Genomic DNA, 83,408 nt, shown 5'->3' on the forward strand with positions numbered 1-83,408 from the left:
CGTGGGCAATCGTCCCGCTGGGGCGGGACGGGTGGGCACACGGGACGGCGCCCTCTCGCGGCGCCTCCGCGTTCCGCGCCCTGGCCCGCACCACCAGTGCACTGCACACGGGGTGCGGGTTCAGGCTCGTATGCCTCTGGCGCCGGCAAGGGCGCCGTTCCGTTGTGCCCACCCTCCCCCAAGCTCTCGGCTTCGCTCGAGCAGGGGGGACCCCCATCGCCCCGGCGGAACGCATGCCCACAACGGGCGTGGGCGCCGTCCGGTTGCGGGTGGGCACCGCCCCGGCGGAACGCATGCCCACAACGGGGGGGTGGGCATCGCCCCGCGGAACGCATGCCCACGACGGGCGGGTGGGCTCGCGGTGCGGGGCGGGCGGTGGGCGGGGAGCATGGAAGCAGGCTCGCGGCGCGGCGGGAGGAGGGCAGTGTGACGGCCGGTTCGTTCCCGGGGACCGCGGGGCGGGTCGGCGTGCCCCTGGGCGGCAAGGGACTCCTCGACGTGCTCGGCGTCGCCGCCGTCGTCGTGGACGCCCGCGGCCGCATCGTGCTGTGGAGCCCCCAGGCGGAGAGCCTCTTCGGTTTCCGCGCCGACGAGGCCCTCGGCCGCTACGTGGCCCGGCTGATCGTCGGCGAGGAGCACCGCGAGGAGGCGAAGCGCCTCTTCGGCGAGGTGCTGCGCGGCGGCCCGGCCTGGGCCGGCACCTTCCCCGTACGGCACAAGGACGGTTCCGTCCGCCGGGTGGAGTTCCGGAACATGCGGCTCACCGACGACCTGGGCGACCTGTACGCCCTGGGGATCGCGGCCGACGCCTCCGCCGTCGAGCGGATCGAGACCGAGCTCGCGCTCTCCGACCGGCTGGTCTCCCAGTCGCCGATCGGTCTCGCCGTACTCGACACGGAGCTGCGCTACGTCCTGGTGAACCCCGCCCTGGAGAAGATCAACGGCATCCCGGCGTCGGAGCACCTCGGCCGGCGGATCGCCGACATGCTGCCGAAGGTGGACGCCGAGGCCCTGGAGGCGGCGCTGCGTGGGGTGCTGGCCACGGGGACGCCGGTGCTCGACCACCCCGCGGTGGGCAGGACCCCGGCGGATCCGGAGCACGAGCACAACTGGTCGCTCTCCTTCTACCGTCTGGAGGGGGCGGACGGCCGCGTCCAGGGCGTCGCGGCCTCGGTGATCGACGTGACCGAGCGCCACCGGGCGGACGCGGACGCCGACCGGTCCCGGCGGCGGCTCGCACTGATCGCGGACGCCTCGGCCCGGGTGGGCACGACCCTGGAGGTGGAGCGGACGGCCGACGAGCTGGCCTCGGTGGTGGTGCCGGCGCTCGCGGACATCGCCGCCGTCGACGTCCTCGACTCCGTCCTGGCGCTGCGCCGGCCGGGCGCGCCCGAGGAGGGTCCCGAGCTGTTCCGGGCGCTCGCGGTGAAGGCCGAGGGCCGTACGGACGCGCTGCCGGCGGCGGACCCTCCGGGGGAGGTCGCGATGTACGGCGCGGACCGGCTGGTCACCCGGTGCGTGCACACCGGTCTGCCGGTCCTGGTGGAGCACGTGGGCCCCGGCGACCTGTCGCGGATCGCCCGGAGCCCCGAGGCCGCGGAGCTCCTCGCGCGCGCGGGGGTCCACTCGTACCTGGCGGTGCCGCTGATCGCGCGCGGCGAGGTGCTGGGCGCGCTCGACCTCAAGCGGGACCGCAACGCGTTGCCCTTCGACGGCGACGACGTCCTGCTGGCGACGGAGCTGGCGGCCCGCGCGGCCGTCAGCATCGACAACGCCCGCTGGTACCAGAGCGTGCGGAACTCGGCGGTGACGCTCCAGCGCAGCCTGCTGCCGGGGTCTCCCCCGCCGCGGGCGGGCCTGGAGGTCGCGGCCCGCTACCAGCCGGCGCACGCGTCGAGCGAGGTCGGCGGCGACTGGTACGACGTGATCGCGCTGCCCGACGACAAGACGGCGCTGGTCGTCGGGGACGTGATGGGCAGTGGGATCGACGCGGCGGCGACGATGGGCCGGCTGCGGACGGCGACCTGCGCGTTCGCGGACCTCGATCTGTCCCCGGCGCAGGTCCTGCGGCATCTGGACCGGATCACGGCGGGTCTTGAGCACTACATCGCGACGTGTCTGTTCGCGGTGCACGACCCGGTGCGGCAGCGGTGCCGGATCGCGAACGCCGGACATCTGCCCCCGGTCCGGGTCCCCGCGGACGGACCGGCCGAGCTGGTGCGGCTGTCCACGGGGGTGCCGCTGGGGGTCGGGGGCGGCATCTTCCGGACGGCCCGGGTGCCGTTCCGGCCCGGGGACCTCCTCGTGCTGTACACGGACGGTCTGATCGAGACCCGCACGGAGTCGATCGACGAGCGGCTCGCCCTGCTCGTACGCCTCCTCGACGAGGAGCGCGGGCCCCTCGAGGAGACCTGCGACCGGCTCCTCCGGGCGCTGCGCCGGCCGGGCGCGCCGGACGACGTGGCGCTCCTGATCGCCCGGAGTACGGAATGACGGCGCGCGAGCGGGGCAGGGGGCGGCACCAGGCGCAGGGAAAGGGGCTGCGGCAGCGTGCGGGGGCGGGGCTGAAGAGCGTCGCCGGGCAGGTGTTCGCCCTGGAGGCGCTGATCGCGCTCCTGGTGATCGCGGCGGCCGTGTTCGTGACGTTCTTCCAGGCGCGCAACGACACCGAGCGGGACGCCCGGATCCGTTCGCTCGCGGTCGCGGAGTCCTTCGCCCACGCGCCCGGCGTCGACGACGCCCTGACCTCGTCCGATCCGACCGCGCAGCTCCAGAGCAGGGCGGAGGCGACCAGGCGGGCCACGGGCGTGGACTTCATCGCGGTCCTGAGCCCCTCCGGGGTGCGGTACACGGACTCGGAGCCGGAGCTGATCGGCCAGAAGGCGACCGGGGACCTCTCGCGGGCGACGGTGGACGGCGAGTCGTTCACGGAGCTCTTCCACGGTGCGCCGAACGACGCCGTACGGGCGGTGGTCCCGGTCTTCGACGACCGGGGCCGGCTCGTCGGCATGGTCAGCAGCGGCATCGAGGTGGAGAGCATCTCGCACGCGGTGCAGGGGCGCCTGCCGCTGCTGATCGGCGTGGCGGGCGGCGCGCTCGCGGCGGCCGTGGGCGGTGCGGCCCTGGTGAGCCGGCGGCTGCGGCGGCAGACCCACGGTCTCGGGCCGGCGGAGATGACCCGGATGAAGGAGCACCACGAGGCGGTGCTGCACGCGGTCCGGGAAGGGGTCCTGATCGTGGACGCCGACCACCGGCTGCTGCTCGCCAACGACGAGGCGCGCCGGCTGCTCGGTCTGACGGCGGAGGCGGAGCGGCGGCACGTCTCGGAACTCGGCCTGGACCCGCGGACGGTGGAGCTCCTGGAGTCGGGGCGTTCGGCGACGGACGAGGTGCACCGGGCGGGCGACCGGCTGCTCGCGGTGAGCGTGCGGCCCACGCTGCCGCACGGTGCGGAGTCCGGGTGCGTGATGACGATGCGGGACACCACCGAGCTGGCGGCCGTGACGGGCCGGGCGGCGGTGGCCCGGGGCCGGCTCCAGCTGCTGTACGAGGCGGGGGTGCGGATCGGGACCACGCTGGAGGTCGTACGGACGGCGGAGGAGCTGGCGGAGGTGGCGGTGCCACGGTTCGCGGACTTCGCGACGGTGGAGCTGCTCGAACCGGTGCTGCGCGGGGAGGAGCCGCCGGAGGCCGCGGCCACGTCCACGGAGATGCGGCGGACGGCGCTGAGCGGGCTGCGGCCCGACCAGCCGCTCCAGCCGGTCGGGGACACCGTCCGCTTCGACGTCCGCAGCACGCCGATGGCGAAGGCCCTGGGCGCGGGGCACGCGCTGGTGGAGCCGGAGCTGGCGGCGGCGGAGGGCTGGCGGGCGCAGGATCCGGAGGGGGCGGCGCAGGCCCTGGCGTACGGGATGCACTCGCTGCTCACGGTGCCGCTGCTGGCCCGTGGGGTGGTCCTCGGGATGGCCAACTTCTGGCGGGCGGACACCCCGGAGCCGTTCGGGGAGGAGGACCTGTCGTTCGCGGAGGAGCTGGCGGCGCGGGCGGCGGTCGCGATCGACAACGCGCGCCGGTTCACCCGGGAGCACGCGATGGCGGTGACGCTCCAGCGGAGCCTGCTGCCGCGGGTGCTGCCGGAGCAGAGCGCGGTGCAGGTGGCGTACCGCTATCTGCCGGCGAAGGCCGGGGTCGGCGGCGACTGGTTCGACGTGATCCCGCTGCCGGGGGCACGGGTGGCGCTCGTGGTCGGGGACGTGGTGGGGCACGGGCTGCACGCGGCGGCGACCATGGGTCGGCTGCGGACGGCGGTGCACAATTTCTCGACCCTGGACGTGCCGCCGGACGAACTGCTCGGCCACCTGGACGAACTGACGGGCCGGATCGAGAACGGCGACACCGAGGGCGCGGCCGGCGAGGTGCGGCGGCGCGACGAGGGCATCACCGGCGCGACCTGTCTGTACGCGATCTACGACCCTGCGTCCGGTCTCTGCCAGGTGGCGAGCGCGGGGCACCCCGGTCCTGCGCTGGTCACCCCCGAGGGGCAGGTGCGCTTCCCCGAGCTGTCGCCGGGGCTGCCGCTGGGGCTCGGCCTGGGCGACGTGCCCTTCGAGTCGACGGAGCTGTGGCTGCCGGAGGGCAGCAAGCTGGTCCTGTTCACGGACGGCCTGCTGGAGGACCACGGTCGGGACATCGACACGGGTCTCGCGCTGCTGCGCTCCACGCTCGCCCAGCCGGACCGGTCCCCGGAGCAGACCTGCGCGGACGTGCTCGCGACGCTCCTCTCGCCGACCCCGCGCGACGACATCGCGCTGCTCGTGGCGGAGACCCGGCTGCTCGACCGGAACCGGATCGCCGAGTGGGAGGTGGCCCGGGATCCGTCGGCGGTGTCGCCGGTACGGAACGCGGCGGCGGCGAAGCTGTCGGAGTGGGGGCTCGACGGGCTCGCGTTCACGGCGGAGCTGATCCTCAGCGAACTGATCACGAACGCGGTGCGGTACGGGGCGGACCCGGTGCGCGTACGGCTCCTCCACGACCGGACGCTGATCTGCGAGGTCTCGGACGGCAGCAGCACCTCGCCGCACCTGCGGCACGCGGCGACGACGGACGAGGGCGGCCGGGGCCTCTATCTGGTCGCCCAGTACGCGGAACGCTGGGGCACGCGCTACGCCCGCCGCGGCAAGACGATCTGGGCGGAACTCCGCGTAGGCACGAACGACGAACCCCAGGCACCGGCGATCCCGGACCTGGACGCCCTGGAGGACCTGGCCTGGTGAGCCCCCCGTTGTGGGCATGCGTTCCGCAAGGGGCGATGGGGTCCCCCCTGCTCGAGCGAAGCCGAGAGCTTGGGGGAGGTGGGCACAACGGAACGGCGCCCATGCCGGCGCCAGAGGCTCCCGCTCCTGAACCCGCACCACCACGGCGGCAGGCTCCCCGCGCGGGGCAACTGGTATACCAAATGGACCGCACCGCCCCGGTACCGCGCCCAAGGAGCCCGCATGCCCACCGCCACCCTCTTCCACAACGTCCGCCCCCTCGGCGCCCCGCCCCAGGACCTGATCGCCGTGAACGGCCTGCTCACGACGGAGCTCCCGGAAGGCGCCGAGGTCGACCGCATCGACGGCCGGGGCCGCCTCGCCCTGCCGACCCTGGTCGACGCCCACATCCACCCCGACAAGACCTCCTGGGGCGAGCCCTGGCACACCCGCCGGCCGGCCCACGGCATCGCCGAGTACGTCGCCGGCGACGTGGAGCTGGCCCGCGCCCTGCCGACCCCGGTCGCCGAGCGCGCCCTGCGCCTGATGTCGCACGCCGCGGCCCAGGGCACCCGGGCGATGCGGGCCCACGCGGACGTGGCCCCGGCGTACGGGCTCTCCGGGATCGAGGGCGTCGCCGACGCGGCCCGGAAGCTCGCCGGGATCGTCGACGTGGAGCTGGTCGCCTTCCCGCAGCACGGGGTGGTCCGGACCCCCGGGGTGGCCGAACTCCTGGCGGAGGCCGCGGCGAGCGGGCTCGTCAGCCACATCGGCGGCATCGACCCGGCCGGTTTCGACACGGAGGGCGGCCTGGCGGGCGACCAGCTCGGCACGGTCTTCGGGCTGGCCGAGAAGCACGGGCTCGGGCTCGACATCCACCTCCACGACCGGGGCGAGCAGGGCCTCGCGCCGCTGCGGGACATCGCCGCCAGGACCAGGGCCCTCGGCCTCCAGGGCCGGGTGAGCGTGGCGCACGCCTTCGCCGTCGCCGGTCTCTCCGGGGCGGAGCTCGACGAGACGGCGGACCTGCTCGCGGAGGCGGGGATCGCGCTCACCACGGTCGCGCTGTCCGTGACGACGATCCTGCCGTTCCGGCGGCTCGCCGAGCGCGGGGTGAAGGTGGGTCTGGGCTCGGACGGCGTCAGGGACAGCTGGAGCCCGTTCGGCAACGCGGACATGCTGCACCGCGCCTGGCTCGCCGCCTGGGCCCTGGACGCGCGGCTCGACGAGGAGCTTGAGGGCTGCTTCCGGCTCGCCGCCGACGGGGGCGCGGAGCTGCTCGGTCTGCCGAAGGCGGACCTGCGGCCGGGCTCCCCCGCCGACTTCATGCTCGTCGAGGGCGAGTGCCTGCCGCAGGCGGTGGTGGACCTGCCCCGCCGTGACCTGGTGGTCCGCGCGGGACGGGTGGTGGCGCGGGACGGCCGCCTGGTGTGACGGCTCAGGGGCGGGGACGGAAGGCGGCGGGACCCGGGCGGCTCCGCGAGGGGACGCCCGTCCTCCCCGCACCCCGAGGGCTCGCGCTCCCCGGACTCCCCGCGCCCCCAGGGCTCGTGCTTCCCGAACCCCCCGCGCCCGCTCTCACGCTCCGAGCTCCTTCACCAGGGCCCGGCCGCGCTCGACGAGCCGGGCGAGCGCGTCGAGGTGCTCGGGGGCGGGCTCGCTGAGCGGGGGCCGCACCGGCCCGACGTCGAGGCCCTCCATCCGTACCGCCGCCTTGACGAGCGAGACCGCGTATCCCCTGCCCTGGGCGCGGAGTTCGGCGAGCGGCCGGTAGAAGTCGTCGACGAGCCGGTCGACGGTGGGGTCGTCGCCGGAGGCGAGGGCGCGGTGGTAGGCGAGGGCGAGTTCGGGGGCGAAGCAGAAGACGGCGGAGGAGTAGAGGGTCACGCCGATGCCCCGGTAGGCGGCTCCGGTGAGTTCGGCGGTCGGCAGGCCGTTGAAGTACAGCAGGTCGAGCCCTTCGCTACGGACTGCGCTGACGATCCGCTGCATGAGGCCGAGGTCGCCGAGGCCGTCCTTGAGGCCGATGATGCCGTCGGTGCGGGCGAGGGCGACGGCCGTGTCGGGGGTGAGGATCGCGTTGTCCCGCTGGTAGACGATGACGTCGAGCGAGGTGGCGGCGGCGAGTTCGGTGTAGTGGCGGAGGAGCCCGGCCTGGTCGGCGACGACGAGGTACGGGGGCATGGCGAGGAGCCCGTCGGCGCCGGCCTCCTCGGCGAGGCGCGCGTACCGGACGGCGAGGGCGGTGCCGTAGCCGGCGCCGGCGACGACGGGGACGCGGCCCGCGGTCTCCTCGACGGCGGCCGCGACGCAGTCCCGGAACTCCTCGGGGGCGAGCGCGTGGAACTCGCCGGTGCCGCAGCAGGCGAAGACGGCCGCGGCGCCCGCGTCGACGCCGGCGCGGACGTGGGCGCGGAAGGTGTCGAGGTCGACGGAGCCGTCGGGTGCGAAGGCGGTGACGGGGAAGAACAGCAGGCCGTCCAGGCGGTCGGCGAGCGGGGCAGTGGTCACGGGCGCTCCCAGGGAAGTCCGGCGTGCACATTTATGACTATCATCCATATACATGAACCCTGACCTCACGCACGCTAGAGCAGCCCCGATCGGCCGGTCAAGGCGATTGGGTGGCTCCGCCAAGGATCTTGACGCTCCGTCGGACGCCTTCCTAGCGTGTCCACGGTTGTGAACGCCGCTCAAGCCAATGGCACTCGACGGAGGAGACCGCTCCATGACCGCACCCCGCACCGTCCTGCTCACCGGCGCCGCCGGAGGCATCGGCACGCTGATGCGGGAGCTGCTGCCCCCGTACGGCTACGAGCTCCGCCTCCTCGACGTCGCCCCCGTCTCCGGCGCTCCGGACGCGATCGTCGCCGACCTCGCGGACCGCGCGGCGCTGCGCGAGGCCGTCCGGGGCGTCGACGCGATCGTGCACCTGGCGGGCATCTCCCTCGAGGCCGACTTCGAGAAGATCGTGGCCGCCAACATCACCGGCATGCACCACCTCTACGAGGCCGCCCGCGAGGAGGGCGTCCGGCGCGTGGTCTTCGCCTCCAGCAACCACGCGGTCGGCTTCACCCGGCGCCCGCGCGAGGGCGAGCCGCTGATCCCGGTCGACACCCCGCACCGGCCCGACACCTTCTACGGCCTCTCCAAGTGCTTCGGCGAGGACCTGGCCCAGCTCTACTGGGACCTGCACGGGGTCGAGACGGTCTCCCTGCGCATCGGCTCCTGCTTCCCGGAGCCCACCTCGGTACGGATGCTCTCGTTGTGGCTCAGCCCCGCCGACTGCGCCCGTCTCCTGCACGCCGCCCTCACCGCCGAGGACGTGGGCCACACGGTCGTGTACGGCTCCTCCGCCAACACGCGCGCGTGGTGGGACCTCTCCGCGGCACGCGCGCTGGGCTACGCGCCGGAGGACGACTCGGAGGCGTACGCGGAGAAGCTGATCGCCGAGAAGGGGCTCCCGGAGGAGGGCAGCGCGGACGACCTCCACCTGGGCGGCCACTTCTGCGTGAACCCGCCCCGCTGGCCGCACTGAAAGAACTGCGCCGAAAGAACCGCAGGGGGTACGCAGGACCCGGCCGGACTGATACGGGGGAGCCGGCCGGGGCCCGGGTCTCGGTGCGCCTCGGCGCACGTGACCAGCTCACCGTAGGCGCGGCCGAAGATCATCGCGAGCCGCGGAACGCGGCAGCTGTCCGGATTGCGCGGTGGGTTGGTGCAAAGGAGCAGGCACGGATGCGCCCCCTGCGCCCCTCCCGGTGGTGTGCCCGCCTCCGTTCCCGGGCGGGCGCCCGCTTGCCGTTCCAGGTCAAACGCCCGTCCGGAGCGTCCCGGACGGCGACTCGCCGAACTTCTCCCGGTAGCGGGCCGCGAACCGCCCCTGGTGGGCGAAGCCCCAGCGCCAGGCCACCTCGCTCACGCTCACCTCGTCCGGCGCGGCCGCCCGCAGCTCCTCGCGGACCCGGTCGAGCCGGACCTCCCGCACGTACGCCATCGGCGACATCCCCACGTACTCCCGGAAGGACTCCTGGAGGCGGCGGACGCTCACCCGGGCCAGGGAGGCGAGTTCGGTGGTGGTGAAGGGGTGCTCGGGGCGCTCCCGCACCGCGTCCATCGCACGCTTGACCGGGGCGGGGCGCCGCGCCCCGCCCGGGTGGGCGAGCTCCTCGCGCCAGGGGTGCTCGGCGGCCAGGAGCAGCCCGTTGAGCAGTGCCTCCTGGAGGGGCCTCGCGACCAGCTCGTGCGTGGCGAGTCCCTCCCCGGCGAGCGCCTCGGCGGCGACCTGGCGGGCGAAGCGCACCCAGCTCAGGCCGGGCCCGCGGGTGATGTCCAGGTGGGGCGCGAAGACGAGCGCGCCGCGCGGTGTCCGGCCCGTCAGCTGTTCGAGGCGGTCGCGCAGCTCGGTCGCCCCGATCTTCACGGAGAGGCTCCGGCAGTCCCCGCTCCAGCGGTCGAGGACGGTGTCACCGGCGGGGTCGAGGAGCACCGCCTCGGTGGACGTCGCGACGATCGGGGAGCTGCCGCCCTGGCGTATCTCCATCGTTCCGCTGAGCGGCGCGTTCAGGTGGTACGCGCCGAGCTCGCCGAAGGTCATCCGCACATCGGCGCCGCAGCTGAGGTCGCCGATGACCAGCGGCCCGAACGACACGGTGTCGAAGCGGGCCGCGAAGGGGCGCTTCTCCCGCTCGACGACGGCCATGCGGTTGGCGTAGTAGCGCGCGTCGAGCTCCTCGCGCGCCTCGTCCACGTCGTCCGTCCGGAACGAGCTCCCGCCCACAGCACCCGCGCCGCGCGCGGCCCCCACACTCCCCATGGATCGAAAGAATATTCATATGACGGATCTGACCGGAAACGGCCGCAAGCACCCCCGTCACCAGGGTGGCCGAACGGTTCGCCGGTAAGGGAACGGCAAAGGAGGCCGGATCGTTAGCCCTGGCATGACCGCTATGACCCCCGGCTCGAACATCCCTCTCACCGCCGCGCGCGTGGCGGTGGACGTGGCCGCCCCGGTGCGGCTCGACGTCTCGGGCCTGCTGCTCGGCGCCAACGGCAAGGTGCGCTCGGACGACGACTTCATCTTCTACAACCAGCCGGCCGGGCCCGGTGTCACCTACCGCTCCGGCGGCGGGGCCGCGCCCGACGCGATCCTGGTGGACACCGGCGCCCTCCCCGCCGGCATCGAGCGGATCGTCGTCACGGCCAGCCCTGACGCCGCCGGCCAGACCTTCCAGGGCATCGAGCCCACGGCCACCATCCGGAACGCGGACGACGGCACCGTGATCGCCACGTTCACGCCGCCGCAGCTGGCCACGGAGACGGCGCTCGTGGTCGTCGAGATCTATCTGCGCAACGGCGCGTGGAAGGCCCGTGCGGTGGGCCAGGGGTACGCGAACGGGCTCGCCGGCATCGCGACCGACTTCGGCGTCTCGGTCGACGACGAGCCGGCCGCCGCACCGGCGCCGGCCCCCGTCGCCCCGGTCGCCCCGGCCCCCGTCGCCCCGCCGGTGCCGCCCGCGCCGCCCGCCGCCGCCCCGGTGGACCCGCGCATCGCGGCCCAGGCGCCGCCCGCCCCGGCCGCCGCCCCTGCCGCAGGCCCCGTCTCCACGGGCAAGATCAACCTCGACAAGGGCCGGGTCAGCCTCCAGAAGAACCAGACGGTGTCCCTGGTCAAGGGCGGCCGCCCGCTGCTCTCCCAGGTCAGGATGGGCCTCGGCTGGGAGCCCGCCTACCGGGGCAAGGACATCGACCTGGACGCCTCGGTCATCGCGTACGGCCCGCAGCGCAACCACCTGGACAGCTGCTACTTCGGCAAGCTGACCATCCTGGGCGGCTCGGTCAAGCACTCCGGCGACAACCTCACCGGCGAGGGCGCCGGCGACGACGAGGTGATCACGGTCGACCTCGGCCGTCTCCCCGCCGACGCCACCGGCCTGGTCTTCACGGTCAACTCCTTCTCCGGCCAGAAGTTCACCGAGGTCGCCAAGGCCTACTGCCGACTGATCGACGCGGCGACGGGCGAGGAGCTGGTCCGCTTCGACCTCACCTCCGCCGAGCCGCAGACCGGCGTGATGATGGCCAAGCTGATCAAGCAGTTCTCCGGCGAGTGGGAGATGACGGCGATGGGCGAGTTCGTGAAGTCGCGGACCGTCCGGGGCATGGTGAAGCCGGCCGCCCAGGCGCTCTGAGCGGCCGGGTCTCCCCCGTCAGAACAGCGCGCTGTACGCGTTGAGGGCGGGCTGGCCGCCGAGGTGGGCGTAGAGCACGGTCGAGTCCCGGCCGATCTCTCCCCGGCCCACCAGATCGACCAGACCCGCCATCGACTTCCCCTCGTAGACGGGGTCGGTGACCATGCCCTCGGTGCGGGCGGCCAGCCGCATCGCGTCGAGGGTCGTCTCGTCCGGGACGCCGTACACGCCCGCGTGGTAGCGCTCGTCCAGCTCGACGTCGGCCGCCGTCACCTCGCGCTCGACACCGATGAGGGCGGCGGTGTCCCGGGCGATCCGGGTGATCTGCTCATGCGTCGGTACGGGCTTCGCCGAGGCGTCGATCCCGATGATCCGGCGGGCCGGGCCGCCCTCCTCGGCGAGCGCGGCGAAGCCCGCGACCATGCCGGCCTGGGTGGAGCCGGTCACCGAGCAGACGACGACCGTGTCGAAGAAGACGCCGAGCTCCCGCTCCTGCTCTGCCACCTCGTACGCCCAGTTCGCGAAGCCGAGGCCGCCGAGCCGGTGGTCGGAGGCGCCCGCCGGGATCGCGTACGGCTTCCCGCCGCTCTCCTCGACCTCCCGCAGGGCCTGCTCCCAGCTCTCCTTGAAGCCGATGCCGAACCCGGCCTTCACCAGGCGCACATCGGCGCCCGCGAGGCGGCTGATCAGGATGTTGCCGACCTTGTCGTAGACGGAGTCGGGCCAGTCGACCCAGCTCTCCTGGACGAGGACGCAACGGAGGCCCGCGCGGGCGGCGACGGCGGCGACCTGGCGGGTGTGGTTGGACTGCACGCCGCCGATGGAGACGAGGGTGTCGCAGCCCTGGGCGAGGGCGTCGGCGACCAGGTACTCCAGCTTGCGGGTCTTGTTCCCGCCGTACGCGACGCCGGAGTTGCAGTCCTCGCGCTTGGCCCAGAGGGCGGCGCCGCCGAGGTGGTGGGAGAGCCGTTCGAGCGGGTGGACCGGGGAGGGCCCGAAGAGGAGCGGGTAGCGGTCGAAGTCGGTGATCGGCAAGGCGGCTCCCGGTGGGTGACGGCGGCTGGTCGACGGTCCTGGACGCGTACGGCCTTACGAGGCGGGCTCCGGCGACACGGGAGCGCCCTGCGGAGCGGGCTCCTCCGATACGGGGACGCCCTGCGGAGCGAGCCCTTCCGGTACGGGGACGGGCGCGGGGATGCCGGTGACCTCCGCCACCTCGATGGCGTCGTCCGCGAGTTGCTCCAGGGCGGCCCAGATCTCCGTGGTGACCCGCACCGCCGCCTCCGCGTCACCCGCCGCGCACGCGTCGATGAGCCGGGCGTGCAGTTCGGCCGATCCGCAGCTCCCGGCGTCGCCGAAGAGACGCCGCTCGACGCGGCGGATCAGGGGGGTGTAGCGCGCGATCGTGGCGGCGGCGGCGTGGTTGCCGCTGGCGACGACGAGGACCTGGTGGAGCTCGTCGTCGGCGCGGAGCGCGGCCTCGACGTCGGAGGCGCTGACGGCCGCGGCGAAGCGCTCGTTGGCCTCGCGCATCGCCCGGATGCCCTCGGCGCCGAGCAGCGGGACGCCGGTCCTCGCGGTGAGCTCGTGCATCACCCGTACCACCGAGGCGGCGTCCCGGACGACCCGGCTGACCGGCCGGGTGACCCGGGTGTAGCTCTGGGGCTTGGACTCGACGAGCCCCTCGTCGCCGAGCCGGGCCAGGGCCTCGCGCACGGGTGCGCGCGAGAGCCCGAGGCGGTCGGCGAGATCGGCGTCCTTCAGCGAGGCGCCGGGCGCGAGCTCGCCGCGCACGATGGCCTCGCGCAGCGCCTCGTACGCCCGGTCACGCAGCAGGGTCCGGCCCACGGGCCGCAGTGCGTCCATGGACTGACATGTTAGATGTCAGTCCATGGAGCTGACCAGAGATCAGTTTCGGCCGCGAGACCTCAAGGCCTCGACGCGGTCGACCGCGTCGACCGCGTCGACCGCGTCAGCGGCGGGGCTGGCGGCGCCAGGGGCCGGTGATCGCGAGCATGATGCCCGGGTCCTGGATGTTGGCGAACAGCGTGTCGCCGTCGGGCGAGAAGACGACGCCGGTGAACTCGCTGTCGTTGAGGTCGTTGCGGGCGATCGGGTAGGTGCGGCCCGAGTCGGTCGCGCCGAAGAGGTGCTGGACGCCCTCGCCGTCCTCGGCGATGACGAGCCCGCCGTACGGGGAGACGGTGATGTTGTCGGGGCCGTCGAAGGCGCCGTCCTGGTCCGGGGCCGTGTTCACCCCGAGGAGCACCTTGAGGGTGAGGGTGCGGCGCTTCGGGTCGTAGAACCAGACCTGGCCGTCGTGCGCGGCGCCGGGGCTCTCCTCGCGCGCGTAGGAGGAGACGACGTAGGCGCCGCCGTCGGCCCACCACATGCCCTCCAGCTTGCGGGCGCGGGTGACCTGGCCGTCCGTGAACTGCTTGCGGACGGAGGTGGTGCGGGCGTCGCGGTCGGGGACGTCGACCCAGTCGACGCCGTAGACGGTGCCGATCCGGGTGGCGCGGGACAGGTCGTCGACGAAGCGGCCCGATGAGTCGATGCACTTGAAGGCCTGGAGGACGCCGGCGTCGTCGGCGAGGGTGCGGAGCTTGCCGCGGCCGTGCTCGAAGTCCTGCGGCGGCACCCAGCGGAAGAGCAGCCCGTTGGGGCCGGAGGCGTCCTCGGTGAGGTAGGCGTGGCCGTGCTTGGGGTCGATCACGACGGCCTCGTGGGCGTACCGGCCGAAGGCCTTGACCGGCTTCGGGTCGAGGTTGGCGCGGACGTCGCGCGGGTCGACCTCGAAGATGTAGCCGTGGTCCTTGGTCATGCCGTTCTTGCCGGCCAGGTCCTCGGTCTCCTCGCCGGTCAGCCAGGTGCCCCAGGCGGTGCGGCCGCCGGCGCAGTTGGTGGAGGTGCCGGCGACGCCGACCCACTCGGCGACGGTGCCGTCCCGGTGCACCTCGACGACGGTGCAGCCGCCGGCCGCGGCCGGGTCGTAGACGAGGCCCTCGGTGAGCGGGACGGGGTGGGCCCACTTGCTGCGGGGGCCCTTGAGCTCGTGGTTGTTGACCAGGTACGTGGTGCCGCGCGGGCCGGCGAAGGCGGCGGTGCCGTCGTGGTTCGAGGGCGTGAACTCACCGGACTCCAGGCGGGTCACGCCGCTGTGGGTGACGACGCGGTACGAGAACCCCTCGGGCAGGGCGAGCACCCCGTCGGGGTCGGCGACGAGCGGCCCGTACCCGAGCTCGTGGCCGTGCCCGTGACCGGCCCCGAACGCCTCCGGCTCGTCGGAGGCGAGCGCCTCGGGGGCGGTGGCGAGAGCTCCGACGACCCCGGTGAGGGCGAGGCCGGCACCGGCGACGGCGGACTGCTTGGTGAACTCTCTGCGGTTGAGCGGCATGGTGGTGGGTTCTCCCTGTGACGGCCGATTCTCGCGGGCCACCCTGCCGCGCCCCCGAGAACACCGCCTGAACACCACGGGAACACCACCGGGCATCCCACCGCGGCGACCCCGAGCCCGGCTCCGGGCACCGCACCCGGACGCCCCCGAGCCTCCCGCTCCGGGCATCGCACGGCGGCGACCCCGAGCCCGCCCCCGGCATCACACCCGAACGCCCCCGAGCCCACCCGGACGTACCCCGGGTCCCGCCCGGGGCGCCGCACCGCGGCCCGGCCCCGGCGCCGAGGCCGGGGTCGGCACCGAGGCCGGGGTCGGCGCCGAGGCCGGGGTCGGCGCCCTCGTCGTCAGGCGTTCGGCGAGCCCGAGCGGGACCGCGCCTTGAAGGCCGCCTTGCGGGCCTCCTTCGCCGCCGTCTTGTCGCGGTGCAGGCGCCCCATCGCCTCCAGGACCTCGGCCGTCGCCGGGTGTTCCACCCGCCAGGCCGCCTCGAAGAAGCCGCTGTGGCGGCCGGTCAGGCCCTCGATCAGCTCCTGGAGCTCCTCCAGGTCCCCGTCCGAGTCGAGCTGGGCCGCGATCGTGTCGATGGCCAGCCAGAAGATCATCGACTCCGGCGGCGCGGGCACGTCCGCCGCGCCGCGCTCCGCGAGCCAGACCCGGGCGAGGCCGCCGAGTTCCGCGTCGTCGAGGACCTCGCGGACGGCGGGCTCGGCCTCGGCGCCCACCAGGGACAGCGTCTGCTGGCAGTGGAGGCGGCGCAGCGGGGAGCCCGCGTCGGCGCCCCGCGCGGCGTGCAGCAGCTCGCGGGCCGCGTCGAGCGCGTCGCGGCCGGCGAGCCACGCGGCGGTCTCCTCGCGGGCCGCGGCGGCCGGGTAGCCGGCGATCCCGTCGAGGAGGACGTCGGCGCCCTTGTCCGTCAGGTCGCCGACGGCGGGCGCGTCCACGCCGGCCTCCAGCATCCGGGCGCGGACGCCGTAGAGCCCGAGCGGGGTGAGCCGGACCATGCCGTAGCGGCTGACGTCCTCGTCGTCGACGGGCGGCGCGGGCTCCTCGCCCTCCTCGGCCATGAGGGCCTCGTCGACGGGCTGGTACTCGACGAGCCCGATGGGTTCGAGCAGCCGGAACTGCTCGTCGAGCCGCATCATCGCGTCCGAGACCTGCTCCAGGACGTCGTCGGTGGGCTCCCCCATGTCGTCGGGGACGACCATCGACGCGGCGAGGGCGGGCAGGGGTACGGGGCCTTCGCCGGCGCCGCCCTCGCTGACGGTCAGCAGGTAGAGGTTGCCGAGGACGCCTTCCAGGAACTCGGCCTCCGCCTCGGGGTCCCAGTCGAGCGCCTCGATGTCGATCTCGCCGTCCTCGCCGACGATCGCGTCCAGGTCGTCGAGGACGGGCGCGACGGCGTCGGCGAAGACGACGTCGAAGCCGTCGAGCCACAGCCCGAGGACGTCCTGCGGCGAACCGCCCGTGACCAGGGCGAGGTTGTCGCCGGGCCCGGCCCGACCGGGCAGGTCGGCGTCCTCGGCACCCTCCGCGGCCTCTCCGTCCTCGACGGCGACGAGCCCGGTGTCGACGGCGAGCCGCCAGGCGTCGCCGGCCCAGATCTCGCCGTCCTCGTCGTCCGCGAGGCCCAGGATCTCGGCGGCCTCGGGGAGTTGCTCGTCGACGAGTTCGCCGCCCGCGTCGACCCGGGTCTCGGGGCCGGCCCAGCGGGCGAGCCGTACGGCCTGGGCGAGGAGGGGGGCGGCCAGGGCGTCCCGCGCCAGCTCCGCGTCCGCACGCAGCCGAACGGGGGGAAGGGTGGGGTGCTCTGACATCTGGGGGGTCTCCTCGACGCGTACGGGGTGGGGTGGGTAAAGGTGAAGCGGCTCGTAGCGCGGTCCTCAGGGTAGACGCATCCGGGGCCCCGTCCGCCGGTTCACGGATCCGTCAGCCTTCGTACACCCGTCGACTCTTGACAAGTGCACTGCCCGCACAAGAGATTGACGCGCGTAGATCCATCTGCCGTTCCTCCAAGCACCCTCGGAGCCTCTGATGTCTTCCTCCATACCGAGATTCGCCGCGGTCTCCGCCGTCGTCGCCTCCGCCCTCGCCGCCGGCCTGCTCGCGGGTCCGTCGAGCGCCGCTGCGGAGATCGCCGCCACGGAGAGCGCTGCCGCGGAGACCACCGCCGCCGGCGTCCGCATCCACGACATCCAGGGCTCGACGCGCGTCTCCCCCCTCGTCGGCAAGCAGGTCACGGGCGTCACGGGCATCGTCACCGGCGTCCGCACCTACGGCTCGCGCGGATTCTGGATCCAGGACCCGCAGGCCGACGACGACGCGGCCACCAGCGAGGGCATCTTCGTCTTCACGAGCTCCGTCCCGACCGTCGCGGTCGGCGACGCGGTCAGCCTGAACGGCACGGTCACCGAGTACGTCCCCGGCGGCCTGAACTCGGGCAACCAGTCCCTCACCCAGATCTCCAAGCCCGTCGTCACCGTCCTCTCGAAGGGCAACCCGGTCCCGGCCCCCGTGACCATCTCCGCCTGGTCGGTCCCGGACGAGTACGCCCCCGAGGGCGACCCGGCCGCGGGCGGCTCGATCAACGGCCTGACGCTGGACCCCGAGACGTACGCCCTGGACTACTACGAGTCCCTGGAGGGCACCAACGTCCGGATCGACTCCTCGCGGGTGGTCGGCGCCACCGACCCGTACGCGGAGCTCTGGGTGACGGTGAAGCCCTGGGAGAACGACAACGAGCGCGGCGGCACGGTCTACGGCTCGTACGAGTCCCAGAACACCGGCCGGCTGCAGATCCAGTCGCTGACCCCGCTGGCCCAGCAGCCGTTCCCCAAGGCCAACGTGGGCGACCGGCTGACCGGCACCACCGAGGGCCCGCTCGACTTCAACCAGTTCGGCGGCTACACGCTGACCGCGCGCACCCTGGGCACCGTGGAGGACAACGGCCTGGAGCGCGAGACCACGGACAAGCAGCACAAGAACGAACTGGCCGTGGCGACGTACAACGTCGAGAACCTCGACCCGACCGACCCGCAGGAGAAGTTCGACGCGCTCGCGAAGGCCGTCGTCGAGAACCTCGCCTCGCCCGACATCGTCGCCCTGGAGGAGATCCAGGACAACAACGGCGCCAAGAACGACGGCACCGTCGCCGCCGACGCGACGGTCAAGAAGTTCACGGACGCGATCGTGGCGGCCGGCGGACCCGCGTACGAGTGGCGCTCGATCGACCCGGTGAACGGCAAGGACGGCGGCGAGCCCGGCGGCAATATCCGTCAGGTCTTCCTCTTCAACCCGGAGCGGGTCTCCTTCACGGACCGCGCGGGCGGCGACGCGACCACCGCCACCGCCGTGACGGGCACCAAGGGCCACGCCGCGCTGACCCTCTCCCCCGGCCGCATCGACCCGTCGAACGCCGCCTGGGAGGCCAGCCGCAAGCCGCTCGCGGGCGAGTTCGTCTTCCGCGGCCGCACGGTCTTCGTGATCGCCAACCACCTCACCTCCAAGGGCGGCGACGAGTCGATCGTCTCGCACCACCAGCCGCCGAACCGTTCCTCCGAGGCCAAGCGGCTGCTCCAGGCGCAGGCCGTCAACGCCTTCGTCAAGGAGATCGAGGCCGTCGACAAGCAGGCGGACGTGCTCGTCGTCGGCGACATGAACGACTTCGAGTTCTCCGGGACGACGGAGGCGATGACCGACGGCGGCGCGCTGTACCCGGCCATCACGTCGCTGCCGGAGAGCGAGCGCTACTCGTACGTGTACCAGGGCAACAGCCAGGTCCTCGACCAGATCCTGACCAGCCCGGGCGTCCACCACTTCGAGTACGACTCCGTGCACGTCAACGCGGAGTTCGCGGACCAGAACAGCGACCACGACCCGCAGGTCCTGCGCTTCCGCCCGTAGCGGGAAGCATCGAGGAATACGGTCACACGCCCGCGTCGAGACTCAGCGCGGGCGTGTACCTCCGCACCCGGCTGCCGACGAGCCCCGGGTACGCGTGCACCCGCTTCCAGGCCGCGCCGAGCGGGGCGGAATCCGCCTGCCACTCGCTGCGGGCCCGCTCGGTCTCCCACTCGGCGAGGTTCAGGACGCGGGTGCCGTCGAGGGACCGGTGGAAGTGCGCGGCGATCCCGCCGTGCGCCGCCCGCTTCCCCGCGTCGTCGGCCATGGCGGTGCACACGGCCTCCACCCAGGCCTCCTGCCGCTCCGCGTCCGGCCCGTCGAAGTCGACCTCGACGACCGCGACCGCCCCGGGCAGTGCCCCGGCGCTCTCCTCGTCGAGGACGGCGGAGCGGAGCGGGGGCGCGTAGCGGCGCAGCTCCACCCGCTCGATGCCGGGGACGGCGGCGTCGATCTCGGCGTTCCGGTCGTCGCGGTGGGTGCGGACGAAGTCGTCGTAGGCCTCCGGGGCCGTCCACTGGGAGTAGTGCAGCAGCGTGTCCCCGTCCGTGCCGATGTAGACGCTGTACGAGAGCAGCCCCAGGTCGGGCCATTCCCGGCTCTCCCAGGCCTTGCGGATGGCCTCGACGGCGGCCCGCTGCCGCTCGGGGGTGGCGACCCGCCAGGTGCTGGCCAGGACGGCGCCGACGCCGGGGCGGTGGAGGTCGGGGCGGGCGTCGGGGCGGGCGACGGCGTTCATGGAGGGTCTCCTGTTCCTCGGGGGCTATGACTCCACCGTCTTCCCTCAACCATGGTTGAGGTCAAGGGGGTTGCCCGTGGGAGACTGCTTTCATGATCCTTCGCCCCGCCACCCGCGCCGAACTGCCCGCCGTCCTCGCCCTGCTCGCCGACGAGGACAGGGTCGTGGACCCCGGCTCGGTCGTCGTCACCGAGGCGTACGAGCGGGCCTTCGCGGACATCGAGGCCGATCCGCGCAACGAGGTGCTCGTCCTGGTGGACGGGGACCTCGTCCTGGGCTGCCTCCAGGCCACGTACATCCCGGGGCTCGGCAAGGGCGGCGCCGAGCGGGCCCTGATCGAGGCGGTCCGGATCAGGGCCGACCGGCGGGGCGGCGGGCTGGGCCGGGAGCTGATGGAGCGGGCCGTGGCGCGGGCGAAGGAGCGCGGCTGCGCGCTCGTCCAGCTGACCAGCAACAAGCGGCGTACGGACGCCCACCGCTTCTACGCCTCGCTGGGCTTCGCCCGCAGCCACGACGGCTTCAAACTGGCGCTCTAGCCGAGCAGGTGCCCACCACCGTCGACGAGGAGGATCTCTCCCGTGATGTACGAGGCGTGGGCGAGGTCGAAGACGGCCCCGGCGATGTCCTCGGGGCGGCCGACCCGGCGCAGCGGGACGACACCGGCCACGTGCTCCTTGGCGGCGTCGGCGCCCTCCACCCCGTCGAACCAGGGGGTGTCGATGAGGCCGGGCGCGACCGCGTTGACGCGGATGTCGGGGCCGAGGGTCTTGGCGAGGAGCTTCGTCATGTGGTTGACGGCGGCTTTGGAGACCGAGTACGGGATGGAGCTGCCGCCGGGCCGGACGCCGGCCTGGGAGGAGATCGTCACGATGTTGCCGCGGGTCTTCCGCAGGTGCGGGACGGCGGCGGTGACGGTCTGCCAGACGCCGATGACGTTGACGTCGTAGAGGTGGCGCCAGACCTCGGGCGAGGCGGCTTCGAGGTCGTCGTGCGGGATGAACCGGGTGGTGCCCGCGCAGTTGACGAGGAGGTCGAGGCGGCCGTACGCCTCCACGGCGGCCGCGACGAGCCGGGCGGCCTGGGTCTCGTCGGAGACGTCGGCCTGGACGTAGACGGCGTCCGGCAGTTCGGCGGCGAGGGCCTGGCCCGCTTCGACCGAGCGCCCCGAGTTGACGACGACCCGGTAGCCGGCGTCGGCGAGCCGTCGGGCGACGGCCGCTCCGATGCCCGAGGACGAGCCGGTGACGAGTGCGACGCGCTGTTCGCTCATGTGCGTTCTTCTCCATGTCCCCCTGTCGCGCCCGGCCGATCATGCCAGACGCCCATCGTTCACAGAAACTGAATTCTCGAACCAAGCAGATCTAAGTGGACCTTCACGATCGCTCCCGCACAGACTTCTCGAATGAACACTGAACGCCCCTTCGGGCGCGCCCTGTGCGCGATGGTCACCCCGTTCGACGCCACCGGCGGCCTCGACCTGGACGCGGCGCGTGAGCTCGCCGCCCGGCTCGTCGCGGAGGGCTGCGACGGTCTGGTCCTCAACGGCACGACGGGAGAGTCCCCGACCACCACGGACGCGGAGAAGGCCGCGCTGATCCGCGCGGTGCGGGACGAGGTCGGCCCCGGCCCGGCGGTCCTCGCGGGCGTCGGCACCGCCGACACCCTGCACACCGCGGAGCTCGCCCGGCAGGCCGAGAAGGCGGGGGCGGACGGGCTGCTCGTCGTCACCCCGTACTACAGCCGTCCCCCGCAGGCCGCCGTCGAGGCGCACTTCCTGAAGGTCGCGGACGCGACCGGTCTCCCGGTGATGGTCTACGACATCCCGGTCCGCACCGGCACCCGGATCGAGCCCGCGACGATGCGGCGGCTCGCCCGGCACCCGCGGATCGTGGCGGTGAAGGACTGCTCGTACGACCTGCTCGGCTCGGCCCGGCTGATCGCGGAGACCGGGCTCGCGTACTACTCGGGCTGCGAGGAGCTGAACCTGCCGCTGTACGCGGTGGGCGGCGCCGGCTTCGTGAGCACGGTGGCCAACGTCGTACCGCGTCGGCTGCGGGCGGTCCTGGACGCCTTCGACGCGGGCGACACCGCGGGCGCGGCCCGGCTCAACGCCCTGACCCTGCCGCTGGCCGAGCTGATGATGGCCTCGGGCCTGCCGGGCACGGTGACCGCGAAGGCTCTGCTCGGCGGCCCGGTGCGCGAACCGCTGCAGCCCGCCGACCGGGAGACGGCCGACGGGCTGCGGGCTGCGCACGAGGCGCTGCTTCGGGCGGGCTCCGCGTCGCGCTGACCGCGGAGCCGCCGGATCAGTTGTGGCTGTGCAGGATGTCGTTGAGGCCGCCCCAGACCGCGTTGTTCGGGCGGGCCTCGACGGCGCCGGTGACCGAGTTGCGGCGGAAGAGGATGTTCGAGGCGCCGGAGAGCTCGCGGGCCTTGACGATCTGGCCGTCGGGCATGGTGACCCGGGTGCCGGCGGTGACGTACAGACCGGCCTCGACGACGACCTCGTCGCCGAGCGCGATGCCGACGCCCGCCTCGGCGCCGATGAGGCAGCGCTCGCCGATGGAGATGACGACGTTGCCGCCGCCGGAGAGGGTGCCCATGGTGGAGGCGCCGCCGCCGATGTCGGAGCCGTTGCCGACGACGACGCCGGCGGAGATGCGGCCCTCGACCATCGAGGTGCCGAGGGTGCCGGCGTTGAAGTTGACGAAGCCCTCGTGCATGACGGTGGTGCCGGCGGCGAGGTGGGCGCCGAGGCGGACGCGGTCGGCGTCGGCGATCCGGACCCCGGCGGGCACGACGTAGTCGGTCATGCGCGGGAACTTGTCGATCGAGGTCACCTGGAGGTGCAGGCCCTCGGCGCGGGCGTTGAGCCGGACCTTCTCGATGTCGTCGACGGCGACCGGGCCGAGCGAGGTCCAGGCGACGTTGGCGAGCAGGCCGAAGACGCCGTCCAGGCTCTGGCCGTGCGGCTTGACCAGCCGGTGGCTCAGCAGGTGGAGGCGGAGGTAGGCGTCGTGGGCGTCGAGCGGCTTCTCGTCGAGCGAGGCGATGACGGTGCGGACGGCGACCACCTCGACGCCACGGCGGGCGTCCACGCCGAGGGCCTTGGCGGCGCCCTCTCCGAGGGCGTTGACGGCCTCGTCGGGGGTGAGCCGCTGCGTGCCGGCGGGGCCGGCCTCTTCGGTCAGCTCGGGGGCGGGGAACCAGGTGTCGAGAACGGTGCCGTCGCCGGCGATGGTGGCGAGGCCGGCGGCGACGGCGCCGGTGGTGCGAGGAGCAGTGGTCATGACGGAAAACCTAACCGGCGGGCCCCCGCCCGGGCCAACCGGTCTCAGGTGTCGGTCGAGTCCGTCGGCGGTTCCGACGAGGCCGTGAGCGGTGGATTCGGTCCTTCGTTCAGGACCCGGGCGAGGATCACGCGCGCGTGGTTCTCGTCGTAGGCGCCGTCGGTGAGCAGGACCTGGAGGCAGATGCCGTCCATGACGGCGACCAGGGCGCGGGCGGTGAGGGGGTCGGTGCGGTGGGCCAGGGAGGCGACGACGGACTCGGTCCACTCGGCGGCGACCGGGCGCAGGGCGGGCCGGCGCAGGGCGGCGAGGTAGAGCTCGTACTCCAGCTCCACGCGCGCGCGTTCGCCGCCGAGCCACTCCCCCAGGAGCCGGGCGAGCGCGGTGGCGAGGCCGGTGTCCGGGTCGGTGAGGGCGGGGTGCTCGCGGAGCAGCCGTCCGAAGCCCTCGTTGGCCTTGCGGAGCGCCGCGACGAGGAGTTCGTCGAGGGAGGCGAAGTGGTACGTGGTGGAGCCGAGCGGCACGTCGGCCTCGGCGGCCACCGTGCGGTGGCTCAGGCCGCCGAGGCCGGCGCGCCCGACGACGGTGAGGGCGGCGTCGACGATCCGCTCGCGGCGGTCGGGGTCGTACCTCCGGGCCCGGGCCATCAGTGCGCGCCGCCGAGGTTGAGGACGGCGACGCCGACGATGATGAGGAGGATTCCGGCGATCTTGGCGGGGCCCAGGCTCTCGCCGAGGAAGAGGAAGCCGATGACGGCGACGGCGGCGGTGCCGACCCCGGACCAGATGGCGTAGGCGGTGCCGACCTGGAGGGTCTTGAGCGCCTGGGCGAGGAGCGCGAAGGAGATGAGATAGCCCGCCCCGGTGACGAGGGACGGCCAGAGCCGGCTGAAGCCCTCGCTGTACTTCATCGAGGTGGTGGCGAGTATCTCCGCCGCAATGGCGCCCGCAAGGAGTCCGTAACCCATGCGTACGAGCGTACACAGTGCTGCGTACGGTCGTACACAACGGCCCCCCGATACGGTGTCCCGCATGACGTATCCCCCAGGTCCGCCAGGACCGCCCCACGGCTACGGCTATCCGCCGCCGCCCCCGCCGCCGAAGCCCGGAGTCATACCCCTGGCGCCGCTCGGTTTCAGCACGATCCTGACCGGCGCCTTCGCCACCTTCGGCCGCTACTGGAAGCAGCTGCTCGGGGTCGCGGGAGCCGTCTACGGCGCCGCGCTCCTGGTCGTCGCCGCGGCGGTCGGCATCGGATACGCAAGCGTCGGGGACGCCTTCCCCGCCGTGTTCGATCTGCCGGAGGGCCAGGACCCCCGCTGGGAGGACGTCCGGCCGCTGCTCGTCGCCTTCGTCTGCGTCTGGATCGCCGCCATGGTCGCGATCCTGTGCGCCAACACCGTGGTGGCGGCCGCCTGCCCGGCCGTGGTCCAGGAAGCCGTCCTCGGCCGGCCCACCACCTTCGGCGCGGTCTGGCGCCGGGCCTGGTCCCGGACGCCGGCCGTCTTCGGCACCATGGTGCTGACCACGCTCACCCTGCTGCTCCCGGCCGCGCTCTTCCTTGCGGCCTTCGTCGCCCTGACCGTGGCGCTGATCGCGGTCCGGACCGGCCCGCTGATCGCGCCGTTCCTGGCGCTGATCGGCGCGACGGTCACCCTGCCGCTCGCCCTCTGGATCTGGATCAAGTTCAGCCTCGCCCCGGCGGCGGCCGTCATCGAGAACCAGGGCGCCCTCGCCTCGATGCGCCGCTCCTCGTCCCTGGTCCGGGGCTCGTGGTGGCGGGTCTTCGGCGGCCTGCTCGCCGCCGGCGTGATGGCCGCCGTGGTGAGCTGGCTGATCCAGCAGGTCCTCGCCCTGCTGCTCTCGGCACCCCTGGCGGCCGCGGACTTCTCCGGCCACGACCCCAACGCCCTGATCGCCTCCTTCCTCATCCTCTTCGGCGTCCTCGCCGTGGGCCAGCTGGTCAGTCAGGCCGTCGTCTCCGTCTTCCCGCCCCTGGTCACGGCGCTGTTCTACGTCGACCAGCGCATCCGCAAGGAGAACCTGGCCCCGGAGCTGGCCCGCGCGGCGGGTCTCCTCTAGCCAGGTCTCCTCCAGCCCCGCGGGACGACCGCAGGGCACGCGGAACAGCCTCCGGACATGCGGAACGGCCGCGCCCCGAAGGGCGCGGCCGTTCTCACGTACACCTGCGATCAGACGTTGAAGCCGAGCGCGCGAAGCTGCTCGCGGCCGTCGTCCGTGATCTTGTCCGGGCCCCACGGGGGCATCCAGACCCAGTTGATCTTCAGCTCGTTGACGATGCCGTCCGTCGCGGACTTCGCCTGGTCCTCGATCACATCGGTCAGCGGACAGGCCGCCGACGTCAGGGTCATGTCCAGCGTCGCGACGTTCGAGTCGTCGATGTGGATGCCGTAGATCAGGCCCAGGTTGACGACGTCGATCCCCAGCTCGGGGTCGACGACGTCGTACAGCGCCTCACGGACTTCTTCCTCGGAGGCCGGCTTCATCGTGGCCTCGGCGTTCTCGGTCATGCCGACTTCCTCTCCGCGTCACCCAGCGCCTGGGCGGTCGCGTCCTTCCACGCCATCCAGCTGAGCAGCGCGCACTTCACACGGGCCGGGTACTTGGAGACCCCGGCGAACGCGACGGCGTCCTCCAGGACCTCCTCCATCGCGTCGTCCGGCTCGATCTGGCCCTTGGACTGCATCAGCTCCAGGAAGGTGCCCTGGATCTTCTGCGCCTCGGCCAGCTCCTTGCCGACGAGCAGCTCGTTGAGGACGGAGGCCGAGGCCTGGCTGATGGAGCAGCCCTGGCCCTCGTACGACACGTCCTCGATGCGCGAGCCGTCGTACTTCACGCGGAGCGTGATCTCGTCGCCGCACGTCGGGTTGACGTGGTGCACCTCGGCGTCGCCGTCCCGAAGACCGCGCCCGTGCGGGTGCTTGTAGTGGTCCAGGATGACGTCCTGGTACATCGAATCCAGCTTCACGAGCCGTTCCCCTAGCCGAAGAAGTTACGGACGTGCTCCAGCCCCTCGACCAGGGCGTCGACCTCGGCCGGAGTGGAGTACAGATAGAACGACGCTCGCGTGGTCGCGGGAATTCCGTACCGCAGGCAGACCGGCCGCGCGCAGTGGTGGCCGACCCGGACCGCGATGCCCTGCTCGTCGAGGACCTGGCCCACGTCGTGCGGGTGGATGTCGCCCAGCGTGAAGGAGATCGCCGCGCCGCGGTCCTCGGCCGTGGTGGGGCCGATGATCCGCAGGTCAGGGACCTCCTGGAGGCGGCGGACGGCGTACTCGGTGATCGCGTGCTCGTGGCGCGCGATGTTCTCCATGCCGATCGCCGACAGGTAGTCCACGGCCGCGCCGAGGCCGACGGCCTGGGCGATCGGGGGTGTACCCGCCTCGAACTTGTGCGGGGCCGGCGCGTACGTCGAGGAGTGCATCGAGACGGTCTCGATCATCTCGCCGCCGCCGAGGAAGGGCGGGAGGTCCTCCAGGAGCTCCTGCCGTCCCCACAGCACGCCGATGCCGGTCGGGCCGCACATCTTGTGGCCGGTGAAGGCCACGAAGTCGGCCTGGAGCGCCTGCACGTCCAGGACCATGTGCGGGGCCGCCTGGGAGGCGTCGATGCAGACGAGCGCACCGACCTCCTGGGCGCGGCGGATGATCGTCTCCACCGGGTTGACCGTGCCGAGCAGGTTCGAGACCAGCGTGAACGAGACGATCTTGGTCTTCTCGGTGATGACCTCCTCGATGTTCGAGAGGTCGAGGCGGCCGTCGTCGGTGAGGCCGAACCACTTCAGCTTCGCGCCCGTGCGCTGCGAGAGCAGCTGCCACGGCACGATGTTGGAGTGGTGCTCCATCTCCGTGATGGCGATCTCGGTCTCGTGGTCCACGCGGTAGGGCTCGTCGGCCCAGCCCAGCATGTTGGCCACGAGGTTGAGCGACTCGGAGGCGTTCTTGGTGAAGATCACCTCGTCGCGGCTCGGCGCGTTGATGAAGGCCGCGACCTTGTCACGGGCGCCTTCGTACAGCGCCGTCGCCTCCTCGGCGACCGTGTAGACGCCGCGGTGGACGTTGGCGTTGTGACGCTCGTAGTACTGGTTGAGCGCGTCGAGGACCTGGCGCGGCTTCTGCGAGGTCGCCGCGGAGTCGAGGTACACGATCTTCTTGCCGTCGTGGACCACGCGATCCAGGAGCGGGAAGTCCTTGCGGATCGCCTCGGTGTCGAGGAGGCCGGAGAGCCCCTGATGGGCAGAAGTCACGCGGATGCGCCACCCTTCACGTACTTGTCGTAGCCCTCGTTCTCCAGCTGGTCGGCGAGCTCGGCGCCGCCGGACTCGACGATGCGGCCGTTCGCGAACACGTGCACGAAGTCGGGCTTGATGTAGCGCAGGATGCGCGTGTAGTGGGTGATCAGCAGGGTGCCGACCTCACCGGTCTCGCGGACGCGGTTGACGCCCTCGGAGACGATGCGCAGGGCGTCGACGTCGAGGCCGGAGTCGGTCTCGTCGAGGATCGCGATCTTCGGCTTGAGGAGCTCCAGCTGCAGGATCTCGTGGCGCTTCTTCTCACCGCCGGAGAAGCCCTCGTTGACGTTGCGCTCGGCGAAGGCCGGGTCCATCTGGAGCTGCTCCATCGCGGACTTGACCTCCTTCACCCAGGTGCGCAGCTTGGGCGCCTCGCCGCGGACGGCGGTGGCGGAGGTGCGCAGGAAGTTGGAGACCGAGACGCCGGGGACCTCGACCGGGTACTGCATGGCGAGGAAGACGCCGGCGCGGGCGCGCTCGTCGACCGACATCTCCAGGACGTCCTCACCGTCGAGGGTGACGGTGCCGCCGGTGACCGTGTACTTCGGGTGACCCGCGAGGGAGTACGCCAGGGTCGACTTGCCGGAGCCGTTGGGGCCCATGACGGCGTGGGTCTCGCCCTGCTTGATGGTCAGGTCGACGCCCTTGAGGATCTCGCGGGGGCCGTTCTCCGCCTCGACGGAGACGTGCAGGTCGTGGATTTCAAGCGTAGCCATGGGTGACTCAGGACTCCTGGGTGACGGAGACGAGCACATCGTCCCCTTCGATCTTTACGGGGTATACGGGGACGGGGCGCGTCGCGGGAAGGCCGGAGGGCTTGCCGGTGCGCAGGTCGAAGCTGGAGCCGTGCAGCCAGCACTCGATCGCGCAGTCCTCGACCTCGCCCTCCGAGAGGGAGACGTTCGCGTGCGAGCAGATGTCGTTGATCGCGTACACCTCGCCCTCGGTGTGCACGACCGACACCGGCGTGCCGTCGACCTCGACCCGCTTCGGGGTGTCGGCCTCCAGCTCGCTCAGCGCGCAGACTCGGACGAAGGCCATCAGACGGAGGCCTCCAGCTCGGCCTCGATCTTGGCGAGGAGGCGCTCCTGGACGTCCGGCAGACCGATCTGCTGGACGAGCTCCGCGAAGAAGCCGCGGACGACGAGGCGGCGGGCCTCGGCCTCCGGGATGCCGCGGGCCATCAGGTAGAAGAGCTGCTCGTCGTCGAAGCGGCCGGTGGCCGAGGCGTGACCGGCGCCGGCGATCTCGCCGGTCTCGATCTCCAGGTTCGGCACGGAGTCGACCCGGGCGCCGTCCGTGAGGACCAGGTTCCGGTTGAGCTCGTACGTGTCGGTGCCCTCGGCGGCGGCCTGGATGAGCACGTCGCCGATCCAGACGGCGTGCGCGTCCTGGCCCTGCAGCGCGCCCTTGTAGGCCACGTTGGACTTGCAGTGGGGGAGGTTGTGGGTGACCAGGAGGCGGTGCTCCTGGTGCTGGCCGGCGTCGGTGAAGTACAGGCCGAAGAGCTCGGCCTCGCCGCCGGGGCCCGCGTACTCGACGCGCGGGTGGATGCGGACGACGTCGCCGCCGAAGGTGACGACGACCGACTTGAAGGAGGCGTCACGGCCGACGAGGGCGTTGTGCTGGGCGACGTGGACGGCCTTCTCGTCCCAGTCCTGGACGGAGACGACGGTCAGCTTGGCGCCGTCGCCGAGGACGTAGTCCACGTTGGCGGCGAGCACGGCGTCACCGGTGTGGTCGATGACCACGACGGCCTCGGCGAAGGCGCCGAGCTCGATCACCTGGTGGGCGAAGGCGACGCCGCCCTGGCCGTGCACGGAGATGCGGATCGGCTCGGTGAGCACCGTCTCCTTGGCGACGGTGACGACGCCGGCCTTCTCGAAGGAGGAGTACGCCTGGGCGGCGACGCGGTCGACGGGCGTGCCGGCCTTGCCGAGGCGCTCGTCGTCGCGGCCGACGGTCTCCACGGTGACGCCCTCGGGGGCCTCGACCTCGACCTTCACGCCCTCGCCGGAGGCGACGGCGGTGCCGTCGTGGAGTCCGCGCAGGCGGGCCAGCGGGGTGAACCGCCACTCCTCCTCACGGCCGTGCGGGACGGGGAAGTCCGCGACGTCGAAGGACGGGGGCGCGCTCATGCGCGTGGCGACGGTGGACTCTGCGGCCACCGCGATCGAGCCGGCGGTGGTGGAGCCCGCCGGGATGTTCTGAGCCTCAGCCATGGCTGTCGTCTTGCTCTCTTCCTGCCTCGTCTTACGGGCCCGCCCCGTGCGGTGGGCCGGTCCGGCCGGGCGCCTTGCGGCGCCGGCCGGGAACCTGCCGTCGTGCGGCGGACTCGCGGGGCTCAGCGACTGAGCCCGGGTCGTTTGCCTGGTCTGCGGGGCGCTCTAGCCCACCGCGCCTTCCATCTGCAGCTCGATCAGCCGGTTGAGCTCCAGGGCGTACTCCATGGGGAGCTCCTTGGCGATGGGCTCGACGAAGCCGCGGACGATCATCGCCATGGCCTCGAACTCGGTGAGGCCGCGGCTCATCAGGTAGAAGAGCTGGTCCTCGGAGACCTTGGAGACGGTCGCCTCGTGGCCCATGGAGACGTCGTCCTCGCGCACGTCCACGTAGGGGTACGTGTCGGAGCGGGAGATCGTGTCGACGAGCAGCGCGTCGCAGAGGACGTTGGACTTGGCGCCCGGGGCACCCTCGCCGATCTCGATGAGACCGCGGTAGGAGGTGCGGCCGCCGCCTCGCGCCACCGACTTGGAGACGATGTTGGAGGAGGTGTTCGGGGCCATGTGGACCATCTTGGCGCCGGCGTCCTGGTGCTGGCCCTCGCCCGCGAAGGCGATGGACAGGGTCTCGCCCTTGGCGTGCTCGCCCATGAGGTAGACGGCCGGGTACTTCATGGTGACCTTGGAGCCGATGTTGCCGTCGACCCACTCCATGGTGGCGCCCTCGTAGGCGACGGCGCGCTTGGTCACCAGGTTGTAGACGTTGTTCGACCAGTTCTGGATGGTCGTGTAGCGGCAGCGGCCGCCCTTCTTCACGATGATCTCGACGACCGCGGAGTGCAGCGAGTCGGAGGAGTAGATCGGGGCGGTGCAGCCCTCGACGTAGTGGACGTAGGCGTCCTCGTCGACGATGATCAGCGTCCGCTCGAACTGGCCCATGTTCTCCGTGTTGATGCGGAAGTAGGCCTGGAGCGGGATCTCGACGTGCACGCCCTTCGGCACGTAGATGAAGGAGCCGCCGGACCACACGGCCGTGTTCAGGGAGGCGAACTTGTTGTCGCCGACCGGGATGACGGTGCCGAAGTACTCCTTGAAGAGCTCCTCGTGCTCCTTCAGCGCGGTGTCGGTGTCGACGAAGATGACGCCCTGCTCCTCCAGGTCCTCGCGGATCTGGTGGTAGACGACCTCGGACTCGTACTGGGCGGCGACACCGGCGACGAGGCGCTGCTTCTCCGCCTCCGGGATGCCGAGCTTGTCGTACGTGTTCTTGATGTCCTCCGGCAGGTCCTCCCAGGACTCGGCCTGCTTCTCGGTGGACCGCACGAAGTACTTGATGTTGTCGAAGTCGATGCCGGAGAGGTCGGAGCCCCAGGTCGGCATGGGCTTCTTGTCGAAGAGGCGCAGACCCTTGAGACGCAGCTTCAGCATCCACTCGGGCTCGTTCTTCTTCGCGGAGATGTCGCGGACGACGTCCTCGTTCAGTCCGCGCTTGGCCGCGGCGCCGGCCGCGTCGGAGTCGGCCCAGCCGTACTCGTACCGACCCAGGCCCTCGAGCTCGGGGTGGCTGATCTCGGTGGTCATGCGGGGTTCCTCCCGGCCGTGCTTGCGGATGCTGATTCGTTGGTCTGTGGGGCGCCGTGCGGGATGAACGTGGTGCAGACGCCGTCACCATGCGCGATGGTGGCCAGACGCTGGACGTGCGTTCCCAAGAGGCGGGAGAAGAACTCCGTCTCCGCCTCGCACAGCTGGGGGTACTGCTCGGCGACGTGGGCTACCGGGCAGTGGTGCTGGCAGAGCTGCTCGCCGACCGGCGCGTTCCGCGCAGTGGCAGCGTACCCGTCCGCCGTGAGGGCCTTGGCCAGCGCCTCGGTCCGCTGGGCGGGCTCGGCCGACTCGACGGCCTCGCGGTACGCCCCGGCCTGCGCCTCGATCCGGTCGCGGGCGAAGGCGGCGACGGCCGCCTCTCCTCCCGCGTTGCGCTCGATCCAGCGGAGCGCCTCGACGGCGAGGGAGTCGTACGACTGGTCGAAGGCGTCCCGGCCGCAGTCGGTGAGCGCGAAGACCTTCGCGGGGCGGCCGCGGGACCGGGTCCCGTAGACGCGCTGCTCGCGGGCTTCGACGACGTTCTCGGCGACCAGCGAGTCGAGGTGGCGGCGGACGGCGGCCTGGGTGAGGCGGAGCCGTCCGGCGAGGTCGGCGACGGTCGAGGGACCGTGGTCCAGGATCGACCGCGCGACCCGGTTGCGCGTGGAACGCTCTCGGGTCGCGAGTTCCTCCACCGGAGCCGCGCCAACGTTTTTCACAACGCCATTGTTGCGTAATTAATCGGGGAGTGACAAGCGGCGTCCGGACCCGTGACGATGTCGTGCGTCACTCAGGTAAGGCTTACCTGACCTGCGGAAACGATCATTCGTGGGATGAATCACCAGCCCTCCGACCAGGGCCTTCGGGCCCGCCCCGGCCTCCCGGCCACACCGTCGTCCCGGCCACCGTCCGGCCGCGCGAACGCATCAGACGCGCGAAGAACTCCGCGTCGCGGACGGCCGCGCCGCCGGGGTCGTTGTTGAAGAACGCGAACACGTCCGCGCCCTCCGGCCAGGCCCCCGCGATCCGGTCCGCCCAGGTCCCCAGCGCCTGGCGGCCGTAGCGGGGCCAGGGCCGGGCCCGTCCCTCATGGAAGCGCACGTACCCCCAGTCCGCCGTCCGCCACAGCGGCGTCGCGGGCCGCGAGCCGCGGTCAGCCCAGCACAGGGCGGCCCCGCGGTCCCTCAGGACCCCGGCGATCCCCTCGGTCCACCACGAGTCGTGCCGCGGCTCGACCGCCACCCGCACCCCGGGCGGGAAGCACGCGACCACCGCGTCCAGCAGCCCCGCGTCCGCGCGCAGCGTCGGCGGCAGCTGGAGCAGGACGGGACCGAGCCGGTCCCCGAGCGCGTCCGCCCGTCCCATCAGCCGTTCCACGGGCTCCTCGGGATCCCTCAGACGCTTGATGTGGGTGAGGAAGCGGCTCGCCTTCACCGCCATGACGAAGCCGGGGGGCGTCCGCTCCCGCCACGCGGCGAAGGTGTGGCGCTCGGGCAGCCGGTAGAAGGCGTTGTTGTTCTCCACGGTCGCGAACACGCGCGCGTACTCCTCCAGCCAGAGCCGCTGCGGCAGGCCCTCGGGATAGAGCACGCCCCGCCAGTCCCGGTACTGCCAGCCGGACGTGCCGATGTACACGGCCATGTGCCGCCCCTTCCCCGTACGGGACGGCTCACCCGGGCCGGGGAGGGGGAGTCCCGGGGCCGGGAGGGCATCTCGGGGCCGGGAGGACGTCCCGGGCCGGAAGGGTGCCCCCCGGATTCCGGCCGCGGCCGGAATCCGGGGGCGCGGCCCGGGCGCACCCGCCGGGTCCTTAGACTTCCGGACATGTCATACGAGTCCGTCGGCAGTGCCGTCGAGGTGCGTGGCCTGCTCAAGCGGTACGGAAACAAGACCGCCGTCGACGGCCTCGACCTCGACGTACGCGCGGGCACCGTCACCGCCGTCCTCGGCCCCAACGGGGCCGGCAAGACCACCACCATCGAGACCTGCGAGGGCTACCGCAGGCCCGACGGCGGCACCGTCCGCGTCCTCGGCCTCGACCCGATCGCCGACGCCGCCGCCCTGCGGCCCAGGATCGGCGTGATGCTCCAGTCGGGCGGCGTCTACTCCGGCGCCCGCGCCGACGAGATGCTCCGCCACATGGCGAAGCTGCACGCCCACCCCCTCGATGTGGACGCCCTCGTCGAGCGGCTGGGCCTCGGCTCCTGCGGCCGCACCACCTACCGGCGCCTCTCCGGCGGCCAGCAGCAGCGCCTCGCGCTCGCCATGGCCGTCGTCGGCCGCCCCGAGCTCGTCTTCCTCGACGAGCCCACCGCGGGACTCGACCCGCAGGCCCGCCGCGCCACCTGGGACCTCGTCCGCGAGCTGCGCGCCGACGGCGTCACCGTGGTCCTCACCACCCACTTCATGCAGGAGGCGGAGGAGCTCGCCGACGACGTCGCCATCGTCGACGCCGGCCGGGTCGCCGCCCAGGGCAGCCCCGAGGAGCTGTGCCGCGGCGGCGCCGAGAACACCCTGCGCTTCACCGGGCGTCCCGGCCTCGACCTCGGCTCCCTGCTCAAGGCGCTGCCGGACGGCTCGGCCGCCGCGGAACCCCTCCCCGGCACGTACCGGATCACCGGCACCGTCGACCCCCAGCTGCTCGCCACGGTCACCACCTGGTGCGCCCAGCACGGCGTCATGCCCGACGGCATCTCCGTCGAACGCCACACCCTCGAAGACGTTTTTCTTGAGCTCACCGGCAAGGAGCTGCGGTCATGAGCACGGGTACCTACTCCCCGAAGCCCGGTGCCGCCCCCGTCGGGCGGATGATCGCCGCGCAGACCGCCCTGGAGACCAGGATGCTGCTGCGCAACGGCGAGCAGCTGCTCCTGACCGTGATCATCCCCTCGCTGCTCCTGGTGCTCTTCTCCACGGTCGACGTCGTCGACACCGGAGAGGGCGAGGCCGTCGACTTCCTCGCCCCCGGCGTCCTCGCCCTGGCCGTGATGTCCACCGCCTTCACCGGCCAGGCCATCGCGACCGGTTTCGAGCGGCGGTACGGGGTGCTCAAGCGGCTCGGAGCCTCACCGCTCCCCCGCTGGGCGCTCATGACCGCCAAGACGCTCTCCGTCCTGGTCACCGAGGTCCTCCAGGTCGTGCTCCTGACGGCGATCGCCCTGGCCCTCGGCTGGTCCCCGCAGGGCAACCCCTTCTCGGTCCTGCTGCTCCTGGTCCTCGGCACGGCCGCCTTCTCCGGGCTCGGCCTCCTGATGGCCGGCACCCTCAAGGCCGAGGCCACCCTGGCCGCCGCGAACCTGGTCTTCCTGCTGCTCCTGGTGGCCGGCGGGGTCATGGTCCCGCTGGAGAAGTTCGGCGCCGCGGGCGACGTGCTCGCGCTGCTCCCGATCTCGGCCCTCTCCGACGGGCTGCGCGACATCCTCCGGGACGGGGCCTCGATGCCGTGGGCCGACGCGGGGATCCTGGCCGTCTGGGCGGTCCTGGGGCTCGGTGCGGCGGCGAAGTTCTTCCGCTGGGAGTAACCGTAAGGTTCCGTTCCGCCATATACGCCCCCCTCGTGAAAGCGCGCACAAGCGCCGCCCTACGATAGGGCCCGTGCTGACCCCCCTCGCCTACATCGCCAAGCGCTGGACCCCGTCCCCCCGGACGCTCCGGCGCGCCGCGCTCTCCGCCGTCGTGATGAGCGTCCTCATCATCGTCACCGGCGGCGCGGTCCGGCTGACCGGTTCCGGTCTCGGCTGCGACACGTGGCCGAAGTGCACGGACGACAGCCTCATCGTGACGCCCGAGCAGGGCTACCGGGGCGCGATCGAGTTCGGCAACCGCATGCTGACGTACGTCCTGTCGGCGGCGGTCGGCTGGGCGATCGTCGCGGCCCGCTCCACCAAGCCCTGGCGCCGCGGGCTCACCCGGCTCGCCTGGGCCCAGTTCTGGATCGTGATGAGCAACGCCGTCATCGGCGGCATCACGGTCTGGATGGGCCTCAACCCGTGGACCGTGGCCGGCCACTTCATCGCCGCCAACTCACTGCTCACGGTCGCCGTCATCACCTGGCACCGCACCGGCGAGGGCGACACCGACCCCCGGCCGCGCGTGCCGCGTCCGGTCCGGAAGCTGTCCTGGGCCATCACGCTCGTCTCCGCGCTCCTGATCGTGCTCGGCACGACGGTCACCGGCGCCGGCAAGCACGCCGGCGACAGCAGCGACGTCCCGCGCATGCCGTGGGACTGGACGAACGCCGCCCACGTCCACGCGATCGCCGCCTGGGTCGTCTGCGCCCTCGCGCTCGCGATGTGGCTGGTGCTGCGTGTGGTGGACGCCCCGGACGACACGAGGGCCCGCGCCCGCGACCTGCTGATCGTGCTGCTCGCGCAGGGCGCGATCGGTTACGTCCAGTACTTCACCGGGGTCCCCGAGCTGCTGGTCGCCGCGCACATGCTCGGCTCCTCGCTGATGTGGATCGCGGTCCTGCGCCTGGCGCTGAGCCTGCGCGAGCGCCCGCTCGCCACGCCGGAGATCCCGGCCCAGACCGACCCCGAGCTCGCGACCGCCTGAGCCACCGGGGCCGGGTCCGACACCTCCCGGAGCCTCCGGGGCACCCGCACCGCGCGGGGCCCCGGAGGTTCCGTCTATACGGACACCGGCCCGCGCAGCGGCGCCTCCGGCAGATAGCCGGAGCGGACTCCCGGCTCCCAGCCGTGCGCCAGGTGCGCGAGCGCGGCCAGCACGACGGCGCCCGTGGGCAGCAGGGTCCTCGGCCGCGGATCGGCACCGACACCCGCGCGGTGCTCCTCCAGCCGCACCGCGAGCGCCTGCTCGAAGGCCTCGCGGTCGTCGTCGAGCAGCACGCGCAGCAGCCGCTGGTCCGGGCCGAGGGGACCGGCCTCGTCGAGGGCCCGCGCCGCGGCCGCCCGCTCCTCCGCCTCGGGCCGCCTCACCGGGACGGGACCGGGTACGGCACCGGGGTAGGGCCCGCTCTGGACGGTCAGGTAGGCGCACAGCGCGTCCATCTCCGCGAGGTCCGCCGGCTCCGAGACCGAGTCGAAGCGCGAGTACGGGACTCCGGAGCGGATCGCGGGCGCGTAGTCCTCCCGGAGCAGCGGCCCGATCACCCGCCGCCGCTCCCAGGCCAGCCCGCTGATCAGGCACAGAGCGAAGGTGTCGACCCAGGTCCGGGCGGTGGGCACCCGGTGGTCCCGGTCCCAGCTCTCCTCGAAGAGCTGGTCGTCGCTGGAGAGCGTCCGGTCGGCGAGGGGCAGCGGGACCTCCCAGTCGCCGCCGGGGAAGCACCCGATGCCCAGCACGCCGAGGGCACACTCGGCGGCGGTGAGCAGCGCCGTCCGCGAGGCGTCCGCGGCGAGCGCGGGGTCCTCCAGGGTGCGGGCCCCGACGTGGTCGAGGAGCTGGTCGCGCAGCTCCCCGAGCGCCGACAGCGACATGCCGCCGTAGCGGAGGTCGTGCCAGCGGTCGAAGGTCAGCACCCGGGCGTCCTCCAGTGCCTTCTCGATCCTCTTCCCGTCGACCTCGTGCCGTGCCACTTCCCGCATGCCGCGCTCCCCGTGATCCGTTCGATCGTGCCCGGGAACGCTACCAAGGGGCACTGACGGTCCGGGTCGGCCGGGTCACGCGAGCCGGTAGACCCGTTTCGCGTTCCCCGCCGCGATCATCGCGGCGACCCGCTGCGCGTCCGTACGGGACCAGGCGCCGTCCATGACCCACTCGCCGAGCACCCGGGCGAGCGCCGAGCGGAACGCGTTCGCCGCGACCACGTGGAGCTCGGGGAGACCCTGGGCGCCGCTGGAGAACAGCAGCTTGCCGAAGGGCGCGCGCTCCAGGACCTCGGCGAGGACGGCCGCTGCCCGGGCCCCCGTGTGGGCGAGGACGGGGCCGAGATCGGCGTACACGTGCGGGTGAAGTCCGGTGAGGTGGGCGGCCGCCCGGTGGTACGGGTAGCGGTGCAGCAGCACCAGGTCTGCGCCGAGTCCCGAGGTGGCGGCGGCGAAGCCGTCGAGGGCGCCCGGATCCTCCGTGTGCAGCTGGAGGGGGCGTCCGGCCGTCACCGCGATCCACAGCAGATGGCGCAGCAGGACGGGGTCGGTGAGCCGGCCGCCCGCGGGGCGGCCGGCCAGCCAGCGCGCCGCGGCTCCCCGTACCTCTCCGGGACCGGGCGGCTCGGGCGCGCTCGCGGACGCGGAGGCCTCGGAGGCGAAGGCCACCGCGCCGGCGGCGGCCCCGTGGACGGCCTCGGTGAGGTTGGCGAGGAAGGCCTCGACAGTGCCCGAGGTGTCGGCGACCTGCTCGGCGAGGGGTTCGAGGCGGACGATCTCATGGGCCTCGGCGGCGCCCGCGGCGCCGAGCTCGGCGGGGCGGGTGAGGTCGCCGGGCAGCCCGGTGTCGACCAGGTAGGTGGAGATCCCGGAGGCGCGGAGCAGCCGGCGGCCGGCCTCGGCGGCGCCGAGTTCCCGGCGGCGGGCGAGGTAGCGGGCGGGCGGGCAGTGCGGTTCGAGGCCGAGGAGCGGCGGGCACCAGCGGCGCACGGCGAAGCCGGTCTGGGTGTCGAAGAAGGTGGTGCCCGCGGCGGGCAGCACGCCGTCCCCGCCCAGGTGCGCACCCAGCTGGGCCTCGAAGGTGCCGAGGCCGAGCTCCGTACGGAGCACCCCGTGGCAGTACTGGTCCACCAGGTGCGGCGTGTCGATCATCTCGGGGGGCTCCCTGTGTGGACGTGTCTCCACACGTCCTAACGGGTGAGCCCCGCGCGAGGTTGTTGCCTCAGCCGTTGTCAGCTGTTGGAGGGGCCGCCGATCTGGATACCGGCCATCCGGGTCCACTCGTACGGTCCGGTGGAGACCTTGGCGGCGAACTCGCCGTCGAACTCCTCGTGGAGGGTCAGACCGGCCTTCTCGGCGGCCTTGGTCGCGACCTCGTACGTCGGGGCGACGAGGTCGCCCCAGCCGCCGTCCGTGCCGACCAGGACGATCCGGGTGCCCGCCTGGCCGATGTGCGCGAGGTGCCCCTCGGAGCCGCCGTGGGCCTTGGAGAAGGCCTGGATCTCCTTGGCGAGCCGGGCCGCCTTGCGCTCTGCCTGCTTCGTTTCTGCCATGACACGGATGCTACCGAGGGGTAGATCGAACGGCGACGGCCGGGCCACGTGGCCTATCCCACGTGACCCGGCCGTCGGACCGAGCCGATCATCTGAGCGCTAGCGGAGGAAGGGGTCCACCGCGACCGCCACGAAGAGCAGCGAGACATAGGTGATGGACCAGTGGAAGAGGCGCATCTCCTTGAGCTTGGCGCCCGTCACCTCGGCCTTGGCGCGGTTGAGGAGCGCGTGCGCCTCCCAGAGCCACCAGCCGCCGGTGAGCAGGGCCACGGCGGTGTAGAACCAGCCGGTGTAGCCCAGCGGGGTGAGGAGCAGGGAGACGGCGACCATCACCCAGCTGTAGGCCACGATCTGCTTGGCGACGACCTTGTTGGAGGCGAGGACCGGCAGCATCGGCACGCCCGCGCGTGCGTAGTCGTCCTTCACCTTCATCGACAGCGGCCAGTAGTGCGGCGGCGTCCAGAAGAAGATGACGAGGAAGAGGATGACCGCGGCCCAGGACATCGAGTTCGTCACGGCCGACCAGCCGATGAGCACCGGCAGGCAGCCGGCGATGCCGCCCCAGACGATGTTCTGGGCGGTGCGCCGCTTCAGGATCATCGTGTAGATCACGACGTAGAAGAGGAGCGCGCCGAGCGAGAGCGCGGCGGACAGCCAGTTGACGAGCAGCCCGAACCAGAGCGTGGAGACCACGGCCAGGGTGAGTCCGAAGACCAGGCCCTCGCGCGGGGTGAGGACGCCGGTGACGAGCGGACGCTGGGAGGTCCGGTCCATCAGGGCGTCGATGTCGCGGTCGATGTACATGTTCAGCGCGTTGGCGCCGCCCGCGGACAGGTAGCCGCCGAAGCAGGTGGCGAGCACCAGCCACAGGTCGGGCACGCCCTGCTCGGCGAGGAACATCACCGGAACGGTCGTGATGAGCAGCAGCTCGATGATCCGCGGCTTGGTCAGCGCCACGAATGCCTTGACGCGGGCCCCGAACGGCCGATGGCCCCCCGGGCTGGGAGTCAAGACGACCCCTGCGGGTCGGGACTCGACGGCCGTCACGCACACCCCTGACAGAGAAATTCCCAGCAAGCTCCCCGGGTGAAGACGGGGTAAAGCTTGCGCGTACCACGCCACTGTAGACGTTGCCCAGACGCCGATCTTCGCGGGGGTGGGGTCGTGTTGGTGCGGTACGTCCCAAGGGGTGGACACGGTTCTTGCGCGGCTCCGGGCGCGCCTCGGGAGGCGAACTCCCACGACCACCGGCACTCTTGCTGTGTCCTTCTATTTCTCCGCTCATTTGAGGGGCATGGACACGAAAAGAGGGGCGTTCCGCGGGGGTAGGCTCGACAACGCCGGTACACCCTCAGTCACCGGCTTCAGACATGTGGAGAGGAGCCCTGACCCAGGGTGAGCACTAAGCCGACCACCACAGACCTCGAGTGGACCGAGTTGGACCAGCGGGCTGTCGACACCGCCCGCATCCTGGCCGCGGACGCCGTACAGAAGGTCGGCAACGGCCATCCCGGTACGGCGATGAGCCTGGCGCCCGCCGCGTACACCCTCTTCCAGAAGGTGATGCGGCACGACCCGGCCGACCCCGAGTGGGTCGGGCGCGACCGGTTCGTCCTCTCCGCGGGACACTCGTCCCTGACCCTCTACACCCAGCTGTACCTGGGTGGCTTCGGTCTCGAGCTGGACGACCTGAAGGCCTTCCGCACCTGGGGCTCGAAGACCCCCGGCCACCCGGAGTACGGTCACACCGCCGCCGTCGAGACGACCACGGGCCCGCTGGGCCAGGGTGTCGCCAACGCCGTGGGCATGGCGATGGCCGCCCGCTACGAGCGCGGCCTGTTCGACCCGGAGGCCGCCACGGGCACCTCCCCGTTCGACCACCGCGTCTACGTGATCGCCGGTGACGGCTGCCTCCAGGAGGGCATCTCCGCCGAGGCGTCCTCGCTCGCCGGCCACCAGAAGCTCGGCAACCTGATCCTGCTGTGGGACGACAACCACATCTCGATCGAGGGCGACACCGAGACGGCCGTGTCCGAGGACACGATGAAGCGGTACGAGGCCTACGGCTGGCACGTCCAGCGCGTGGAGCCGAAGTCCAACGGCGACCTGGACCCGGCCGCGCTGTACGCGGCGATCAAGGCCGCCGAGGCCGAGACCGAGCGTCCGTCGTTCATCGCGATGCGCTCGATCATCGCCTGGCCCGCCCCGAACGCGCAGAACACCGAGGCCTCGCACGGCTCGGCGCTCGGCGACGAGGAGATCGCGGCCACCAAGCGCGTCCTCGGCTTCGCCCCGGAGCAGACCTTCGAGGTCGGCGACGAGGTCATCGCCCACACCCGTGCGCTCGGCGACCGCGGCCGTGAGGCCCGCGCCGCGTGGGAGAAGCGGCTCGCGGAGTGGCGTACGGCCAACCCGGAGCGCGCCGCCGAGTTCGACCGCATCCAGGCCAACGAGCTGCCGGCCGGCTGGGCCGAGAAGCTCCCGGTCTTCGAGCCGGGCAAGGGCATCGCGACGCGTGCCGCGTCCGGTCAGGTCCTGCAGGCGCTCGGCGCGGTGATCCCGGAGCTGTGGGGCGGCTCGGCCGACCTCGCCGGCTCCAACAACACCACGATCGACAAGACGTCCTCCTTCCTCCCGGAGGGCAACCCGCTGCCGGAGGCCGACAAGTACGGCCGCACGATCCACTTCGGCATCCGCGAGCACGCCATGGCCGCGGAGATGAACGGCATCGCGCTGCACGGCAACACGCGGATCTACGGCGGCACCTTCCTGGTGTTCTCCGACTACATGCGCAACGCCGTGCGCCTGTCCGCCCTGATGCACCTGCCGGTGACCTACGTCTGGACCCACGACTCGATCGGTCTGGGCGAGGACGGCCCGACGCACCAGCCGGTGGAGCACCTGGCCTCGCTGCGCGCGATCCCGGGTCTGAACGTGGTCCGTCCGGCCGACGCCAACGAGACGGCCCTGGCCTGGCGCGAGATCATGCAGCGCCACACCAAGGTCTTCGGCAAGGGTGCCCCGCACGGTCTGGCGCTCACCCGCCAGGGCGTGCCGACGTACGCGCCGAACGAGGACACCGTCAAGGGCGGCTACGTGCTGTTCGAGGCGGAGGGCGGCACGCCCGAGGTCGTGCTGATCGGCACGGGCTCCGAGGTGCACCTGGCCGTCGAGGCCCGTGAGCAGCTCCAGGCCGCCGGCGTCCCGACCCGGGTGGTCTCGATGCCGTCCGTGGAGTGGTTCGAGGAGCAGGACCAGGCGTACAAGGACTCGGTCCTGCCGCCGTCGGTGAAGGCCCGGGTCGCGGTCGAGGCCGGCATCGGTCTCACCTGGCACAAGTACGTCGGTGACGCCGGCCGAATCGTCTCGCTCGAGCACTTCGGTGCCTCGGCGGACGCGAAGGTCCTCTTCCGCGAGTTCGGTTTCACGCCGGAGGCGATCGTCGCCGCCGCGCGGGAATCCGTGGCCGCCGCCGCGCGCTGACGTCCATACGTACGACTTAATTGGAGATGCAACTCTCATGACAGACGCTCTCAAGCGCCTCTCCGACGAAGGCGTCGCGATCTGGCTGGACGACCTCTCGCGCCAGCGGATCACGTCCGGCAACCTGGCCGAGCTGATCGACCAGAGCCACGTGGTCGGTGTGACCACGAACCCGTCCATCTTCCAGAAGGCCATCTCGGAGGGGCACGGCTACGACCAGCAGCTGGCCGACCTCGCCGCCCGCAAGGTGACCGTCGACGAGGCCATCCGCATGATCACGACGGCGGACGTCCGTGACGCCGCCGACATCCTGCGCCCGGTCTTCGACGCGACGGACGGCCAGGACGGCCGGGTCTCCATCGAGGTCGACCCGCGTCTCGCCCACGAGACGGCCGCCACCATCGCCGAGGCCAAGCAGCTGGCCTGGCTGGTGGACCGCCCCAACACCCTGATCAAGATCCCGGCCACCAAGGCGGGCCTGCCGGCGATCACCGAGGTCATCGGCCTCGGCATCAGCGTCAACGTCACGCTGATCTTCTCGCTGGAGCGCTACCGCGCGGTCATGGACGCCTACCTGGCGGGTCTGGAGAAGGCCCGCGAGCGCGGCCTCGACCTGTCGAAGATCCACTCGGTGGCGTCCTTCTTCGTGTCCCGGGTGGACACGGAGATCGACAAGCGCCTGGTCGCCCTCGGCACCGACGAGGCGAAGGCGCTCAAGGGCAAGGCCGCCCTGGCCAACGCCCGGCTGGCCTACGAGGCGTACGAGGAGGTCTTCTCCTCCGACCGCTGGGCCGCCCTCGACAAGGCGCAGGCCAACAAGCAGCGTCCGCTGTGGGCCTCGACCGGCGTCAAGGACCCGGCGTACAAGGACACGCTGTACGTCGTGGACCTGGTCGCGCCCGGCACGGTGAACACCATGCCGGAGGCCACCCTGGAGGCCACCGCCGACCACGGCGAGGTCACCGGTGACACCATCCGCGGCACGTACGAGCAGTCGCGCGCCGAGCTGGCGGCCGTCGAGAAGCTGGGCATCAGCTACGACGACGTCGTCCAGCTCCTGGAGGACGAGGGCGTCGAGAAGTTCGAGGCGTCCTGGAACGACCTGCTCAAGTCCACCGAGGCGGAGCTTCAGCGCCTCGCACCTTCGGAGGCGTAAGCACTTTGAGCGCAGTCCACGGAGCCAACCCGCTCCGTGACGCCGCAGACCGACGGCTCCCGCGCATCGCGGGGCCGTCGGGCCTGGTGATCTTCGGCGTCACGGGCGATTTGTCCCGTAAGAAGCTGATGCCTGCCGTCTACGACCTGGCCAACCGCGGCCTGCTGCCGCCGGGCTTCTCGCTCGTCGGCTTCGCGCGCCGCGAATGGGCGGACGAGGACTTCGCGCAGGAGGTCTACGAGGCCGTCAAGCAGCACGCGCGCACCCCCTTCCGCGAGGAGGTGTGGCAGCAGCTGATCCAGGGCATGCGGTTCGTCCAGGGCGACTTCGACGACGACACGGCCTTCGAGCAGCTCAAGTCGACGATCGAGGAGCTGGACAAGGCACAGGGCACGGGCGGCAACTTCGCCTTCTACCTGTCCGTGCCGCCGAAGTTCTTCGAGCTCGTTGTCCAGCAGCTCAAGAAGCACGGCCTGGCCGACCAGAAGGACGGCTCCTGGCGCCGCGCCGTCATCGAGAAGCCCTTCGGGCACGACCTGGTCTCCGCGAAGGAGCTCAACGAGGTCGTCCACGAGGTCTTCCCGCCCGACGCGGTCTTCCGGATCGACCACTACCTCGGCAAGGAGACCGTCCAGAACATCCTGGCGCTCCGCTTCGCCAACACCCTCTTCGAGCCGATCTGGAACCGGTCGTACGTCGACCACGTGCAGATCACCATGGCCGAGGACATCGGCATCGGCGGCCGCGCCGGCTACTACGACGGCATCGGCGCCGCCCGTGACGTCATCCAGAACCACCTGCTCCAGCTGCTCGCGCTGACCGCGATGGAGGAGCCCGCCTCCTTCGACGCCGACGCGCTGGCCGCCGAGAAGACCAAGGTCCTCGGCGCGGTGAAGCTGCCCAAGGACCTGGGCAAGTCCACGGTCCGCGGCCAGTACGCCGCCGGGTGGCAGGGCGGTGCCAAGGCCGTCGGCTACCTCCAGGAAGACGGCATCGACCCGCAGTCGAAGACCGACACCTACGCGGCCATCAAGCTGGAGATCGACAACCGCCGCTGGGCGGGCGTCCCGTTCTACCTGCGGACCGGCAAGCGCCTGGGCCGCCGCGTCACCGAGATCGCGGTCGTCTTCCAGCGCGCCCCGCACTCCCCCTTCGACCACACCGCGACCGAGGAGCTCGGCCGCAACGCCATCGTCATCCGGGTCCAGCCGGACGAGGGCGTGACGGTGCGGTTCGGCTCCAAGGTGCCCGGCACCCAGATGGAGATCCGGGACGTGTCCATGGACTTCGCGTACGGCGAGTCCTTCACGGAGTCCAGCCCCGAGGCGTACGAGCGGCTCATCCTCGACGTCCTGCTCGGCGACTCCAACCTCTTCCCGCGGGTCGAGGAGGTCGAGCTGTCCTGGAAGATCCTCGACCCGATCGAGCAGTTCTGGGACACGCACGGCAAGCCCGCGCAGTACCAGTCCGGGACCTGGGGTCCGGTCGAGGCGGACGAGATGCTCGCACGAGACGGCAGGAGCTGGCGCCGGCCATGAAGACCGACCTGACGGACACCACGTCCTCCAAGATCAACAAGGCGCTGGTGCTCGGGCGGCGGGCGATCGGCACGCCGGCCGTCGGCATGGTGCTCACCCTCGTGATCGTCACCGACGAGGAGAACGCCTACGACGCGCTGAAGGCGGCCAACGAGGCGTCCCGCGAGCACCCCTCGCGGACCCTCGTCGTCATCAAGAGGGTCTCGCGCTCCCCGCGGGACCGTGCCAAGGCACGGCTCGACGCCGAGGTCCGCCTCGGCGCCGACGCCAGCACCGGCGAGACGGTGGTGCTCCGGCTGTACGGCGAGGTCGTCGACCACGCCCAGTCGGTGGTGCTGCCGCTGCTCCTCCCGGACGCCCCCGTCGTCGTCTGGTGGCCGGTGAACGCGCCGACCGACCCGGCGAACGACCCGCTGGGCGCGCTCGCCCAGCGCCGGGTGACCGACACGTACGCCGCCGAGCAGCCCATCCAGGAGCTGACCGCGCGCGCGGACGCGTACACCCCGGGCGACACCGACCTCTCGTGGACCCGGATCACCCCGTGGCGCTCCATGCTGGCCGCCGCGCTCGACCAGGTCGTGTGCGAGGTCAACTCCGCCGAGGTGGAGGGCGAGGAGTTCAACCCCAGCGTCGAGCTGCTCGCGATGTGGCTGGCGGACCGCCTGAAGGTGCCGGTGCGGCGCTCGAAGTCGGCGGGCCCCGGTCTCACCTCGGTACGGATGCAGACCAGCGCCGGCCCGATCGTCCTGGACCGGCCGGACGGCTCGCTCGCGACGCTCTCCATAGAAGGGCAGCCTGACCGGGCGGTGGCGCTCAAGCGCCGCGACACGGCCGAGCTGATCGCGGAGGAGCTGCGCAGGCTCGACCCGGACGACACCTACGCGACGGCGCTCAGGTTCGGTCTGGAGCGGCTCGACGAGGCGGCGGCGACGACCGCCCCCGAGCCGGTCGCTCAGCCGGCCGTGGAGACGGTCGCGGAGGCGGTGACGGAGGCGGAGGCGGTCGTGGAGACGGCTCCCGCGGCCAAGCCCGCCGCGAAGAAGACCCCGGCCAAGAAGGCGGCGGCCAAGTGAGCACCCCTCAGCTGGTCGTCCACCGCGACAAGGAACTGATGGCCGAGGCCGCCGCGGCCCGGCTCATCACCCGGATCGTGGACGCCCAGGCCGCCCGCGGCTCCGCCTCGGTCGTGCTGACCGGCGGCCGCAACGGCAACGGCCTGCTCGCGGCGCTCGGTACGGCCCCCGCACGGGACGCGATCGACTGGTCGCGGCTCGACCTGTGGTGGGGCGACGAGCGGTACCTGCCCGAGGGCGACCCCGAGCGGAACGTCACCCAGGCCCGTGCCGCGCTGCTCGACCGGGTGCCGCTCGACCCGGCGCGGGTGCACGCCATGCCCGCCTCGGACGGTCCGTACGGCAGCGACGTCGACGCCGCCGCGGCCGCCTACGCGGCGGAGCTGGCGGCCGCCGCGGGTCCCGGCGACCACGGTGGGGTGCCGACCTTCGACGTGCTGATGCTGGGCGTCGGGCCGGACACCCATGTGGCCTCGCTCTTCCCGGAGCTGCCCGCGGTCCGCGAGACCGAGCGGACGGTGGTCGGGGTGCACGGCGCGCCGAAGCCGCCGCCGGTCCGCGTCTCGCTGACGCTTCCGGCGATCCGGGCGGCCAAGGAGGTCTGGCTGCTCGCGGCCGGAGAGGACAAGGCGAAGGCCGCGGCGATCGCCCTGTCGGGCGCGGGCGAGGTGCAGGCCCCGGCGGCGGGTGCCTACGGCCGCTCGCGGACGCTGTGGCTGCTCGACGCGGCTGCCGCGTCGGAGCTGCCGCGCAGCCTGTATCCGCCGGCCTCGGCCTGATGCACCTGTACGGAGGCCCGGTTCACCTTTCGGTGGGCCGGGCCTCCGGCGTGTGTACGGGCGCTTGTACGGGTGTGTCTACGATCGCGTCCGCGGGCGTGTCGGCGCGCTCCAGGAACGGCGCGAGGAGGCCCGGTACGGCTCCGGCGGCGAAGGCCAGCCCCTGGCTCTCGCCCACGTCGAGGATGTCGTACGCCCCCTCCCCCGCGGCCGTCGTGGCGGTGAGGGTCAGCAGGCGGGAGCGGCGCTGGAAGTACGACTGCTTGACGGTCCATCCGATGACGCCGGAGCGCTGGAGGGCGACCGTCCTCCGCCGGACGCTGCCCGAACGGGTCACCAGATAGGCGCCGCTGACGCCGTGTCCGAGCGCGCGGTACGCGTCGAGGGCGAGCAGCACGGCGAGCGGGCCGAGGACGAGGGCCCAGCCGGCCGCCACGTACAGCAGGACGGGAGTGAGGAGCAGGCCGAGGACGGCGAGGACCGCGGCGGATCCGAGGACGCTCCACAGGGCACGGCGCAGCCGCCGCGCGCGGGCGGCCCGGGGGTGGACGGCGAGGGGTGCCCCGGTCGGCGGCTCCGGCTCGCGCAGGACCTGGGCCGCGACCCGTTCGGCGTGCTCCCGGGGGACGGCGGGCAGCAGGTTCTTCAGGTCGGCGTGCTTGTCGTCGTCGTCCTGGGCGAGGCCGGTGGCGACGGCGTCGACGCGGGCGGCCCCGAACAGCCGGACCCCGAGGGGCTCGACGAGCTCGATCCCGCGCAGCCGGCGCTCCTCGAGGGTGACCGAGCGGGCGGTGAACAGGCCGCGGCGGACACGGAGGGTGCCGCCCGGCTCGCGCTCCAGGCGGTAGTTCCACCACATCTCGATCCAGAGCCCGAGCGCGCCGACGGCCCCGGCGGCGGTCGCGAGCAGGACCAGGTCGACGACGATCCAGGTCAGGGAGGTGTCCTGGAAGCGGTCCCCTATCCAGTCGATGACCTCGCCCTGGGCGCCGAACCACTCGCTGACCTGCAGGACGGCGCCGACGGCGGCGCCGCCGAGGGCGGGGGCGAGGAAGGAGACGGGGGCGAAGCGGATCCAGCGCGGGTCGAGCGTGGCCAGGGTGCTGTCGTCGCCGGGCTCCCCGAGGGAGGCGGTGCGGGCGAGGAGCTCCTGGCGGAGCCGCTCGCCCTCGGCGCGGGTGACCAGTTCGAGTTCGAGGGTGGACTCGCCGGCGGTGTGCTCGCCGGTGCCGATGCGGACCTTGACGAGGCCGAGGACGCGCTGGAGGGGGTTGGCGGTGAGGTCGACGCTGCGGATCCGCTCCCGGGCCAGGGAGCGGCGCTTGAGCAGCAGGAGACCGGTGTGGAGTTCGACCTTCCCCCAGCCTTCGGCCGGGGGTACCCCCATCTCGCTTCGCTCGGGGCCGACGCGGTAGCGGGTGCGGCGCAGCCGGACCCAGTCGGCGGCGGTGCCGACGAGGACGAGCAGTGCGGCGCCGGCGAGGACCCAGGCGACGGCCTGCCAGAGGGGCCTGCCGCCGGAGAGGCCGGCCACGGCGGGGAGGGCCGCGCCGCAGGCCACCCCGCAGAGGACGGCGGCGTCGACGAGCAGGGTGCGCGGGTCGAGCCGCCGCCACTGCTCCTCCTCGCTCATGTCGCGTCCCCGGGGGTGGCCCGGGTGAGGAGGGTGAGCCGCTCGGCGAGTCCGGCGGCGAGCTCGTGGTCGAGGCCCTCGATGCGGATCGCACCCTCGGAGGAGGCGGTGGTGACGGTGACGGTGGCGAGCCGGAGGGCCTGTTCCAGCGGGCCGCGTACGGTGTCGACGGTCTGGATCCGGGACATCGGGGCGATCCGCCACTCCTGCCAGAGGGCGCCGGTGCGCACGTAGACGGCCTCGTCGGTGACCTCCCAGCGGTGCACCCGGAACCACCAGGCGGGGAGGAACGCGGTGCAGGCGAGGCCCAGGGCCGCCACGGCCCCGGCCGCGATCAGCAGCCAGGACCTGGCCGGTCCGATCAGCGCGCCGAGCACGGCCAGAACCGCCGCCGGCAGGGCGGTGGCCACGAGCAGCCGGACCCGCCACCAGGTGACGGCCCGTGCGTCGACGGCGTTCCTGGGCGGCCGCAGCCGCACCGCGTCCTCCCCCGTCATCCGGTTACCGTCCGCGCAGCGAGCGGTAGACGGAGACGAGCCCGGCGGTGGAGCTGTCGAGCTGCTCGGCTCCCTCGCCCTCCGTCAGGACCGGTTCGATCTTCTTGGCGAGGACCTTGCCGAGTTCGACGCCCCACTGGTCGAAGGAGTCGATGTTCCAGACCGCGCCCTGGACGAAGACCTTGTGCTCGTAGAGCGCGATCAGCTGGCCGAGGACGGACGGGGTGAGCGCCTCGGCGAGGATCGTGGTGGTCGGGTGGTTGCCCTGGAAGGTCTTGTGGGGGACGAGTTCCTCGGCGACGCCCTCGGCCCGTACCTCCTCGGGCGTCTTGCCGAAGGCGAGCGCCTGGGTCTGGGCGAAGAAGTTGGCCATGAGCAGGTCGTGCTGGGCGACGAGACCGGGCAGCAGGTCCTCGACGGGCCGGGCGAAGCCGATGAAGTCGGCCGGGATGACCTTGGTGCCCTGGTGGATCAACTGGTAGTAGGCGTGCTGCCCGTTGGTGCCGGGGGTGCCCCAGACGACGGGTCCGGTCTGCCAGTCGACGCGGTTGCCCTCGCGGTCGACGGACTTGCCGTTGGACTCCATGTCGAGCTGCTGGAGGTAGGCGGTGAACTTGGACAGGTAGTGGGAGTACGGCAGGACGGCGTGCGACTGCGCGTCGAAGAAGGCGCCGTACCAGACGCCGAGGAGGCCGAGGAGCAGCGGCGCGTTCTCCTCCGGCGGGGCGGTGCGGAAGTGCTCGTCGACGAGGTGGAAACCGTCGAGCATCTCGCGGAAGCGCTCCGGGCCGATGGCGATCATCAGGGAGAGGCCGATGGCGGAGTCGTAGGAGTAGCGGCCGCCGACCCAGTCCCAGAACTCGAACATGTTCGTGGTGTCGATGCCGAACTCCTCGACCTTCTCGGCGTTGGTCGAGAGGGCCACGAAGTGCTTGGCGACGGCCTCCTGGCCCGCCTGGAGCCCGGTGAGGAGCCAGTTGCGGGCGGAGGTGGCGTTGGTGATCGTCTCGATGGTGGTGAAGGTCTTCGAGGCGACGATGAACAGGGTCTCGGCGGGGTCGAGGTCGCGGACGGCCTCGTGGAGGTCGGCGCCGTCGACGTTGGAGACGAAACGGAACGTCAGGTCCCGCTGGGTGTAGGAGCGCAGGACCTCGTAGGCCATGGCGGGGCCGAGGTCGGAGCCGCCGATGCCGATGTTCACGATGTTCTTGATGGGCTTGCCGGTGTGGCCGGTCCACTCGCCCGCGCGGACCTTGTCGGCGAAGGCGCCCATCTTGTCGAGGACGGCGTGGACGCCGGGGACGACGTTCTCCCCGTCGACCTCGATCACGGCCCCGCGGGGGGCGCGCAGCGCGGTGTGGAGGACGGCGCGGTCCTCGGTGGTGTTGATCTTCTCGCCGCGGAACATGGCGTCGCGGAGCTCGGCGACGCCGGTGGCGGCGGCGAGTTCGCGCAGCAGGGTCAGCGTCTCGTCGGTGACGAGGTGCTTGGAGTAGTCCAGGTGGAGGTCACCGACGCGCAGGGTGTAGTCGGTGCCGCGCGCCGGTTCGGCGGCGAACAGTTCACGCAGATGGGTCTCGCCCAGCTGCTCACGGTGCTTGCCGAGGGCCGCCCACTCGGGCAGCCGGTTGAGCCTGTTGCGGCCTTCGTTGTTCATCTCGGACATCGCCCACTTCTTCTCGTATGTCTGCCCCGCTGCCCCTCCAACCTAATTGATCAGAGGCGCCAGCGACGCTACGGCGAGCGCGAACAGCGCCGCCGCGAGGAGGACGGGTGAGTGCGGGCCCCAGCCGCCGGCCGCGGCGCCGCCGGCGAGGGCCCCGAGCGGGGCGCCCGCGACGGCGAGGGTGCGGAAGGCCGCGGCGATGCGGCCGAGCATCCCCTCGGGCGCGCGCTCCTGCATGAGGGTCGTCTGGTTGACGTTCCACACGGTCCCGAGGAGCCCGAAGACGGCCATGGAGGCGACGGTGACGGCGAGCGTGGGCACCAGCCCCATGAGGAGCAGGCAGCCGGTCTGGAGCGCCCCTGCGAGGGTCACCGCCCGTATGCGCCCGGTCCGTTCGGCGAGACGGCGGGCGAGGAAGCCGCCCGCGACCCCGCCGGCCGCGAAGGCGGTGACGGTCGCCGCGTATCCGCCGTTCCCGGCGTGGAGCCCGCCGGTGACATGGACGACGAGGGTGGCGATGAGGGCGCCCATGCCGATGTTGCAGAGGGTGGTGGCGGTGCAGAGCCGTCGCAGGGTCCGGTCCCGGCGGAGCGCGCCGAGCCCTTCGGCCATCTCCTTGCGGAGGGTGGAGCCCGCCGGGCGGGGCGGTCTCTCGGGGGCCGCGGTGCGCAGGGAGGCGATGAGGAGCGCCGCCAGGACGTAGGTGGCGGCGTCGGCCGCGTACGGCACGGAGGGGCCGGCGAGGAGCAGCGCGGGCACCAGGGGCGCGGCGAGGAGCCCGCCGGCGAACTGCTGACCGGTCATCAGCCGGGCATTGGCGGCGGCCAGGGCCTCGGCGGGGACGAGGGCGGGCAGGAGTGCGGTGGCCGCGTTGTCGAAGAGGGTCTGGAGGGTGGTGAGCGCGAAGGCGAGGACGAGGAGCAGGGCGATCGTGGCGTGCCCGGTCGCGACGGCGACGGCGAAGGCGGCGACGAGCGCGCCGCGGACGAGGTCGACGGCCCACATGGCCCGCCGCTGGTCGACCCGGTCGGCGACGGCCCCGCCGAGGAGGCCGAAGAGCAGCCAGGGCAGGAAGCCGCAGGCGGTGACGGAGGCGATGAGGAGCGGGTCGTCGGTGAGGGAGGCGGCGAGCAGGGGCAGGGCGGCGGTGCGCAGGGAGTCGCCGAAGCGGGAGACGACAGCGGCGGTCCACAGCCGCCCGAAGCCGCCCCGCCAGTCGGGCACGGCCTTGGTGGCGGTCCCCGCGTCCGTCGCTGCCACGACGCCCCCTCGCGCTCGGTGGTCCCTTCTCGACCGACCGTAGACGACGCCACTGACAACGCGACGAAGGGCCTTGTCCGCGAACCGGGTTCACGGGCAAGGCCCTTCGTCACTTCATCACGCCACGCTCAGATCTCGCCGCGCAGCTTGGCGAGCGCCTCGGCGAGGATCGCCTCGCCGTCCGCGTCGCTGCGCCGCTCACGCACATAGGCGAGGTGGGTCTTGTACGGCTCCGTGCGCGGCGGGTCCGGCGGGTTGTCCCGGTCCTGGCCCGCCGGGAAGCCGCAGCGCGGGCAGTCCCAGGTATCCGGGACCGCTGCGTCGCTGGCGAAGCTCGGCTGCGTCTCGTGCCCGTTCGAGCACCAGAAGGAGATGCGGAGGCGCGGTGCCGACTCGCCCCGCTCGGCCTCCCCCATCGGCCCCGCTCCGACCCGGCTTCCCCGGATCGCGTTGCCACTTGCCACGGTCGTAACTCCCTGCGTGATGGTGCTCGAAGATGCCCCAGTCTACGTAAGGCCCAACGCGCGTCCAGTGATTGGAGTTACCGGTCCAACTTCATCAGCAGACCAAGTACCACAATGCAGGAGAACCAGAGCAGACCGACCACGACCGTGATCCGGTCCAGGTTCCGCTCGGCGACCGAGGAGCCGCCGACGGACGACTGCATGCCGCCACCGAACATGTCGGAGAGGCCGCCGCCCTTCCCCTTGTGCATCAGCACGAGCAGCATCAGCAGCGCGCTGAAGATGATCAGGGCGATCGAGAACCCCATAACCACGGCTGGACCAACTTCCTCGGACTTATACGGACGGGGGCCGGGCGCCTGCCCGACCCCCGCAAGGGTACGACGTAACTCCGCTACCGCATACTCACTGGTCGCGGAAGCGCACGATCTTGACGAACTCGTCGGCGTCCAGCGCCGCGCCGCCCACCAGGGCGCCGTCGACGTCCGGCTGCGCCATGATCGCGGCGACGTTGCCGGCCTTGACCGAGCCGCCGTACTGGATGCGGACCTTGTCGGCCAGCTCCTGGGAGTACAGCTCGGCGAGGCGGCCGCGGATCGCCCCGCAGACCTCCTGGGCGTCCTCGGGGGTGGCGACCTCGCCGGTGCCGATGGCCCACACGGGCTCGTACGCGATCACGATCGTCTCGGCCTGCTCGGCCGGGACGTCCTTCAGGCCGCCGTCGACCTGGGCGAGGGTGTACTCGACCTGGTTGCCGGCCTTGCGGATGTCCAGGCCCTCGCCGACGCAGAGGATCGGGGTCACGCCGTGCTTGAAGGCGGCCTTCACCTTGGCGTTGCAGACCTCGTCGTTCTCGGCGTGGTACTGGCGGCGCTCGGAGTGGCCGACGGCAACGTAGGCGGCCTTCAGCTTGGACAGCATCAGGCCCGAGATCTCGCCGGTGTAGGCGCCGGAGTCGTGCGCCGAGATGTCCTGGGCGCCGTACTTGATCTTGAGCTTGTCGCCGTCGACCAGGGTCTGGACGGACCGCAGGTCGGTGAAGGGGACGAGGACGGCGACCTCACAGGCGTCGTAGTCCTTGTCGGTCAGGGCGAAGGCGAGCTTCTGGACGTGGGCGATGGCCTCGAGGTGGTTGAGGTTCATCTTCCAGTTGCCCGCCATCAGCGGGGTGCGGCCAGAAGAAAGGGATGCAGTCATAAGGGGGTCAGTCCTCCAGTGCGGCAAGGCCGGGAAGCGTCTTGCCCTCGAGGTACTCGAGGGAGGCGCCGCCGCCGGTCGAAATGTGGCCGAATGCCTTCTCGTCGAAGCCCAGGATGCGGACGGCTGCGGCGGAGTCGCCACCACCGACGACCGTGAAGGCCGGGGAGTCGACGAGCGCCTGGGCGACGGCCTTGGTGCCCTCGGCGTAGTCGGGGTGCTCGAAGACGCCCATCGGACCGTTCCAGAAGACGGTGCCGGCGTCGGCGAGCTTCGAGGCGTAGAGCTTACGGGTCTCCGGACCGATGTCCAGGCCCTCCTGGTCGGCCGGGATGGCGTCCGACGCGACCGTGGTGGGGTTGGCCGGGGCCTTGGTCTTCAGGTCCGGGAAGTCCGCCGAGACCAGCACGTCGACGGGGAGGACGAACTCCACGCCGCGCTTCTCGGCCTCCGCCAGGTACCCCAGGCACGCGGGGATCTGGTCCTCCTGGAGCAGCGAGATGCCGACCTCGTGGCCCTTGGCCTTGAGGAAGGTGTACGCCATGCCGCCGCCGATGAGGATGCGGTCGGCCTTCTGCAGCAGGTTGTCGATGACGGCCAGCTTGTCGGAGACCTTGGCGCCGCCGAGCGCGACCACGTACAGCCGCTGGACCTCGTCCGTGAGCTTCTTCAGGACGCCGACCTCGGTGGCGATGAGGTAGCCGGCGACGTGCGGCAGCTTGCCGGGGAGGTCGAAGACCGAGGCGTGCTTGCGGTGCACGGCGCCGAAGCCGTCGCCGACGTACACGTCGGCGAGGGCCGCCAGCTGGTCCGCGAAGGCGCCGCGCTCGGCGTCGTCCTTCGAGGTCTCGCCGGCGTTGAAGCGGAGGTTCTCGATGACGGCCACCTGGCCGTCGGCGAGGGCGGCGACGGTGGCCTTGGCCGAGTCGCCGACGGTGTCGGTCGCGAACGCCACGTCGGCGCCCAGCAGTTCACCGAGGCGCGTGGCGGCCGGGGCGAGCGAGAAGGCCGGGTCCGGGGCACCCTTGGGGCGGCCCAGGTGCGAGGCGACCACGACGCGGGCACCCGCGTCGGCGAGCGCCTTGACCGTGGGGACGACGGCGCGGATGCGGCCGTCGTCGGTGATCTTGGTGCCTTCGAGCGGCACGTTCAGGTCGGCGCGGACGAACACGCGCTTGCCTTCGACGCCCTCTTCGAGAAGCTCGTCGATCGTCTTCATCTGTTTACAGACTCCTTGGTACGCGGTGGAGCACACAAACAGGGCTCGCACAGCGCGGCGTTGCGCTGCCCGAGCCCTGCTCCCATCGAAAACCCGCCCTGAAGCTTAGAGCCGGCCGCCGACGAAGACGGTGAGGTCGACGAGACGGTTGGAGTAGCCCCACTCGTTGTCGTACCAGCCGAGGATCTTGACCGTGTTGCCTTCCTGGACCATCGTCAGGGAGGCGTCGAAGGTGCAGGACGCCGGGTCGCTGACGATGTCCGAGGAGACGATCGGGTCCTCGGTGTAGAAGAGAATGCCCTTGAGGTCGCCGTCTTCGGCGGCCTTCTTGAACGCGGCGTTGACCTCGTCCTTGGTGACCTCGCGGTCGAGGGTGACGACCAGGTCGGTGGCGGAGCCGGTCGGGACCGGGACGCGCATGGCGATGCCGTCGAGCTTGCCCTTGAGCTGCGGGAGGACCAGGGCGGTGGCCTTGGCGGCACCCGTCGTGGTCGGGATGATGTTCTCCGCGGCGGCGCGGGCGCGGCGCAGGTCCTTGTGCGGGAAGTCGAGGATGCGCTGGTCGTTGGTGTACGCGTGGACCGTCGTCATGAGGCCCTTGACGATGCCGAAGTTCTCGTCGAGGACCTTGGCCATCGGCGCGACACAGTTGGTGGTGCAGGACGCGTTCGAGATGACGTCGTGCTGCGCGGCGTCGTACTTGTCCTGGTTGACGCCCATGACGATGGTGATGTCCTCGTCCGTGGCCGGAGCCGAGATGAGGACCTTCTTGGCGCCGCCGGCGAGGTGCTTCGCGGCGTCGGCCTTCTTGGTGAAGATGCCGGTCGACTCGATGACGATGTCGACGCCCAGGTCGCCCCAGGGGATGTCGGCCGGGTCGCGCTCGGACAGCACCTTGATGGTGTGGCCGTCGACGGTGATGGTGTCGGCGGTGTGGGTCACCTCGGCCTTGAGGCGACCCAGGATGGTGTCGTACTTCAGCAGGTGTGCGGTGGTCGCGGTGTCACCCAGGTCGTTGACAGCCACGATCTCGATGTCAGCACCCTGCTCAAGGAGCGCGCGGAAGTAGTTCCGGCCGATGCGGCCAAAGCCGTTGATGCCTACGCGGATCGTCACGAACCGATCTCCTCGTTAGGAACGCCGGTGTATCGACGCCGGCGAGATTTTTGTTTTTTGGGATGTCCCCGACCGCTTACGACCCTACCTCCCCGGCCGCCCGCGAGTGACATCGCGCGCAGCCGTACGAGCCCGGAAAGTGAGGGAAAACGGCCGACGACCCGTACCTACCAATGGGTACGGGCCGCCTTGGGACCTTTGTCCCGACTACTCTCCGTCAGCGCCGGAGAGCCCCGAGGGCCCGGCCGAGGAGCCGTGCGCGCTCCGCCGTGCCGGGCACGTGCTCCAGGCCGAAGCCGAGGAGGACGGTGTCGCGGGTGGTGACCGCGGCCTGCGAGTGGAAGAGCGCCGCGGAGCGCGTCCAGTCGGAGGCGTTGCCGGGGCTTCCCGCCGGGGCGCCCGGGGCCGACCAGGCGCCGAGGGAGGTCTCGAAGCCCTCCGCTTCGGTACCGGCCGCGGTGACGAGCCGGGTGTCGTCGACGAAGGCGCCCATCTCTCCCGTACCGGGGTCGGAGATGTACGAGATCGCGAGCTCGACCTTCCTGCCCGCCCAGGCGCTCAGGTCGACGGAGGCCTGCCGCCAGCCGTTGGAGGGGCCGGTGAAGGCGTTCCAGGAGCCGGTGGTGCCGGTGGCCGCGCAGCTGTCCTCGCCGACGGTGAGGTAGTGGGCGAGGAAGGGGTGGCCGCGCAGGTAGTAGCCCTCGCCGCAGTCCGCCGGGGGCTGGGCGGAGGTGCCGCCGTTGGCGTCGGGCAGGGTCGTCCAGTCGTCCTGGCCGACGGTGTGGGCCTCGACGACGAGGTTGTCGTAGCCGGGCTCGGTGTCGTAGCTGACCTGGAAGTCCAGGCGCGGCTTCGACCCGGCGGCGACGCCGGTGAGGTCGACGGTCCTGGCGAGCCGGGCCCAGGTGTCGTCGGCGTGCTTGACGGCGGCGAACGTCGAGCCCTCGGCGGGCTCGAAGGGGGTGCGGATGCCCGGGTAGTCGCCCGCGGAGGCGCTGCTCGCGAACTGCGGGAACTGGTCCGGCTTCAGCGTGTCCGAGGTGACGGTGTACGCGCCCGCGTTGTCGAGCGGGTTGTCGGCGGCGGCGCCGAGCGTCGCGCCGGTGCCCGCGAAGGCACCCGTGCCGGCGAAGGCGGGCGGGTTCTTGAGGCCCGCGCGGTGGTAGGCGCCGAGGTAGTACTGGGCGAAGTCGTTGGACTCGGCCCGGCCGACCTCGGTGAGCCCGCCGGACTTCTCGCCGGCGTTGATCAGCTTGCCGCCCTCGTTGAGGTAGGCGCGGACGGCGAGCTGGGCGGCGCCGGAGGGGCGCTCGGCGCCGGTGTACCAGACGACGGTACGGAAGTGGGAGAGGACGCCGAGGGCGTCCGGGGCTCCCTGGGTGGCGACGTCCCAGACGGCGGCCGCGCGCTTGTTGTCGGCGAGCGCCTTCACGTAGTCGGCGGTGTGCTGCGCGGCGGTGGTGCCGCCCTCGTCGGCGAGGACGAGCACGTCGCCGCGGGGACGCCCGGCGACCTTGTACGTGAAGGGGGCTGAGGCGGTGGCCCTGCCCTCGCGGGTGCGGGCGGTGAACCAGACCTCGACGGAGTCGCCTGGGCGGGCTCCCTCGACCTCGGCGCGGTACTCGTCGAAGTACAGGTTGTCGTCGCCGCCGAAGGTCTCGCCGCCCTTCCAGGCCTCGACCTCCTCACTGTGGGTGCGGCCGCCGTTGATGCGGTACTTCAGGGTCTTGGCGCGCAGCGACTTGCGGGCGGTGACGGCGACCTCCTGCTCCGCGCCGCGGGCGTAGGAGGTGGTGAAGGTCTTCGGGGTGAGGTCGGGGGCGTCGATGCCGACCGGGGAGACGGGCCGGTCGGGGTGGGCGCTGGTCTCGGCGACGGCGAGCGCGAAGGGGACGTTCTTGGCGAACTCGGCCTGGATCAGCTTCTCGTCGTCGGGGAAGGTGAAGACGGAGGCGCAGTCGCCCGGGTTCCAGGCGTCGTTCGGGTCGACGCGGGAGGCGGTGGCGCAGGTCGACATCTCCGGGGTGAACATCTGCATCCCGTTGACGTTGGCGGCGTGTCCGTCCGCCTCGCCGTTGGTGATGTACAGCTCCGAGGAGACCTGCGGCCGGTAGCCGGGCACGGCGGACTTCTGCGGGGTGCCGGCGAGGGCCTTGAGGGCCACGTCGTCGGGGGTGTCGGTGGCGACCTGCCAGCCGACGCCGTACAGCAGGAGCTGGGCGGCCGAGTGGTAGTTGACGCCGTACGCGAAGCCGATGCGCTTCTGGAAGGCGTCGAGGGCCCGGGTCTCCGGCTCCGACATGGGGCCCTTGCCGCGGAAGGTCTCGTCGGCCGGGTCGGGAGACGAACCCTCGTTGTCGTAGCCCCACTTGTAGGCGAAGTTGCGGTTGAGGTCGACGCCGTCGCCGGGGGCGATCCTCCCGTCGCCGTCGTTGTCGCGGAGGTTTTTGCGCCACTGCCGGTTGGCGGGGTCCGCGTGCGTGTAGTCGTAGCCGTCCGGGTTGGCGGAGAGCACGAACCACAGCTCGGTGGAGTCGACGATGCGGGTGATCCGCTCGTCCTTGCCGTAGTTGTCGAGGTAGTGGTGCATCAGCCGCCGGGTCATCTCCGGGGTGATCCACTCGCGCGCGTGCTGGTTCGACATGTACAGCGTGGCGGGCTTCGAGCCGTCCTTGGTGCGCGCGGCGCCCTTGGTCAGCTTGAGGGCGAGGATGTCCTGCCCGTTGAGGGTCTTGCCGATGGAGACGACCTTGGTCAGGCCGGGGTTGGCCCGCCCGGTGTCCAGGATCTCCTGCTTGAGGCCGTTCGGACCGCCGTACGGGCGGAAGACGCCGTCCCCGGCGGCGGCGACCCGCTGCTCGGCCTGGGCGCTGAGGTGGTGCTCGGCGATCTCGACGCCCTGGCCGCGCAGCTGCCCGGCCTGCCGGCCGGTGAGGAAGAGCTCGACCGTCGCGGAGCCCTTGGCCGGGACCTGCTCGGTGAGTTCGTGGGCGTCGGCACCGGCGTCGAGGAGCAGCGGGACCTGCTCCTCGGTGACCTCGGCGCGCCACACGGAGAGGGCGTCACCGCCGTCCCGGTCGTTCGGCTGCGCTCCGGCGACGGGTGCCGCCGCCACTCCGGCGATCAGCAGTGAAGCCGCGGCGAGGATCGATCTCGCTCTGCGTCTCATGTGCCCCCCTTGCTGTTGTCAGTCACGAAGGTGAACAGACGCCAGGCTCTTGGGCGCTCATGGGACTGTCAAGGGTGCCTCGCGGGTGTACGAAAAAGCTGCCGGTGCCTCAGAAAGGCACCGGCAGCGCGGAGTTCGCGGTTCCGTACGTCCGTGGTCGTACGTCGTACGGCGGCGGCTCGGGTCAGCCGACCAGGCTGTCGTCGAGCTCCTCCGTCAGGTTGGACTCGGTCCCGGGGATGCCCAGGTCCTGCGCCCGCTTGTCGGCCATCGCGAGGAGCCGGCGGATCCGGCCGGCCACCGCGTCCTTGGTCAGCGGCGGGTCGGCGAGCGCGCCCAGCTCCTCCAGGGAGGCCTGCTTGTGCTCCATGCGCAGCCGGCCGGCGGCGGCGAGGTGCTCCGGCACCTCCTCGCCGAGGATCTCCAGGGCGCGCTGCACCCGGGCGCCCGCGGCGACCGCGGCGCGGGCCGAGCGGCGCAGGTTGGCGTCGTCGAAGTTGGCCAGGCGGTTGGCGGTGGCGCGGACCTCGCGCCGCATCCGCCGCTCTTCCCAGGCGAGCACCGACTCGTGCGCGCCGAGCCGGGTGAGGAGGGCGCCGATCGCGTCGCCGTCGCGGACGACGACCCGGTCCACGCCCCGTACCTCGCGGGCCTTCGCCGCGATGGAGAGCCGGCGGGCCGCGCCGACCAGGGCGAGGGCGGCCTCCGGACCCGGGCAGGTCACCTCCAGGGAGGAGGAGCGGCCGGGCTCGGTCAGCGAGCCGTGCGCGAGGAACGCACCGCGCCAGGCCGCCTCGGCGTCACAGGTCGCCCCGGAGACCACCTGCGGGGGCAGGCCCCGGATGGGGCGGCCGCGGCCGTCCACGAGACCCGTCTGCCGGGCCAGCTGGTCGCCGCCGGCCACCACGCGCACCACGAAGCGCGAGCCGCGCCGCAGCCCGCCGGGGGCCATCACGATCAGTTCGGAGCTGTGCCCGAAGATCTCCAGGATGTCCCGCTTGAGGCGGCGCGCCGCCATCGCGGTGTCCAGCTCCGCCTCGATCACGATGCGGCCGCTCACCAGGTGCAGCCCGCCCGCGAACCGCAGGATCGACGAGACCTCTGCCTTCCTGCAGCAGGTCCGGGTGACGGGAAGCCGGGAGATCTCGTCCTTCACCGCTGCCGTCATCGCCATGGGCCGATCCTTCCATGCATCCGAAAAATACGGTCGTACGCGGCGGCCAACAGCTCCGGGTCATGCTTCGCGGAGCCGTCGGGCCCGGCCACCGGCGCCAGCTCGACCGCGGCACCGAGCCGCTTGGCGGCATCGGCGAGGGGCTCTCTAGCTGACACGTCGGGCACGGCGGCCTCGTCGGCCAGCACCACGTCCAGGGCGAGTTTAGGGGCGTGTCGTCCCAAAACCTCCAAATGACGCTGCGGGGAGAAGCCCTCGGTTTCTCCGGGCTGCGGCGCGAGGTTCAGCGAGAGCACCTTCCGGGCCTTCGTCTCGACCAGCGCGTCGAGGAGCTCGGGGACCAGGAGGTGCGGGATCACCGAGGAGAACCAGGAGCCGGGACCCAGTACCACCCAGTCGGCGTCCAGGACGGCGGCGACCGCCTCGGGCACGGCCGGCGGGTCGTGCGGCACGAGGTGCACGGACTGCACCTCGCCCGGGGTGAGCGCCACCGTCGCCTGCCCGGCCACGGTGTCCACGTCGTCCGGCCGCTCCGGGTCATGGCCCTTGACCAGGGCCTGGAGCTCCAGGGGCACGGCGGACATGGGCAGCACCCGGCCCTGGGCGCCGAGCAGCCGGCCGACCAGGTCGAGGGCCTGCACGGGGTCGCCGAGCTGCTCCCAGAGGGCGACGATCAGCAGATTGCCGACGGCGTGGCCGTTGATCTCGCCCTTGGACTGGAAGCGGTGCTGGATGACCCGGGCCCAGGTCTGGCCCCAGTCGTCGTCGCCGCAGAGCGCGGCGAGCGCCTTGCGCAGGTCGCCGGGGGGCAGCACGCCGAGCTCCTCCCGGAGCCGGCCGCTGGAGCCCCCGTCGTCGGCGACGGTGACGACGGCGGTGAGGTCGCCGGTGATCCGGCGGAGCGCGGCGAGGGAGGCCGACAGGCCCATGCCGCCGCCCAGCGCGACCACCTTGGGCTGGGCGCCACGCCTGCGGAGCGTACGCCGCACCGCGAGGGTGGAGGTACGCCGACGGTACGGCTTCACTCGCGCCCCATGTCCCGGTGGACGACGACGGTCTCGACCCCTTCGGAGGCGAGGCGGGCGGCGAGGCGCTCGGCGGTGGCGACGGAGCGGTGCTTGCCGCCCGTGCAGCCCACGGCGATGGTCACGTACCGCTTGCCCTCGCGGCGGTAGCCCGCGGCGATCAGCTGGAGCAGCTCGGTGTAGCGGTCGAGGAACTCCTTGGCGCCCGGCTGGTTGTAGACGTAGTTCGACACCTCCTCGTTGAGGCCGGTGAAGGGGCGCAGCTCGGGGACCCAGTGCGGGTTCGGCAGGAACCGCATGTCGACGACGAGGTCGGCGTCGACCGGCAGGCCGTACTTGAAGCCGAAGGACATCACGGTGGCCCGGAGCTCGGGCTCCTCGTCGCCGGCGAACTGGGCGTCCATCTTGGCGCGCAGCTCGTGGACGTTGAGGCTGGAGGTGTCGATCACCAGGTCGGCGTCGCCGCGCAGCTCGCGCAGCAGGTCGCGCTCGGCGGCGATGCCGTCGGTGATGCGGCCGTCGCCCTGGAGCGGGTGCGGCCTGCGGACCGACTCGAAACGCCGGACGAGGGCCTCGTCGGAGGACTCGAGGAAGACGATCCGGCGGGTGACCTGCTTGGCGTCCAGGTCGGCGAGGGACTCCCTGAGGTTGTCGAAGAACTGCCGGCCGCGGACGTCCACGACGACGGCGATCCGGGCGACGTTGCCCTGGGAGCGGGCGCCGAGCTCCACCATGGTGGGGATCAGCGCGGGCGGCAGATTGTCCACGACGAACCAGCCGAGGTCCTCCAGGCACTTCGCCGCGGTGGACCGGCCGGCTCCGGACATGCCGGAGATGATCACCAGCTCGGGAATGGCCGCCTCGGCGCCGTTGTCGCCGGGGGTCTCCTTCGTGCCCGTACTCACGTGTCCTGCTCCGTCTTCTCGGTCGTGCTCGTCGTGCGTGTCGTGCTCGTTCATGCGGTGGTGCCCCCGTCGTCTTCCATGATCTCTCCTGTGGCCGTGTTCACGGCGGGTGCGGCGGGGGCCACCTGGGCCAGGGCCACGGCGACCGCCTCCGCGGTCTTCCGGCCGAAGCCGGGGACCTCACAGATCTGCTCGATTGTCGCCTGCTTCAGCCGCTTCACCGAGCCGAAATGCTTGATCAAGGCCTGTTTGCGCGCGTCCCCGAGGCCGGGGACGGCATCGAGCGGGCTGGTCCGGAGGCGTTTGGTCCGCTTGGACCGCTGGTAGCGGATGGCGAAGTCGTGAGCCGTGTCACGCACGCGCTGGAGCAGATAGAGCCCCTCGCTGGAGCGGGGCAGGACGACCGGGTCGTCCTCGCCGGGCAGCCAGACCTCCTCCAGGCGCTTGGCGAGGCCGCAGACGGCGACGTCGTCGATGCCGAGCTCGTCGAGGGCGCGGCGGGCCGCGGCGACCTGCGGCTGCCCACCGTCGACGACGACGAGCTGCGGCGGGTACGCGAAGCGCTTGGGCCGCCCGTCGTCCTGGGCGTCCTCGGCGGGGACCTCGCCGCCGACCGGCACCTCGCCGTCGCCGACCGGGCCCCACTCCCCCGTACGGTCCTTCTCGGCCAGGTAGCGCCTGAAGCGGCGACTGATCACCTCGTGCATGGACCGGACGTCGTCCTGGCCCTCGCCGTGCCAGATTTGCGTGTCTCCGACACGACCCTTGATCTGGAAGCGGCGGTACTCGCTCTTGCGGGGCAGCCCGTCCTCGAAGACGACCATCGAGGCGACGACGTCCTCGCCCTGGAGGTGGGAGATGTCGAAGCACTCGATCCGCAGCGGCGCCGAGTCCAGGTCCAGGGCCTCGGCGATCTCCTCCAGGGCCCGGGAGCGGGTGGTCAGGTCGCTGGCGCGCTTGGTCTTGTGCAGGACGAGCGCCTGCTGGGCGTTGCGCGCGACGGTCTCCATCAGGTCCTTCTTGTCGCCGCGCTGCGGGACGCGCAGCGAGACGAGGGAGCCGCGGCGGCCGGAGAGCCAGGCGGAGACGGCCTCCGTGTCCTCGGGCAGCGCCGGGACCAGGACCTCCTTGGGAACGGCGTCGCCGCTCTCCTCGCCGTACAGCTGCTGGAGCGCGTGCTCCACGAGCCCCGCCGTGTCGACGGCCTCGACCTTGTCCGTGACCCAGCCGCGCTGGCCGCGGACGCGCCCGCCGCGCACGTGGAAGATCTGCACGGCGGCCTCCAGCTCGTCCTCGGCGAGGGCGATCAGGTCGGCGTCGGTGGCGTCGGCGAGGACCACCGCGTTCTTCTCCATGGCCCGGCGCAGGGCCTCTATGTCGTCGCGGAGCCGGGCGGCCTTCTCGTACTCCATGTCCTCGGCCGCGACCATCATCTGCTTCTCGAGCCGGCGGATGTACGTGCCGGTGCGGCCGGCCATGAAGTCGCTGAAGTCCTCGGCCAGTTCGCGGTGCTCCTCGGGCGTGACCCGGCCGACGCAGGGTGCCGAGCACTTGCCGATGTAGCCGAGGAGGCAGGGGCGTCCGGCCGAGGCGGCGTTACGGAACACGCCCGCCGAGCACGTCCGCACGGGGAACACCCGCAGCATCAGGTCCACGGTCTCGCGGATCGCCCACGCGTGCGCGTACGGCCCGAAGTAGCGCACGCCCTTCTTCTTGTGGCCGCGCATGACCTGGACGCGGGGGAACTCCTCGTTCATCGTCACCGCGAGATACGGATAGCTCTTGTCGTCCCGGTACTTCACGTTGAACCGGGGGTCGAACTCCTTGATCCAGGAGTACTCCAGCTGCAGCGCCTCGACCTCGGTGGACACCACGGTCCACTCCACCGAGGCGGCCGTCGTCACCATGGTGGCGGTGCGCGGGTGCAGGCTCGTGATCGGCTGGAAGTAGTTCGCCAGCCGCTGGCGCAGGGACTTCGCCTTACCGACGTAGATCACGCGGCGGTGCTCGTCGCGGAACTTGTAGACCCCCGGGGAGTCGGGGATCTGACCCGGCTTGGGGCGGTAGCTGGAGGGGTCTGCCATGCTCCCCACCCTACTGGCGGGGACCGACACTCAGAGCGGGCGCGCTCGTTGCCCGGACATGGCTCAGGAGACTTCAGGACGGCTGTCCGGCCGGGTGTGCGTGATCACGGGCGCGGCGAGCGGAATCGGCCGGGCGACGACGGAACGCTTCGTACGGGAGGGGGCGCGGGTGGTGGCCGCGGACGTCGACGCGGACCGCCTCGCCGGGGTGGCCGGGGTGACCCCGGTCGTCGGCGACGTCTCCCGGGAGGAGGACGCGCGGCGGATGATCGACACGGCGGTGGAACGCTTCGGACGGCTGGACGTGCTGGTGGCGAACGCCGGCGTCATCCCGCTGCTCTCCGTCACGGAGGCGGAGCCGGCGGACTTCGACCGGGTGATGGCCGTCGACGGCCGCGGCATGTTCCTGACCTGCAAGTACGCGATCGAGGCCATGCTCGTCACGGGCGGCGGGGCCATCGTGTGCACCTCGTCGATCTCGGGCGTGGCCGGCCAGGCGCGGCAGGCGGTGTACGGCCCGGCGAAGTTCGTCGCGACCGGCCTGACGAAGCACCTGGCGGTGGAGTGGGCGGGGCACGGGATCCGCGTCAACGCGGTCGCCCCGGGCACCATCGAGACGGAACGGGTGGCCGCCGCGCGCGTGGAGCCGGGCGGCCCCGAGTACCTCGCGGAGGCACTCGGGGCCCACCCGATGGGCCGCTTCGGCACACCGGAGGAGGTGGCTTCGGCGATCCTCTTCCTGTCCTCGGAGGAGGCGTCCTTCATCACGGGCGCGATCCTCCCGGTGGACGGCGGCTACTTGGCCCGCTGAAGCGCGCACCTCTGCTGACCCGCACCCGGACCGGGCGTCGCCCACTGCCCGTGTGGGGCCCGCGCCTGGCCGGGCGGTGCCCGCTGCCCGTGTGGGGCCGCGCCCGTGCTGGGCGGTGCCCACCCCCGTGTGGGCAATCGTCCCGCAGGGCGGGACGGGTGGGCACACGGGACGGCGCCCCTAGCGGCGCCTCCGCGTTCCGCGCCTGGACCCGCACCCCGATGCGCGGCGCACGACGTGGTGCGGGTTCAGGCGCGGGAGCCTCAGGCGCCGGCAGGGGCGCCGTTCCGTTGTGCCCACCCGTTCCGCCCCTTTGCGGAACGCCTGCCCACAACGGCGGGGCGTCAGGCCGGGCGGCGGCGGTGGCGGGTCAGGGCCGTGCACGCGAGGCCCAGGGCCACCACACCCACACCCGCCCCCGCCCCCGCCATCACCGTGCCGTCCCTCGCGGCGTCAGGCGCGGATGCCTCGTAACCCCCCGCCGCCCCGGACCTCGCGTACGCGGACCCCGGCAGCTTGTCGCCGTACGCCCGTGCCACCCGCTCCCGGTACGCCCCGAGGCTCGTCCCGTCGCGGCCGACGGCCCGTACCGCGTCCTCGTCCAGCGGCAGCACCCTCGCCCCCTTCTGGACGTACCACGCGTCGATCTGCGGCTCCCGGAAGACGAGACCGCCGCGGCCCAGCTCCGCGTACCGGATCTCGTCGTCGCCGGTGGCGATGTTCACCACCTGCCAGCCGCCCGCCCCCTTGACCGTCCACAGCGAGGCCTTCTGCCCGTCCGAGGCCACGGCCCTGCTGGCGCGGAACTCGACGCGGGCGACCGGCGCCCCGGGCTTCCCGGCGACGAAGTCCGGGGAGAGGAGCCGTACCGGTACGGAGGCGCCGTCGACGCGCGGCGCGGCCGCCGCGGGGGCGAGGGCCCCGTCACGGGCGAAGAACCGGGACAGGGTGTCGAGCGTCCCGGGCGCGGAGGCGGCCTGCTCGGGGGTCGGCGCGGGCGGCAGCCCTCCGGCGGCGGCCGCGGGGAGCGCGCCGAGGGCGACGAGCGCGGCGGTGAGGAGACCGAGGGTCGTGGCGCGTGCGTTCATGGCGGTCACGCCCCGATCCGGTAGAGCGAGTGTGTCCAGGAGAAGGAGTTGTTGTCGACGTACCAGGCGTGCGAGGCCCAGTTGTAGCGGTCGCTGGAGGGCCAGGGGTCGCCCCAGTAGACCCAGCTGTTGGCGTCGTCGTAGCCGTAGATCACGTGCATGTGGCCGCCGCCGCTGGACCACTGGATGCGGGTCTCGACGGGCCGGTCGGCGTTGATCTCGGTCTGGACGGTGGAGTACCGCAGCCAGCCGTCGACGTACGAGCCGGGGCTGATGCCGGCCCAGCTCAGTCCGGTCTGGACGTTGCCGAGCGTGGCCTGCCAGTTGGGGCAGTCGTACCCCTGCTGCCGGTTGAAGGCGGCGTTGCAGAACTGGTTCTGGCTGTAGTTCCGGCCGTACCAGGTGGCGATGGTGTTGCCGCTCGCCGCCCAGCACCAGTTGGTCTTCTGCTGCGCCTGCATGGTGATGTTCAGCCGCTTGTGGGCGAGGACGGAAAGACCGTCGTCGGCGGGCGCGGCGGAGGCGGTGGTCGTGGGGACGAGGAAGAGGGCGGCCGCGGCGAGTGCCGCGAGGTGGAGCAGTCTTCTGCGCATCGCGTTCCTCCCAGGGTGGGGGGTGGGGATGTGGGGAGTCGGAGGAGCGCGTCCGGACGCTGGTCAGGAGCATCGGCCGTTGTCCGGGCCGGGTCAACACGCTTCAATGCGGGGTGACATCGGACTGTGAACGGTGTGACCCGGGTGTGAACGGACGCCCAGGGCCCACCTGCCCGCCCACCCCTCGCGGCGCGACGGTCCGTGCCCCCGTCGTGAACGTTCACCGAGGAGTCCTCGTGAGCCACACCGAGGCCGATCTGGTGCAGCTGCTGCACACCGGCCCCTTCCATCTCGCGCTGCGCACCGCGCTCGCCGTGCGCGGCCTGCCGCTCCAGCGGGTCCAGCACCATCTCGCGCACCGGGGCGTGAAGGTCGGGGTGACGAGCCTGAGCTACTGGCAGCAGGGCGCCCGCCGTCCGCAGCGGCCGGAGTCCCTGAAGGCCGTCCGGGCCCTGGAGGAGGTGCTCCAGCTGCCGGGGAACTCGCTGCTGCGGCTCCTGACGGAGGACGCGGCCGCCCGCTCCGAGGTGGAGCGCCCGGCGGCCCGCTCGTACCGCTCACTGGTGGAGGCCTCGGGCTCGGTCGAGGAGCTGCTCGCGGGTCTTGAGTCCCCGGTGGACGGCGGGCTGCACACGGTGGGGCACCACGAGCGGGTACGGATCGGGGCGGGCCGGGAACTGGTGGGGCGTGAGTCGCAGCACGTGGTGCGGGCGCACCGGGACGGCGTGGACCGCTATCTCGCCATCCACCACGGCGACCCGGGCTGCGACCCGTCCCGGGTGGTGGTGCGGGCGGTGGAGAACTGCCGGACGGGTCGGGTGCGGTGGCACGCCGGGACGGGCGTGCTCGTCGCGGAGCTGCTCTTCGACGTGCGCCTGCGGGCCGGGGACACGTACCTGTTCTCGTACGGCTTCGAGGACGGTACGGCGGGGCCGAGCGGCGAGTACGTGCGCGGGTTCAGCTTCGCGGGCGGGCAGTACGTGCTCCAGGTCCGCTTCGACGAGGCGGCGCTGCCGGTGCGGTGCCGGAGGTTCGCGCAGGCCTCGGCGGGGGCGCCGCGCGGTGGCCGTGCGGAGCTGACCCTGAGCGGCCGGCACCGCACGGTGCACCTCGTGGAGCAGGGGGTACGCCCGGGGATCCTGGGGATCGACTGGGACTGGGCGTGAGGCCTCAGGCCTCGGGGCCGGCCACCAGCTTGCCGTTCTCGACGCGGATCGGGACCTCGGGGAGCGGGACGGTGGCGGGGCCCTGGATCGCCTTGCCGGTCGTCACGTCGAAGCGGCTGCCGTGGCAGGGGCAGTTGCCCTCGTTCTCCTCGACCTTGTCGAGGACGCAGCCGGCGTGGGTGCACTGGGCGCTGAAGGCCTTGTACTGGCCCTTGGCGGGGCAGCTCACGACGAGCCGCTGCTCGCGGTAGAGCCGGGAACCGCCGACCGGGATCTCGTCAGGGGCGCCGAGCGGGACCGGGGCGGTCGGGGTCGGGACCTGGGCGTGGCCGAGCTTGGAATCGGTGGAGCAGGCGGCGACTCCCAGCCCGGCGGCACCGGCGAGGGCCGCGCCTTTCAGTACGGTGCGGCGGCTGGACTGGCCGGACATGTGCGCTCCACGGTGAGATCGGGTACAAGACACCCCAGGGGTGACCGACCCGACGATACCGGCGCGCCTCCCGCCCCCCTCGGCCGGGCCTGACCTGGGAGGCCCGGGCCCCGTGTGACGCCCGTGTGGGCAATCGTCCCGCTTGGGGTCCCCCCTGGACGAAGTCCTTGGGGGAGGGACGGGTGGGCACGCGGACGGCGCCCTTCGCGGCGCCTCCGCCCCCGGGCCCTGCGGTGCGGGCACGCCCCGGGGCGCTGCCGACCGTCCCACCCCGCAGGCCGGGCGTGCGGTAGGGCCCCCGGCCGGGGGCCCTACCGGCGCCTCACGCCTTGCGGGTCCTGGCAGCCGTCGCCTTCTTGGCGGTGGCCGTCTTCTTCGCGGGCGCGGCCGCCTTGGTGGCGGCCTTCTTGGCGGGGGCCACGGCCTTGGTGGCGGTCTTCTTGGCGGGGGCCTTCGCCGCCACCGTCTTCGCCGCCGGCTTCTTCGCCGCCGCCTTCTTCGTACCGCGGGCCGTCGGGATCGTCCCCGCGGCGTCGCTGATCCGGTCGGCGCCGAGGATCTCGCGGAGGAACTTGCCGGTGTGGCTGGCCGGGACCGCGGCCACCTCCTCCGGCGTGCCCTCGGCGATCACCAGACCACCGCCGCTGCCGCCCTCCGGGCCCATGTCGATGACCCAGTCCGCGGTCTTGATGACATCGAGGTTGTGCTCGATGACGATCACCGAGTTCCCCTTGTCGACCAGGTTGGACAGCACCTTGATCAGCTTCGAGATGTCCTCGAAGTGGAGACCGGTGGTCGGCTCGTCGAGGACGTACACCGTGCGGCCCGTCGAGCGCTTCTGGAGCTCGGAGGCGAGCTTCACGCGCTGGGCCTCGCCGCCGGAGAGCGTCGGCGCGGACTGGCCGAGGCGGACGTACCCGAGTCCGACCTCGTTGAGCGTGCGCAGGTGCCGGGCGATGGTCGGGACGGCCTCGAAGAACTCGAGGGCCTCCTCGATCGGCATGTTCAGGACTTCGGCGATGGACTTGCCCTTGTAGTGGACCTCCAGGGTCTCCCGGTTGTACCGGTCGCCGTGGCAGACCTCGCACGGGACGTAGACGTCCGGGAGGAAGTTCATCTCGATCTTGATCGTGCCGTCGCCGGAGCAGTTCTCGCAGCGGCCGCCCTTGACGTTGAAGGAGAAGCGGCCGGGCAGGTAGCCCCGGACCTTCGCCTCCATCGTCTCGGCGAAGAGCTTGCGGACGTGGTCGAAGACGCCGGTGTACGTCGCCGGGTTCGACCGCGGGGTGCGGCCGATCGGGGACTGGTCGACGTGCACGACCTTGTCGACGAGGTCGTCGCCGTCCACGCGCGTGTGCCGTCCGGGCACCGACTTGGCGCCGTTCAGCTCGCGCGCCAGGTGGGTGTAGAGGATGTCGTTGACCAGGGTCGACTTGCCGGAACCGGAGACACCGGTGACGGCCGTGAGGACGCCGAGCGGGAACGACACGTCGATGTCCCGCAGGTTGTTCTCCCGGGCCCCGTGCACGGTGAGCCGGCGTCCGGGGTCCGCCGGGCGGCGGATGTCCGGGGTGGCGATCGCCCTGCGGCCGGACAGGTACTGCCCGGTCATCGACTCCTCGTTGGCGAGGAGCTCCTTCAGGGAGCCGGAGTGGACGACCTTGCCGCCGTGCTCGCCGGCTCCGGGGCCGATGTCGACGACCCAGTCGGCGACCTTGATGGTGTCCTCGTCGTGCTCGACGACGATGAGCGTGTTGCCCATGTCCCGGAGCCGGACCAGGGTCTCGATGAGCCGGTGGTTGTCGCGCTGGTGGAGGCCGATGGACGGCTCGTCGAGCACGTACAGCACGCCGACCAGGCCGGAGCCGATCTGGGTGGCGAGCCGGATGCGCTGGGCCTCGCCGCCGGAGAGCGTGCCGGCCGCCCGGTTGAGGGAGAGGTAGTCGAGGCCGACGTCGACGAGGAAGCGCAGCCGCTCGTTGACCTCCTTGAGGACCCGCTCGGCGATCTTCTTGTCACGGGCGTTGAGGGTGAGGCGGGAGAGGAACTCGGCGCAGTCGCTGATCGACATCGCGGAGACCTCGGCGATGGACCGGTCCATGACCGTGACCGCGAGGACGATCGGCTTGAGGCGGGAGCCCTCACAGGTGGGGCACGGCACCTCGCGCATGTAGCCCTCGAAGCGCTCGCGGCTGGAGTCGCTCTCGGCCTCGGTGTGCCGCCGCTTGACGAAGGAGACGGCGCCCTCGAAGGCCGGGGTGGTGTACGCCCGCTCGCGTCCGTACCGGTTCCGGTAGCGGACCTCGACCTGGGTCTTGTGGCCGTACATCAGGGCCTTCTTGGCGCGCTGCGGCAGCCCGGCGTACGGGATGTCCGTGCGGAAGCCGAGGGCCTGGGAGAGTCCGCCGATGAGCCGGCCGAAGTACTCCTTGGTGTGGCCGTGCGACCAGGGGTGGATGGCGCCCTCGTCGAGGGACCTCTCCTCGTCGGGGACGATCAGCTCCGGGTCGACCTCCATGCGGGTGCCGATGCCGGTGCAGTCGGGGCAGGCGCCGAAGGGCGAGTTGAAGGAGAAGGAGCGCGGCTCCAGCTCCTCGAAGGACAGGTCGTCGTACGGGCAGTACAGGTGCTCCGAGTACATGCGCTCGCGCTCGGGGTCGTCCTCGGGGAGGTCGACGAAGTCGAGCACGACCATGCCGCCGGAGAGTCCGAGCGCGGTCTCGACGGAGTCGGTGAGCCGGCGCTTGGCGCTGTCCTTCACGGTGAGGCGGTCGACGACCACCTCGATCGTGTGCTTCTCCTGCTTCTTCAGCGTCGGCGGTTCGCTCAGCTGGATGGTGACGCCGTCCACGCGGGCGCGGCTGTAGCCCTTGGTCTGCAGGTCGGCGAAGAGGTCGACGAACTCGCCCTTCCGCTCGCGCACGAGCGGGGAGAGCACCTGGAAGCGGCTGCCCTCGGGGAGCTCCAGGACCTTGTCGACGATGGCCTGCGGCGACTGCCGGGAGATCGGGCGGCGGCACTCGGGACAGTGCGGCTTTCCGATGCGGGCGAAGAGCAGACGGAGGTAGTCGTAGACCTCCGTGATGGTGCCGACCGTCGAGCGCGGGTTGCGCGAGGTCGACTTCTGGTCGATGGAGACGGCGGGCGAGAGGCCCTCGATGAAGTCGACATCCGGCTTGTCCATCTGGCCGAGGAACTGCCGGGCGTACGAGGAGAGCGACTCGACGTACCGGCGCTGCCCCTCGGCGAAGATCGTGTCGAACGCGAGGGAGGACTTGCCCGACCCCGAGAGCCCGGTGAAGACGATGAGGGAGTCACGCGGGAGGTCGAGCGAGACGTTCTTGAGGTTGTGCTCGCGAGCGCCACGGACGATGAGACGGTCGGCCACGCCGGTCCGCACCTTTCTTGAGAGAGCGGATGTGCCTGACACACCCAACAACCAAGGATGCCGGATGCTTCCATCGAGCTTATAGCACGCACATTCGATTTCCGTCCGCGCCGAGACCGCTTCACCCGAATGAGTGGCGGCGCTAGGGTCGGCGCCATGATCGACCACGAACTCGACCTTGCCTCCGTACGCGAGGCGACCGAGCGGCTGCTGACCGCGGCCGCCTCATGGGACAACGCGGCGACGGCCGAGCCGTCACGGCTTCCCGGCTGGACCCGCGGCCACGTGCTGGCCCACGTCGCCCGTAACGCCGACGCTCTGGTCAACGTCCTCCAGGGCCGTCCCATGTACGCCGACGCCGCCACCCGCGACGCCGACATCGAGCGCGACGCCACCCGCCCGCTCGACGTCCACCTCGCCGACCTGCGCGAGTCCGCCGACCGCTTCCAGGCCGTCGGCGCCGAGCCCGCCGACTGGAGCCGCACGGTCGAACTCCGCAACGGGGTCACCGACAGCGCCTCGCGGATCCCCTTCCGCCGCTGGGTGGAGGTCGCCCTGCACCACGTCGACCTGGGCGTCGGCTACGAGCTCGAGGACCTCCCCGAGGAGTTCGTCCAGCGCGAGATCGACTTCCTCACCGAGCGCTTCGAGGGCCTGGAGAGCGTCCCGGCGACCACCCTCCGGGCCGCCGACGGACGGACCTGGACGACCGGCGGCACGTCCGGCGCCGTCACGGTCACGGGCCCGGCCACCGAGCTCCTCGGCTGGCTCGCCGGCCGCCGCGACGGCTCCGCCCTGAAGACCGAGGGCGGTCCCCTGCCGGAGCTTCCCCCGCTCTAGCGGCCACTGTCACTCCTCGGGGCTAGTCTGAGGCCATGACGTACAGCGGAGTGGTGAAGGTCGGCGGCGCGGCGGACGTGCACGAGCTCACGGACCTGATGATCTCGAAGGTCGCGGTCGGTCCGATGAACAACAACGCGTACCTGCTGCGCTGCCGGGCGACCGGCGAGCAGCTGCTGATCGACGCGGCCAACGACACCGGGACGCTGCTCACGCTGATCGGTGACGACGGCATCAAGGCCGTCGTCACCACCCACCGGCACGGCGACCACTGGCAGGCCCTGCAGGAGGTCGTCGCCGCGACCGGCGCCACGACCTACGCGGGCGCGTACGACGCGGAGGGCATCCCGGTCCCGACCGACGTGCCCGTCGAGGACGGCGACACGATCCGGGTCGGCCGGGTCGAGCTGACCGCGCGCCGCCTGGTCGGACACACCCCGGGCTCGATCGCCCTGGTCTACGACGACCCGCACGGCCACCCCCACGTCTTCACGGGCGACTGCCTCTTCCCCGGCGGCGTGGGCAACACCTGGAAGGACCCGGAGGCCTTCGCGAGCCTGATCCACGACGTGGAGACCAAGCTCTTCGACGTCCTGCCGGACGAGTCCTGGATCTACCCGGGCCACGGCAACGACACGACGCTCGGTGACGAGCGCCCCCACCTCGCGGAGTGGCGCGAGCGCGGCTGGTGACACCCGGCGCACGGCCTCCGAGCTGCGCACCTCCGTACGCCCCCGTAACCCGGACGGCGGCGGGGTAGTTGGCGCGACATGCGCCACAGTCACCCTCCGTCGCCGTCCCCGACACCCCCGGACCCGTCGCCTCCGGCCCCTTCGATGGGGCGGCTCGCCGCCGCCTCGCTCGTCGGCACCGCCATCGAGTTCTTCGACTTCTTCGTCTACGGGACGGCCGCCGCCCTCGTCCTGGGGCCGCTCTTCTTCCCCACCTTCTCCCCGCTGGCCGGGACCCTGGCCGCCTTCGGCACCTTCGCCGCCGGATTCCTGGCCCGTCCCCTCGGCTCGGTCCTCTTCGGGCACGTCGGCGACCGGTACGGCCGGCGGCCGGTCCTCTTCGCCTCGCTGCTCCTGACCGGCTGCGCCACCGTCGCGGTCGGCTGTGTCCCGACGTACGCGACGCTCGGCATCGCCGCCCCCGCGCTGCTCCTCACCCTCCGCTTCCTGCAGGGTCTCGGTCTGGGCGGCGAGTGGGGCGGGGCGGTCCTGCTCACCGCCGAGCACGCCCCCGAGCACCGGCGCGCGCTGTGGGCGAGCTTCCCGCAGATCGGCCCTCCGGTCGGCTTCCTCCTGGCGAACGGGGTGATGCTGGCGCTCACCGCCGGGCTGAGCGACGCCGAGTTCCGCGCCTGGGGCTGGCGGGTGCCGTTCTGGGCGGCGGGGCTGCTCGCACTCGCCGGACTGCTGCTGCGGTCCTCACTGGCGGAGACCCCGCAGTTCGAGGAGGTGGCCGCGTCCGGGCGGCGCGCGGGCACCCCGCTGGCCGAGATCGTCCGCGACCACTGGCGGCTCGTCCTGCTGACGGCCGGGGCGCTCGCGGTCGGGTACGCCGTCTTCTACACGGTCTCCACCTGGGCGCTGGCCTACGGCACCGAGCGGCTCGGGGTGAGCAGCACGGTGATGCTGAGCTGCGTCATGGCGGCGGTGGCGGTCCAGGGCGCGGTGACCCCGTTCGTGGCGCTCCTCGGCGACCGCTGGGGCCGCAGGCCGCTCTGTCTGGCGGGGTGCGCGGCCTCGGCGCTCTGGATGTTCCCGATGGTGGGCCTGCTGCACACCGCGCGGCCCGCGCTGATGTTCCTCGGCTTCCTGGGCTCGATGCTGGCCTTCATCACCATGTTCGCGGTGGTCGCCGCGTACCTTCCGGAGCTGTACGAGCCCCACGTCCGCTGCACCGGCGCCGCCGTCGGCTACAACCTGGCGGGCGTCCTGGGCGGCGCGCTGACGCCCATGGTCGCCACGACCCTCTCCGACACCGGCTCCGGCCCGCCCTGGGGCGTCGCGGCGTACCTCACCCTGGTCGCCCTGGTGAGCCTCGCCTGCTTCGCCCTCCTCCCGGAAACCCTCCCGAGGCCCACCCCCCGGCCGGTACCCGAGCCGGCCGGCGCCTGAGCCCGGCGCCGCCCGCGCCCCGGCGGTACGACGCGGCGACGGCCGACCGGAGGGGATCCGGTCGGCCGTCGCCGTGTGAGCGGAAGGGGCGTCAGGCCTCGACGCTGTCCTTCGGGGCCGTCTCGGCGGCCTCCGCCGCCTCGCGCTGGGCCTGCTTCTTGGAGGCGATCAGGCTGGTGATGGTCGTGATGGCCAGGACACCGCCGATGACCGCCAGCGAGAACGGGATGGTGATCTCCGGGACGTGCACCCCGGACTCGTGCAGGGCGTGCAGCACGAGCTTCACGCCGATGAAGCCGAGGATCACCGACAGGCCGTAGCTGAGGTGGACCAGCTTCTTGAGCAGGCCGCCGATCAGGAAGTACAGCTGCCGCAGACCCATGAGGGCGAAGGCGTTGGCGGTGAAGACGATGTACGGGTCCTGGGTGAGGCCGAAGATCGCCGGGATGGAGTCGAGGGCGAAGAGGATGTCGGTGGTGCCGATGGCGAGCATGACGACCATCAGCGGGGTCAGCACCCGCTTGCCGTTGTTGCGGATGAAGAGCTTGGTGCCGTGGTACCGGTCGGCGACGCCGAACCTCTTCTCGACGGTCTTGAGGAGACGGTTCTCCTCCCACTCGTCCTCCTCCTCGTCGGAGCGCGCCTCCTGGATGAGCTTCCAGGCGGTGTAGATCAGGAACGCGCCGAAGAGGTAGAAGACCCAGGAGAAGCTCGCGATGATCGCGGCGCCGGCGGCGATGAAGATCGCGCGGAGCACGAGGGCGATCAGCACGCCCACGAGCAGCACCCGCTGCTGGAGGTGGGAGGGGACCGAGAACTTCGCCATGATCAGGACGAAGACGAAGAGGTTGTCGACGCTGAGCGACTTCTCGGTGACGTAGCCCGCGAAGAACTCGCCGGACGCCTGGCTGTTGCCGAAGACCAGCAGGCCGAGTCCGAAGAGTGCGGCGAGGACGATCCACACGATCGTCCAGGTTCCGGCTTCCTTGACCGAGACCTCATGGGGCTTGCGCCCGATGAAGAAGTCGGCACCGATCAGGGCACACAGACCGAGAATGGTCAGTACCCACAGGGTCATTGAAACGTCCACTGCGCCTCCGGCGTCGTACGGCTACTTGATCAGCGTCGTCGCTGCCGGAGGTCTCTTCCACCCGGGCGGCGGACGCGCCGCCGGGCCGACGCCCCGGGATCGGATCACTGAGGATCCGTCCGTATTGACGGGTACGCCGCGCAATGGGGAGTACTCCCCTCCGCACCAAAAAGACTACCCGAAAGACCAAGAGAAGGTAAAGGGCAGGGTAAAGAGCCACCAAAAGGCCAGGTCAGAACCGCTTTCCATGGCGAGCGGACGCCACCTGCGTGAGGACCTGGCGGAGGATCGCGCTGCCCGGCGGAAGGAGCGGCGGCTCGTACGACCAGGCATGGCCGACCCAGGGGTCCGCGAGGTGGTCGTCGGGCACGGGGGTGAGCCGCAGCAGCGAGCGCCACAGGGGGTCGAGCAGCGGCCCGTACGCGGCCGCGTCCTCCCGCGCGGCGACCATCAGCAGATGGACGCCGACCGAGGGCCCCTCGTCCGCGAGGTACCGCAGCCGGGTGACCGCCCGGTCGTCGAAGCCGTGCGGGAAGTCGTGCACGATCAGCAGCTGCCGGGCCGTGTCCAGGCCGGGCGGCAGCGCGTCGGCCGCACCGCCCCGCTGGGCCATCTGCAGCAGGTCGACCCGCTCCGTGAGCTGTTCGAGGACCGCCGAGACCCCGGCCGCGCCCCGGGCGGGCGGGGCCGCCGCACCTGTCTCCACGAGGGGCGCGAGGGCCGCGGCGCCCGCGCCCGCCGGGTCGACGAGGTGGACGGTGAAACCGCCCGCCGGGTACGCCGCGAGGAGCCGCGCCGCGTGCGCGACGGCCGAGTCCAGGGCCAGCCTCCGCAGCTCGACCTCGTCGAGGAAGGCGGCCGCCTCGGAGTGGCCGCGGCCGGAGTCCACCCAGAGCCCCCGCTCCAGGGGGAGGCGGACGAGCATGGGGATGCGCAGGTCGGTGCGCTCCGGGAGGTGGAGGTCGCCGAGGCGCACGGCCATCGGCTCCTCGGCGGGGACGCGGTAGGCGTGCCAGACGGGGCTGTCCCAGCGCGCGTAGGCGACGGGCAGCGCCGGTTCGACGACCTCGGACTCGGCGGCGAGCTGGGCGAGGTCCCGGTCCAGGACCTCCCGGGCGCGCTCCACGAGCTCGTCGTGCCGGGCGCGGGCGGCGGCCCGGGCGGCGTCGTTCGCGCCGCCGGCCCGGGACCGGTAGTCGGTGAGCGTCTCGTCGAGCTCGCGGTCGAGCCGGGACTCCGCGAAGTCGCAGGCGCTGCGATAGGCGGCGGCGGTACGGGCCAGGTCCTCGAACATGCCCCACACCTGGTTGTAGAGCCGCTCGTCCATGGACCAGCCCGAGGCGTCCCCGGCGACCGGCACGGGCGGCGCCTGCCGGGGCTCGGGGGCGGGCGCCGGGGCCTGTGCAGGGTCGGTCGCGGCCGGCCGGCGGCGAGGGTGGGAGTAGTCGACGGGCCCGCCGGCGGCGATGCCCGCCACGGGGGTGGGGGGCGGTGTCGCCGGTGCCGTGTCAGGAGCGGTCCACGGCGGCGCCTGGCGTACGAGCTCGGGCTCCGGCTCCGGTTCCGGCTCCGGGGCGCTCGCCGGGGTGGCCGGCGCCGGGGCGGCGTCCGCGGCCGCCGTCGCCAGGATCGTGGCGGCGAGCTCCGCGGGGCGCTCCAGGCCCTGGTCGCCGAGCAGGGCGGCGAGCCCGCCCTCGTACCCCTGGCCCATGGCGCGGACCTTCCACGCGCCCTGGCGGCGGTACAGCTCCAGGGCGACGACGGCGGACTCCCGGTCGAGGCCGGTGATCGTATAGCTGGCGATCTCGGTGCCGCCGGGGCCGCTCACGGCGACGAAGGGGGCGGCGAGGGCTCCGAAGCGGGCCGCGCCGCCGGTGAGCGCGAGGAGGACCGAGACGCGGTGGACGGCGCCCGGGACCGCGTCCAGGTCGAAGGCGAGGCGGTGGTCGGCGGCGACCGCCACGGGCACGTCGACGCCGGGGAGGGAGGGCGCTCCGGGGTGTGCGATCCACTCCGTGCCCTCGACCCTGCCCTGCTCGTCGCCGAGGGTGGCTCCGGCCAGGACCGGATGACCGGTGGACACCCGGATCTCCAGTCGGGTGTCGGGCAGGGGGTGGTTCTGCCCCCGGACCAGCTCGGCCGTCATCGTCTCTGTCCCCTCGGTGCTTCCACGTGCGGATCATGCGGATCGTGCCGATCACACGGATCGTGCGGATCATGCGGACAGCTCCCGGCGGCCAGGTGCCTCCGGGAGCTGTGGGTGTGCCGTGCCGGCCTGACTACAGGTGCGGCAGGATCGCCGGCATCAGGTCCTGGAAGGTGCGGCCGTTGGCCGGGTTGCCCAGGGCCGTCATCTGCCAGCCGGAGCCGACCCGGTGCACCTTCGCCATGATCTGCGCGGTGTAGTTGCCGCCGCCGTCGAGGGTGTAGCGCGCGAGCTCCTGCCCGTTCGTCTCGTCGACGATCCGGCAGAAGGCGTTCTGCACCTCCTGGAAGGTCTGGCCGGTGAAGGAGTTCACCGTGAAGACGATCTGGTCGATGTGGACCGGCACCCGCTCCAGGTCCACGAGGATCGCCTCGTCGTCACCGCCCTGGCCGGCGCCGCCCACCAGGTTGTCACCGGTGTGCTTGACCGAGCCGTCGTCGCTGACCAGGTGACGGAAGAACACCACGTCGACCGGCTGCTTCTCGGCGAAGAGGACAGCCGAGGCGTCCAGGTCGATCTCCCGGGTGCGCGAGCCGAAGAGACCGCGGCGCGGCGCCGCCTGCCAGCCGAGCCCCATCCGCACCTGGCTGAGGCTGCCCCCGCCCCGCTTCTCCAGGCTGATGGCCTGACCCTTGGTCATGTTGACCGACACGCGCTGCCCCTCTCGTTAAGCGTTCCCCGCGCCCGCTGTCCGGTGCGTGCGGTTGTCGAGCACCCTACGCAGCGGCACCGACACCGCGTGGGCGCGGTCCGGTTTTGTGTCGGTCTTGCAACACACCGGACCGCCCCTGCGCGCCCGCCCGGTCAGGCGAGCCCCGCCTCCTTCATCTGGCGCAACTCCTTCTTCAGCTCCCCCACTTCGTCGCGGAGCCGGGCCGCCACCTCGAACTGCAGCTCGGCCGCCGCCGCGCGCATCCGGTCGGTCATCTCCTCGATGATCGCGGCCAGTTCGGTCGCGGGCCGGTCGCCGAGCTCGACCGTCGCACCCGCCTTGCCGCCCTTGCCCCTGGCCGTCGTGCCGTGCGCGGCGAGCGAGGGCACGGGGGCCTTCGCGCCCTTGCCCTCCTTGCCCTGGCGGTAGCCGGTGCCGAGCAGTTCCTCGGTGTCGATCTCCTCGCGCGCGATGGTCGCGACGATGTCGTTGATCTTCTTGCGGAGCGGCTGCGGGTCGATGCCGCGCTCCGTGTTGTACGCGATCTGCTTCTCGCGGCGCCGGTTGGTCTCCTCGATCGCCTGCTCCATCGCCGGGGTGATCCGGTCCGCGTACATGTGGACCTGGCCCGACACGTTGCGCGCGGCACGGCCGATCGTCTGGATGAGGGAGGTCCCGGAGCGCAGGAAGCCCTGCTTGTCGGCGTCGAGGATGGCGACGAGGGACACCTCGGGCAGGTCGAGGCCCTCCCGGAGGAGGTTGATGCCGACGAGGACGTCGTACTCGCCGGCGCGCAGCTCGCGGAGGAGTTCGATGCGGCGCAGGGTGTCGACGTCGCTGTGCAGGTAGCGCACCTGGATGCCGAGCTCCAGGAAGTAGTCGGTGAGGTCCTCGGCCATCTTCTTGGTGAGGGTGGTCACGAGGACCCGCTCGTCGCGCTCGGCGCGCAGCCGGATCTCGTGGACCAGGTCGTCGATCTGGCCCTCGGTGGGCTTGACGACGACCTCGGGGTCGACGAGTCCGGTGGGGCGGATGATCTGCTCGACGAATCCGTCGCCGCGCGAGAGCTCGTACGTGCCGGGGGTCGCGGAGAGGTAGACGGTCTGGCCGATCCGCTCCTGGAACTCCTCCCACTTCAGCGGGCGGTTGTCCAGGGCCGAGGGGAGCCGGAAGCCGTGGTCGACCAGGGTCCGCTTGCGGGAGGCGTCGCCCTCGTACATGGCACCGATCTGGGGCACGGTGACGTGCGACTCGTCGATGACGAGGAGGAAGTCCTCGGGGAAGTAGTCGAGGAGGGTGTTGGGCGCGGAGCCGGGCTCGCGGCCGTCGAAGTGCATCGAGTAGTTCTCGATGCCGGAGCAGGAGCCGATCTGCCGCATCATCTCGATGTCGTACGTGGTGCGCATGCGCAGACGCTGGGACTCCAGGTGCTTGCCCTGCTTGTCGAGCTCGGCGAGGCGGACCTCCAGCTCGCGCTCGATGTCGTTGATCGCCCGCTCCATGCGCTCGGGGCCCGCGACGTAGTGGCTGGCGGGGAACACGTACAGCTCGCGGTCCTCGCTGATGACCTCGCCGGTGAGCGGGTGGAGGGTGGAGAGGGCCTCGATCTCGTCGCCGAACATCTCGATGCGGACGGCCAGCTCCTCGTACACCGGGAAGATCTCGATGGTGTCGCCGCGCACCCGGAAGGTGCCCCGGGTGAACGCCAGGTCGTTCCGGGTGTACTGGATGTCGACGAAGCGGCGGAGCAGCTGGTCGCGGTCGATCTCCTCGCCGACCTTGAGCGGGACCATCCGGTCCACGTACTCCTGGGGCGTGCCGAGGCCGTAGATGCAGGAGACGGAGGCGACCACGACGACGTCCCGGCGGGTGAGCAGGGAGTTCGTCGCGGAGTGGCGGAGCCGCTCCACCTCCTCGTTGATGGAGGAGTCCTTCTCGATGTACGTGTCCGACTGGGGGACGTACGCCTCGGGCTGGTAGTAGTCGTAGTACGAGACGAAGTACTCGACGGCGTTGTTCGGCAGGAGCTCGCGGAACTCGTTCGCCAGCTGGGCGGCCAGCGTCTTGTTCGGCGCCATCACCAGGGTGGGGCGCTGGAGCTTCTCGATCATCCACGCGGTGGTCGCGGACTTGCCGGTGCCGGTGGCACCGAGGAGCACGACGTCCTTCTCGCCCGCGCGGATGCGCCGCTCGAGGTCGGCGATGGCGGTCGGCTGGTCGCCGCTGGGCTTGTACTCGCTGACGACCTCGAAGGGCGCCACCGAACGTTCGATCTTGGAAACGGGCCGCATGCAACCACCGTACGACCCGGCACTGACACTCGGGCGGTGATCGGCTCACCGCCCGGTCGCCGGGGCTCCCGTCACCAGTCCTGGGAGCGGTGTCCGCCGCGCGCGACGCTCCGGCGTGCGCCTCGTCCGGCGGCCCGGCCGGGCGGGCGCGCGGTCCAGTTGGCGGGCTCGCCGTAGGACGGGACGTGGCGCGGGGCGGGCACGCCGGGGCGGTGCGGGGCCCGGGCGGCGGGGCGCTGCCAGTCCGGGTCGCCCATCACGAGCAGCGGGTCGAACATGACGACGACGGCGGCCAGGATCAGGAAGACCGCGGGGCCGATCAGCATGGGCAGCAGGAGCGAGGTGGCGGTGGGGCCGCCGCCGGTGTGGGCCTCGGTGCCGTGCAGGTGGACGCTGACGGCGGCCATGGCGGTGTAGTGCATACCACTCACGGCTCCGCCCATCACCAGGCTGGCGCCGAGACTGGCCAGAAATCCATGGACGGAGACGGCAGCCCAGAGGGCCGCGGTGGCGGCCACGACGGCGATGACCACGGAGAGGGCGACGGTGAGGGTGTCGTACTCGATCCGGCCCTGCAGGCGCATACCGGCCATGCCGAGGTAGTGCATGGTGGCGACGCCGAGGCCGGTGATGGTGCCGCCGGTGACCAGGGTGAGGGCGGTCGCCCCGCGGTAGCCGACGATGAAGATGCCGATGCCGACCATGAGGACGGCGACGCCCAGGCTGGCGAAGGTGATGGGGCGGTCGTAGTCGATGGGCGCCTGCTGGACGGAGAAGCCCATCATGGCGATGAAGTGCATCGTCCAGATGCCGGTGCCGATCGAGGTGGCGCCGAGGGCGAGCCAGCCCGCCTTGAAGGTGTCGTGGTGACGGAGCGATCTGGTGGTGCACCTCAGACCGAGGGCGCCGCCGAGGCAGGCCATGAGAAAGGCGGCCACCGGCGTGACGAGCCCGTAGCTGAATCCGTCGACCGTGCCCTGCATGAGCGTGTGTCCTCCACCCCTGGTGCCACGTCGTCCGAAAACAGTCGGTACCGCTGGGTAGTACTACCGGGGCGAGATTATGGCGCGCCGGGGGCTCGGCGACCACGTGACCGGGGATTTTCCGTTCGCGAGACCGGAGCGAGACCGCCTCGTGATCTCGGTGGCGAGCGGGGGGGCCGGGGTGCCGACGGGCGTCTCGGGTCGGGTTGTCGGTGGCGGGTCGTACCGTGGGCGGCATGGACAGCGACATGGGAGCGGAAGCGGGTCCGGCCGGGCGGAAGCGGGGCGGCACGGTGGAGTGGACGGTCGTGGAGAGCGCCATCGGGCCGCTCTTCCTGGCCGCGACCGAGCGGGGGCTCGCGCGGGTCGAGTTCCACGCCGACCCGGCCCGGCGGGAGCGGATGCTCGACCGGCTGGCGGGACAGCTGGGTGCGGAGCCGGTGGAGTGCGCCTCGGGGCGGCTCGCGGAGGCGATACGCCGGCTCGACCGGTACTTCGCGGGCGAGCCTGACGAGCTCGACCTGCCGCTGGACTGGAGCCTGACGACCGGCTTCAACCGGCAGGTGCTGCGCGAGCTGGCCGCGGGCGTTCCGTACGGGACGGTCGTGGGTTACGGGGAGCTGGCGAGGCGCGTGGGGCAGCCGGGCGCGGCGCAGGCGGTCGGAGCGGCGATGGGCGCCAACCCGCTGCCTGTGGTGGTGCCGTGCCACCGGGTGGTGGAGAGCGACGGCGGCCTGGGCGGTTTCGGGGGCGGTCTGGAGACGAAGCGGCAGCTGCTCGCCCTGGAGGGGGTGCTGCCGGCGCCGCTCTTCTGAGCAGGACCGGCTCGGAAGGAAGGAGGGGGCGTTCCCATCAGATGGGACGGCTGGCACACTCACGTAAGTGACACGTACCCCCAGTGCCCCTGACGCCACCGTTCCCGGTCGGATATCCGCCCCCGTCACCCCCGCCCAGCTGCCCGCGCTCCGCAGGCGTGTGCAGGCCGGGCTGATCGCCACCCAGGTCCTGGGAGGCCTCGGCATCGCCATCGGCTTCGCCCTCGCCGCCGTCCTGGCGAGGGACGTGAGCGGCACCGAGGCGCTGTCCGGTCTCGCGTCGACGGCCTCGGTCGCCGGTTCCGCGCTGCTCGCCATGCCGCTGGCCACGCTGATGACCCGGCGAGGGCGCCGGGTGGGCCTCGTCCTGGCGTATCTGCTCGCGGCGGTGGGCGCCGGTGTGGTGGTGCTCGGGGCGGTCCTCGGGAACTTCCCCCTGCTGCTCGTCGGCCTCGTCGGCTTCGGCGCCGGATCCTCGGCGAACCTGGCGGCCCGCTTCGCCGCCGCCGACCTCGCCGAGCCGGACCGCAGGGCCCGGGCCATCTCCACGGTCGTGTGGGCGACGACGATCGGCGCGGTGCTCGGCCCGAACGTCGCCGCGCCCGCCGGACGGAGCGTCTCCGGCTGGGGGATCCCGGCCGCCGCGGGCCCGTTCGTCTGGGCCGCCGGCGTCTTCGTGCTCGCCGCGGCCGTGGTGGCCGTGCTGCTGCGCCCGGACCCGCTGCTCACGGCCCGCGCGCTGGCGGACGCCGAGCCGGGGGGCCAGGCGGCCGAGGGCCGCTCCCTGCGGGCCGGAATGGACGCGGTGCGGAAGTCCCCGCGGGCCCGGATCGCCCTGGTCACGATCGCCGGCTCGCACACGGCCATGGTGTCGATCATGTCGATGACCCCGGTGGCGCTCACCCACCACGGCGCGGACATCCAGCTGATCGGGCTCGTGATCAGCGGGCACATCACGGGCATGTACGCCTTCTCGCCGGTGATGGGCTGGCTGTCCGACCGGCTCGGCCGGCTCGCGGTGATCGGGCTCGCGGTCGGGCTGATCGGTACGGCGGCGCTCGTCGCGGGCACGGCGGGACCGTCCCACGGCCGGATCGCCCTGGGCCTCTTCATCCTCGGGCTCGGCTGGTCGGCGGGGCTCGTGTCCGGCTCGGCGCTGCTCACCGACTCGGTGCCGCAGGCCGCGCGGGCCGCCGTCCAGGGGGTCTCCGACTTCGTCATGAACACCGCCGCCGGGGTCGGCGGCCTCGCGGCCGGCCTGGTCGTCTCGCAGGCGGGCTACGGACCGCTGAACGCGATCGCCGCGTGCCTGCTGCTGCCGATGGCGGCCCTAGCACTGCGCGGAGCCCTCCGGAAGGTCTGAGCCGGCGGAGGCCCTCGGCGCGGCACGCTCCGGAAGGCCTGAGCCCTCCGGAGGGCTCAGGCCGAACTGCCCACCGAGCCCGCCACGCCGTACGACTCGCACCCGCCGATCGCCGAACGCGTCGCCACGATCGAGTCCCTGCCCGACGACGGC

70 protein-coding genes and 1 pseudogene are annotated in these 83,408 nt (G+C 72.2%); 24 read left to right on the plus strand and 47 right to left on the minus strand.

Annotated features, from left to right (window positions below; all coding sequences use genetic code 11):
• Nucleotides 1-426 precede the first annotated feature (426 nt).
• From ABT041_RS21570 to ABT041_RS21580, 3 genes are all read left to right on the plus strand, one after another.
• Nucleotides 427-2,493: a SpoIIE family protein phosphatase gene (locus tag ABT041_RS21570; protein ID WP_351186750.1), complete on the plus strand. Its 2,067-nt coding sequence runs from the start codon at nucleotides 427-429 to the stop codon at nucleotides 2,491-2,493.
• Nucleotides 2,490-5,273 (plus strand): SpoIIE family protein phosphatase, encoded by a 2,784-nt coding sequence (locus tag ABT041_RS21575; RefSeq protein WP_351186752.1) that lies wholly within the window; start codon nucleotides 2,490-2,492, stop codon nucleotides 5,271-5,273. Before ABT041_RS21570 ends, ABT041_RS21575 begins: the two co-directional genes overlap by 4 nt.
• A 222-nt stretch (nucleotides 5,274-5,495) precedes the next feature.
• Entirely contained in the window at nucleotides 5,496-6,686 is a 1,191-nt protein-coding gene (locus tag ABT041_RS21580) for an amidohydrolase (RefSeq protein WP_351186754.1), read from the plus strand.
• A 144-nt stretch (nucleotides 6,687-6,830) separates the two neighbouring features.
• On the opposite strand, the gene ABT041_RS21585 is transcribed toward ABT041_RS21580, so the two are convergent.
• Nucleotides 6,831-7,763, minus strand: a complete 933-nt coding sequence (locus ABT041_RS21585) for a 5-dehydro-4-deoxyglucarate dehydratase (protein WP_351186756.1) — start codon at nucleotides 7,761-7,763, stop codon at nucleotides 6,831-6,833.
• Nucleotides 7,764-7,977: 214 nt separating this feature from the next.
• Here ABT041_RS21585 and ABT041_RS21590 point away from each other — a divergent pair, with 214 nt between their 5' ends.
• The gene (locus tag ABT041_RS21590) at nucleotides 7,978-8,787 is read left to right on the plus strand and encodes an NAD-dependent epimerase/dehydratase family protein (protein WP_351186757.1); all 810 of its coding nucleotides are present in this window, start codon (nucleotides 7,978-7,980) and stop codon (nucleotides 8,785-8,787) included.
• Between the two features lie 273 nt (nucleotides 8,788-9,060).
• Here ABT041_RS21590 and ABT041_RS21595 read toward each other — a convergent pair whose 3' ends face one another.
• The gene (locus tag ABT041_RS21595; protein WP_351186759.1) at nucleotides 9,061-10,065 is read right to left on the minus strand and encodes an AraC family transcriptional regulator; all 1,005 of its coding nucleotides are present in this window, start codon (nucleotides 10,063-10,065) and stop codon (nucleotides 9,061-9,063) included.
• 124 nt (nucleotides 10,066-10,189) lie between these two features.
• Here ABT041_RS21595 and ABT041_RS21600 point away from each other — a divergent pair, with 124 nt between their 5' ends.
• Nucleotides 10,190-11,437 carry a TerD family protein gene (locus ABT041_RS21600; RefSeq protein ID WP_351186761.1) on the plus strand — a complete coding sequence of 416 codons (1,248 nt, stop codon included), beginning with the start codon at nucleotides 10,190-10,192 and terminating at the stop codon, nucleotides 11,435-11,437.
• A gap of 18 nt (nucleotides 11,438-11,455) precedes the next feature.
• Here ABT041_RS21600 and ABT041_RS21605 read toward each other — a convergent pair whose 3' ends face one another.
• The 4 genes and pseudogenes from ABT041_RS21605 to ABT041_RS21620 form a co-directional block, all read right to left on the minus strand.
• A complete protein-coding gene (locus ABT041_RS21605) occupies nucleotides 11,456-12,472 on the minus strand; it encodes a 1-aminocyclopropane-1-carboxylate deaminase (RefSeq protein ID WP_351186763.1) in 1,017 nt (338 codons plus the stop codon).
• A 192-nt stretch (nucleotides 12,473-12,664) separates the two neighbouring features.
• Nucleotides 12,665-13,303 (minus strand): annotated as a pseudogene (locus ABT041_RS21610) (GntR family transcriptional regulator); the annotation flags it as partial.
• Between the two features lie 106 nt (nucleotides 13,304-13,409).
• On the minus strand, nucleotides 13,410-14,834 hold the full coding sequence (locus ABT041_RS21615; protein WP_351186765.1) for an alkaline phosphatase PhoX: 1,425 nt from the start codon (nucleotides 14,832-14,834) through the stop codon (nucleotides 13,410-13,412).
• A 344-nt stretch (nucleotides 14,835-15,178) separates the two neighbouring features.
• On the minus strand, nucleotides 15,179-16,648 hold the full coding sequence (locus tag ABT041_RS21620) for a hypothetical protein (RefSeq protein WP_351186767.1): 1,470 nt from the start codon (nucleotides 16,646-16,648) through the stop codon (nucleotides 15,179-15,181).
• A 217-nt stretch (nucleotides 16,649-16,865) separates the two neighbouring features.
• Here ABT041_RS21620 and ABT041_RS21625 point away from each other — a divergent pair, with 217 nt between their 5' ends.
• On the plus strand, nucleotides 16,866-18,734 hold the full coding sequence (locus ABT041_RS21625) for a DUF8508 domain-containing protein (RefSeq protein ID WP_351186769.1): 1,869 nt from the start codon (nucleotides 16,866-16,868) through the stop codon (nucleotides 18,732-18,734).
• A gap of 22 nt (nucleotides 18,735-18,756) precedes the next feature.
• Here the strand turns inward: ABT041_RS21625 and ABT041_RS21630 are convergent, their stop codons facing one another.
• On the minus strand, nucleotides 18,757-19,470 hold the full coding sequence (locus ABT041_RS21630) for an antibiotic biosynthesis monooxygenase (RefSeq protein ID WP_351186771.1): 714 nt from the start codon (nucleotides 19,468-19,470) through the stop codon (nucleotides 18,757-18,759).
• Between the two features lie 92 nt (nucleotides 19,471-19,562).
• On the opposite strand from ABT041_RS21630, the gene ABT041_RS21635 reads away from it, so the two are divergent.
• On the plus strand, nucleotides 19,563-20,006 hold the full coding sequence (locus ABT041_RS21635; protein WP_351186773.1) for a GNAT family N-acetyltransferase: 444 nt from the start codon (nucleotides 19,563-19,565) through the stop codon (nucleotides 20,004-20,006).
• Here ABT041_RS21635 and ABT041_RS21640 read toward each other — a convergent pair.
• The gene (locus ABT041_RS21640) at nucleotides 20,003-20,740 is read right to left on the minus strand and encodes an SDR family NAD(P)-dependent oxidoreductase (RefSeq protein WP_351186775.1); all 738 of its coding nucleotides are present in this window, start codon (nucleotides 20,738-20,740) and stop codon (nucleotides 20,003-20,005) included. The two genes, ABT041_RS21635 and ABT041_RS21640, sit on opposite strands and share 4 nt — an antisense overlap.
• 132 nt (nucleotides 20,741-20,872) lie before the next feature.
• On the opposite strand from ABT041_RS21640, the gene dapA reads away from it, so the two are divergent.
• On the plus strand, nucleotides 20,873-21,760 hold the full coding sequence (gene dapA, locus ABT041_RS21645) for a 4-hydroxy-tetrahydrodipicolinate synthase (protein WP_351186777.1): 888 nt from the start codon (nucleotides 20,873-20,875) through the stop codon (nucleotides 21,758-21,760).
• A gap of 16 nt (nucleotides 21,761-21,776) precedes the next feature.
• Here the strand turns inward: dapA and dapD are convergent, their stop codons facing one another.
• From dapD to ABT041_RS21660, 3 genes are read right to left on the minus strand one after another with little or no spacing between them, the layout of a single operon-like run.
• Nucleotides 21,777-22,760: a 2,3,4,5-tetrahydropyridine-2,6-dicarboxylate N-succinyltransferase gene (gene dapD / locus ABT041_RS21650; protein WP_351186779.1), complete on the minus strand. Its 984-nt coding sequence runs from the start codon at nucleotides 22,758-22,760 to the stop codon at nucleotides 21,777-21,779.
• 44 nt (nucleotides 22,761-22,804) lie between these two features.
• A complete protein-coding gene (locus ABT041_RS21655) occupies nucleotides 22,805-23,407 on the minus strand; it encodes a TetR/AcrR family transcriptional regulator (protein ID WP_351186781.1) in 603 nt (200 codons plus the stop codon).
• Complete coding sequence (locus tag ABT041_RS21660) at nucleotides 23,407-23,727, minus strand: DMT family transporter (RefSeq protein WP_351186783.1); 321 nt, start codon at nucleotides 23,725-23,727, stop codon at nucleotides 23,407-23,409. The genes ABT041_RS21655 and ABT041_RS21660 overlap by 1 nt, the downstream gene beginning before the upstream one ends.
• Before the next feature lie 64 nt (nucleotides 23,728-23,791).
• Between ABT041_RS21660 and ABT041_RS21665 the strand changes: the two genes are divergently transcribed.
• Nucleotides 23,792-24,841: an oxidoreductase gene (locus ABT041_RS21665; protein ID WP_351186785.1), complete on the plus strand. Its 1,050-nt coding sequence runs from the start codon at nucleotides 23,792-23,794 to the stop codon at nucleotides 24,839-24,841.
• Between the two features lie 110 nt (nucleotides 24,842-24,951).
• Here the strand turns inward: ABT041_RS21665 and ABT041_RS21670 are convergent, their stop codons facing one another.
• From ABT041_RS21670 to ABT041_RS21710, 9 genes are all read right to left on the minus strand, one after another.
• Nucleotides 24,952-25,290, minus strand: coding sequence for a metal-sulfur cluster assembly factor (locus ABT041_RS21670; RefSeq protein WP_017238620.1), 339 nt, complete (start codon nucleotides 25,288-25,290; stop codon nucleotides 24,952-24,954).
• Nucleotides 25,287-25,748, minus strand: a complete 462-nt coding sequence (sufU, locus tag ABT041_RS21675) for a Fe-S cluster assembly sulfur transfer protein SufU (RefSeq protein ID WP_041128635.1) — start codon at nucleotides 25,746-25,748, stop codon at nucleotides 25,287-25,289. Before sufU ends, ABT041_RS21670 begins: the two co-directional genes overlap by 4 nt.
• Nucleotides 25,749-25,759: 11 nt before the next feature.
• Nucleotides 25,760-27,028, minus strand: a complete 1,269-nt coding sequence (locus tag ABT041_RS21680) for a cysteine desulfurase (protein ID WP_351186788.1) — start codon at nucleotides 27,026-27,028, stop codon at nucleotides 25,760-25,762.
• On the minus strand, nucleotides 27,025-27,789 hold the full coding sequence (gene sufC / locus ABT041_RS21685) for a Fe-S cluster assembly ATPase SufC (RefSeq protein WP_041128637.1): 765 nt from the start codon (nucleotides 27,787-27,789) through the stop codon (nucleotides 27,025-27,027). Before sufC ends, ABT041_RS21680 begins: the two co-directional genes overlap by 4 nt.
• 7 nt (nucleotides 27,790-27,796) lie before the next feature.
• The gene (locus tag ABT041_RS21690; RefSeq protein WP_030692512.1) at nucleotides 27,797-28,114 is read right to left on the minus strand and encodes a bifunctional 3-phenylpropionate/cinnamic acid dioxygenase ferredoxin subunit; all 318 of its coding nucleotides are present in this window, start codon (nucleotides 28,112-28,114) and stop codon (nucleotides 27,797-27,799) included.
• Nucleotides 28,114-29,295, minus strand: coding sequence for a Fe-S cluster assembly protein SufD (gene sufD, locus ABT041_RS21695; protein ID WP_351186790.1), 1,182 nt, complete (start codon nucleotides 29,293-29,295; stop codon nucleotides 28,114-28,116). Before sufD ends, ABT041_RS21690 begins: the two co-directional genes overlap by 1 nt.
• Nucleotides 29,296-29,460: 165 nt before the next feature.
• Nucleotides 29,461-30,876 (minus strand): Fe-S cluster assembly protein SufB, encoded by a 1,416-nt coding sequence (gene sufB / locus ABT041_RS21700; RefSeq protein ID WP_041128639.1) that lies wholly within the window; start codon nucleotides 30,874-30,876, stop codon nucleotides 29,461-29,463.
• Nucleotides 30,873-31,598: a helix-turn-helix transcriptional regulator gene (locus tag ABT041_RS21705; RefSeq protein WP_351186792.1), complete on the minus strand. Its 726-nt coding sequence runs from the start codon at nucleotides 31,596-31,598 to the stop codon at nucleotides 30,873-30,875. Before ABT041_RS21705 ends, sufB begins: the two co-directional genes overlap by 4 nt.
• A 103-nt stretch (nucleotides 31,599-31,701) precedes the next feature.
• Nucleotides 31,702-32,520 (minus strand): DUF72 domain-containing protein, encoded by an 819-nt coding sequence (locus tag ABT041_RS21710; protein WP_351186794.1) that lies wholly within the window; start codon nucleotides 32,518-32,520, stop codon nucleotides 31,702-31,704.
• A gap of 183 nt (nucleotides 32,521-32,703) precedes the next feature.
• Between ABT041_RS21710 and ABT041_RS21715 the strand changes: the two genes are divergently transcribed.
• The 3 genes from ABT041_RS21715 to ABT041_RS21725 all read left to right on the plus strand — a co-directional run bounded on the left by ABT041_RS21715 (nucleotide 32,704) and on the right by ABT041_RS21725 (nucleotide 35,433).
• A complete protein-coding gene (locus ABT041_RS21715; protein WP_351186796.1) occupies nucleotides 32,704-33,639 on the plus strand; it encodes an ABC transporter ATP-binding protein in 936 nt (311 codons plus the stop codon).
• Nucleotides 33,636-34,400 carry an ABC transporter permease gene (locus ABT041_RS21720; protein ID WP_351186798.1) on the plus strand — a complete coding sequence of 255 codons (765 nt, stop codon included), beginning with the start codon at nucleotides 33,636-33,638 and terminating at the stop codon, nucleotides 34,398-34,400. Before ABT041_RS21715 ends, ABT041_RS21720 begins: the two co-directional genes overlap by 4 nt.
• Nucleotides 34,401-34,464: 64 nt before the next feature.
• On the plus strand, nucleotides 34,465-35,433 hold the full coding sequence (locus ABT041_RS21725) for a COX15/CtaA family protein (protein WP_351186876.1): 969 nt from the start codon (nucleotides 34,465-34,467) through the stop codon (nucleotides 35,431-35,433).
• A 74-nt stretch (nucleotides 35,434-35,507) separates the two neighbouring features.
• Here the strand turns inward: ABT041_RS21725 and ABT041_RS21730 are convergent, their stop codons facing one another.
• The 4 genes from ABT041_RS21730 to ABT041_RS21745 all read right to left on the minus strand — a co-directional run bounded on the left by ABT041_RS21730 (nucleotide 35,508) and on the right by ABT041_RS21745 (nucleotide 39,025).
• Nucleotides 35,508-36,425 (minus strand): immunity 49 family protein, encoded by a 918-nt coding sequence (locus ABT041_RS21730; RefSeq protein WP_351186800.1) that lies wholly within the window; start codon nucleotides 36,423-36,425, stop codon nucleotides 35,508-35,510.
• Nucleotides 36,426-36,500: 75 nt separating this feature from the next.
• Nucleotides 36,501-37,577: an amidohydrolase family protein gene (locus ABT041_RS21735; protein WP_351186802.1), complete on the minus strand. Its 1,077-nt coding sequence runs from the start codon at nucleotides 37,575-37,577 to the stop codon at nucleotides 36,501-36,503.
• A gap of 80 nt (nucleotides 37,578-37,657) precedes the next feature.
• Nucleotides 37,658-37,978 (minus strand): hypothetical protein, encoded by a 321-nt coding sequence (locus ABT041_RS21740; protein WP_351186804.1) that lies wholly within the window; start codon nucleotides 37,976-37,978, stop codon nucleotides 37,658-37,660.
• 99 nt (nucleotides 37,979-38,077) lie between these two features.
• Entirely contained in the window at nucleotides 38,078-39,025 is a 948-nt protein-coding gene (locus ABT041_RS21745) for a heme o synthase (protein WP_351186806.1), read from the minus strand.
• A 348-nt stretch (nucleotides 39,026-39,373) separates the two neighbouring features.
• Between ABT041_RS21745 and tkt the strand changes: the two genes are divergently transcribed.
• From tkt to pgl, 5 genes are read left to right on the plus strand one after another with little or no spacing between them, the layout of a single operon-like run.
• Nucleotides 39,374-41,461, plus strand: coding sequence for a transketolase (tkt, locus tag ABT041_RS21750; RefSeq protein WP_351186808.1), 2,088 nt, complete (start codon nucleotides 39,374-39,376; stop codon nucleotides 41,459-41,461).
• A 37-nt stretch (nucleotides 41,462-41,498) separates the two neighbouring features.
• Nucleotides 41,499-42,617 (plus strand): transaldolase, encoded by a 1,119-nt coding sequence (gene tal / locus ABT041_RS21755; protein WP_351186810.1) that lies wholly within the window; start codon nucleotides 41,499-41,501, stop codon nucleotides 42,615-42,617.
• Between the two features lie 5 nt (nucleotides 42,618-42,622).
• The gene (gene zwf, locus ABT041_RS21760) at nucleotides 42,623-44,155 is read left to right on the plus strand and encodes a glucose-6-phosphate dehydrogenase (protein WP_351186812.1); all 1,533 of its coding nucleotides are present in this window, start codon (nucleotides 42,623-42,625) and stop codon (nucleotides 44,153-44,155) included.
• Entirely contained in the window at nucleotides 44,152-45,228 is a 1,077-nt protein-coding gene (gene opcA, locus ABT041_RS21765) for a glucose-6-phosphate dehydrogenase assembly protein OpcA (protein WP_351186814.1), read from the plus strand. Before zwf ends, opcA begins: the two co-directional genes overlap by 4 nt.
• Complete coding sequence (gene pgl, locus ABT041_RS21770) at nucleotides 45,225-46,007, plus strand: 6-phosphogluconolactonase (protein WP_351186816.1); 783 nt, start codon at nucleotides 45,225-45,227, stop codon at nucleotides 46,005-46,007. The genes opcA and pgl overlap by 4 nt, the downstream gene beginning before the upstream one ends.
• 22 nt (nucleotides 46,008-46,029) lie before the next feature.
• Here the strand turns inward: pgl and ABT041_RS21775 are convergent, their stop codons facing one another.
• The 14 genes from ABT041_RS21775 to uvrC form a co-directional block, all read right to left on the minus strand.
• Nucleotides 46,030-47,640 carry a PH domain-containing protein gene (locus ABT041_RS21775; RefSeq protein WP_351186818.1) on the minus strand — a complete coding sequence of 537 codons (1,611 nt, stop codon included), beginning with the start codon at nucleotides 47,638-47,640 and terminating at the stop codon, nucleotides 46,030-46,032.
• Nucleotides 47,637-48,137, minus strand: coding sequence for a PH domain-containing protein (locus ABT041_RS21780; protein WP_351186820.1), 501 nt, complete (start codon nucleotides 48,135-48,137; stop codon nucleotides 47,637-47,639). Before ABT041_RS21780 ends, ABT041_RS21775 begins: the two co-directional genes overlap by 4 nt.
• A gap of 4 nt (nucleotides 48,138-48,141) precedes the next feature.
• The gene (gene pgi, locus ABT041_RS21785; RefSeq protein ID WP_502976567.1) at nucleotides 48,142-49,803 is read right to left on the minus strand and encodes a glucose-6-phosphate isomerase; all 1,662 of its coding nucleotides are present in this window, start codon (nucleotides 49,801-49,803) and stop codon (nucleotides 48,142-48,144) included.
• Nucleotides 49,804-49,845: 42 nt separating this feature from the next.
• Complete coding sequence (locus ABT041_RS21790) at nucleotides 49,846-51,063, minus strand: MFS transporter (protein WP_351186822.1); 1,218 nt, start codon at nucleotides 51,061-51,063, stop codon at nucleotides 49,846-49,848.
• A 128-nt stretch (nucleotides 51,064-51,191) separates the two neighbouring features.
• Nucleotides 51,192-51,527 (minus strand): RNA polymerase-binding protein RbpA, encoded by a 336-nt coding sequence (locus ABT041_RS21795; protein ID WP_078908267.1) that lies wholly within the window; start codon nucleotides 51,525-51,527, stop codon nucleotides 51,192-51,194.
• A 77-nt stretch (nucleotides 51,528-51,604) separates the two neighbouring features.
• Nucleotides 51,605-51,835, minus strand: coding sequence for a preprotein translocase subunit SecG (gene secG, locus ABT041_RS21800; RefSeq protein WP_351186878.1), 231 nt, complete (start codon nucleotides 51,833-51,835; stop codon nucleotides 51,605-51,607).
• Between the two features lie 97 nt (nucleotides 51,836-51,932).
• A complete protein-coding gene (gene tpiA / locus ABT041_RS21805) occupies nucleotides 51,933-52,724 on the minus strand; it encodes a triose-phosphate isomerase (RefSeq protein WP_351186824.1) in 792 nt (263 codons plus the stop codon).
• 7 nt (nucleotides 52,725-52,731) lie between these two features.
• Nucleotides 52,732-53,943: a phosphoglycerate kinase gene (locus ABT041_RS21810; RefSeq protein ID WP_351186826.1), complete on the minus strand. Its 1,212-nt coding sequence runs from the start codon at nucleotides 53,941-53,943 to the stop codon at nucleotides 52,732-52,734.
• A gap of 105 nt (nucleotides 53,944-54,048) precedes the next feature.
• The gene (gap, locus tag ABT041_RS21815) at nucleotides 54,049-55,059 is read right to left on the minus strand and encodes a type I glyceraldehyde-3-phosphate dehydrogenase (protein WP_351186828.1); all 1,011 of its coding nucleotides are present in this window, start codon (nucleotides 55,057-55,059) and stop codon (nucleotides 54,049-54,051) included.
• Between the two features lie 217 nt (nucleotides 55,060-55,276).
• The gene (locus tag ABT041_RS21820) at nucleotides 55,277-58,228 is read right to left on the minus strand and encodes a M14 family metallopeptidase (protein ID WP_351186830.1); all 2,952 of its coding nucleotides are present in this window, start codon (nucleotides 58,226-58,228) and stop codon (nucleotides 55,277-55,279) included.
• Between the two features lie 184 nt (nucleotides 58,229-58,412).
• A complete protein-coding gene (gene whiA / locus ABT041_RS21825) occupies nucleotides 58,413-59,402 on the minus strand; it encodes a DNA-binding protein WhiA (protein ID WP_030205188.1) in 990 nt (329 codons plus the stop codon).
• On the minus strand, nucleotides 59,393-60,427 hold the full coding sequence (locus ABT041_RS21830) for a gluconeogenesis factor YvcK family protein (protein ID WP_351186833.1): 1,035 nt from the start codon (nucleotides 60,425-60,427) through the stop codon (nucleotides 59,393-59,395). Before ABT041_RS21830 ends, whiA begins: the two co-directional genes overlap by 10 nt.
• The gene (gene rapZ, locus ABT041_RS21835; RefSeq protein WP_351186835.1) at nucleotides 60,424-61,386 is read right to left on the minus strand and encodes an RNase adapter RapZ; all 963 of its coding nucleotides are present in this window, start codon (nucleotides 61,384-61,386) and stop codon (nucleotides 60,424-60,426) included. The genes ABT041_RS21830 and rapZ overlap by 4 nt, the downstream gene beginning before the upstream one ends.
• Complete coding sequence (gene uvrC / locus ABT041_RS21840) at nucleotides 61,383-63,416, minus strand: excinuclease ABC subunit UvrC (RefSeq protein ID WP_351186837.1); 2,034 nt, start codon at nucleotides 63,414-63,416, stop codon at nucleotides 61,383-61,385. Before uvrC ends, rapZ begins: the two co-directional genes overlap by 4 nt.
• A 58-nt stretch (nucleotides 63,417-63,474) precedes the next feature.
• Between uvrC and ABT041_RS21845 the strand changes: the two genes are divergently transcribed.
• Nucleotides 63,475-64,227, plus strand: coding sequence for an SDR family NAD(P)-dependent oxidoreductase (locus ABT041_RS21845; RefSeq protein ID WP_351186839.1), 753 nt, complete (start codon nucleotides 63,475-63,477; stop codon nucleotides 64,225-64,227).
• A 344-nt stretch (nucleotides 64,228-64,571) separates the two neighbouring features.
• Here ABT041_RS21845 and ABT041_RS21850 read toward each other — a convergent pair whose 3' ends face one another.
• The gene (locus ABT041_RS21850; protein WP_502976568.1) at nucleotides 64,572-65,315 is read right to left on the minus strand and encodes a hypothetical protein; all 744 of its coding nucleotides are present in this window, start codon (nucleotides 65,313-65,315) and stop codon (nucleotides 64,572-64,574) included.
• 5 nt (nucleotides 65,316-65,320) lie between these two features.
• Nucleotides 65,321-65,908 (minus strand): papain-like cysteine protease family protein, encoded by a 588-nt coding sequence (locus tag ABT041_RS21855; protein ID WP_351186842.1) that lies wholly within the window; start codon nucleotides 65,906-65,908, stop codon nucleotides 65,321-65,323.
• A gap of 236 nt (nucleotides 65,909-66,144) precedes the next feature.
• Here ABT041_RS21855 and ABT041_RS21860 point away from each other — a divergent pair, with 236 nt between their 5' ends.
• Complete coding sequence (locus ABT041_RS21860) at nucleotides 66,145-67,074, plus strand: hypothetical protein (RefSeq protein ID WP_351186844.1); 930 nt, start codon at nucleotides 66,145-66,147, stop codon at nucleotides 67,072-67,074.
• Between the two features lie 4 nt (nucleotides 67,075-67,078).
• Here the strand turns inward: ABT041_RS21860 and ABT041_RS21865 are convergent, their stop codons facing one another.
• Nucleotides 67,079-67,504 carry a Rieske (2Fe-2S) protein gene (locus ABT041_RS21865; protein WP_351186846.1) on the minus strand — a complete coding sequence of 142 codons (426 nt, stop codon included), beginning with the start codon at nucleotides 67,502-67,504 and terminating at the stop codon, nucleotides 67,079-67,081.
• A gap of 322 nt (nucleotides 67,505-67,826) precedes the next feature.
• On the minus strand, nucleotides 67,827-70,892 hold the full coding sequence (gene uvrA / locus ABT041_RS21870) for an excinuclease ABC subunit UvrA (RefSeq protein WP_351186848.1): 3,066 nt from the start codon (nucleotides 70,890-70,892) through the stop codon (nucleotides 67,827-67,829).
• A gap of 156 nt (nucleotides 70,893-71,048) precedes the next feature.
• Between uvrA and ABT041_RS21875 the strand changes: the two genes are divergently transcribed.
• The 3 genes from ABT041_RS21875 (at nucleotide 71,049) to ABT041_RS21885 (ending at nucleotide 73,855) form a co-directional block, all read left to right on the plus strand.
• Nucleotides 71,049-71,732 carry a maleylpyruvate isomerase family mycothiol-dependent enzyme gene (locus ABT041_RS21875; protein ID WP_351186850.1) on the plus strand — a complete coding sequence of 228 codons (684 nt, stop codon included), beginning with the start codon at nucleotides 71,049-71,051 and terminating at the stop codon, nucleotides 71,730-71,732.
• A 35-nt stretch (nucleotides 71,733-71,767) separates the two neighbouring features.
• Nucleotides 71,768-72,424, plus strand: coding sequence for an MBL fold metallo-hydrolase (locus ABT041_RS21880; RefSeq protein ID WP_351186852.1), 657 nt, complete (start codon nucleotides 71,768-71,770; stop codon nucleotides 72,422-72,424).
• A gap of 144 nt (nucleotides 72,425-72,568) precedes the next feature.
• Nucleotides 72,569-73,855, plus strand: a complete 1,287-nt coding sequence (locus tag ABT041_RS21885) for an MFS transporter (protein WP_351186854.1) — start codon at nucleotides 72,569-72,571, stop codon at nucleotides 73,853-73,855.
• A gap of 91 nt (nucleotides 73,856-73,946) precedes the next feature.
• On the opposite strand, the gene ABT041_RS21890 is transcribed toward ABT041_RS21885, so the two are convergent.
• The 5 genes from ABT041_RS21890 to ABT041_RS21910 all read right to left on the minus strand — a co-directional run bounded on the left by ABT041_RS21890 (nucleotide 73,947) and on the right by ABT041_RS21910 (nucleotide 81,077).
• Nucleotides 73,947-74,945: a TerC/Alx family metal homeostasis membrane protein gene (locus ABT041_RS21890; RefSeq protein WP_351186856.1), complete on the minus strand. Its 999-nt coding sequence runs from the start codon at nucleotides 74,943-74,945 to the stop codon at nucleotides 73,947-73,949.
• A 232-nt stretch (nucleotides 74,946-75,177) separates the two neighbouring features.
• Nucleotides 75,178-77,091 (minus strand): TerD family protein, encoded by a 1,914-nt coding sequence (locus ABT041_RS21895; protein ID WP_351186858.1) that lies wholly within the window; start codon nucleotides 77,089-77,091, stop codon nucleotides 75,178-75,180.
• Between the two features lie 133 nt (nucleotides 77,092-77,224).
• The gene (locus tag ABT041_RS21900; RefSeq protein WP_041128672.1) at nucleotides 77,225-77,803 is read right to left on the minus strand and encodes a TerD family protein; all 579 of its coding nucleotides are present in this window, start codon (nucleotides 77,801-77,803) and stop codon (nucleotides 77,225-77,227) included.
• 152 nt (nucleotides 77,804-77,955) lie between these two features.
• The gene (gene uvrB, locus ABT041_RS21905; protein ID WP_351186861.1) at nucleotides 77,956-80,094 is read right to left on the minus strand and encodes an excinuclease ABC subunit UvrB; all 2,139 of its coding nucleotides are present in this window, start codon (nucleotides 80,092-80,094) and stop codon (nucleotides 77,956-77,958) included.
• Between the two features lie 71 nt (nucleotides 80,095-80,165).
• Entirely contained in the window at nucleotides 80,166-81,077 is a 912-nt protein-coding gene (locus ABT041_RS21910) for an MHYT domain-containing protein (protein WP_351186863.1), read from the minus strand.
• A gap of 248 nt (nucleotides 81,078-81,325) precedes the next feature.
• Here ABT041_RS21910 and ABT041_RS21915 point away from each other — a divergent pair, with 248 nt between their 5' ends.
• Together ABT041_RS21915 and ABT041_RS21920 are read left to right on the plus strand one after the other, a co-directional pair.
• Nucleotides 81,326-81,892 carry a methylated-DNA--[protein]-cysteine S-methyltransferase gene (locus ABT041_RS21915; protein ID WP_502976570.1) on the plus strand — a complete coding sequence of 189 codons (567 nt, stop codon included), beginning with the start codon at nucleotides 81,326-81,328 and terminating at the stop codon, nucleotides 81,890-81,892.
• Between the two features lie 67 nt (nucleotides 81,893-81,959).
• The gene (locus ABT041_RS21920) at nucleotides 81,960-83,255 is read left to right on the plus strand and encodes an MFS transporter (protein ID WP_351186867.1); all 1,296 of its coding nucleotides are present in this window, start codon (nucleotides 81,960-81,962) and stop codon (nucleotides 83,253-83,255) included.
• Nucleotides 83,256-83,408: the final 153 nt, after the last annotated feature.

This window comes from Streptomyces sp. NPDC002825, from assembly GCF_040295385.1.
In the GTDB taxonomy this organism is placed as follows: Bacteria; Actinomycetota; Actinomycetes; order Streptomycetales; family Streptomycetaceae; genus Streptomyces.

Bases quoted from the DNA above. Each gene is read 5' to 3' on its own strand.
- ABT041_RS21575 (WP_351186752.1), top strand. From the start codon at position 2,490: ATGACGGCGCGCGAGCGGGGCAGGGGGCGGCACCAGGCGCAGGGAAAG.
- ABT041_RS21580 (WP_351186754.1), top strand. From the start codon at position 5,496: ATGCCCACCGCCACCCTCTTCCACAACGTCCGCCCCCTCGGCGCCCCG.
- ABT041_RS21590 (WP_351186757.1), top strand. From the start codon at position 7,978: ATGACCGCACCCCGCACCGTCCTGCTCACCGGCGCCGCCGGAGGCATC.
- ABT041_RS21595 (WP_351186759.1), bottom strand. From the start codon at position 10,065: ATGGGGAGTGTGGGGGCCGCGCGCGGCGCGGGTGCTGTGGGCGGGAGC.
- ABT041_RS21600 (WP_351186761.1), top strand. From the start codon at position 10,190: ATGACCGCTATGACCCCCGGCTCGAACATCCCTCTCACCGCCGCGCGC.
- ABT041_RS21615 (WP_351186765.1), bottom strand. From the start codon at position 14,834: ATGCCGCTCAACCGCAGAGAGTTCACCAAGCAGTCCGCCGTCGCCGGT.
- ABT041_RS21620 (WP_351186767.1), bottom strand. From the start codon at position 16,648: ATGTCAGAGCACCCCACCCTTCCCCCCGTTCGGCTGCGTGCGGACGCG.
- ABT041_RS21625 (WP_351186769.1), top strand. From the start codon at position 16,866: ATGTCTTCCTCCATACCGAGATTCGCCGCGGTCTCCGCCGTCGTCGCC.
- ABT041_RS21630 (WP_351186771.1), bottom strand. From the start codon at position 19,470: ATGAACGCCGTCGCCCGCCCCGACGCCCGCCCCGACCTCCACCGCCCC.
- ABT041_RS21635 (WP_351186773.1), top strand. From the start codon at position 19,563: ATGATCCTTCGCCCCGCCACCCGCGCCGAACTGCCCGCCGTCCTCGCC.
- ABT041_RS21640 (WP_351186775.1), bottom strand. From the start codon at position 20,740: ATGAGCGAACAGCGCGTCGCACTCGTCACCGGCTCGTCCTCGGGCATC.
- dapA (WP_351186777.1), top strand. From the start codon at position 20,873: ATGAACACTGAACGCCCCTTCGGGCGCGCCCTGTGCGCGATGGTCACC.
- dapD (WP_351186779.1), bottom strand. From the start codon at position 22,760: ATGACCACTGCTCCTCGCACCACCGGCGCCGTCGCCGCCGGCCTCGCC.
- ABT041_RS21655 (WP_351186781.1), bottom strand. From the start codon at position 23,407: ATGGCCCGGGCCCGGAGGTACGACCCCGACCGCCGCGAGCGGATCGTC.
- ABT041_RS21660 (WP_351186783.1), bottom strand. From the start codon at position 23,727: ATGGGTTACGGACTCCTTGCGGGCGCCATTGCGGCGGAGATACTCGCC.
- ABT041_RS21665 (WP_351186785.1), top strand. From the start codon at position 23,792: ATGACGTATCCCCCAGGTCCGCCAGGACCGCCCCACGGCTACGGCTAT.
- ABT041_RS21670 (WP_017238620.1), bottom strand. From the start codon at position 25,290: ATGACCGAGAACGCCGAGGCCACGATGAAGCCGGCCTCCGAGGAAGAA.
- sufC (WP_041128637.1), bottom strand. From the start codon at position 27,789: ATGGCTACGCTTGAAATCCACGACCTGCACGTCTCCGTCGAGGCGGAG.
- ABT041_RS21690 (WP_030692512.1), bottom strand. From the start codon at position 28,114: ATGGCCTTCGTCCGAGTCTGCGCGCTGAGCGAGCTGGAGGCCGACACC.
- sufD (WP_351186790.1), bottom strand. From the start codon at position 29,295: ATGGCTGAGGCTCAGAACATCCCGGCGGGCTCCACCACCGCCGGCTCG.
- sufB (WP_041128639.1), bottom strand. From the start codon at position 30,876: ATGACCACCGAGATCAGCCACCCCGAGCTCGAGGGCCTGGGTCGGTAC.
- ABT041_RS21710 (WP_351186794.1), bottom strand. From the start codon at position 32,520: ATGGCCGTGTACATCGGCACGTCCGGCTGGCAGTACCGGGACTGGCGG.
- ABT041_RS21715 (WP_351186796.1), top strand. From the start codon at position 32,704: ATGTCATACGAGTCCGTCGGCAGTGCCGTCGAGGTGCGTGGCCTGCTC.
- ABT041_RS21720 (WP_351186798.1), top strand. From the start codon at position 33,636: ATGAGCACGGGTACCTACTCCCCGAAGCCCGGTGCCGCCCCCGTCGGG.
- ABT041_RS21730 (WP_351186800.1), bottom strand. From the start codon at position 36,425: ATGCGGGAAGTGGCACGGCACGAGGTCGACGGGAAGAGGATCGAGAAG.
- ABT041_RS21735 (WP_351186802.1), bottom strand. From the start codon at position 37,577: ATGATCGACACGCCGCACCTGGTGGACCAGTACTGCCACGGGGTGCTC.
- ABT041_RS21740 (WP_351186804.1), bottom strand. From the start codon at position 37,978: ATGGCAGAAACGAAGCAGGCAGAGCGCAAGGCGGCCCGGCTCGCCAAG.
- tal (WP_351186810.1), top strand. From the start codon at position 41,499: ATGACAGACGCTCTCAAGCGCCTCTCCGACGAAGGCGTCGCGATCTGG.
- opcA (WP_351186814.1), top strand. From the start codon at position 44,152: ATGAAGACCGACCTGACGGACACCACGTCCTCCAAGATCAACAAGGCG.
- ABT041_RS21775 (WP_351186818.1), bottom strand. From the start codon at position 47,640: ATGAGCGAGGAGGAGCAGTGGCGGCGGCTCGACCCGCGCACCCTGCTC.
- ABT041_RS21780 (WP_351186820.1), bottom strand. From the start codon at position 48,137: ATGACGGGGGAGGACGCGGTGCGGCTGCGGCCGCCCAGGAACGCCGTC.
- pgi (WP_502976567.1), bottom strand. From the start codon at position 49,803: ATGTCCGAGATGAACAACGAAGGCCGCAACAGGCTCAACCGGCTGCCC.
- secG (WP_351186878.1), bottom strand. From the start codon at position 51,835: ATGGGGTTCTCGATCGCCCTGATCATCTTCAGCGCGCTGCTGATGCTG.
- tpiA (WP_351186824.1), bottom strand. From the start codon at position 52,724: ATGACTGCATCCCTTTCTTCTGGCCGCACCCCGCTGATGGCGGGCAAC.
- ABT041_RS21810 (WP_351186826.1), bottom strand. From the start codon at position 53,943: ATGAAGACGATCGACGAGCTTCTCGAAGAGGGCGTCGAAGGCAAGCGC.
- ABT041_RS21820 (WP_351186830.1), bottom strand. From the start codon at position 58,228: ATGAGACGCAGAGCGAGATCGATCCTCGCCGCGGCTTCACTGCTGATC.
- whiA (WP_030205188.1), bottom strand. From the start codon at position 59,402: ATGGCGATGACGGCAGCGGTGAAGGACGAGATCTCCCGGCTTCCCGTC.
- rapZ (WP_351186835.1), bottom strand. From the start codon at position 61,386: ATGAACGAGCACGACACGCACGACGAGCACGACCGAGAAGACGGAGCA.
- uvrC (WP_351186837.1), bottom strand. From the start codon at position 63,416: ATGGCAGACCCCTCCAGCTACCGCCCCAAGCCGGGTCAGATCCCCGAC.
- ABT041_RS21845 (WP_351186839.1), top strand. From the start codon at position 63,475: ATGGCTCAGGAGACTTCAGGACGGCTGTCCGGCCGGGTGTGCGTGATC.
- ABT041_RS21850 (WP_502976568.1), bottom strand. From the start codon at position 65,315: ATGAACGCACGCGCCACGACCCTCGGTCTCCTCACCGCCGCGCTCGTC.
- ABT041_RS21855 (WP_351186842.1), bottom strand. From the start codon at position 65,908: ATGCGCAGAAGACTGCTCCACCTCGCGGCACTCGCCGCGGCCGCCCTC.
- ABT041_RS21865 (WP_351186846.1), bottom strand. From the start codon at position 67,504: ATGTCCGGCCAGTCCAGCCGCCGCACCGTACTGAAAGGCGCGGCCCTC.
- ABT041_RS21875 (WP_351186850.1), top strand. From the start codon at position 71,049: ATGATCGACCACGAACTCGACCTTGCCTCCGTACGCGAGGCGACCGAG.
- ABT041_RS21880 (WP_351186852.1), top strand. From the start codon at position 71,768: ATGACGTACAGCGGAGTGGTGAAGGTCGGCGGCGCGGCGGACGTGCAC.
- ABT041_RS21885 (WP_351186854.1), top strand. From the start codon at position 72,569: ATGGGGCGGCTCGCCGCCGCCTCGCTCGTCGGCACCGCCATCGAGTTC.
- ABT041_RS21895 (WP_351186858.1), bottom strand. From the start codon at position 77,091: ATGACGGCCGAGCTGGTCCGGGGGCAGAACCACCCCCTGCCCGACACC.
- uvrB (WP_351186861.1), bottom strand. From the start codon at position 80,094: ATGCGGCCCGTTTCCAAGATCGAACGTTCGGTGGCGCCCTTCGAGGTC.
- ABT041_RS21910 (WP_351186863.1), bottom strand. From the start codon at position 81,077: ATGCAGGGCACGGTCGACGGATTCAGCTACGGGCTCGTCACGCCGGTG.
- ABT041_RS21915 (WP_502976570.1), top strand. From the start codon at position 81,326: ATGGGAGCGGAAGCGGGTCCGGCCGGGCGGAAGCGGGGCGGCACGGTG.